Origin of the sequence: Nonomuraea marmarensis, assembly GCF_043197025.1 — a bacterium.
In the GTDB taxonomy this organism is placed as follows: Bacteria; Actinomycetota; Actinomycetes; order Streptosporangiales; family Streptosporangiaceae; genus Nonomuraea; species Nonomuraea marmarensis.
Window position 1 is genome coordinate 169,657 of record NZ_JBICRM010000005.1, and the last position, 113,566, is coordinate 283,222.

General features: G+C 69.6%; 100 protein-coding genes, 1 other RNA gene and 1 pseudogene (2 of these 102 running past the window's edge). 64 read left to right on the top strand and 38 right to left on the bottom strand.

Going from position 1 to position 113,566, the window contains the following annotated elements; genetic code table 11:
* Positions 1-802, top strand: partial view of a substrate-binding and VWA domain-containing protein gene (locus ACFLIM_RS10105; RefSeq protein ID WP_393164197.1) — the final stretch only. The gene continues 947 nt to the left of window position 1, outside the view; the window shows 802 of its 1,749 coding nt (coding positions 948-1,749); the start codon falls outside the window, past its left edge; it ends in the stop codon at positions 800-802.
* Between the two features lie 29 nt (positions 803-831).
* Here ACFLIM_RS10105 and ACFLIM_RS10110 read toward each other — a convergent pair whose 3' ends face one another.
* From ACFLIM_RS10110 to cofD, 3 genes are all read right to left on the bottom strand, one after another.
* Positions 832-1,572: a lytic polysaccharide monooxygenase gene (locus ACFLIM_RS10110; protein WP_393164198.1), complete on the bottom strand. Its 741-nt coding sequence runs from the start codon at positions 1,570-1,572 to the stop codon at positions 832-834.
* Positions 1,573-1,655: 83 nt separating this feature from the next.
* Positions 1,656-2,924, bottom strand: coding sequence for a coenzyme F420-0:L-glutamate ligase (locus ACFLIM_RS10115; RefSeq protein WP_393164199.1), 1,269 nt, complete (start codon positions 2,922-2,924; stop codon positions 1,656-1,658).
* A complete protein-coding gene (gene cofD / locus ACFLIM_RS10120) occupies positions 2,921-3,859 on the bottom strand; it encodes a 2-phospho-L-lactate transferase (protein ID WP_393164200.1) in 939 nt (312 codons plus the stop codon). Before cofD ends, ACFLIM_RS10115 begins: the two co-directional genes overlap by 4 nt.
* Before the next feature lie 181 nt (positions 3,860-4,040).
* Between cofD and ACFLIM_RS10125 the strand changes: the two genes are divergently transcribed.
* The 4 genes from ACFLIM_RS10125 (at position 4,041) to ACFLIM_RS10140 (ending at position 10,684) form a co-directional block, all read left to right on the top strand.
* Positions 4,041-5,906: a hypothetical protein gene (locus ACFLIM_RS10125; RefSeq protein WP_393164201.1), complete on the top strand. Its 1,866-nt coding sequence runs from the start codon at positions 4,041-4,043 to the stop codon at positions 5,904-5,906.
* A 317-nt stretch (positions 5,907-6,223) separates the two neighbouring features.
* Positions 6,224-6,484: a WhiB family transcriptional regulator gene (locus tag ACFLIM_RS10130; protein WP_020546325.1), complete on the top strand. Its 261-nt coding sequence runs from the start codon at positions 6,224-6,226 to the stop codon at positions 6,482-6,484.
* 103 nt (positions 6,485-6,587) lie between these two features.
* Positions 6,588-9,395, top strand: coding sequence for a glycosyltransferase (locus ACFLIM_RS10135; protein WP_393164202.1), 2,808 nt, complete (start codon positions 6,588-6,590; stop codon positions 9,393-9,395).
* Positions 9,395-10,684, top strand: coding sequence for a DUF5719 family protein (locus tag ACFLIM_RS10140; protein ID WP_393164203.1), 1,290 nt, complete (start codon positions 9,395-9,397; stop codon positions 10,682-10,684). The genes ACFLIM_RS10135 and ACFLIM_RS10140 overlap by 1 nt, the downstream gene beginning before the upstream one ends.
* 128 nt (positions 10,685-10,812) lie before the next feature.
* Here the strand turns inward: ACFLIM_RS10140 and ACFLIM_RS10145 are convergent, their stop codons facing one another.
* The 3 genes from ACFLIM_RS10145 to ACFLIM_RS10155 form a co-directional block, all read right to left on the bottom strand.
* Positions 10,813-11,601, bottom strand: a complete 789-nt coding sequence (locus ACFLIM_RS10145) for an aminoglycoside phosphotransferase family protein (protein ID WP_393164205.1) — start codon at positions 11,599-11,601, stop codon at positions 10,813-10,815.
* On the bottom strand, positions 11,601-12,332 hold the full coding sequence (locus ACFLIM_RS10150) for a class I SAM-dependent DNA methyltransferase (RefSeq protein ID WP_393164206.1): 732 nt from the start codon (positions 12,330-12,332) through the stop codon (positions 11,601-11,603). The genes ACFLIM_RS10145 and ACFLIM_RS10150 overlap by 1 nt, the downstream gene beginning before the upstream one ends.
* Positions 12,333-12,546: 214 nt before the next feature.
* Positions 12,547-12,987 carry a metallopeptidase family protein gene (locus ACFLIM_RS10155; protein WP_393164207.1) on the bottom strand — a complete coding sequence of 147 codons (441 nt, stop codon included), beginning with the start codon at positions 12,985-12,987 and terminating at the stop codon, positions 12,547-12,549.
* A 326-nt stretch (positions 12,988-13,313) separates the two neighbouring features.
* Between ACFLIM_RS10155 and ACFLIM_RS10160 the strand changes: the two genes are divergently transcribed.
* Genes ACFLIM_RS10160 through ACFLIM_RS10180 form a run of 5 tightly spaced genes read left to right on the top strand, consistent with a single transcriptional unit; the run spans position 13,314 to position 17,322 of the window.
* Complete coding sequence (locus ACFLIM_RS10160; protein ID WP_113700081.1) at positions 13,314-13,682, top strand: DUF3499 domain-containing protein; 369 nt, start codon at positions 13,314-13,316, stop codon at positions 13,680-13,682.
* Between the two features lie 44 nt (positions 13,683-13,726).
* On the top strand, positions 13,727-15,076 hold the full coding sequence (locus ACFLIM_RS10165) for a phosphomannomutase/phosphoglucomutase (RefSeq protein WP_393164209.1): 1,350 nt from the start codon (positions 13,727-13,729) through the stop codon (positions 15,074-15,076).
* Complete coding sequence (locus ACFLIM_RS10170; protein ID WP_082535407.1) at positions 15,073-15,240, top strand: Trm112 family protein; 168 nt, start codon at positions 15,073-15,075, stop codon at positions 15,238-15,240. The genes ACFLIM_RS10165 and ACFLIM_RS10170 overlap by 4 nt, the downstream gene beginning before the upstream one ends.
* The gene (locus tag ACFLIM_RS10175) at positions 15,237-16,343 is read left to right on the top strand and encodes an SIS domain-containing protein (RefSeq protein ID WP_393164211.1); all 1,107 of its coding nucleotides are present in this window, start codon (positions 15,237-15,239) and stop codon (positions 16,341-16,343) included. Before ACFLIM_RS10170 ends, ACFLIM_RS10175 begins: the two co-directional genes overlap by 4 nt.
* Positions 16,344-16,392: 49 nt before the next feature.
* Positions 16,393-17,322: a cation diffusion facilitator family transporter gene (locus ACFLIM_RS10180; RefSeq protein WP_393164212.1), complete on the top strand. Its 930-nt coding sequence runs from the start codon at positions 16,393-16,395 to the stop codon at positions 17,320-17,322.
* Position 17,323: 1 nt separating this feature from the next.
* On the opposite strand, the gene ACFLIM_RS10185 is transcribed toward ACFLIM_RS10180, so the two are convergent.
* Entirely contained in the window at positions 17,324-17,662 is a 339-nt protein-coding gene (locus ACFLIM_RS10185; protein WP_393164213.1) for a MerR family transcriptional regulator, read from the bottom strand.
* Between the two features lie 102 nt (positions 17,663-17,764).
* Between ACFLIM_RS10185 and ahcY the strand changes: the two genes are divergently transcribed.
* Both ahcY and ACFLIM_RS10195 read left to right on the top strand, forming a co-directional pair.
* Positions 17,765-19,192, top strand: coding sequence for an adenosylhomocysteinase (gene ahcY / locus ACFLIM_RS10190; RefSeq protein WP_393164214.1), 1,428 nt, complete (start codon positions 17,765-17,767; stop codon positions 19,190-19,192).
* A 246-nt stretch (positions 19,193-19,438) separates the two neighbouring features.
* Entirely contained in the window at positions 19,439-20,674 is a 1,236-nt protein-coding gene (locus ACFLIM_RS10195; protein ID WP_393164215.1) for an adenosylhomocysteinase, read from the top strand.
* Between the two features lie 58 nt (positions 20,675-20,732).
* On the opposite strand, the gene ACFLIM_RS10200 is transcribed toward ACFLIM_RS10195, so the two are convergent.
* The gene (locus tag ACFLIM_RS10200) at positions 20,733-21,368 is read right to left on the bottom strand and encodes a DUF305 domain-containing protein (protein ID WP_393164216.1); all 636 of its coding nucleotides are present in this window, start codon (positions 21,366-21,368) and stop codon (positions 20,733-20,735) included.
* A 166-nt stretch (positions 21,369-21,534) separates the two neighbouring features.
* On the opposite strand from ACFLIM_RS10200, the gene ACFLIM_RS10205 reads away from it, so the two are divergent.
* A complete protein-coding gene (locus tag ACFLIM_RS10205; RefSeq protein ID WP_393164217.1) occupies positions 21,535-22,935 on the top strand; it encodes an LVIVD repeat-containing protein in 1,401 nt (466 codons plus the stop codon).
* A 250-nt stretch (positions 22,936-23,185) separates the two neighbouring features.
* Positions 23,186-24,538, top strand: coding sequence for an LVIVD repeat-containing protein (locus ACFLIM_RS10210; RefSeq protein ID WP_393164427.1), 1,353 nt, complete (start codon positions 23,186-23,188; stop codon positions 24,536-24,538).
* A 16-nt stretch (positions 24,539-24,554) separates the two neighbouring features.
* Here ACFLIM_RS10210 and ACFLIM_RS10215 read toward each other — a convergent pair whose 3' ends face one another.
* Entirely contained in the window at positions 24,555-25,484 is a 930-nt protein-coding gene (locus ACFLIM_RS10215) for an RDD family protein (RefSeq protein ID WP_393164218.1), read from the bottom strand.
* Between the two features lie 51 nt (positions 25,485-25,535).
* Between ACFLIM_RS10215 and ACFLIM_RS10220 the strand changes: the two genes are divergently transcribed.
* Positions 25,536-26,528, top strand: coding sequence for a stage II sporulation protein M (locus ACFLIM_RS10220; RefSeq protein ID WP_393164219.1), 993 nt, complete (start codon positions 25,536-25,538; stop codon positions 26,526-26,528).
* 16 nt (positions 26,529-26,544) lie between these two features.
* Here ACFLIM_RS10220 and ACFLIM_RS10225 read toward each other — a convergent pair whose 3' ends face one another.
* Genes ACFLIM_RS10225 through ACFLIM_RS10245 form a run of 5 tightly spaced genes read right to left on the bottom strand, consistent with a single transcriptional unit; the run spans position 26,545 to position 32,007 of the window.
* Complete coding sequence (locus ACFLIM_RS10225; protein WP_393164220.1) at positions 26,545-27,918, bottom strand: DUF58 domain-containing protein; 1,374 nt, start codon at positions 27,916-27,918, stop codon at positions 26,545-26,547.
* A 31-nt stretch (positions 27,919-27,949) separates the two neighbouring features.
* Complete coding sequence (locus ACFLIM_RS10230) at positions 27,950-28,930, bottom strand: AAA family ATPase (RefSeq protein ID WP_393164221.1); 981 nt, start codon at positions 28,928-28,930, stop codon at positions 27,950-27,952.
* Positions 28,920-30,101 (bottom strand): DUF4350 domain-containing protein, encoded by a 1,182-nt coding sequence (locus ACFLIM_RS10235; protein ID WP_393164222.1) that lies wholly within the window; start codon positions 30,099-30,101, stop codon positions 28,920-28,922. Before ACFLIM_RS10235 ends, ACFLIM_RS10230 begins: the two co-directional genes overlap by 11 nt.
* Positions 30,098-30,736, bottom strand: coding sequence for a DUF4129 domain-containing protein (locus tag ACFLIM_RS10240; RefSeq protein ID WP_393164223.1), 639 nt, complete (start codon positions 30,734-30,736; stop codon positions 30,098-30,100). The genes ACFLIM_RS10235 and ACFLIM_RS10240 overlap by 4 nt, the downstream gene beginning before the upstream one ends.
* Positions 30,733-32,007 (bottom strand): glycerophosphoryl diester phosphodiesterase membrane domain-containing protein, encoded by a 1,275-nt coding sequence (locus ACFLIM_RS10245; protein WP_393164224.1) that lies wholly within the window; start codon positions 32,005-32,007, stop codon positions 30,733-30,735. The genes ACFLIM_RS10240 and ACFLIM_RS10245 overlap by 4 nt, the downstream gene beginning before the upstream one ends.
* A gap of 271 nt (positions 32,008-32,278) precedes the next feature.
* On the opposite strand from ACFLIM_RS10245, the gene mtrA reads away from it, so the two are divergent.
* The 6 genes from mtrA to ACFLIM_RS10275 all read left to right on the top strand — a co-directional run bounded on the left by mtrA (position 32,279) and on the right by ACFLIM_RS10275 (position 39,366).
* Complete coding sequence (mtrA, locus tag ACFLIM_RS10250; protein WP_379531478.1) at positions 32,279-32,956, top strand: MtrAB system response regulator MtrA; 678 nt, start codon at positions 32,279-32,281, stop codon at positions 32,954-32,956.
* An 18-nt stretch (positions 32,957-32,974) separates the two neighbouring features.
* Positions 32,975-34,720, top strand: coding sequence for an MtrAB system histidine kinase MtrB (gene mtrB / locus ACFLIM_RS10255; protein WP_393164225.1), 1,746 nt, complete (start codon positions 32,975-32,977; stop codon positions 34,718-34,720).
* Positions 34,707-36,431: an LpqB family beta-propeller domain-containing protein gene (locus ACFLIM_RS10260; protein ID WP_393164226.1), complete on the top strand. Its 1,725-nt coding sequence runs from the start codon at positions 34,707-34,709 to the stop codon at positions 36,429-36,431. Before mtrB ends, ACFLIM_RS10260 begins: the two co-directional genes overlap by 14 nt.
* A 90-nt stretch (positions 36,432-36,521) precedes the next feature.
* On the top strand, positions 36,522-37,202 hold the full coding sequence (locus tag ACFLIM_RS10265) for a ComF family protein (protein WP_393164227.1): 681 nt from the start codon (positions 36,522-36,524) through the stop codon (positions 37,200-37,202).
* A gap of 627 nt (positions 37,203-37,829) precedes the next feature.
* Positions 37,830-38,495, top strand: a complete 666-nt coding sequence (gene hpf, locus ACFLIM_RS10270) for a ribosome hibernation-promoting factor, HPF/YfiA family (protein ID WP_393164228.1) — start codon at positions 37,830-37,832, stop codon at positions 38,493-38,495.
* 190 nt (positions 38,496-38,685) lie between these two features.
* Entirely contained in the window at positions 38,686-39,366 is a 681-nt protein-coding gene (locus ACFLIM_RS10275; protein WP_393164428.1) for a response regulator, read from the top strand.
* 34 nt (positions 39,367-39,400) lie between these two features.
* Here the strand turns inward: ACFLIM_RS10275 and ACFLIM_RS10280 are convergent, their stop codons facing one another.
* Together ACFLIM_RS10280 and ACFLIM_RS10285 are read right to left on the bottom strand one after the other, a co-directional pair.
* The gene (locus ACFLIM_RS10280) at positions 39,401-40,588 is read right to left on the bottom strand and encodes a winged helix-turn-helix domain-containing protein (RefSeq protein ID WP_393164229.1); all 1,188 of its coding nucleotides are present in this window, start codon (positions 40,586-40,588) and stop codon (positions 39,401-39,403) included.
* Between the two features lie 200 nt (positions 40,589-40,788).
* Positions 40,789-41,049, bottom strand: a complete 261-nt coding sequence (locus ACFLIM_RS10285; protein ID WP_393164230.1) for an HGxxPAAW family protein — start codon at positions 41,047-41,049, stop codon at positions 40,789-40,791.
* A 223-nt stretch (positions 41,050-41,272) separates the two neighbouring features.
* Between ACFLIM_RS10285 and secA the strand changes: the two genes are divergently transcribed.
* On the top strand, positions 41,273-44,062 hold the full coding sequence (gene secA / locus ACFLIM_RS10290; protein WP_393164232.1) for a preprotein translocase subunit SecA: 2,790 nt from the start codon (positions 41,273-41,275) through the stop codon (positions 44,060-44,062).
* Positions 44,063-44,125: 63 nt separating this feature from the next.
* Here secA and ACFLIM_RS10295 read toward each other — a convergent pair whose 3' ends face one another.
* From ACFLIM_RS10295 to ACFLIM_RS10310, 4 genes are all read right to left on the bottom strand, one after another.
* Positions 44,126-44,572, bottom strand: a complete 447-nt coding sequence (locus tag ACFLIM_RS10295; protein ID WP_393164233.1) for an Rv3235 family protein — start codon at positions 44,570-44,572, stop codon at positions 44,126-44,128.
* A 192-nt stretch (positions 44,573-44,764) separates the two neighbouring features.
* Positions 44,765-46,132: a PTS transporter subunit EIIC gene (locus ACFLIM_RS10300; RefSeq protein WP_393164429.1), complete on the bottom strand. Its 1,368-nt coding sequence runs from the start codon at positions 46,130-46,132 to the stop codon at positions 44,765-44,767.
* A gap of 79 nt (positions 46,133-46,211) precedes the next feature.
* Positions 46,212-47,525, bottom strand: a complete 1,314-nt coding sequence (locus tag ACFLIM_RS10305; RefSeq protein WP_393164234.1) for a PTS transporter subunit EIIC — start codon at positions 47,523-47,525, stop codon at positions 46,212-46,214.
* A 50-nt stretch (positions 47,526-47,575) separates the two neighbouring features.
* The gene (locus tag ACFLIM_RS10310) at positions 47,576-48,316 is read right to left on the bottom strand and encodes a GntR family transcriptional regulator (protein ID WP_393164235.1); all 741 of its coding nucleotides are present in this window, start codon (positions 48,314-48,316) and stop codon (positions 47,576-47,578) included.
* 124 nt (positions 48,317-48,440) lie between these two features.
* On the opposite strand from ACFLIM_RS10310, the gene ACFLIM_RS10315 reads away from it, so the two are divergent.
* The 6 genes and pseudogenes from ACFLIM_RS10315 (at position 48,441) to nagZ (ending at position 53,618) form a co-directional block, all read left to right on the top strand.
* Positions 48,441-49,475 (top strand): SIS domain-containing protein, encoded by a 1,035-nt coding sequence (locus ACFLIM_RS10315; protein ID WP_393164236.1) that lies wholly within the window; start codon positions 48,441-48,443, stop codon positions 49,473-49,475.
* 26 nt (positions 49,476-49,501) lie between these two features.
* Positions 49,502-49,744, top strand: a pseudogene (locus ACFLIM_RS10320) (glucose PTS transporter subunit EIIB); the annotation flags it as partial.
* A gap of 10 nt (positions 49,745-49,754) precedes the next feature.
* Positions 49,755-50,195 (top strand): PTS sugar transporter subunit IIA, encoded by a 441-nt coding sequence (locus ACFLIM_RS10325; protein ID WP_393164237.1) that lies wholly within the window; start codon positions 49,755-49,757, stop codon positions 50,193-50,195.
* A 158-nt stretch (positions 50,196-50,353) separates the two neighbouring features.
* The gene (locus ACFLIM_RS10330) at positions 50,354-50,614 is read left to right on the top strand and encodes an HPr family phosphocarrier protein (RefSeq protein ID WP_393164238.1); all 261 of its coding nucleotides are present in this window, start codon (positions 50,354-50,356) and stop codon (positions 50,612-50,614) included.
* Positions 50,611-52,278 carry a phosphoenolpyruvate--protein phosphotransferase gene (ptsP, locus tag ACFLIM_RS10335; protein WP_393164239.1) on the top strand — a complete coding sequence of 556 codons (1,668 nt, stop codon included), beginning with the start codon at positions 50,611-50,613 and terminating at the stop codon, positions 52,276-52,278. Before ACFLIM_RS10330 ends, ptsP begins: the two co-directional genes overlap by 4 nt.
* Positions 52,279-52,352: 74 nt before the next feature.
* Positions 52,353-53,618 (top strand): beta-N-acetylhexosaminidase, encoded by a 1,266-nt coding sequence (gene nagZ / locus ACFLIM_RS10340; protein WP_393164240.1) that lies wholly within the window; start codon positions 52,353-52,355, stop codon positions 53,616-53,618.
* Here the strand turns inward: nagZ and atpB are convergent.
* Positions 53,615-54,409 carry a F0F1 ATP synthase subunit A gene (gene atpB, locus ACFLIM_RS10345; protein WP_393164241.1) on the bottom strand — a complete coding sequence of 265 codons (795 nt, stop codon included), beginning with the start codon at positions 54,407-54,409 and terminating at the stop codon, positions 53,615-53,617. The two genes, nagZ and atpB, sit on opposite strands and share 4 nt — an antisense overlap.
* 140 nt (positions 54,410-54,549) lie before the next feature.
* Between atpB and ACFLIM_RS10350 the strand changes: the two genes are divergently transcribed.
* The 5 genes from ACFLIM_RS10350 (at position 54,550) to ACFLIM_RS10370 (ending at position 57,852) form a co-directional block, all read left to right on the top strand.
* Positions 54,550-55,197: an HAD family hydrolase gene (locus ACFLIM_RS10350; RefSeq protein ID WP_393164242.1), complete on the top strand. Its 648-nt coding sequence runs from the start codon at positions 54,550-54,552 to the stop codon at positions 55,195-55,197.
* Positions 55,198-55,295: 98 nt separating this feature from the next.
* Positions 55,296-55,805: a DUF6912 family protein gene (locus ACFLIM_RS10355; protein WP_393164243.1), complete on the top strand. Its 510-nt coding sequence runs from the start codon at positions 55,296-55,298 to the stop codon at positions 55,803-55,805.
* Between the two features lie 99 nt (positions 55,806-55,904).
* Positions 55,905-56,351: a DUF2690 domain-containing protein gene (locus tag ACFLIM_RS10360; protein WP_393164244.1), complete on the top strand. Its 447-nt coding sequence runs from the start codon at positions 55,905-55,907 to the stop codon at positions 56,349-56,351.
* An 84-nt stretch (positions 56,352-56,435) separates the two neighbouring features.
* The gene (locus tag ACFLIM_RS10365; RefSeq protein WP_393164245.1) at positions 56,436-57,062 is read left to right on the top strand and encodes an HAD family hydrolase; all 627 of its coding nucleotides are present in this window, start codon (positions 56,436-56,438) and stop codon (positions 57,060-57,062) included.
* Between the two features lie 46 nt (positions 57,063-57,108).
* On the top strand, positions 57,109-57,852 hold the full coding sequence (locus tag ACFLIM_RS10370; RefSeq protein ID WP_393164246.1) for an HAD family hydrolase: 744 nt from the start codon (positions 57,109-57,111) through the stop codon (positions 57,850-57,852).
* On the opposite strand, the gene ACFLIM_RS10375 is transcribed toward ACFLIM_RS10370, so the two are convergent.
* Positions 57,849-59,444 (bottom strand): penicillin-binding transpeptidase domain-containing protein, encoded by a 1,596-nt coding sequence (locus ACFLIM_RS10375; RefSeq protein WP_393164247.1) that lies wholly within the window; start codon positions 59,442-59,444, stop codon positions 57,849-57,851. The two genes, ACFLIM_RS10370 and ACFLIM_RS10375, sit on opposite strands and share 4 nt — an antisense overlap.
* A 108-nt stretch (positions 59,445-59,552) precedes the next feature.
* Here ACFLIM_RS10375 and ACFLIM_RS10380 point away from each other — a divergent pair, with 108 nt between their 5' ends.
* From ACFLIM_RS10380 to ACFLIM_RS10390, 3 genes are read left to right on the top strand one after another with little or no spacing between them, the layout of a single operon-like run.
* The gene (locus tag ACFLIM_RS10380) at positions 59,553-60,470 is read left to right on the top strand and encodes a LysR family transcriptional regulator (protein ID WP_393164248.1); all 918 of its coding nucleotides are present in this window, start codon (positions 59,553-59,555) and stop codon (positions 60,468-60,470) included.
* The gene (locus tag ACFLIM_RS10385; RefSeq protein WP_393164249.1) at positions 60,467-61,324 is read left to right on the top strand and encodes a serine hydrolase; all 858 of its coding nucleotides are present in this window, start codon (positions 60,467-60,469) and stop codon (positions 61,322-61,324) included. The genes ACFLIM_RS10380 and ACFLIM_RS10385 overlap by 4 nt, the downstream gene beginning before the upstream one ends.
* Before the next feature lie 58 nt (positions 61,325-61,382).
* Positions 61,383-63,341 (top strand): acetoacetate--CoA ligase, encoded by a 1,959-nt coding sequence (locus ACFLIM_RS10390; RefSeq protein ID WP_393164250.1) that lies wholly within the window; start codon positions 61,383-61,385, stop codon positions 63,339-63,341.
* Here ACFLIM_RS10390 and ACFLIM_RS10395 read toward each other — a convergent pair.
* The gene (locus tag ACFLIM_RS10395) at positions 63,331-64,995 is read right to left on the bottom strand and encodes an alcohol dehydrogenase catalytic domain-containing protein (protein ID WP_393164251.1); all 1,665 of its coding nucleotides are present in this window, start codon (positions 64,993-64,995) and stop codon (positions 63,331-63,333) included. The two genes, ACFLIM_RS10390 and ACFLIM_RS10395, sit on opposite strands and share 11 nt — an antisense overlap.
* A gap of 118 nt (positions 64,996-65,113) precedes the next feature.
* Here ACFLIM_RS10395 and ACFLIM_RS10400 point away from each other — a divergent pair, with 118 nt between their 5' ends.
* From ACFLIM_RS10400 to rhaS, 5 genes are all read left to right on the top strand, one after another.
* Positions 65,114-66,067 carry an AraC family transcriptional regulator gene (locus ACFLIM_RS10400; RefSeq protein WP_393164252.1) on the top strand — a complete coding sequence of 318 codons (954 nt, stop codon included), beginning with the start codon at positions 65,114-65,116 and terminating at the stop codon, positions 66,065-66,067.
* Positions 66,068-66,196: 129 nt separating this feature from the next.
* Positions 66,197-67,693, top strand: a complete 1,497-nt coding sequence (locus ACFLIM_RS10405; RefSeq protein ID WP_393164253.1) for a sugar ABC transporter ATP-binding protein — start codon at positions 66,197-66,199, stop codon at positions 67,691-67,693.
* Positions 67,690-68,820 carry an ABC transporter permease gene (locus ACFLIM_RS10410; protein WP_393164254.1) on the top strand — a complete coding sequence of 377 codons (1,131 nt, stop codon included), beginning with the start codon at positions 67,690-67,692 and terminating at the stop codon, positions 68,818-68,820. The genes ACFLIM_RS10405 and ACFLIM_RS10410 overlap by 4 nt, the downstream gene beginning before the upstream one ends.
* 14 nt (positions 68,821-68,834) lie before the next feature.
* A complete protein-coding gene (locus ACFLIM_RS10415; RefSeq protein WP_393164255.1) occupies positions 68,835-69,809 on the top strand; it encodes an ABC transporter permease in 975 nt (324 codons plus the stop codon).
* Positions 69,806-70,879, top strand: a complete 1,074-nt coding sequence (rhaS, locus tag ACFLIM_RS10420; RefSeq protein ID WP_393164256.1) for a rhamnose ABC transporter substrate-binding protein — start codon at positions 69,806-69,808, stop codon at positions 70,877-70,879. The genes ACFLIM_RS10415 and rhaS overlap by 4 nt, the downstream gene beginning before the upstream one ends.
* Positions 70,880-70,963: 84 nt before the next feature.
* On the opposite strand, the gene ACFLIM_RS10425 is transcribed toward rhaS, so the two are convergent.
* Positions 70,964-71,599 carry a GNAT family N-acetyltransferase gene (locus ACFLIM_RS10425; protein ID WP_393164257.1) on the bottom strand — a complete coding sequence of 212 codons (636 nt, stop codon included), beginning with the start codon at positions 71,597-71,599 and terminating at the stop codon, positions 70,964-70,966.
* Between the two features lie 169 nt (positions 71,600-71,768).
* On the opposite strand from ACFLIM_RS10425, the gene ACFLIM_RS10430 reads away from it, so the two are divergent.
* Entirely contained in the window at positions 71,769-72,563 is a 795-nt protein-coding gene (locus ACFLIM_RS10430) for a L,D-transpeptidase family protein (RefSeq protein ID WP_393164258.1), read from the top strand.
* Here ACFLIM_RS10430 and ACFLIM_RS10435 read toward each other — a convergent pair.
* From ACFLIM_RS10435 to ACFLIM_RS10455, 5 genes are all read right to left on the bottom strand, one after another.
* The gene (locus ACFLIM_RS10435) at positions 72,538-73,932 is read right to left on the bottom strand and encodes an FAD-binding oxidoreductase (RefSeq protein ID WP_393164259.1); all 1,395 of its coding nucleotides are present in this window, start codon (positions 73,930-73,932) and stop codon (positions 72,538-72,540) included. The genes ACFLIM_RS10430 and ACFLIM_RS10435 overlap by 26 nt on opposite strands.
* A gap of 89 nt (positions 73,933-74,021) precedes the next feature.
* On the bottom strand, positions 74,022-75,629 hold the full coding sequence (locus ACFLIM_RS10440; RefSeq protein ID WP_393164260.1) for an NADH-ubiquinone oxidoreductase-F iron-sulfur binding region domain-containing protein: 1,608 nt from the start codon (positions 75,627-75,629) through the stop codon (positions 74,022-74,024).
* 34 nt (positions 75,630-75,663) lie between these two features.
* Complete coding sequence (locus ACFLIM_RS10445; RefSeq protein WP_393164261.1) at positions 75,664-76,491, bottom strand: ferric reductase-like transmembrane domain-containing protein; 828 nt, start codon at positions 76,489-76,491, stop codon at positions 75,664-75,666.
* 66 nt (positions 76,492-76,557) lie between these two features.
* The gene (locus tag ACFLIM_RS10450; protein WP_393164262.1) at positions 76,558-77,964 is read right to left on the bottom strand and encodes a DUF1996 domain-containing protein; all 1,407 of its coding nucleotides are present in this window, start codon (positions 77,962-77,964) and stop codon (positions 76,558-76,560) included.
* On the bottom strand, positions 77,961-78,605 hold the full coding sequence (locus tag ACFLIM_RS10455) for a DUF4142 domain-containing protein (RefSeq protein ID WP_393164263.1): 645 nt from the start codon (positions 78,603-78,605) through the stop codon (positions 77,961-77,963). The genes ACFLIM_RS10450 and ACFLIM_RS10455 overlap by 4 nt, the downstream gene beginning before the upstream one ends.
* A 108-nt stretch (positions 78,606-78,713) precedes the next feature.
* Here ACFLIM_RS10455 and ACFLIM_RS10460 point away from each other — a divergent pair, with 108 nt between their 5' ends.
* From ACFLIM_RS10460 to ACFLIM_RS10475, 4 genes are all read left to right on the top strand, one after another.
* Positions 78,714-79,268, top strand: a complete 555-nt coding sequence (locus ACFLIM_RS10460; RefSeq protein WP_393164264.1) for a sigma-70 family RNA polymerase sigma factor — start codon at positions 78,714-78,716, stop codon at positions 79,266-79,268.
* Positions 79,268-79,468 carry an anti-sigma factor family protein gene (locus tag ACFLIM_RS10465; RefSeq protein WP_393164265.1) on the top strand — a complete coding sequence of 67 codons (201 nt, stop codon included), beginning with the start codon at positions 79,268-79,270 and terminating at the stop codon, positions 79,466-79,468. Before ACFLIM_RS10460 ends, ACFLIM_RS10465 begins: the two co-directional genes overlap by 1 nt.
* Positions 79,469-79,552: 84 nt before the next feature.
* Positions 79,553-80,356 carry a tryptophan 2,3-dioxygenase gene (locus ACFLIM_RS10470; protein ID WP_393164266.1) on the top strand — a complete coding sequence of 268 codons (804 nt, stop codon included), beginning with the start codon at positions 79,553-79,555 and terminating at the stop codon, positions 80,354-80,356.
* A 41-nt stretch (positions 80,357-80,397) separates the two neighbouring features.
* Positions 80,398-85,272 carry an NAD-glutamate dehydrogenase gene (locus ACFLIM_RS10475; RefSeq protein ID WP_393164267.1) on the top strand — a complete coding sequence of 1,625 codons (4,875 nt, stop codon included), beginning with the start codon at positions 80,398-80,400 and terminating at the stop codon, positions 85,270-85,272.
* 73 nt (positions 85,273-85,345) lie between these two features.
* Here ACFLIM_RS10475 and ACFLIM_RS10480 read toward each other — a convergent pair whose 3' ends face one another.
* From ACFLIM_RS10480 to ACFLIM_RS10500, 5 genes are all read right to left on the bottom strand, one after another.
* Positions 85,346-86,182: an ABC transporter permease gene (locus ACFLIM_RS10480; protein WP_393164268.1), complete on the bottom strand. Its 837-nt coding sequence runs from the start codon at positions 86,180-86,182 to the stop codon at positions 85,346-85,348.
* The gene (locus tag ACFLIM_RS10485; protein WP_393164269.1) at positions 86,179-87,054 is read right to left on the bottom strand and encodes an ABC transporter ATP-binding protein; all 876 of its coding nucleotides are present in this window, start codon (positions 87,052-87,054) and stop codon (positions 86,179-86,181) included. Before ACFLIM_RS10485 ends, ACFLIM_RS10480 begins: the two co-directional genes overlap by 4 nt.
* An 81-nt stretch (positions 87,055-87,135) precedes the next feature.
* Complete coding sequence (locus ACFLIM_RS10490) at positions 87,136-87,609, bottom strand: Clp protease N-terminal domain-containing protein (protein ID WP_393164270.1); 474 nt, start codon at positions 87,607-87,609, stop codon at positions 87,136-87,138.
* Positions 87,606-87,839, bottom strand: a complete 234-nt coding sequence (locus tag ACFLIM_RS10495; protein WP_393164271.1) for a hypothetical protein — start codon at positions 87,837-87,839, stop codon at positions 87,606-87,608. Before ACFLIM_RS10495 ends, ACFLIM_RS10490 begins: the two co-directional genes overlap by 4 nt.
* A 55-nt stretch (positions 87,840-87,894) precedes the next feature.
* Positions 87,895-88,911, bottom strand: coding sequence for a hypothetical protein (locus ACFLIM_RS10500; RefSeq protein ID WP_393164272.1), 1,017 nt, complete (start codon positions 88,909-88,911; stop codon positions 87,895-87,897).
* Between the two features lie 315 nt (positions 88,912-89,226).
* Here ACFLIM_RS10500 and prfB point away from each other — a divergent pair, with 315 nt between their 5' ends.
* Positions 89,227-90,333, top strand: a complete 1,107-nt coding sequence (gene prfB / locus ACFLIM_RS10505; protein WP_393164273.1) for a peptide chain release factor 2 — start codon at positions 89,227-89,229, stop codon at positions 90,331-90,333.
* Here the strand turns inward: prfB and ACFLIM_RS10510 are convergent.
* Positions 90,328-90,519, bottom strand: coding sequence for a hypothetical protein (locus tag ACFLIM_RS10510; protein WP_393164274.1), 192 nt, complete (start codon positions 90,517-90,519; stop codon positions 90,328-90,330). The two genes, prfB and ACFLIM_RS10510, sit on opposite strands and share 6 nt — an antisense overlap.
* Positions 90,520-90,721: 202 nt before the next feature.
* On the opposite strand from ACFLIM_RS10510, the gene ftsE reads away from it, so the two are divergent.
* The 5 genes from ftsE (at position 90,722) to ssrA (ending at position 95,388) form a co-directional block, all read left to right on the top strand.
* Positions 90,722-91,411, top strand: a complete 690-nt coding sequence (gene ftsE / locus ACFLIM_RS10515; RefSeq protein WP_393164275.1) for a cell division ATP-binding protein FtsE — start codon at positions 90,722-90,724, stop codon at positions 91,409-91,411.
* Between the two features lie 20 nt (positions 91,412-91,431).
* Positions 91,432-92,340 (top strand): permease-like cell division protein FtsX, encoded by a 909-nt coding sequence (gene ftsX / locus ACFLIM_RS10520; RefSeq protein WP_393164276.1) that lies wholly within the window; start codon positions 91,432-91,434, stop codon positions 92,338-92,340.
* Between the two features lie 28 nt (positions 92,341-92,368).
* A complete protein-coding gene (gene smpB / locus ACFLIM_RS10525; protein ID WP_393164277.1) occupies positions 92,369-92,836 on the top strand; it encodes an SsrA-binding protein SmpB in 468 nt (155 codons plus the stop codon).
* A gap of 20 nt (positions 92,837-92,856) precedes the next feature.
* Positions 92,857-94,713, top strand: a complete 1,857-nt coding sequence (locus tag ACFLIM_RS10530; RefSeq protein WP_393164278.1) for a penicillin-binding transpeptidase domain-containing protein — start codon at positions 92,857-92,859, stop codon at positions 94,711-94,713.
* 291 nt (positions 94,714-95,004) lie between these two features.
* Positions 95,005-95,388, top strand: a transfer-messenger RNA (tmRNA) gene (ssrA, locus tag ACFLIM_RS10535).
* 64 nt (positions 95,389-95,452) lie between these two features.
* On the opposite strand, the gene ACFLIM_RS10540 is transcribed toward ssrA, so the two are convergent.
* Together ACFLIM_RS10540 and ACFLIM_RS10545 are read right to left on the bottom strand one after the other, a co-directional pair.
* Positions 95,453-96,061 carry a DUF6069 family protein gene (locus ACFLIM_RS10540; protein WP_393164279.1) on the bottom strand — a complete coding sequence of 203 codons (609 nt, stop codon included), beginning with the start codon at positions 96,059-96,061 and terminating at the stop codon, positions 95,453-95,455.
* 216 nt (positions 96,062-96,277) lie between these two features.
* On the bottom strand, positions 96,278-99,712 hold the full coding sequence (locus ACFLIM_RS10545) for a BTAD domain-containing putative transcriptional regulator (RefSeq protein ID WP_393164280.1): 3,435 nt from the start codon (positions 99,710-99,712) through the stop codon (positions 96,278-96,280).
* 94 nt (positions 99,713-99,806) lie between these two features.
* Here ACFLIM_RS10545 and ACFLIM_RS10550 point away from each other — a divergent pair, with 94 nt between their 5' ends.
* From ACFLIM_RS10550 to ACFLIM_RS10580, 7 genes are all read left to right on the top strand, one after another.
* Positions 99,807-100,526, top strand: coding sequence for a hemerythrin domain-containing protein (locus ACFLIM_RS10550; RefSeq protein WP_393164282.1), 720 nt, complete (start codon positions 99,807-99,809; stop codon positions 100,524-100,526).
* A gap of 29 nt (positions 100,527-100,555) precedes the next feature.
* The gene (locus tag ACFLIM_RS10555) at positions 100,556-100,993 is read left to right on the top strand and encodes a nuclear transport factor 2 family protein (RefSeq protein ID WP_393164283.1); all 438 of its coding nucleotides are present in this window, start codon (positions 100,556-100,558) and stop codon (positions 100,991-100,993) included.
* A 160-nt stretch (positions 100,994-101,153) separates the two neighbouring features.
* Positions 101,154-102,854, top strand: a complete 1,701-nt coding sequence (locus tag ACFLIM_RS10560) for an FG-GAP repeat domain-containing protein (RefSeq protein ID WP_393164284.1) — start codon at positions 101,154-101,156, stop codon at positions 102,852-102,854.
* Positions 102,855-102,862: 8 nt separating this feature from the next.
* Positions 102,863-103,321, top strand: coding sequence for a hypothetical protein (locus ACFLIM_RS10565; RefSeq protein ID WP_393164285.1), 459 nt, complete (start codon positions 102,863-102,865; stop codon positions 103,319-103,321).
* A gap of 81 nt (positions 103,322-103,402) precedes the next feature.
* Complete coding sequence (locus ACFLIM_RS10570; protein ID WP_393164286.1) at positions 103,403-104,227, top strand: phosphatidylinositol-specific phospholipase C/glycerophosphodiester phosphodiesterase family protein; 825 nt, start codon at positions 103,403-103,405, stop codon at positions 104,225-104,227.
* Positions 104,228-104,376: 149 nt separating this feature from the next.
* Positions 104,377-105,756 carry a hypothetical protein gene (locus ACFLIM_RS10575; RefSeq protein ID WP_393164287.1) on the top strand — a complete coding sequence of 460 codons (1,380 nt, stop codon included), beginning with the start codon at positions 104,377-104,379 and terminating at the stop codon, positions 105,754-105,756.
* A complete protein-coding gene (locus tag ACFLIM_RS10580) occupies positions 105,753-106,916 on the top strand; it encodes an ARPP-2 domain-containing protein (protein WP_393164288.1) in 1,164 nt (387 codons plus the stop codon). The genes ACFLIM_RS10575 and ACFLIM_RS10580 overlap by 4 nt, the downstream gene beginning before the upstream one ends.
* Here ACFLIM_RS10580 and ACFLIM_RS10585 read toward each other — a convergent pair.
* Positions 106,861-107,268 carry a hypothetical protein gene (locus ACFLIM_RS10585; protein WP_393164289.1) on the bottom strand — a complete coding sequence of 136 codons (408 nt, stop codon included), beginning with the start codon at positions 107,266-107,268 and terminating at the stop codon, positions 106,861-106,863. The two genes, ACFLIM_RS10580 and ACFLIM_RS10585, sit on opposite strands and share 56 nt — an antisense overlap.
* 99 nt (positions 107,269-107,367) lie before the next feature.
* Here ACFLIM_RS10585 and ACFLIM_RS10590 point away from each other — a divergent pair, with 99 nt between their 5' ends.
* The 5 genes from ACFLIM_RS10590 to ACFLIM_RS10610 all read left to right on the top strand — a co-directional run.
* The gene (locus ACFLIM_RS10590) at positions 107,368-108,336 is read left to right on the top strand and encodes a GlxA family transcriptional regulator (RefSeq protein WP_393164290.1); all 969 of its coding nucleotides are present in this window, start codon (positions 107,368-107,370) and stop codon (positions 108,334-108,336) included.
* The gene (locus tag ACFLIM_RS10595; protein ID WP_393164291.1) at positions 108,333-108,488 is read left to right on the top strand and encodes a hypothetical protein; all 156 of its coding nucleotides are present in this window, start codon (positions 108,333-108,335) and stop codon (positions 108,486-108,488) included. The genes ACFLIM_RS10590 and ACFLIM_RS10595 overlap by 4 nt, the downstream gene beginning before the upstream one ends.
* 10 nt (positions 108,489-108,498) lie before the next feature.
* Complete coding sequence (locus tag ACFLIM_RS10600) at positions 108,499-110,121, top strand: serine/threonine-protein kinase (RefSeq protein WP_393164292.1); 1,623 nt, start codon at positions 108,499-108,501, stop codon at positions 110,119-110,121.
* Positions 110,118-113,003, top strand: coding sequence for an AfsR/SARP family transcriptional regulator (locus ACFLIM_RS10605; protein WP_393164293.1), 2,886 nt, complete (start codon positions 110,118-110,120; stop codon positions 113,001-113,003). Before ACFLIM_RS10600 ends, ACFLIM_RS10605 begins: the two co-directional genes overlap by 4 nt.
* Before the next feature lie 72 nt (positions 113,004-113,075).
* Positions 113,076-113,566, top strand: partial view of a hypothetical protein gene (locus ACFLIM_RS10610; RefSeq protein ID WP_393164294.1) — the 5' portion only. Its footprint extends 91 nt past the window's final position; the window shows 491 of its 582 coding nt (coding positions 1-491); it begins with the start codon at positions 113,076-113,078; its stop codon lies beyond the right edge, outside the window.

Below are 113,566 nucleotides of genomic sequence, written 5' to 3' on the forward strand. Positions count from 1 at the left end.
GCAGGCCCAGGAACTGGTGCGGCGGGCGGGGTTCAGGTCGGGCGACGGCACCCAGGCCCCGATCTCTCCGGGCCCGCAGATCCCCTCCGAGGCCCCGAAGACCCGGCCGTCGGTGTCGCCGCAGGACATCGACGAGGCGTTGCGCGCCTGGAGCAGGCTGGCCCCGCCGACGAACATCCTCGTACTGGCCGACACGTCCAGGCACATGGCCGAGAAGCTGGACGGCAGCACCAGGGTCAGGGTGGCGCTGGACGCGGCCAAGATCGGGCTGCAGTTGTTCCCCGACTCCACGCACATGGGCCTGTGGGAGTTCGCCGACACGCTGGGCCGCATCAAGGGCTACCAGGTGCTCGTCGGGCTCGGGCCGATCAACGAGCCGGAGACCGGGCAGGTGCTCCGCCGCAGCCGTCTCAACGAGCTGACCAGCACGATCGCGCCCCATCCCAACCTGGACAGCTCGCTCTACGACTCGATACTCAGCGGCTTCCGCTCGGTCACCGGCCAGTACGACGAGAAGATGAACAACACGCTGCTGGTGATCACGGCGGGCCGGGACGACGGCAAGGGGACGACGCTGCCGCAACTCCTCGACAAGCTGCGGCGCGAGTGGAACCCGGACAAGCCCGTACAGATCATCATCATCGCCTTCGGCAAGGGCGTGGACCGGGGGAGCCTGTCGCAGATCACCACCGCCACGAACGGCTCCCTGCACGTGGCCCAGGAACCGGGCGAGATCATCGACGTCTTCCTGGCGGCCCTGGCCCGCAGGCTCTGCCACCCCACCTGCAAGCCGACCACGTGAAAGGGGGCGCACAGGCGCCCCCTTTCCGCTTAGAGCCGCTGCCAGAGTGCCGGGACGTTGGGCGGTTCCCAGCCGGCGAGGGCGGTGTGTGCCTGGATGCACCGGTACGAGGCGCCGTTGTAGGTCACCGTGTTGCCGACCGCGTACGCGGTGCCGGCCCGCCACGTGCCTGAAGGCGTCGTGGGGGTCACTGTCGGGGTCGGGGTGGGCGTCGGGGTGACGGTCGGGGTGGGAGTGGGGGTCGGGTTACCGCCGCCACCGCCACCGATCTGGAGGTCGATGCAGGAGTAGAAGGCGTTGACGGTGTCGGAGATGTTCCAGATCGCCAGGACCTTCTGCCGGCCCGAGTAGCCGGACAGGTTGACGGTGTGCGAGACCGTCGCCGGTGGCTGCTGGTTGTTGCCGCTGAACACGGCCACCCGCGTGTTGCCGATGTAGTACTCGTAGCTGGACGTGGCGTGCCTGGCGGTGAACGTCCAGGTGAAGGTCACCGAGCTGCCCACCGACGCGACGGGCCACGGCTTGCTCTCGTCGCTGAGCTGGGCGAACTGCGACAGGTTGGCATGGCAGTTACGCAGGCCCTTCGGCCCCTCCACGCTCTGCGGCTCGTAGATGATGTTGCCGCAGTTGGGCACCCTGCCCTGGGCGCAGTTGGCCTGCCGGCTCGGGGGCGAGTTCACGTAGCCGTGCGCGAACGCCGGCGCCGTGTTGAACACCGTGGTGGCGACGGCGATCACCACCACGGCGACCAACGTGAGAGTCCTTCTCATGAAGCGGCTCCTTTACATGGGGGGATGGTCCAAATGTAAAGGAAACTTTCCTAACGGTAAACGGTCGGCTGACCGGTAGTTAGTCAGCGGGTGACGATGAAGTCCGCCGGGTCGCGGGGCGCGCGGTCACGCGGCGGAGCGGCTGCGTGCCCGATGGCCACGCAGCCCATCGGATCCCACGAACCGGGCAGATCCAGCACCTCGCGCACGACCGGGCGGCAGAACATCGTGGACGACACCCACGCCGAGCCGAGCCCTTCGACGGCGAGCTGGATGAGGAAGTTCTCCACCCCGGCGCCCGTCGCCACCACGAACATCTCCCGCTCCGACGCGTTGCGCCGATCGTCCCGGTACGTGTGCGACCCCTCCATCACCAGACACGGGACGACCAGGTAGGGCGCGTCGCGCAGCACGTCGCCGCGCCTGATCCGCTTGGCGATCGACTGTTCGGTGAACCCGTCGCCCCGCAGGTCCTCGATCCACGCCTCGCGCATGGCGTCGAGGAGCTTGGTCCTCGTCTCGGGCGACTCGACCAGCACGAACCGCCACGGGGTCGTGTGGTGCGGCGCGGGCGCGGCGATGCCCGCCGCCACCGCCCTGCGTACCTTCTCCGGGTCGACGGGCCGGTCAGAGAACTCCCTGATCGTACGGCGGGCGAACACCACATCCCGCGACCCGTAACGGAACAGGTCGTCGTCGGCGGGGCGGACGAGCGGCCTGACTCCTGGCCCGTCGTCCTCGGTGACCAGGTGGGACAGCCCGCGTACGATCGCCACGGGAACCCCGGCGAGCTTGCCCTTGACCAGCTCGGCCGCGCCCGCGATCTCGTCGGCCAGCGCCGTGACGGTGGCGCTGAGCGCGTTGCCGTAACCGTCCGACGTGCCGCGGAAGTCGTCGAGCGGCCGCACGCCCGCCACCCCGATGGCCACGTCGGTGAGGCCGTTGCGCCACGGCCGCCCGAACGTGTCGGAGACGATCACTCCTACCCTCGCCTGCAGCCCCTTCCTGATGCGCCGGGCCGAGGCGTCGGGGTCCTCGGGGAGCAGCAGCACGGTGCCCGGCTCGGTGTTGGAGGCGTCGACGCCGGCGGCGGCCATGACGAAGCCGTGGCGGGTCTGGGAGATCACGGTGTCGCCGCGCCTGGCGACCACGCGCTCGGTCTCGTCCTCGATCGCCTGGGTACGGTCCGGCGCCTGTCTGACGCGGCCCTCGGCCTTGCTCACGATCTTGGACGTAACGACGAGGATGTCACCGTCGCGCACGTCGGCATCCCTGAGCAGGGCCGCGACGTCGTCCCCCGGCCGCACCTCGCCGATGCCTTCGACGGCGACCACTTCCACGCGTCGGCTCATCGGGCCAGCTCCTGGGCGAGGTCGAGGGCGGTGCGGGCGATGTCGGCCGCGGCGCCGGTGTCGTGCATGAGGATCGGCCGGGCGACCACCTGGACGCCGCCGAGAGCGACCCCTTCGTCCTCCTCCGCCACCAGCCAGCCGTCGATCAGGTCGGAGCCGTACAGCTCCAGGACGGCCTGAGCCGTCGTCTCCACCCCGATGGCGGTCAGGCAGGCGTCGGCCATACCCCTGACGGGCGCGCCGCCGATGATCGGCGAGACCCCGACCACGGTTTTGGGCAACAGGGCGTCGCGGATGCCGGGGATCTGCAGGATCGTGCCGATGCTCACGACCGGGTTGGACGGTGGCAGGATGACGACGTCGGCCTGCTCGATGGCCTCCAGAACGCCCGGCGCGGGCTTGGCCGTGTCGACCCCCACCAGCGCGAACGACTGGGCGGGGACCGAGGCGCGCAGGCGTACCCACCATTCCTGGAAGTGGACGGCGCGCCTGCCGTGCTCGTCCTCGATCACGACGTGGGTCTCGCAGCGGTCGTCGCTCATCGGCAGCAGCCGCACGCCCGGCTGCCAGCGTGCGCACAGCGCCTGCGTGATCTGCGAGAGCGGGTAGCCGGCCTCCAGCATCTGCGAGCGCACGATGTGGGTGGCGAAGTCGCGGTCGCCGAGCCCGAACCACTGCGGCTCGACGCCATAGGCGGCCAGCTCCTCCTTGACCACGTGGGACTCCTTGGCGCGCCCCCAGCCCTGCTCCTCGTCGATGCCGTTGCCCAGGGTGTACATCACGGTGTCGAGGTCGGGGCAGACCCGTAGGCCGAACAGGGTGATGTCGTCGCCAGTGTTGCCGATGACGGTGATCAGGGCGTCCGGCTCGGTCGCGCGCAGGCCGCGCAGGAAACGGGCGCCGCCGATGCCGCCGGCGAGTGACACGATGTGCATGCGGCCCAGTCTTTCACCGGGCTCTGACAGCCCCGTCTCGGGAGTGGTTTTCTCCCTCTTGATAGAGGCGAACTGCCAGGTGTTGGGGGCTTTGTTAGGAAAGAGGTTCTTGGGACCCCCGCGGGGCGAGTCGGTGATGTGGCAAACTCCCTTCGGGCTAAAGGGTCCGATGGGGGTACTTGTGAGCAAATTTGACGTCGCCCGGCTGAGGGAGCCGGGCGCCTGGATCATGCTCGTCAGCGCACTGGTGGGCGTGCTGGTGGAGATCGGCCAGATCCTGGTCGGATCGACCGGCTCGTCCTTCATGGAACGCGCGGCGTCGAACCTCCCGGACCTGACGAGTCCGGTCGTGACGGCATTGTTCCTGGGTGCCGTGGTGCTCGTCACCAAGGTCGGCACGCCTTCGCCCAAGGCGAAGCCGATCGCGTACGGTGCGGCCTTCGGGCTCCTCCTGGCCGCGGTGTTCGGCATGCTGGCGCTCGTGCTCGGCCTGTTCGCGGGTAATGGGGCCCGTGCGACGGTGGAGTTCGCGCTCCGGGGCGTGCCCGCGCTCGCGTTGACCGCCATCGCGCTGGTCTACGTGCTCCCGCAGATCCTGCCGGAGCGTTCCGCCGCGCAGGTCTACCACCAGCCCCAGTTCGGCCAGCAGCCCCCGTATTTCGGTCAGCCGCAGCAGCAGTTCGGCCAGCCCGAGCAGCCCCAGCAGGGTCCCGGGTACGGCCAGCCCCCGGCCGCCGCCTATGGCCAGCAACCGCCCTCGGGACAGCAGCCGGGGTACGGCCAGGAGCAGTCCGGCGCCTACGGCCAGCAAGAGCCGCCTGCCGCCTACGGTCACCAAGACCCAGCTGCCGCCGCCTACGGCCAGCAACCGCCGTCCGGCCAGCAGCCCGCCCCCGCACAGCAGCCCGCCCAGCCCGCTTATGGGCAGCCGTCCGCCTATGGCCAGCAGGAGCAGCCCCCCGGCGGCTACGGCCAGCAGCCTCCCTCGGGCCAGCAACCCCAGCCCGGCCCGCCCGCTTACGGGCAGCAACCCCCGTCGGGTCAGCAGCATGGTTACGGGGAGCAGCCCCAGCACGGTTACGGGGAGCAGCCTCCGTCCGGTCAGCAGCCCGGCTACGGACAGCAGCCGCCGAGCTTCGGCGGCCATCCCGAGCAGCCGCCGAGCTTCGGCGGCCAGCCTGAGCAGCCCCCGTACGCGCCCCCCGCCGACCACCAGCAGTTCGGCCAGCCCGAGTCCCAGCCGGCCTACCCCGAGCCGTACCAGCCGATCAGGGCCGCCCTGCCCGCCGCCCCCTCGGCGCCGGCCCAGGACTACGCCACCCCGCCGGCCCAGGACTACACCACCCCGCCGGCGGAGTACCAGCCCGCCCCGTACGTCCCCGCGGACAGCCAGCCGAACGTCTACGGCCAGCCGAGCCCGAACCCCTACGCGCCCCCCGCGAACGACCAGCCCAACCCCTTCGCCCCGCCCGCGGACCAGCAGAGCCTGTTCGCGCCGCCGGACACCGCGCCCAACGCCTTCGCCGCCCCCGCGGACCAGTCGTTTCCGGCGGGCGACACCACCCCGAACGTGCCGTACCCCCAGGCCGACCAGGCGCCGTACTTCGGCCAGAGCGCCTTCGACCAGCAGGGCGGCCAGGCGGGGGGCCAGCCGTTCACGGGGTATTCGGGCCACGAGTACGCCACGCCGAACGCGTACCAGGAGCCTGACCTGCCTGTGGACCCGCGCTCGCAGCAGCTCATGGACGCCTACCAGCAGGCGGAGACGTACCAGCAGGCCGGCACCCAGTCCGAGCTCCGGGTGCCCGACTACTCCAGCCAGGCCGGCAGGTCGCACGACGACCCGTTCGGTCACCCGCAGCAACAACAGCAGGGGGGCTACGAGCCCCAGCAGGGCCAGTACAAGCCCACCCATCAGGCGCCAAACTGGAACGAACAGGGCGAATCGACGATGCGGCTCGACCCCTTCGGCGGCGACCAGCGCCGTCCGGGAGACGACCCGATCGACCCGACCGCCATATACACCCCCAATGAGCCACGCAGGTAACGGACCGGCAATGAACGGCTAGAGAGAAGGTGGGCCCGGGGCGGGCGTCTATACCGCCCTGGTACGGTTCCGACCGCTGACAGCGTTGAACGACCCCTGCCGACGCCATGCTCAAGGGTGTCGGCCGGGTGCGAACATCACATGCCGAGCACACCGGGGCGAGATCTGGTCTTTCCCCGGATACCGGCATGCCGCTTGACGTCAACCACGGCACGCGCGTGTAATTACAACCATGTTGTTACGCCTTCCAGTGGGTGGGTAGTAAGGAAGGCGTCCATGGGGGGCTCCATTGCGGGCGGGCGGCAGGGAGGTGTGCAGTGACCGATCCGGTCATCGCACAGGATCAGCTTGACGCTGAAGAACTCGGCTGGCAGGAGCGCGCGTTGTGCGCGCAGACGGATCCGGAGGCGTTCTTCCCGGAGAAGGGCGGCTCCACCCGAGAGGCCAAGAAGGTCTGCCGATCGTGTGAGGTCCGTGCCGAGTGCCTTGAATACGCACTCGAGCACGATGAGCGGTTCGGCATCTGGGGTGGGCTGTCCGAGCGGGAGCGCAGACGGATCAAGCGCCAGGCCGTTTAGGTATATGGGCGAAGGGGTCACGCGGGCCGCCGTGTGACCCTTTTTCGCATGCGTACCTGTATGGTTGGGCGCGCCTGATCAACCCCCCAGGAGCCGTCCATCCATGACCCGTCCCTACGTCACCGCGATCGTCGTCGCCCATGACGGCGCGCGCTGGCTCGGGGAGACGATGCGCGCGCTGGTCAGCCAGAGCCGCAGGCCCGATCGCGTGGCGGGCGTCGACAACGGCAGCAGGGACGGCTCGGCCGGCCTGCTCGCCCAGACGCTCGGCAGCGGCAACCTGATCTCCCTGCCCCGATCCACCGGCTTCGGCGAAGCCGTCGCCGAGGCGCTCGCGAAGCTGCCGCCCCGCGGCGGTGATGAGTGGATCTGGCTGCTGCACGACGACTGCGCCCCCGACAGGCGCGCGCTCGAATGGCTGCTCACCGCCGCGGAACGGGATCCGAAGGCCGCCGTGCTCGGCCCGAAGTTACGCGACTGGCTCGACCGCAGGCGGCTGCTCGAGGTGGGCGTGACCGTGGGGCGTACCGGGCGCAGGGACACGGGGCTGGAGCCGCGCGAGTTCGACCAGGGGCAGCACGACGGGACGCGGGAGGTGTTGTCGGTGTCCACGGCCGGCATGCTGATCCGCCGGGACGTGTGGGAGGGGGTCGGCGGGCTCGATCCGTTCTTCCCGTTGTTCCGCGACGACCTGGATCTGTGCTGGCGGGTGCGCAACGCCGGGCACAAGGTACTGAACGTGACCTCCGCCGTGGCCTGGCACGCCGAGGCGGCGGCCCGCAGGCGGCGGCCCATCGCGGTCAGCGGCGATCATCCGCGCAGGCTGGACCGGCGCAACGCGATCTTCGTGGTCATGGCGAACCTGCCGTTCTGGGCGATGTGGTGGGCGCTGCTCCGGAACGTGCTGGGCTCGGCCGTCCGCACGCTGCTGTTCATCGTGAGCAAGCAGCCGGCGAACGCGCTGGACGAGATGGTGGCCATGGGCTCGATCCTGGCGCACCCGTTCCGGCTGCTGAGAGCGCGGCGTGCCCGCCGCCCCGTCGGAAACAAGCAGGACCGCAAAAGGGGATATATCCGCATAAAGCGGTTGATGACCCCGCGGGGTGCGGCCTACCGGCGGCTCATCGACATGGTGCAGAGCTTCCTGGCCGGCGAGGCGCCCGTCGACTCGACCGGCCGCCACCATCACGCGTCGCCCGAGGAGGAGTACGAGGTCGTGCCGGCGGACACCGGCGCGGTCAAACGCTTCATCGGCCGCCCGGGTGTCATCCTCATGTTCGCGCTGACCATCGTCGCCCTGGTCGCCGAGCGGTCCTTGCTGGGCGGCGAACGGCTCGGCGGCGGCGCACTCGTCCCCGTCACGGGCGGCGCGAGCGACCTCTGGGCCTTCTACACCGAGGGCTTCCACGACATCGGGCTCGGCTCGACCGCCTGGGCGCCGCCGTACGTCGCCGTGCTCGCCGCCCTGTCCACGCTGGCGTTCGGCAAGACGTGGCTGGCGGTCTCGGTGCTGCTGCTCGGCTCGGTGCCGATGGCGGGCGCGACGGCGTACCTGGCCACCAGGCACCTCATCCCGGCGGTGCCGGCGCGGGCGTGGGCGGCGGGGACGTACGCGCTGCTGCCCGTCGCGACCGGGGCGATCGCGGCGGGGCGGCTGGGCACGGCGGTGGTGTTCGTGCTGTTGCCCCTCTACGCCTCCCTCGTCACCACTCTGCTGTCCGCGGAACGCCGCCGCGCCCGGCGCGCGGGCTGGAGCCTGGGGTTGCTGCTCGCGGTGGGGACGGCGTTCGTGCCGCTGGTGTATCCGCTCTTCGCCGTGCTGGGGGTGCTCGCGGCGGTCGCGTTCGGCGGTGTACGGCGGGGCGCGGTGACGTCCATGGCGATCGCGCTGGTGGTGCCGGTGGCGCTGCTGTTCCCCTGGCTGGCGGGGCTGGCCGCGGACCCGGGCAAGATCCTGCTCGAAGCGGGCCTGCACGATCCGGCCCTGGTCGATGCCGGTCTGGCCCCCGAGTCGCTGCTGGCGCTCAGTCCCGGAGGTCCCGGGCTGCTGCCGTTCTGGGTGACCGCGGGCCTGGTGACGGCGGCGCTGGCCGCGCTCCTCATGCGCCGCCAGCGGATGATCGTCGCCATCGGCTGGGGCATCGCCCTGTACGGGGTGCTGGCGGCGATCCTGGTCAGCCGCATCACCGTCGAGGGGGCGCGGGCCTGGCCGGGGGTGCCGCTGGCGTTCGCGGGCACCGGGCTCCTGGTGCTGGTGGGCCTGACCGCGCACCGGCTCGCCGAGCTGCGCGCCGGGGGCGGGCTGCTGCGGGTGGGGGCCACGGTGGTGGTGGCGGTGGCGTTCAGCACGCCGCTGCTGGCCGCGGGCTACTGGATGGTCAACGGGGTGCGCGGTCCGCTCGTGGGCGACGCACCCGAGGTACTCACCGTGCTCGCCGCGTTGCGTTCCACGCATGGTGAACGCACGCTGGTGGTCAAGGGGTCGTCCTTCACCGTGCTGCACGGCCGTACCCCGCTGCTGGGGGAGTCGGAGCTGCCCGTCGCGTCCGAGGCCCGCGCCCGGGTCGGGACGGCGGCGCAGGGGCTCATCGGCGGGCGCGGCGGCGACGCGGCCACGCTGGCACAGAACGGGATCGCGATGGTGGCCGTGGCGCCGCCCGTCCCCGCCGAACTGGCCAAGACGCTCGACTCCCAGCCGTCGTTGCAGCGGCTGAGCCTGTCGGAGGCGGGCGGGCTGTGGGGCCTGGCCGAGCCGGTCACGCGCGTCCCCGCCCAGCCGGTCAGCATCCTGCACACGCCGTGGCTCTGGGCACAGGGGGTGCTGGTGCTGGTGGCGGCCCTGCTGGCCGCGCCGGGCCGACGCTCGCCGGAGGCTCTTGAGACGCCGGCCGTGGCGCTGGCGGGTGCGTGATGAAGGCGTTCGTGGAGAACAGGTTCGGCCTGCTCGTGCTGGTCATCGTCGCTCTGACGGCCATGTACGGCGTCGCGTACGTCACCAGACCGGCCCCCTCGCCTCGCCCTTCGGTGGGACCCAGGAAGGTGGCCGTCGAGTCGGTCACCGCGGTCTGCCCCGGTACGAAGGGGGAGAAGGTGGGCGTCTACTTGCCCGGCACGCTGACCCACGAGGCGATGGACGCCAAGCCGTACCTGACGAACGGCCCCGGCGGCCTGGAGGCCGGCTACCTCACCCGGGTCACGCAGGGCGGCGGGCGCGGCCTGGCCGGAGTCCGCTGCACCGAGCCCGCCCCCGAGACCTGGCTGGTGGGCCCAGGACCGGCGAACGCCGACGTGCGCCTGCACCTCACGAACGCGGACAAGGCCCCGGCTCAGGCCGACGTGGTCGTCTTCGCGGCGGAAGGCGCGGTCTCGGGCGACAAGGGGATCGGGCTGGAGATCGCGCCCGGCGAGCACAGGGAGATCGATCTCAAGACCCTCGCGCCCTCCGCCGACGTGATGGCCTTGAGCGTCACCACCGTCTTCGGCCGCGTCGCCGTCGCCGCCAGGACCACGCTGGACGGCGGGGGCGTCGACTGGCTCCCCGCCGCCGCCCCGCCCGCGACCCGCGTCGTCGTACCCGGGATCCCCGGGGGCGGTGGCGGCCGCGAACTGCTGGTCGCCGCGCCCGGCGAGACCGATGCCGTGGTGCAGGTCAAGGCGGTGAGCGAGGACGCGGAGTACGCGATGAAGGGCCGCGAGTCGTTGGACGTGCCGGCGGGCAGCGTGGTCTCGCTGGACGTCACCACGGGCGTGGGCGCCTCCTCCGCCGCCCTGGTGCTCACATCCTCGGTCCCTGTCGTGGCCGGGGTCGTCATCACGGGCACGGGACAGAGGGCGGACGTGGCGTTCACGGCGGGGACTTCGTCGCTGGCCTTGGGCAGCGCGGTGGCCCGCAACGGCACGGGCTCACGGTTGGTGCTCACGGCGCTCGGGGGGCCGGGGAAGGTGCGGGTCCAGGTGGTGCCCGGGGAGCGGCCGTTTGAGGTCGAGGTGCCCGCGGGCCGTACCAGGAACGTGAAGCTCAAGGCGAAGGGCGATTTCGCGGTGGTGGTCACGCCTGTCTCGGGCGAGGTTTATGGGGGCCGGGTGGTGGAGGAACGCCTGAAGACGGGTCTCCTGATCACGGCCCAGCCGTTGGCCCCGGCCAGGATGTGGACGATGCTCCCGGCCCTGAACGACTCTCAACGCGTGGTATTGCCCTAAGGGGACTTGGGGAGGGTTCCAGGATGCACCGGAGGATCCGGGTGCGCAGGGCCCATGGATGACGCCCCATGTGTGATGCGGCGATCATTACATTAAGGTGGCCGAAGTATGACGTGGGACGCTGGATGTCAACGGGGTCTGAGGGTGTGGGCTATGTCGAGCCAGACGGTGACGTCCGAAGCGGTGAAGTGACGGATGGCCCAGTCCACCATGCGCAGGCTCATGTGCGCCCAGGAGACCAGGGCCACTGTGCCGGGGACGTCCACGTGCAGTTCAGGGGCGCGGTGGGCCAGGTCGAAGCGGAGGGTGAACAGGTCGAAGTCGGCGTTTCCGCGGGTGGCGCCGTCCCAGTCGATCACGCCGGTGACCGTTCCAGTCGCGTCCACCAGCACGTTCTCCGGGTGGAAGTCGGTGTGGACCAGATCGTCGCCCTCAAGGGTGTCCGGGAATGCCTGGCCGATTTCCTCCACCTGATCGAGCAGGTAGCGGGTCCGGCTGTCGTATTCGCGGAGCGATCCGTGCAGGCAGAAGCCCGGTCCGTCCGCACGCAGGTAGAGCCGAAGCGCCGGGAGGTCGGGACGCCCTGCGAGCAGGCCGCGGCATCGCTGGTTGATCTCGATCATGCGCTGTACGGTCGTCGCCGTGGGGATGCGTGGGGTGGTGCCAGGAAGCAGTTCCTGGACGATCACGCGGGACTGAACCAGCTCGTACTTCGGCGCTGGGATGCCCGCTGCCCGCGCCACCGACAGCAGGTGACTCACATCGGGGCCGCTGGTCAGGACCGATCGGTGGCCGTCGGGCCAGCGTACGTACGCGGCACCGACCTGACCACCAGGGCAAGGCCCCTCGTAAACGAGAGGTACGGGCAGCTCACGCAGGCACTGGTGGACGTCGAGCTTGGGTACGGGAGGGAGCATCAGGTCTTCTGCCAGACCGAGACGTGGCTCCTGCTGTCGCTGGTGAAAGGCTCACGGTTCCAGTCGGCCCAGCGTTCGCGCAAGGTCATGTCGGCGAGTCGCGCCATCAGGTCCAGCTCGGACGGCCATACGTAGCGGTGTGGCGACGAGCGGGTCTCAAGTTGCCCGTCCACTACCCAGTAGTGATGGGAGAACGCGATCTGCGACGCGAGGTCGTCGTACTCCTCGAAACCGAGATGCGCCGGAGTCACCGTGAACGGGTGGATGGTCTGGCCGGGCGGGAGGCGCCGCAGCTCCGGGACGTACACCTCGATCACGAAGTAGCCACCTGGTTCGAGCTGCGCCGCCACGTTGCGGAAGCACTCAACCTGTTCATCCTGCGTCGTCAGGTTGGTGATCGTGTTTCGTACCAGGTAGGCGAGTTTGAAGGGGCCGCCTACCCTGGTGATCGCGAAGTCGCCGATGGTCACGCCGATGTGCTCCGCGCCCGGCTTGGCCTGCAGTTGCCTCACCATGGCCGGCGACAGTTCGATTCCGTGCACGTGAACGCCCCGCCGGCTGAGCGGCAAGGCGATGCGGCCGGTACCGATGCCGAGTTCGAGAGCGTCGCCTGAGCCTGCCAGGTCGGCGAGGAAGCGCACCGCCGGGTCGACGACCGCGGGATCGAACAGTTCCGGCCATTTGGCCTCATACGTCTCTGCTGTTCGTTCATCGAAGTTGTTCTCTGGCACAGACCCACTGTGCCCAGAAGCGCTTGGCAGCCACCACCGATTAACTCCGAGCCATCACGGGGATGGCGTTGATGTCCAGCGCGCTCATGTACGACACCGAGAGCTGCGGTTCGCCGGGAATCGGCTCCGGCGTTCGGGAAATAGCGAGTCTCCGGCGGCGGCGGAAGCGGGTGATTTCCTGAACACCGCCACCCCCGCCGGCTGGAGCCCTCCTTTATCCGCGGTCTTCGTAGCCTGGGTCGACGGTTTCCGGGGAGAGGCCCAGGAGGGTTGCCACCTGTTCCACCACCGTGTCGTGGACCATGGCGCCCAGCGTGTCCCGGTCCCTTGCTCTGGCTTCCAGTGGGCGTCTGTAGACGACTACCGAGGCGGGGGTCTGGCTGGTGGCGGCGTCCGCGCGGCCGAAGGGGATCGGGTCCGAGCTCAGGCTCGGCCCGTCGCCCAGCTCGCTCAGCGGTGGTACCTCCTCCACCGCGAACTCCACCGCCGACAGCTGCTGCTCCCACCGTGGCCGGAGTCGGTCGACCGCGTCCAGTACGAGGTCGTCGAAGCGCTCGCTGCGGGACTTGGCCATGGGGACGTGGGAGGGGGCGAGTGGGCCGCGGAGGCCGCGACCGTGGCGATCGCGCCGTCTGGGACCGCGCTTCGGAGTCACGACAGCAAGTGTAAGGGGCGGGGGCATCGGTTCTGAGGAGCGGCGGCATGGGTTTCAAGGGGTGGCGCGAGCGGTGAAGGCCATGGGTTTCAGGGGGCGGTGCGAGTGGTAGAGGTCGTGGGTTTGAAGGGGTGGTGTGAGCGGTAAAGGCAGGGGTGCCCGGGCGTTCGGCGAGGTCCGCAGCCCGGGCGGGTGGCGGGCTGGAGGGTGGTGGCATCGGGGCATGTTGGTGGAAAGGCTGCGACAGGTGTCCGAATTGTGGCGACACGCTCGTTAAGAGCGCTCAGGTAGTGGCGCCTGGCAGACTTACCAGATACGGTCCCTCCGTGAGCCCCGTCCGCCGCTGTTCCCGCACCGCCTGCAGCCAGCCTGCCGTCTTCACGCTCACGTACGTATACGCCGACTCGACCGCTGTCCTCGGCCCCCTGGCGACGTACGCGGAGCCACATTGCTATGACCTGTGCGCCGAACACGCCGAGCGGTTGACCGCTCCCCGCGGCTGGGAGGTGGTTCGGCTGCCGACGGACGGTGGCTCGCCCAGTTCCGACGATCTCGAGGCGCTGGCCAACGCGGTCAGGGAGGCCGCGCGGCCCACTCCGTCCGGTGGTGGCGAGCCGGTCGGTCAAGGGGTCGAGGTCGGGCGCCGTGGGCACCTGCGCGTTCTGAGGTCGGCTCAGCAGCATCGCGACCGGTAGGCTCGTTTTACACGGAGGAAACGACCTAAGGGCGGAGCTGGAGAGTGGGCGACCTCGCCAAGATCTTCAAAGCGTACGACGTTCGCGGGGTGGTGCCCGACGAGTTCGACGAGCCGACCGCCGAGGCCGTGGGGGCGGCCTTCGTGGAAGTGACCGGGGCCGAGTCGCTCGTGGTCGCGCACGACATGCGCGAGTCGTCCGTGCCGCTGGCCGAGGCCTTCATCAGAGGTGCCCGTTCGCGCCGCGCCGACGTCGTACACGCTGGGCTTGGCTCCACCGACCTGCTCTACTACGCGAGCGGGAGCCTTGGGTTGCCCGGCGTGATGTTCACCGCCAGCCACAACCCCGCCCGCTACAACGGGATGAAGATGTGCCGCTCCGGCGCGGTGCCGATCGGTGGTGACACGGGGCTGACGGAGATCCGTGACAGGGCCGCCGAGCTGGTCGGGATCACCGCCACGCCCACCGGTTCCATGATCGAGAAGGATCTGCTGTCGGGGTACGCCCACTACCTGCGCACGCTCGTCGATCTCCAGGGCATCAGGCCGCTCAAGGTCGTCGTGGACGCGGGCAACGGCATGGGCGGGCACACCGTTCCCGCCGTGTTCGAGGGGTTGCCGATCGAGTTGACGCCGCTCTACTTCGAGCTGGACGGCGACTTCCCCAACCACGAGGCCAATCCGCTGGAGCCGGGGAATCTCGTCGATCTGCAGCGGGCCGTGGTCGAGAGCCGCGCCGACATCGGGCTGGCGTTCGACGGTGACGCCGATCGGTGCTGGGTGATCGACGAGCGCGGGCAGTCCGTCTCGCCGTCGGCCATCACGGCGCTGGTCGCGGCGCGCGAGCTGGCCAAATATCCGGGCGCGACGATCATTCACAATCTGATCACGTCCCTCGGCGTGCCCGAGATCGTCCGCGAGCACGGCGGCGTTCCGGTGCGCACCCGCGTCGGGCATTCGTTCATCAAGGCCGAGATGGCCCGCACGGGCGCGGTCTTCGGTGGCGAGCACTCGGCTCACTACTACTTCCGCGACTTCTGGTTCGCGGACTCCGGGATGCTGGCCGCCATGCATGTGCTGGCCGCGCTGGGGGAGCAGCAGCGGCCGTTGTCCGAGGTGGTCGGGGTCTACTCGCGTTACCACGCCTCGGGTGAGGTCAACAGCGCCGTCGCCGACCAGGGCGAGGCGTTGCGGCGGGTGCGAGAGGCGTTCGCCGGTCGCGGTGACTTCGACGAGCTCGACGGGCTGACCGTGACCGGGTCCGACTGGTGGTTCAACCTGCGGGCCTCCAACACCGAGCCGCTGCTCAGGCTCAACGCCGAGGCGGCCGACGACGGCAAGATGACGGCGATCAAGGACGAGGTCCTCGCCATTGTGGGAAAGGTGGCAGAGTGAAGATCGACGACTGGCTGCTGGAGATCCTGGCCTGCCCGGCGTGCAAGGCGCCCCTGCGCGCGGAGACCGAGGCCGAGGAGCTGGTCTGCACGGGTTGTGGCCTGATCTACCCGGTCCGGGATGACATCCCCGTCCTGCTCGTCGACGAGGCCAGGAAGCCGTGACCTGGGAGCCGGGGCGGCTCGACGATCAGCGGTACCTCACCGAGGGTGATCCGAGCGGCATGCTGCTCGCGGTCGCGGCCTCCGCCGCTCACGTACGCACCGGCTACCGCACCGCCGTCGAGGCCCATGTCGACCGCCTGGCGAGCCAGGGGCGCCCGCGCGCCATCGTGGTCGCGGGCATGGGCGGCTCGGGCATCGCGGGCGACATCCTCACGGCGGTCGTCGGCAACGGCGCGCCGCTGCCGATCGTGCCCCTGCGCTCCTACCAGCTCCCCGGCTGGATAGGCGCCACCGACCTGGTCATCGCCGTCTCCGGCTCCGGCGAAACCGAGGAGACGGTGTCCGTCGCCACGCAGGCCGTGCGGCGCGGCTGCACGCTGCTCGGCGTGGGCGCCCCGGGCTCCCAGCTGGAGGCCATCGCCACCCAGGCGTCGGCGATCTACGTGCCGGTGCCCGTCAGCGGCCAGTCCAGGGCCAACATCTGGCTGCTGACGATCCCCCTGATCGTGGCCGGCGCCGCGTTGCGGCTCCTGCCGGCGGACGCGGACCTGTTCGAGCGGGTGGCCAAGTCGCTGGAGGACATGGCGCACCGGTGCCGGCCGGCCAGCGAGTCGTTCATCAACCCCGGCAAGTCGCTGGCCATGGACCTGGCCGAGAGCGTGCCGATGATCTGGGGCTCGTCTCCGGTGGCGGCCGTCGCGGCGTACCGGCTGGCCTGCCAGCTCAACACCAACGCGAAATATCCGGCTATCTACGGCGAGCTGCCCGAGGCCGACCACAACCAGGTGGCCACCTTCGAGGGGCCGCTGGCCGAGCGGGACATCTTCGCCGACTCGGCGGGCCCGGCGATCAGGCTGGTCGTGCTGCGCGACGTGGAAGAACATCCCCAGGTGACGCGGCGGCGCGAGGCGTCACTGCGGCTGGCGCGCGAGCGCGACGTGGCGGTGACCGAGCTCACGGCCGAAGGCGTGCACCCGCTGGAGCGGATGGCCACGCTGATCGGGCTGGGCGACTACGCGAGCACGTACCTGGCGCTTGGATACGCCATCGACCCGACGCCTGTGTCCGCGATCACTGAGCTGAAGGCCAGGATTACGCAATAGGATCCCTTTTCAGGCCCTATGTAGGTGATCTTATGAGTGGAGTAAACCGGTGAGCGCGAGTGGCGGTACGAAAGCAATCATTGCGGCGTTGACCGCGAACCTGGCGATCGCCGTCGCCAAGTTCGTGGCCGCGACCTTCACCGGGTCCTCGTCGATGCTCGCGGAGGGCATCCACTCGGTCGCCGACTCGGGCAACCAGGTGCTGCTGCTGGTCGGTGGCAAGCGGGCGGCGCGGGCCAGCACCAAGGAACATCCCTTCGGCTACGGCCGCGAACGTTACTTCTACGCCTTCGTGGTGGCCGTGGTGCTGTTCACGATCGGCGCGGCGTTCTCGATCTACGAGGGTGTGCACAAGCTCTCCGACCCGCACCCGGTGGAGTCGCCCATCTGGGCCTTCGCGGTGCTGATCTTCGCGATCATCGCCGAGGGGTTCTCGTTCCGTACGGCGATCAGGGAGTCGAACGCCGTACGCGGCAACCAGTCGTGGGTCTCCTTCATCCGCCGGTCCAAGTCGCCCGAGTTGCCGGTCATCCTGCTGGAGGACCTGGGCGCGCTATTCGGCCTGATCTTCGCGTTGTTCGGCGTGACGATGGCGGTCATCACCGGCGACGGCGTCTGGGACGGCATCGGCACCCTGATGATCGGCGTGCTGCTGGCCGTGATCGCGATCGTGCTGGCCATGGAGACCAAGTCGCTGCTGGTCGGTGAGGGCGCCACGTCCGAGATGGAGGAGCGGATCCGGGTCGCGCTGGAGAGCGCGCCCGAGGTGGCCAGGATCATCCACATGCGCACGCTGCACCTCGGGCCGGAGGAGCTGCTGGTGGGGGCCAAGATCGCGGTCTCGCACGACGACTCGGCCGGCGAAGTGGCCCGGGGCATCGACGAGGCCGAGCGGCGCATCCGCGAGGCCGTGCCGATCGCCCGGGTCATCTACCTGGAGCCGGACCTCGACAGGTCCCGCAGCACCACAGCCGGATAGCTCACCTGCCGGACGGGCGTAGCAGCCGCAGGGCCTTCTCCTTCTCGAAGTCCAGGGCCCTGCGCGGCACCTGGATGCGCCCGATCCGCACCCCGAGATCGCGTACGGCCGCCGCCACCCCGGGCTCGCTCAGCACCCGCAACGCGAACGCCAGCTCGGCCGGCGACACGTCGAACCGCTTCTCCAGCTCCACCCCCTGCGCCACGGCGGCCAGCTCGTCGGGCCCGAACCGCCGGTGCGCTCCCTGCTCCCGTACCGGCGGCAGCAGGCCGAGTGCCTCCCGGTATCGGAGCATTCGAGGGGACATGCCGAGCCGCTTGGCTGCTTCCGTGATGCGCATTCTTACATTCTTACGTCAGTTTCAACGTTGTCGTGGTGCGCCCCCGCCCGAGAGCCACCTACACTCGTTCGCGACGACATCCGTGACGCGAGGGGAAAACCGATGGACTTCAAGGTCGCAGACCTTTCACTTGCCGACTTCGGCCGCAAGGAGATCCGGCTCGCCGAGCACGAGATGCCCGGCCTCATGGCGGTCCGCCGCGAATACTCGGATACGCGACCTTTGTCCGGCGCGAAGATCATGGGCTCCCTGCACATGACGATCCAGACCGCCGTCCTCATCGAGACGCTCGTGGCGCTCGGCGCCGAGGTCCGCTGGGTCAGCTGCAACATCTTCTCCACGCAGGACCACGCCGCCGCCGCGGTGGTCGTCGGCCCCAACGGCACCGTCGACGACCCGCAGGGCGTGCCGGTGTTCGCCTGGAAGGGCGAGACGCTGGAGGAGTACTGGTGGTGCACCGAGCAGGCCCTCACCTGGCCGAACGGCGACGCGCCCAACATGATCCTGGACGACGGCGGCGACGCCACGCTCCTCGTGCACAAGGGCGCCGAATATGAGAAGGCCGGCGCGGTGCCCGCCGCCACCGCCGACGACCCGGAGGAGTGGCACGTCATCATCGACCTGCTCACTCGCACGGTCGGCGACGACAAGCGCTGGACCACGATCGCCGAGAGTATCAAGGGCGTCACCGAGGAGACGACCACCGGCGTGCACCGCCTCTACGAGATGCACAAGGACGGCCAGCTCCTCTTCCCGGCCATCAACGTCAACGACTCGGTCACCAAGTCCAAGTTCGACAACAAGTACGGCTGCCGCCACTCCGTCATCGACGGCCTCAACCGCGCCACCGACGTGCTGATCGGCGGCAAGGTGGCCGTGGTCTGCGGTTACGGAGACGTCGGCAAGGGCTGCGCCGACGCGCTGCGCGGCCAGGGCGCCCGCGTCATCGTGACCGAGATCGACCCGATCTGCGCGCTCCAGGCGGCCATGGACGGCTTCCAGGTGACCACGCTGGACGAGATCGTCGGCATCGCGGACATCTTCGTCTCCGCCACCGGCAACTTCAACATCATCACCGCCGCGCACATGGCGAAGATGAAGCACCAGGCGATCGTCTCGAACATCGGCCACTTCGACAACGAGATCGACATGGCGGGCCTGGCCAAGCTGCCCGGCATCGTCAAGAACAACATCAAGCCGCAGGTCGACGAGTGGGTCTTCGAGGACGGGCACTCGATCATCGTGCTGGCCGAGGGCCGGCTGATGAACCTCGGCTGCGCGACCGGCCACCCGAGCTTCGTCATGTCCAACTCGTTCACCAACCAGGTGATCGCGCAGATCGAGCTGTTCGCGAAGACGTCGGAATACCCGATCGGCGTCTACACCCTGCCCAAGCACCTGGACGAGAAGGTCGCCCGCCTGCACCTGGACGCCCTGGGCGTCAAGCTCACCGAGCTCAGCAAGGAACAGGCCGCCTACATCGGCGTCCACGTCGAAGGCCCCTACAAGTCCGACCACTACCGGTACTAGATGTGATCGTTGCTGCTCCGGGAGGGGGGTTCTCGCCTCCCGGAGCCGTATCGTTCTCGCCGACGTAAGCTTTCCGTCACAGGCGCGCTCTTTCAGAGCGCTCAACACACCCACCTTGTACGCAGGCCAAGTTGCCCGCACGCGCCGACGCCGGTTTCCGTCTGTCATGGCCGGTCGTGAAGGCTCACGGGCTGAGCGCCGTGACGAAGCGCCTGCTTGGCCGCGTTCTTCGCTCGAAGGCTGGCCATGGATCTCAGTGATAGCGGTGAGCGGCAGATCTCCTGGGCCGCTCGTTCGATGCCGGTGTTGACGGCGATCGGGGAGCGGTTCGGCCTCGAACGGCCGCTCGACGGGGTGAAGATCGCCGCCTGCCTGCACGTCACCGCTGAGACCGCCGTGCTGATGGGTGCTTTGAAGGCGGGCGGCGCCGAGATCGCCCTGGCCGCCTCCAATCCCTTGTCCACCCAGGACGACGTCGCCGAGTCCCTGCGGGCTTACGGGATGGCCGTGCACGCGCGGGCCGGGGTGGATCGTGCCACCTATTACCGGCACATCCATCGGGCGCTCGATCTCGAGCCGGATCTCGTGCTCGACGACGGGTGCGATCTCGTCAACATCCTCCACACCGAGCGTACTGACCTGCTCGAACGTGTCACCGGCGGGTGTGAGGAGACCACCACCGGGATCATCAGGCTGCGGCAGATGGCCGCCGAGGGCGCGCTGCGGTTTCCGGTCGTGGCGGTGAACGACACGCGGACCAAGCGCATGTTCGACAACCGGTACGGCACCGGGCAGTCCACGCTCGACGGGATCATGCGGGCCACCAACACCATGCTGGCGGGCCGTACCCTGGTTGTGGCCGGGTTCGGGTTCTGCGGGCGGGGGGTGGCCGAGCGGGCCAAGGGGTTCGGGGCGCGGGTGATCGTGACCGAGATCGACGCCGTGAAGGCGCTCGACGCGACCCTGCAGGGCTACGAGGTGCGGCCGATGGCCCAGGCGGCGCTGCTCGGCGACCTGTTCGTCACCGTGACCGGCAACCGCGACGTGATCAGGGCCGAGCACCTGTCGGTGATGCGGGACGGCGCGATCCTGGCCAACGCCGGGCACTTCGACGTGGAGATCGACGTGCGGGCGCTGGACGAGCTGGCCCACGAGGTGCACCGGGGCGTACGGCCCAACACCGACGAGTACGTCATGCCCGACGGTCGCAGGCTGCTGTTGCTCGCCGAGGGGCGGCTGGTCAACCTCACCGCCGCCGAAGGGCATCCGGCGGCCGTCATGGACATGTCGTTCTCCGCGCAGGCCCTCGCCGTGGCGTGGCTGGTCGGCGAGCGGGCGAACCTGGAGCCCGGCGTCTACGATGTGCCGTCGGAGATCGACCACGAGGTGGCCAGACTCAAGCTGGCCGCCACCGGCATCGGCATCGACACGCTCACCGACGAGCAGGAGGACTACCTGCACTCCTGGCGAGTGGGCTCCTGAACCGGCCTGGGCTTCTTGAGCCGGCCCGTCGGAGGGCCTGAGCGGCTTCCAGCAGCGGCTACTGGGCCGCCTGCATCTCCTGCATGCGGCGGATCTCCGCCGTCTGCTCCACGCTGACCTCGTTGGCCAGCTCCTCGATCTTGATGTGGGACCCGCTCGTCAGTACCTGCTCCGACATCTTGATCGCGCCCAGATGGTGGTTGATCATGAGCTGCAGGAACATCCGGTCGAAGTCCTTGCCCGTGGCCGCCTTCAGCGCCTCCACCTGCTCGGGCGTGGCCATCCCCGGCATCCCGTCGTGCGCCGCGTGGTGGTCGGGCACCTTCTGCTCCTGCTCCCGTAGCCAGGTGGTCATGTACTGGATCTCCGGGCCCTGGGCGGCCTTGATCCGGTCGGCCAGGCCCTTGAGCTTGGCCGAGTCGGCCCTGGTCGGCACCAGGAGCGCCATGTCCAGGGCCTGCTGATGATGGACGATCATGTCCTGGACGTACGTGACGTCGGCGGCGTTCGCGGTCGGCGCGGGCACGGCGGTGGCGGCCTCGGCGGGCGACAGCGTCTTGGCCTGCTCGCCGGGGCGCCCGGGAGCGATCACGGGCGCGGTCGAGTCGGCCCGCGGCGCCTGCGGGGTGGTGCTGGAGCTACAGCCGGCAAGGGCAACGACCGTGCCCACGATGACGATGAGCGCGCCGCGCACCCAGCCTCCCTGACTGACTCGGTTGAGAAAAGGCACTCTAGGACATAAGGATACCGATTGAAAGGGGGCGAACCGGAACAAAAATTGACAGTTTGGACGCTGGCCTTCGGAGCCCGGGGACGCGAAGATTACGTAGATTTATGCCCCCTTTATCGGAGGTTCCCGAGTGTTCACCCCCCGCAGAGCGGTCATCCTTATCGCGGCTTTCGTCGCGATGGCCGGCACTACCGTGTCGGCTCAGGCTGCGGACATCCCGGCTCCCGGCGCGATCGTCATGAGCCCCAACATCCAGCACGTCACCAACGTGCCCAAGCCCGAAGCCCTGACCGACATCAACACGGACATGGCCTTCCAGGACGACTACGCGTACGTCGGCAACTACTCCGGCTTCTCGATCTACAACATCAAGAACCCGAAGAAGACGTCGGTCGTCAGCTCCGTGGTCTGCCCCGGCGGACAGATGGACATGTCCGTCTACGGCAACCTGCTGTTCGGCTCCGTCGACTCCTCCCGTAACAACGACTCTTGCAGCAGCACCACGCAGCCCGCCTCGGTCAAGGAGTCGTGGGAGGGCATCCGCATCTTCGACGTCTCCGACAAGGCCAACCCGACGTACATCAAGTCGGTCGAGACGAACTGCGGCTCCCACACGCACACCCTGGTGCCGGACAGGTGGGGCAAGAACGTCTACATCTACATCTCCTCCTACGGCCCGAACGACTCGTTCCCGGACTGCAAGACGCCGCACGACCTGATCTCGATCGTCAAGGTTCCGCTGAAGAACCCGACGGCCGCCTCGGTCATCGCGACGCCGGTCCTGTTCCCCGAGGGCGGCTTCCCCGGCGTGCCGGGGTCCTACCCCAACGGCAAGTCCGCCACCACGGGTTGCCACGACATCACGGCCTACCCGGAGAAGGGCATCGCGGCGGGCGCGTGCATGGGTGAGGGCATCCTGCTCGACATCCGCAACCCCGAGCAGCCCAAGGTCACCGCCACCGTCCGCGACGAGGTGAACTTCGCCTTCTGGCACTCGGCCACCTTCAACAACGACGGCACGAAGGTCATCTTCACCGACGAGCTCGGCGGCGGCACCAGGGCCACCTGCAACGAGGCCATCGGCCCGAACAAGGGTGCCAACGCGTACTACGACATCGTGAACGGACAGCTCCAGTTCAAGAGCTACTTCAAGATCGGGCGCTACCAGGCCGACACCGAGAACTGCGTGGCGCACAACGGCTCGCTGATCCCGGTCAAGGGCCGCGACATCATGGTGCAGGCGTGGTACCAGGGCGGCATCTCGGTGGTCGACTTCACCGACTCGGCGCACCCGCAGGAGATCGCCTTCTTCGAGCGGGGCCCGGACAACACCGCTCCGGCACTCAGCGGCGGCTTCTGGTCGGCGTACTACTACAACGGCTACATCTACGGCTCCGACTTCAACCTGGGCCTCGATGTGCTGAAGATCAACGACTGGCGTACGAACAAGGCGAACGGCGTCAAGCAGAACCTGCTGAACGTCCAGACCCAGCCGTCGTACTCCGAGCGCGGCCACGGCCACGATCACTGATCCACCCGCGGCACTGATCCACCCGAAGGCGGCGAGGACCCCGGGTCCTCGCCGCCTTCGGCTGTCAAAAGCCAAATACCGTACGTCGGCGGCAAACAGCTTGCAAGCCATCAAGTCATGAAATTTTTTGACAACGTGACATCTGGTGAGGAAGGAAGTTGAGGTTCAGGATTTGGGGCACTTGTGTCGTTATTCGGACACACGTGATCAAGGAGGCTCCCGAGTGTTCAATCCGCGCCGTGCCCTCGTCATGGCCGGGGCGGCCGTCGCGTTAGCGCTGACGGCGACGCCCGCGCTGGCCAACGACATCCCGCCGCCCGACACCGTCGTGACCAGCCAGAACGTATCCCACGTCCTGAATATCCCGAAGCCCGCCCCGATCGCCGCCACGATCAACACCGACATCGCCTTCCAGGGCGACTACGCCTACGTCGGCAACTACGGCGGCTTCTCGATCTACGACATCAGGAACCCCAAGAAGGCCAAGGTCGTCAGCTCCGTCGTCTGCCCAGGCTCGCAGATGGACGTGACCGTGTACGGCAACCTGCTGTTCACCGCCGTCGACTCCTCACGCAACAACGACTCGTGCGCCAGCACCGCCCAGCCCGCCTCGGTCAAGGAGTCCTGGGAGGGCGTACGCATCTTCGACGTCTCCGACAAGGCGAATCCGAAGTACATCAAGTCCGTCGAGACCAACTGCGGCTCCCACACCCTGACCCTGGTGCCGGGCAAGGGCCGTGACCTGACCAAGAACGTCTACATCTACGTCTCGTCCTACTCGCCGGCGGCCAACTTCCCGGACTGCCTGCCGCCGCACGACAAGATCTCGATCATCAAGGTGCCGCTCAGGAACCCGACCGCCGCGGCCGTCGCGGCCACCCCGGTCGTCTTCCCCGACGGCGGCAACGAGACCCAGCCGGGCCTGCTCATCCCGACCAGCGGCTGCCACGACATCACCGCCTACGCCGAGAAGGACATCGCGGCGGGCGCGTGCATGGGTGACGGCGTGTTGTTCGACATCTCCGACCGGCTGAACCCCAAGGTCACCGCCCGGACCACGGATCAGAACTTCGCGTTCTGGCACTCGGCCACGTTCACCAACGACGCCAGGAAGGTCGTCTTCACCGACGAGCTCGGCGGTGGCGGCGCGGCAACCTGCAACGAGGCCACCGGGCCCAACCGCGGCGCGGACGCGATCTACGACGTCTCGAACGGGCAGTTCACGTTCAAGAGCTACTTCAAGATCCCGCGCTTCCAGGCCGACAGCGAGAACTGCGTGGCGCACAACGGCTCGCTGATCCCGGTCAAGGGCCGCGACATCATGGTCCAGGCCTGGTACATGGGCGGGTTGTCGATCTGGGACTTCACCGACGCCGCCCACCCGAGGGAGATCGGCTACTTCGAACGCGGTCCCCGCGCGGCCGGCGGTGGCGGCGGCATCTGGTCCGCCTACTACTACAACGGCTACATCTACGGGGCCGACTTCAACGAAGGCCTCGACATCATCAAGATCAACGATCCGCTGACGAACAGCGCCAAGGACGTTCGTACCGACCGGTTGAACGTGCAGACGCAGGAGTCCTACCGGAGCTGGGGGCACTGACCCGCTCTGACCCCGCTCACTGAGGCGGCGCGAACCCGCCCGGAGTCGCCCTCGGCGGCTCCGGCGCGGGCGCGCTCGGTGGCTGGTAAGGCGCGCCGACCTGGGGATAGGGCTGCGGCTGAGGGTAAGGACCCGCCTGCGGGTATGGGCCCGGGTACGGCCCTTGCGGCGGCCCGTAGTGCGGCTGGCCGTTGGTGCCGGCGCGTTGCGCGAAACGTGCCTGCTCCCGCCTGCGGCGCTCGGCCAGGACGGCGCTCAGGAACGCGTGCGGCGGCACCCCCGCCGGCGCGGCGGGCGAGACGAATGCCGCCGTCTGGGTTGCGATGCGCACCCCCATCTCGTGCTGGACCTGCGGCGTCAGGTCGTGCCAGCGCAACAGGTATTGTCTGGCGGCCTGCGCCACCTCGTCGGGGAGCTGGGAGAGCTCCAGCGTGGCCGCCCAGCTCGCCAGCGGCGGCGGCATCACGATGACCTGCCCCGTGTCGCGCGGTGCCCGGTCGGAGATCACGATGGTGCCCGCGAAGACGTCGCCGAGCCGCTTGCCGCGCTGCGAGACCAGCGAGGCGATCAGCGCGGGCGCCCCGGAGAGCAGCCAGAACTCCAGCACCCCGGCCAGCCCCCTGAACAGCGCCTGCCTGAAGCGCTCGGGGCTGCCGTCGTCGCTGACCACGCGCAGGCCCAGCGCCAGCTTGCCGAGGCTGCGCCCCCTGCTGATGGACTCGAAGAGCACGGGGTAGCCGACCATCACCAGCACCAGCAGCACGATCATGACGGCCGCGAACATGGCCGGGTCCGTGACGACCGCGAACGCGCCTAAGATCGCGTAGGCGCCGATCAGCACGGTGAGCTGCACGGCCATGTCAATGATGATCGCCAGCGCGCGGGAGGGCATCTGGGCCACCCGCACTTCGACGACGACGGCGTCACCGGTCACAACCTCCGACATATGTGGAGCCTAACGGCTATGTGCCACTGATCGAGCGGCCACAATGTTCAGGTGGACATCGATGCGTTCGTCACAGCACACCGCCCCGTATGGGACAGGCTCGACCACCTCGTCAAGAACCGCTCGTCGCTGACCGGCGCCGAGGTGGACGAGCTGGTGGACCTCTACCAGCGGGTGTCGACGCATCTGTCCATCGTCCGTTCTTCCTCCAGGGACCCGATGCTGACCGGGCGGCTGTCCGCGCTGGTGGCCAGGGGCAGGTCGGCGGTGACCGGCGCGCACGCGCCGGCCTGGCGGGAGCTGGTGAGGTTCTTCACGGTGTCGTTCCCCGTGGTGGCCTACCGGGCGCGGTGGTGGTGGCTGGCGAGTGCGGCGGCGTTCATGGTGGTCGCTTGGGTGATGGGCGCGTGGGTGGCGGGCAATCCCGAGGTCCAGGCGTCGATCGCCTCTCCTGACGAGATCAGCCGGCTCGTCAACGAGGACTTCGCCAACTACTACTCCGAGAACCCGGCCGCCTCCTTCGCGAGCAGCGTATGGGTGAACAACGCGTGGGTCTCCGCACTGATGATCGTCTACTCGGTCCTCTTGGGCATCCCGATCCCCTATGCGCTCTACGCGAATGCCGAGAACGTGGCCGTCTCCGGCGGTCTGATGGCCTCCAGGGACAAACTGGACATCTTCTTCGGCCTGATCCTGCCGCACGGGCTGCTCGAACTGACTGGAGTGTTCCTGGCGGCGGCCGTGGGCATGCGCTTGGGCTGGACGGTCATCGACCCCGGGCCGCGCAGGCGGGTCGAGGCGCTGGCCGAGCAGGGCAGGGCAGTGATGAGCGTGGCGCTGGGGCTGGTCGTGGTGCTGTTCGTGTCGGGGCTGATCGAGGCGTTCGTGACCCCGTCGGGGCTGCCCACGTGGGCACGCGTGGGCATCGGCGTGCTCGCCGAGGTGACCTTCCTGGCGTATGTGATCGTCTTCGGCCGCCGTGCCCTCAGCCGGCACGAGACCGGCGACCTCGAACGCGCCCCAGACGTCGCCCCCACGGTCTGAACCGCAGCCGGCTCGCTCAGAGCCGTCCCGCGGCCTTCAGCGCCAGGTACGCGTCCGCCAGCGCGGGCGCGATGTCCTCCGGGGGCGCGTCCACGACCTCCACCCCGTGCCGCCGCAGCCTGGCGGTGATGAGCCTGCGCCCGAGCTGGGCGTGCTCGGCCGCCGCCGCGTCATAGACCTCCTCCGCCGACCCTCGCCGTCCGGCCATGGCCGCCACCCGCGGATCGGACACCCCTGCCACCAGCACCAGGTGGCGCGCGGAGAGCTGGGGCAGCACCGGCATGAGCCCTTCGTCCAGCGCCGCCGAGTTCAGGTCGGTGAGCAGCACGACCAGGCAGCGCCGCTTGGCCCGCGACAGGATGGCCGCCACCATGCCCTGCGAGTCGGCCTCGATCAGCTCGGCCTCGATCGGCGCCATCACGTTGACCAGCGACGACAACAACTCGGTCCGGGACGCCCCGCCCACCCAGGCGCGTACGGCCCGGTCGTAGGCCAGGAAGTCCACCTGGTCACCGGCCCTGGCGGCGAGCGCGGCCAGCAGCAGCGCCGCGTCCATCGACCAGTCCAGCCGCGGCCAGCCGGGCGCGGGCCGCGGATCCGGTCTGACGAGGAGCCCTCCGCCACCAGGCACCGCCCCGGCCATGGGGATCGGCGCGTCGCCCACCCGTCCCGCCGAGGTGCGGCCGGTGTCGAGCACGATCAGCACGCGGCGGTCGCGTTCCGGCCGCCAGGTGCGTACGACCACGTCGTGCCGGCGCGCGGTGGCCCGCCAGTCGATGGACCGCACGTCGTCGCCCACCACGTATTCCCGCAGCGAGTCGAACTCGGTGCCCTGCCCGCGCACCAGCGCCGGATGTTGCCCGTCGAGCTCGCGCAGCCTGGCCAGCCTGGACGGCAGGTGCTTGCGTGACAGGAACGGCGGCAACACGCGTACCGACCAGGGCGCCCGGTGGTTGCCCTGGCGCGCGGCCAGGCCGAGCGGGCCGACCGAGCGGACCGTGACCGCCGCGGACGACCGATCGCCGCGCCTGGTCGGGTCGAGCGTGATGATGATCCTGCGGCGCTCGCCCCTGGGCACGTCCAGGCCGGCGATGCGCGGGGTGGCTCCGGCGGAGGGTTGCCAGACGTCCCTGAGGCTGCCGCGTACGCGCCTGCCGCCCGGGTTCTCGACGATCAGCTCGACGGTGGCGCGCTGGCCCAGGCGGATCAGCGTGTCGCCGGAGCGGTGGAACCTGAGCGGGCGCACGGCTCCCGCGAACACCAGATCCACGATGATCGCGGCGGCCAGCAGCAGGCAGACCCCGGCCAGCGCGGCCCCGGGCTGCGGCGCGAACAGCACCACCACGACCCCGATCGCCGCGACCAGCCCGGCGCGTCCGGTGAGAGCCATCAGCGCACCACCACGAGTCCGGTGAGAGCCATCAGCGCGGGACCGGGACCGAGGCCAGGATGCCGTCGAGCAGGCCGTCGGCGGTCGCCCCCTCCAGCTCGGCCTCGGGCCTGAGCTGGATCCGATGCCGCATCGCGGGCCTGGCCAGCGCCTTCACGTCGTCCGGCGTGACGTAGTGCCGCCCGGACAACCACGCCCACGCCCGCGCGGCCGCCAGCAACGCCGTCGCCCCACGGGGTGACACGCCGAGCTGCAACGATGGCGAGTTCCTGGTGGCGCGGGCCACGTCCACGATGTAGCCGAGCACCTCTGGCGCCACGTGCACCTGCGCCACCGCCTCGCGGCCGGCCGCCAGGTCGTCCGCCGAGGCGACGGCCTTGATCTCCGACAGGTCGCGCGGGTCGAAGCCCCGGGCGTGCCGGTCGAGCACCGAGATCTCCTGCTCGCGCGGCGGCAGCGGCACGGTCAGCTTGACCAGGAACCGGTCGAGTTGCGCCTCGGGAAGCTGGTACGTGCCCTCGTACTCGACGGGGTTCTGGGTCGCGCACACCACGAACGGGTCCGGCAGCGGCCGGGCCGAGCCCTCCACGCTGACCTGCCGCTCCTCCATCGCCTCCAGCAGCGCCGCCTGCGTCTTCGGCGGCGTGCGGTTGATCTCGTCGGCGAGCAGCAGGTTCGTGAAGACCGGCCCTTCGCGGAATTCGAACTCCGCGGTCTTCGCGTCATAGATCAACGACCCGGTCACGTCACCCGGCATCAGGTCCGGCGTGAACTGCACCCGCTTGAAGTCCATGGACAGGGCCGCCGCCAGCGTGCGCACCATCAACGTCTTGGCCACGCCCGGCACGCCTTCGAGCAGCACGTGCCCCCTGCACAGCAGCGCGATGACCAGCCCCGTCACCACCGCGTCCTGGCCGACCACGGCCTTGGACACCTCGGCGCGCAGCGCGCTCAGCGCGTCTCTGGCCGAGTCGGCCGAGCCCGTCACGCGGTACGTCTCCTCAGAGTTCACTGACCTGCCTTTCGATGAAGTCCAAGTATCCGGCCAACCCGACGAGCCCGGCGTCGTCCGCCGGCGGCGGCCCGTACAGTGCCGCGCCGACCTGGTGCGGGTCCTGCCCCGTACGGGCGGCGAGCGCCGCGACGACCTCCTGCGCCCCCGCGCCGGAGCCGAGGCCCAGCCTGGGCGTGAGCCGGTCGATCGTGCCCGCGCGCAGCGAGTCGGCGGCCCGCTGCCTGGCGCGCCTGGCGCGGTAGAGCCGGCCGCGCCCCTCGACCGTCTCGGCCGCCCGCACGATGACGGGCAGCTTCTCCGTCACCACAGGACCCAGCCGCCTGCCCCGCCAGTACGCGGTGAGGGCCAGAGCGATGATCGACATGTAGACGGCCCAGCGGATGCCCTCGGGCATCAGGTCGTACATCGACAGGCCGCGCTCGCCCGCCAGGTCGCCGGCGGGCGGGGTCTCGGGGCGCACCAGCCAGGTCACGGGCCTGCCGGTGCCGATCAGGTTGAGCGCCAGCGCCGCGTTGCCGTCCTCGGCCAGGCGCTGGTTGGTCAGGAAGCCCCCGTCGCCGACGACTGTGGTGATGCCACCCCAGTTGGGGAAGCTGACCAGCGCGTGCCCGCCGCCAGCCGGGTAGCAGCCGGTGGTGCCCCGCGGGCCGCGGAAGGCGGCACCGCCCATGTACGCGCTGCCAGCGGCCGTGGCGGCGGGCAGCGCGCACTCGGGCTCACGCGAGCGGGTGCGCGGCGCCGCGCCGGGAACCAGGCGCACGCCGGGGGCCAGCAGTTCCAAGCCGTACACGTCGCCGATGATCAGTCGGTCGCCGGGGATCATGGACAGGCGGGACTCGTCGAAGTACGTCGTGTCCGTGATCAGCAGTAACCGGTTGCCGGTCGCGGCCTTGTCGGCGGCGGCCTGGACGGAGTCGACCCGGTCCACCGTGACGCCGCGGGCGCGCAGCAGCTCGGCCAGCGCCTTGGAGCCCGCCAGGGAGGAGTCCTGGGGGTCGAGCGGGCGTGACGGGCCTCGTTGCGGGCCGATCAGCACCCCGATGATCGCGGCGAGCACGATGACCAGGCCGAGCAGCACGATCATCCGCCCGGACCGCCAGGTGGAGCGCGCGGTGGGGGACGTCGAGGAGGATCCGGCCACCTCGGCGGGCGGCGCGACCACGCTCATGACACCCCACCGCCCGGCGCGACCCCGGCGCCCACAGGGATCGGTCTGGCCTGGCGGAGTCGCTCGTCGAGGCGGCTCATCGTCTCGTAGGCGTCCCGGGTGCCGGGCACACCGCCGTACGTCACGTCGTCGAACGAGCGGGCGGCGGCGGCCAGCTCCGCGGCGAAGCCGGGCAGCGCCACAGCGGCCTCCGCGGCCAGCTCGTCGGCCGTGCGACCGGGCATGCCGTCGACCAGCGCGCGTTCCTCCAGGTCGCGGGCGATGGCCCGGAGGCGTTCCTGGATGGCCTCCGTCCAGTGGCCCTCGGCGGCCAGCCGTTCGGCGACCTGGCGGTGCTCGGCCGCGCTCATCGCCCGCTCCCCGAACAGCCCGCCCACCACGAGCCTCCTCCTGCGGACGGTCCTGCGCAGCTGCCACGAGATCAGCATGATCACCCCGAGCAGGATCAGTACGATCACCACCGACGCGATCATCCCGCCGGCCGTGCCCCCACCCGTGGCCGCGTCCACCAGGTCACCCATGAACTGCGTGACCCGCCGGTAGAGCTCGTCGAACAGCGATTCCTTCTCGTAGCCAGGCTTGAGGAGCTCCTGCACCGCCCGGCGCGCGGCCTCCTCCCTGTCTATCGGGCTCACGACCTGGCCGAGTTGGACGGGTGCCAGAGCTCGTCGGCCGAGGCGTGCACCCAGCCCTGTCGCTGCTGCTCGATGGCCGCCGTCTGCAGCACGAGGTCGAACGCCTCGCTGCGCATCCGCCGGTCGGCGTAGAGCAGGCCGGCGACCCCGGCTTCGAACGGATAGGTGAACATCGCGCCGAGCGTGCCGCCGACCGCGATCAGCACGGCCGACACGACGGTCGTGACCGTCGAGCCCGCCCCGAACATGCCGAACATCGTGCCTGCCAGCGTGAACGGCACCGACAGGATCGACGCCACGAGCCCGACGAGAATCGACGTCAGAAGCATGATGCCGAACACCCGCCAGAAGTCGCCGCTCACCAGGTGCCACGAGCGCCGCATGGCGTCGATCGGCCCCCTGCCCTCCAGCACCACGGCCGGGGACGCGAACGCGAAGCGGGTCCTGAAGAACAGGTAGTAGGCCACGTACACGATGACGAACAGGATCGTCAGCGCGGCCATCCAGCCGAAGCTGTCGGCGGAGGCGTTCATGGCGAGCGCCACCATGAGCAACACGAAGACGATCACGGGCACCAGCATGATGACCGCCATCAGCCCCACCACCCCGAACAACGCGGGGACCCTGCCCTTGACGAGCTGCCAGGCCTCGCCGGCGGTGATGTTGCCGCCGAAGACGGCCCGGCCGAGTATGCGGGTCAGCACCCCGGTCAGCAGGGTGACCACGACGAACTGCACCGCGTACGACACCAGGGTGCCGCCGTATTGGGCGACGAAGCCGTACAGGGTGGTGAAGTCGTCGGCGGCGGTCGCGCTCGTGGGGTCGGTGAGCACGCCGCCCACGGAGCTGAGCAGGAACGCCTGGCCGACGGCCAGGGGCACGGCGGCGAGCAGGGCGGCGACGGCCGACAGCCCGAGCACCGCCTTCGGGTTGGACCGGATCAGCTTGATCGTGCCGTCGAGTATGTCGCCTAGCCCCAGCGGGCGCAGCGGGATGATGCCCGGCCGCAACGCGGGCGGCGGGGGCGGCATGTAGCCGTAACCGGGCTGGGGTTGCGGATAGGGCGGATGCGAATAGGGCGGATAGGGTGTTTGCGGCCCGGGCGCATACGACTGTTGTTGCGGGGGTTGCTGAGGCGCCTGCCCGTAGGGGGCCTGTTGCGGCGAGCCTGGCGCGGTCCACGGCGAGGCCTGCGGGGCGCTGTAGGGCGGGGGCTGTTCGGCCGACCAGCCGGATGGCGTCTCGGGCGGGGGACCGTGACCGTCTGACATATCCCCAATCCTGGCACGCGGGGCGGGGCATTGGTGTCACGGGGAGGATTCGCCACCTCATCTTGCCCGCATTCCCGGGCGAATCCGGGCAAGGTTGGCGCTCGGGGATGGCCGAAAGTCGCTCTGTTACCGCAGACTGAGATTGCGGTCGCGGGGGGCGGACCTAAAATTCGCCTTTTGTTGGGCTCATGTCACGTTCATGGGCCGACCAAGGGTAACCTTCAGCGATCGTGCGGGTATGTCCCACAATGCGTAGAACGAATGAGGGGCCATGAAAGGTCGCGTGCTGGTCGTCGACGACGACGCCGCTCTCGCCGAGATGCTGGGGATCGTGCTGCGGGGAGAAGGCTTCGAGCCGTCATTTGTCTCAGACGGCGACAAGGCCCTCGACGCGTTCCGGGATACACGCCCGGACCTGGTGCTGCTCGACCTGATGCTGCCGGGAGCCGACGGCATCGACGTCGCGCGCAGGATCAGGGCTGAGTCGGGCGTGCCCATCGTCATGCTCACGGCCAAGAGCGACACGATCGACATCGTCCTCGGGCTGGAGTCCGGCGCCGACGACTACATCGTCAAGCCGTTCAAGCCGAAGGAGCTGGTGGCCAGGGTGCGGGCGCGGCTGCGCCGCACCGACGAGCCGACCCCCGAGATCCTCCAGATCGGCGACATCACCATCGACGTGGCCGGCCACTCGGTCAAGCGGAGCGAGGAGACCATCAACCTCACGCCCCTCGAGTTCGACCTGCTCGTCGCGCTGGCCCGCAAGCCGCGCCAGGTGTTCACCCGCGAAGTCCTGCTCGAGCAGGTGTGGGGCTACCGGCACGCGGCCGACACGCGGCTGGTCAACGTACACGTCCAGCGGCTCAGAGCCAAGATCGAGAAGGACCCCGAGCACCCCGAGATTGTGGTGACGGTCCGCGGGGTGGGTTACAAAGCCGGCCCCGCCTAGCCGTCCCCCCGCCCTGCCATGCCCCCGACCAAGAAGAGATCCCGCCGACGGACACTCCGCCAGATTCTCGGCGGCGTTCGCCGGCGGGTGCGTCGTGCGGCGGGCCGGGCGCGCAGGGTGTGGCGGCGCTCACTCCAGCTCCAGGTGGTCACCAGCACGCTGGTGATCTCCGTGACCGTGGTGGTCGTGCTCGGCGCGTTCCTGTCCGACCAGATCAACAGGTCGGTCGTGGTGAGCAGCCAGCAGTCCTCCGTCAGCGAGGCGTTCGCCGACCGCCTGCAGATCGCCGACGCCCTGTCCCCCGAGACCGAAGACCAGACCAAGCCGGCCGACAACGGCAAGAAGGGCTCCCCCAACCCGCTCGACGACGTCATGGACACCGTCACGGGGACGGGCGAGGACGGCTCCAAAAAGGGCTACGACGTCCTGATCCTCAACCAGACGACCCCCGGCCAGTCGCGGGCGTCCGGCAGCGTCGTGCCCGCCGATGTGCCGATGGGCCTGCGGCTGAGCGTGCAGCGCAACATCCTGCGGTTCGAGTACGAGAAGACCGTCGGGCTCATCGAGGAGATCAAGTTCGCCGGCCAGAGCCAGCCCAGGCTCACGTACATCGTCGGCAGCGTCGTCCACGTGCCCGCCACCGGCCAGAACTACGAGATCTACCACTTCTTCCCGTTCGACGAGGAAGAGGGGCTGCTGTCCAAGGTCCGGCTCGCCATCGTCGTGGTGGGCTTCGGGCTCGTGTTGCTGCTCGCCGCCATCGCGTACCTGGTCACGCGCCAGGTCGTCTCTCCCGTACGGCTGGCGCGCCAGGCCGCCGAGCGGCTGGCCTCCGGGAAGCTGGACGAACGCCTCAAGGTACGCGGCGAGGACGACCTGGCCCGGCTGGCGAACTCGTTCAACGAGATGGCCGCGAATCTGGCGCTGAAGATCCACCAGCTCGAGGAGTTGTCGCAGGTCCAGCGGCAGTTCGTCTCGGACGTCTCGCACGAGCTGCGCACCCCGCTGACGACCGTGCGGATGGCCGCCGACCTGCTCTACGACGCCCGCGAGGACTTCGACCCGATGGCCGCCCGCTCGGCCGAGCTCATGCAGGCCCAGCTGGAGCGGTTCGAGTCGATGCTGGCCGACCTGCTGGAGATCAGCCGCTACGACGCCGGCGCCGCCACGCTCGACCTCGACTCCGTGGACGTGCGCGACGTGGTGCTGCGGGCGATCGCGGACTCCGAGGCGCTGGCCGAGCGGCACACGACCCGCTTCGAGCTCAGGCTCCCCAACGAGCCCTGCATGGCCGAGATCGACAACCGCAGGGTCGAGCGGATCCTGCGCAACCTGCTGTTCAACGCCATCGAGCACGGCGAGGGCAGGGACATCGTGGTCACCGTGGGGGGCGACAGGGACGCCGTGGCCGTCGCCGTACGCGACCATGGGATCGGGCTGAAGGGCGGAGAGGACACGATGGTGTTCGACCGGTTCTGGCGGGCCGACCCGTCGCGGGCGAGGACCATCGGCGGCACCGGGCTCGGGCTGGCGATCTCGCGCGAGGACGCCACGCTGCACGGCGGCTGGCTGCAGGCGTGGGGGCAGGCGGGCGAGGGCTCGCAGTTCAGGCTGACGCTGCCCAGGCTGGCGGGGGCCGACCTGAAGGGCTCGCCGCTGTCGCTGGTGCCGCCCGAGATCGAGATGCGCCGCACGTGGCGCGGGGCCATGACGCCGGTGCTGCTGCCCGCGACCGGGGACGGGGCCGGCCATGACGAGGATTAGCCGGCTCGGCGCCGTGGTCGCGATCGCGGCGGCCGTGGCCTGCGCCGGCTGCTCGGTGATCCCCGTGAGCGGCCCGCACGCGGTCAACGAGGCCGGCGGCGGCGACCCGCTGAGCAAGCCGTTCCAGCGCATGATCGCCATCGCGCCCCAGAAGAACTGGGGTCCCGAGCAGATCATCAGGGGCCTGCAGGCCGCCATGGCCGCCTACCCCGACGACCCGGCGATCCTGCCCACCTACCTGACCCCCGAGGCGCTGGCCAAGTGGAGCGCCTCGGGTCCCGTCACGGTGATCGAGGACGGGTTCGAGGTGGTGCCGCCGAGCCCGCGCGACGGCACGGAGGCGGTGCAGAAGGTCACGCTCAAGGCCCGGTGGGTGGCCAGCATCAAGGAGGACGACTCCTACGTGCCCACGGCCGGCGGCTGGTCGAGGTCCTTCGAGCTGGTGAAGGACAAGCAGGGCGGCTACCGCGTCAGCGACCTGCCCAGCGGGCTGCTGCTCACGAACTCCGACGTGGCGCGCGCGTACCGGGCCACGAACCTCTACTACCTGAACGGCAACACGCAGGACCGGCTCGTCGTGGACCGCGTACGCCTGCGGCTGAAGCCGACGGAGACCTTCGCCCAGACCATCCTCAAACGCCTCCTCGAACCGCCCACGTCTGCTCTGGCGGGCGGCGCGGTGACCACGAGCTTCCCGCCCGGCACCAAGATCGAGTCCATCACGTACGGCGACGAACGCGTGTTGATCAACCTCTCCGGCCCGCTCGACCCCCTGGACCTGACCGGCGAGAACTCCCTCATGGCCCAGATCAGGTACAGCCTCAACAAGAACGAGGTCGCCAAGGGCCGCAGCATCGAGGTGCTGGTGGACGGGGAGGCGTACTCCATCGACCGGCCCAACTCCGACGAGCGCTGGCTGGACGACAGCGGCGACACGGCCTACTACGTCAGCAAGGGCGCGGTGCACCTCATGGGCAAGGACGGCCCGGCCGGCGCCGTGCCAGGACCGGCCGGAGAGCAGCGCGAGGGCTACTCCGACTTCGCCCTGTCCAAGGAGAGCAACGCCCTGATCGCCGCCAGGACCTCGACCGGCATCTCCGTGGCGGGTCTCACGCGGGAGGGGCAGTGGCAGGAGGTCATCCAGGGCACTGACCTGACGGCGCCGACGTGGCATCGGGACGGATCCCTATGGACGTACGACCGGAAGAACGGTTTCTTGTTGCGGTACGACCCCGCGGGCGGGCGGGGGCCTGAGCGGGTCGCACCGCCCAAGGAGTTGAAGGGGCTGGATGTCACCCGGCTGCGGATCGCCAGGGACGGGGTGCGGGTGGCCGTGACGACCGGGAAGAACACCGTCCAGATCTGCGCGCTGACCACTGCCGCGGGCGGTCTCATGCTGGGGAACCTCCAGCTCCTGACCACCACTGAGGAGGGGGACGAGATCCGCGACGTGGCCTGGGGGGATGACGAGCATCTGCTGGTGCTCGTCGACAGCAAGGCCGGGCAGATCCTCAACCAGATCAACGTGGGGGATGGGGAGAGTGTCGGGGTGCCGTTGAAGGATCGGCTCAAGTCGGTGGCGGCGCTGGGGGATCGCGTGCTGGCGGCGTCGGACGACGGCTCCAAGGTCATCGAGCTGAACCAGGACCGGCAGACGTGGAACGTGAAGATCGAGCCCGACGCCGAGGCCCCGCTCTTCCCTCTGGGCTGACGGCCCCGCATTCCGTCCCGTTCACGGGCACCCGCCTCCAGGCCCGTCCATCGGGCGGAATTGTCGGTGGTGGCGGGCATCCTGGGTCGCGTGCTGAGCTCCGTACTGGATCTGGTCCTTCCCCCGGCCTGCGCGGGTTGCGGTGTCAAGGGGGCGCGGTATTGCGGCGGTTGCCTGGCCGAGCTGACCGCCGCCCCCGCCAGACGGCTGCCTGAGCCGTTGCCTCCAGGCCTGCCCGACTGCTGGTCGGCGGCCACGTACGACGGGGTCGTGCGGAGGGCGGTCGTGGCGTACAAGGAGCGTGGCGCGGTGGCGCTGGCCGGGATGCTGGCAGAGGCCCTGGCCTTCACCGCCGTGACGGCGATCAGCGCGGGGGCCTTCCAAGCGGACGGGCCGTTCGCCGTCGTGCCGGTGCCCAGTGCGCGGCGGAGTCTGCGGGCCAGGGGGCACGATCCGGTGGGGCGGCTGGCGGTGCTGGTCGCGCGCATCCTGCGGGCGTTCGGGATGCGGGCCGAGGTGTGGACGGCGCTGGAGCAGGCGCGGCGGGTCGTGGACCAGGCGGGCCTGAGCTCCGCGGAGAGAAGCGCCAACCTCGCCGGGTCCCTCCAGGTGGCCGGCGCCGCGAAGAGCCCTCCAGCGGCCTGTGCGCTGCTCCTGGACGACATCGTCACGACCGGCGCCACCCTGGTGGAAGCCGCCCGGGCACTGAGCTCGGCGGGGGTGAGAGCACCGCTGGCCGTGACCGTCGCCGCGACACGCCGAAGATCTTGAAAGACATTACGGTGACGGTGCGTAAAGAAAGATCCAAATCGCGATCCTCACCCGGAGGTCACATGTCACTTCCCCCGGGAATGCGGTGGAGCAGCTCAGCGGACGGGAGTGGCGTACTCATAAGGGTTGCCGATCGGTTAAACAGGGCATCTAACCACCCTTAGGGATCGTTCGAAAATCACGGAAAGTGATCCTTTGGCCAATCCTCCGGCTGACATTCGCCCTGGATACGGATAGCGTTCTGACATGGCACCCGTTCGGGTCCGTGGTTGCGCAGAGTCGGTGTTCCCGACTCTGCTAGCCGATGCCAGCCGCAGGCAAAACGGTCCACGTAAGGCGACTCTTTGTCGACCGATCACGGTGCGGCTTAGGGATAAGTCCTGCCTTCCCGAGGGGTCAGATGCCCCTCGCCAGAAGAGAAGGGCAGTAGTGGCAACAGAGCTGCGAGACCCTCAGCAGGCGGATGTGGGGTCGAAGACCAGGTCGGCCGGGCGGGTGCCACCCGAGTTCCCGGTGACGCCGAGTCGGAAGAGGGGAACGGTGACTGAAAGGCAGACAGAAGACCCCGTCCGGCATACAGGTGGTCGGGCGCTCTTGCTCAGTCGTTAGACGAAGGGGGGCTGTTGCATGGACATCATCGTCAAGGGCCGGCACACAGGAGTGAGTGATCGGTTCCGCGACCACGTGACGACCAAGCTGGCCAGGATCGAACGTCTGGACAACAAACTCATCCGAGTCGATGTGGAGGTGTCGAAAGAACGCAATCCGCGCCTCGCCGGTCAGCGGGAGCGCGTCGAGCTCACCATTCACTCTCGAGGACCGGCGATTCGCGCCGAGGCCTCGGCCGACGACCGATTCGTAGCCCTCGACATGGCCCTCGACAAGCTGGAAGGCCGCCTCAGGCGAGTGGCCGACCGGCGCAAGGTTCATCACGGCAACCACTGCCCGCCCTCGGTGGCGGAGATCACGGCGACGCTCCCTGACGCCGCCGACCTGGCGCCCCAGACGGAGCAGACCGCTCCCAAGCAGGCCGAGCCCGACGAGGACGAGATGCAGCGGAGCGACCAGCGCTACGACGACATCGTCCCGATAGAGATGGACGGCGAAGGGCCGCTCATCGTACGGGAGAAGTTCCACAGAGCGGAACCCATGACCATCGACCAGGCCCTCCTCGAGATGGAGCTGGTCGGACACGATTTCTACCTGTTCCGTGACAAGGAGAGCGGCCAGCCGTGTGTCGTTTACAACAGACGCGGCTACAACTACGGCGTGTTGCGGCTCATAGAGCCCTGATCGCGCGCTAAAAGATCTTCTCGACCACCCGAGAACCGCGGCACCCATGCCATCATTGCGGTTCAACGGCTCTGGCCCCCCGACGAGGAGGAGACGTGAGCGAGCTCAGTCAGGTTCAGATGAGCGAGCGAAGCGAGCGAAAGACAGTCGCGAGGCGGATCAAGGAGGCCTCGTGACCGAGTCTGGCGAGATGCGCACGTCAGAGCGCGAGCCGATCCGCGTGCTGATCGTTGACGATCACGAGCTGATCAGGCGGAGCCTGGCGCTGGCGCTGGCTGCGGAGCCCGACATCGAGGTGGTCGGTGAGGCGAGCGACGGGCAGGAGGCGGTCGAACTGGCCGATCGCCTCATGCCTGACGTCGCGCTCATGGACGTGCGCATGCCCCGGCAGGACGGGATCGAGGCGACGAAGGGCATCAAGGCCTCCGTGCCGAGCACCCGCATCATCATGCTGACGGTGAGCGACGAGGAAGAAGACCTCTTCGAGGCCATCAAGGCGGGAGCCACCGGCTACCTGCTCAAGGACGTCCAGATCAACGACGTCCCGGCCGCGGTGCGCGGCGTGCACGAGGGCCAGTCGTTAATCAACCCGGCGATGGCGGCCAAACTCATCAACGAGTTCCAGACCATGAGCCGCAAGGAGTCCGAACGCCCGCCCCAGCTCCCCGTGCCCCGGCTGACCGAACGCGAGATGGAGGTCCTGCGCCTGGTGGCCAAGGGGATGAACAACCGCGAGATCGCCAAACAGTTGTTCATCTCGGAGAACACGGTGAAGAACCACGTGCGCAACATCCTCGACAAGCTGCAACTGCATTCGCGGATGGAGGCGGTGGTCTACGCGGTGCGGGAGCGCATGCTGGAGATCACGTAGCGGGGTTACCGGCGAGGCCGTACCCAGGCCGAGCTCAAGGTGCGCTCAGCATCGGGAGGAGCTCCGGTGGGTCGGCGCGTTCGACGCGTACGGTGTCGCAGCCCACCCACTCGGCCGCCGACCACAGGGCTTCGTGTAAGGCGTCGGCCCACTTGGCGGTCGAGAGGCCGGGCTCCAGGCTGAGTTGCCTGGCCACCAGCGTGCTGCCGTCGCGGGCCGGGTCGACGCGGCCGATCAGGCGGCCGCCGGCCAGCACCGGCATCGTGAAGTAGCCGTGGACGCGCTTGTGCCTGGGCACGTAGAGCTCGAGCTGGTATTTGAAGCCGAACACCCGCTCCGTGCGGCCCCGGTGCCAGATGAGGGAGTCGAACGGGGACAGCAGCGTCGTGCGGTGGCGGCCGCGCGGCTCGGACTCCAGGGCCGCCGGGTCCGCCCAGGCGTTGGCCTGGCCCTTCTTGCCCGGCCAGCCCGAGACCGTCACGGGCACCAGGCCCGCCGCGCCGCTGAGCAGGAGCTCGTCGAGGATCTCCGCGTAGCGGCCCTTGAGGCGCAGGAAGTCGATCAGGTCGGTCCTGTTGGCCACGCCCAGTGAACGTCCCGCTATGCGCGCCAGCCGTACGATGCACTCCTCGTCGGAGAGGTCGTCGGCCAGGACGTCGGCGGGGACCACGCGCTCGGCCAGATCGTAGACGCGGCGCCAGCCGACGCGGCGGCTGCAGACCAGCTCGCCGATGTCGAGCAGCCACTCCAGGCCGATCTTGGAGTCGGACCAGTCCCACCACGGGCCGCCGTTCTTGGCGCCGCCCACGTCGGACGTCCTCAGCGGGCCCGACTCGCGGACCTGGTCGAGGAGCTTGTCCACACTGTCGGGGACCTCGTGCCAGCGGTAACGCCGGTTGCGGTAGGCCCGGCGCCTGAAGGAATAGAGCGGCCAGTGCTCGATGGGCAGGATGCAGGCGGCGTGGCACCAGTATTCGAAGCTCTGGGCGGGGTTGTGCCAGTAGGCGCGCTCGACCTTGGGCCTGCCGACCGCGCCCAGGCGGGCATATGCGACCAGCTCGTGGGAGCGGGCGAGGACCGAGATCGTGTCGAGTTGCACGGCGCCCAGCCTGCGCAGCATGGCGTGCACGCCGCCCTTGCGCGCGTCGGCGCCGATCAGGCCCTGTGAGCGCAGGATGACCCGGCGCGCCTCGTCGGCGGTCAGATCGGTGAGATTTGTCATGGCTGCGGGTCCGTACGGCGATGCATGCGAGCAATCTAGCGGCGGCCACCGACAAAAAAGCGACCGACGTTTCGGCCTCGCGCTGCGTGCTGCGTTGGGTTCGACCTCGCGCCGGTGGCGTCCTCGGGCGTGCCGACGAGCCCGGCTCATGGAAACGGCGGGTCACCCGTGGGGTCGGGTGCCCGCCGGTGAAGCCTGTGTCAGCGGTGATCTTCGGCGTGCATGCCCACCCGGGGGGCGTCGATCACGACGTCGGTGACGATGTCGAAGACCAGGGCGAGGACGGCGCCCACGACGAACACGCCGGCACCGATCCAGACGAGGGTCCAGCTGGCGGCCGTCAGCCCGAAGCCGGCCACGATGGTGCCCACCACCATCACCGTCACCGCGAGCCACGAAGAGGCACGCCCGCCGTGGCTGCCCAGATTCGCCGCATGCTCCGACTTCTTCCCCTCAACCATGAGAAATCCTTCCTTTGCCGGATATCGCGCTTATTGGTGCGAGCCGGCGCTCAACCGGCATACCCTCTGCCTTGTCCCATTCTCCCAGACGCGACCGGCGCCCTCGTCGCCACGGTGGGTGTGTCTGGTTGCGGAACCGCCTACGATGGCAACGGGGAAGTTTGTCTCGGCCTCTCCTCCTGGCGGCGGCGCCGGGGTAGACCTGCGAGGAGCTTTACATAAAGTGGCAGCCATTCTCGACAAGATCCTACGTGCCGGCGAAGGCAAGATCCTGCGCAAGCTCAAGCGGATCGCCGATCAGGTCAACTCCATCGAGGACGACTTCACGAGCCTGTCCGACGCGGAGTTGCGCACGCTGACGGATGAATTCAAACAACGCTACACGGACGGCGAAACGCTCGACGATCTGCTTCCCGAAGCGTTCGCGACCGTGCGCGAGGCGGCCCGCCGCGTGCTCGGCCAGCGGCCCTTCGACGTGCAGATCATGGGTGGCGCGAACCTCCACATGGGCAACATCTCAGAGATGAAGACCGGTGAGGGCAAGACCCTGACCTGTACGCTGCCCGCCTACCTCAACGCGCTGGCGGGCAACGGCGTACACGTCATCACCGTCAACGACTACCTGGTCAAGGTCGGCGCCGAGAACATGGGCCGCATCTACCGGTTCCTCGGCCTCGAAGTCGGCATGATCCTTTCAGGTCAGCAGCCCGACGAGCGCCGCAAGCAGTACCAGGCGGACATCACGTACGGCACCAACAACGAGTTCGGCTTCGACTACCTGCGCGACAACATGGCGTGGTCGCTCGAGGAGTGCGTGCAGCGCGGCCACCACTTCGCGATCGTGGACGAGGTCGACTCCATCCTGATCGACGAGGCCCGTACGCCGCTGATCATCTCCGGGCCCGGTGAGCAGTCGGGCAAGTGGTACACCGAGTTCGCCAAGATCGTGCCCCGGCTGCGCAGGGGCGTGGAGGCGAAGAACCCGGGCGAGGAGAGCACCGGCGACTACATCGTCGACGAGAAGAAGCGCACGGTCGGCATCCTGGAGTCCGGCGTCGAGAAGGTCGAGGACTGGCTCGGCATCGACAACCTCTACAAGCCCGAGCACACCCACCTCGTCGGCTTCCTGAACAACGCGCTCAAGGCCAAGGAGCTGTTCAAGAAGGACAAGGACTACATCGTCTCCGACGGCGAGGTCCTGATCGTCGATGAGTTCACCGGCCGCATCCTGCACGGCCGCCGCTACAACGAGGGCATGCATCAGGCCATCGAGGCCAAAGAGAGCGTGAAGATCAAGGACGAGAACCAGACTCTCGCCACGGTCACCCTGCAAAACTACTTCCGCCTCTACGAGAAGCTGTCCGGTATGACCGGCACCGCCGTCACCGAGGCGAACGAGTTCCACCAGACGTACAAACTGGGTGTCGTCCCGATCCCCACCAACATGCCGATGATCCGCAAGGACCAGGCGGACATGGTCTACAAGACCGAGGACGCCAAGTTCAACGCGGTGGTCGAGGACATCAAGGAGCGCCACGAGGCCGGGCAGCCGGTGCTCGTCGGCACGACCTCGGTGGAGAAGTCGGAGCGGCTGTCCAAGGCGCTCAAGCGGCGCGGGGTGCCGCACGAGGTGCTCAACGCGAAGAACCACGCGCGTGAGGCCGCGATCATCGCCGAGGCGGGCCGCAAGGGCGCCGTCACCGTCGCCACCAACATGGCCGGTCGCGGCACCGACATCATGCTCGGCGGCAACTCCGAGTTCCGCGCCGACATCGAGCTGCGCCAGCGCGGGCTCGACCCGATCGAGACGCCGGAAGAATACGACAAGGCCTACCCCGAGGCGCTGGAGAAGGCCAGGGCGGCGGTCAAGGCCGAGCACGACGAGGTCACCTCGCTCGGTGGCCTCTACGTCCTCGGCACCGAGCGCCACGAGTCGCGCCGCATCGACAACCAGCTCCGCGGCCGCTCCGGCCGTCAGGGCGACCCCGGCGAGTCGCGGTTCTACCTGTCGCTCGGCGACGACCTCATGCGCCTGTTCAACTCGGCCAGGGTCGAGATGATCATGACCAGGCTGCAGATCCCCGACGATCAGCCGATCGAGTCGGGCATCGTCTCCAAGGCCATCGCCTCCGCCCAGCACCAGGTCGAGCAGCAGAACTTCGAGATCCGCAAGGACGTTCTGAAGTACGACGAGGTGATGAACCGCCAGCGCAAGGTCATCTACGCCGAGCGCCTCCGCGTGCTGGAGGGCGCCGACCTGCACGAGCAGGTGCAGGGCTTCACCGGCGACGTGATCGAGGGCTACATCCAGGGCGCCACGTCCGAGGGCTTCGCCGAGGAATGGGACCTCGACAAGCTGTGGAAGGCGTTCGGGGAGCTCTACCCGATCTCGGTTCGCATCGACGACCTCGTCGAGGAGGCCGGCGGGCGTGAGGAGCTGTCCGCCGAGCTCATCAGCGAGAAGATCAAGGCGGACGCGCTGGAGGCGTACGCTCGGCGCGAGGCGGAGTTCGGCCCCGAGACCACGCGTGACCTGGAGCGCCGGGTGATCCTCTCGGTCCTCGACCGGAAGTGGCGCGAGCACCTCTACGAGATGGACTACCTGCGCGAGGGCATCGGCATGCGGGCCTACGCGCAGAAGGACCCGCAGATCGAATACCAGCGTGAGGGTTTCGAGATGTTCGCCGCGATGCTAGAGGGCATCAAGGAGGACTCCGTCGGGTTCCTGTTCAACCTCGAGGTGGAGGTGCAGGAAAACCCGATCGTCGAGGAAGAGGACGCGGTGCTGGCGGAGACCCGCTCGATCATCGCGCGCGGGCTGCGAGGGCCTGAGCGGCCTGCCGAGCTCGAATACACGGCGCCTGGCGAGCAGGGTGAGGTCGAGCACACGAAGGTCCGGACCACTCAGGCTCAGCGCGCGGCCTACGGCAATGTGGAGCGTAACGCGCCTTGCCCGTGTGGGTCGGGCAAGAAGTACAAGCGCTGCCACGGGGATCCCAAGCACGCGGCCTGATCCCTTTTGAGACCCCCACTTCCCTTTATCGGGGAGGTGGGGGTCTTTCTGCGTTATCGGTTTCTATGCTGTTTCGAAATCGGTGCACAACCACTGGACGCCGCGTCGTTCCAGGCGGGCGGCGAGGACGTGGTTGCGGTCGCCGCAGTATACGAGGACGCACATTTCCACGGCGCCGTCCCGGGGTTCCTTCACGTGCAGGCTTTTCGCGAACGGGGGGCGGTTGGCGTGTATCATCCGCCCCGCTCGGACCAGCTCCCGGTACGCCCGGCCGGTGAGCTTGTCGGCAATGGTCTCCGGTGGGCGGCGGCCAGAGAGCACTTCGGCCAGGGCTTGTCCGAGATGGCGTAGCTTCCGCTCGTCCGGGATGGCTCCTGGCGGGCCCCATACCAGCGCGTCCAGTGCCAGGGCGCCGTCGACTTGCGGGGTCGGCCTTTCCGCCGGGGACTTCTCGTCGTCGTAGGGCGGCTCGGGGGCGGGGGTTACGCCGATGTGCGGTATCGCTGACACGCATCCTCCAAATTCCTGGGTGGAGAAAGAATCGGTATAAGGAGTTTTCGGCCCGGCCGGTATATACATTGGCCGCCAACTTTCGCGATTGCCGCCCGATTTTGTCCGTTTAGGGGAAGAAAGTTATTGGGAGCTGGATCCCCGCTTCTGCGGGTGTCGGCTTGTTTCGGGCGCGATTGGGCGGCTTGGCGGTTATCCCAAACCTTTTTGGTCCGGCGAGTCGGGGTTCTTGTGTGCGCCCCTTTCCTGGGATTGGTGGGGTTCGCGGCCGGGGGTGGGCAGGTTGAGGTGGCGGATCATTACCGTGAAGATGGCGTAATAGATCAGTAGGTAGGCCAGGCCGAAGAGGATGATCAAGCCCAGGCCGTGGGTGTTCGACTTGCTGGCGTTCAGGAGCAGGTCTATGGCGCCGCCGGAGAAGGTGAAGCCCAGGCGGGCGCCGAGTTCGGCCATCAGGGCCATTGAGAGGCCCGTGAGGGCGGCGTGGACGGCGAAGAGGGCCGGAGCCACGAAGATGAAGGCGAACTCCAGGGGCTCCGTTATGCCGGTTATGAAGGACGTCAGGCCGGATGAGAGCAGGATGCCTCCCACTGCTGGGCGGCGGTCGGGCGGGGCGGCGCGCCACATGGCTATGGCCGCGCCCAGGAGGCCGAACATCATGACGGGGAAGAAGCCGGTCATGAAGAGGCCGGCGCCCTGTTCGCCGGCGAAATAGCAGTTCAGGTCGCCTGCGGCGTCTCTTGTCGCGCCGTTCACGCCTTTGTGGCACTCCGGGAGGGTGAACCAGACGATCGTGTTCAGGAAGTGGTGGAGGCCTACGGGGATGAGCAGGCGGTTGGCCACGCCGTAGATGCCGGTGCCCGTCGTGCCGTGGGCTGAGAGCCAGTCGCCTGCCGTGGCCAGCCAGTCGCCTATCGGGCGCCAGAGCAGGCCGAAGAGCACGCCCAGGACCAGGGCGGCTATGGCGGTGATGATGGGGACCGAGCGGCGGCCGCCGAAGAACGCCAGCCACGGTGGTGGTTTCAGGCGGTAGAAGCGTTGCCAGAGCAGGGCCGCCGTGATGCCGATGAGAATGCCGCCCAGGACGCCCGTTGGGTTCTGGGCGCCCAGGTTGAGGGCGGGGGTGCCGTTTTGCAGGGTGATGAGGACCTTGTTGTAGACGGCTCCGTGTCCCGCTTCGAAGAAGAGGGTCTTGGTCACTCGGTCGAAGACCAGATAGCCCACCAGGGCGGCGAGTGCGGTGCTGCCGTCGGCCTTGCGGGCGAAGCCGATGGCCACGCCGATGGCGAACAGCACGGGGAGGTTCTCGAAGAGGGCGCCGCCCGCCGCGGCCATCACCCTGGCCACGGGGAGGAGCCAGGGCAGGGTGTCGCCCAGGCCGTCCTTGCCGAGGAGGTCGTCCTGGCCGAAGCGGAAGAGGAGGCCGGCGGCGGGGAGCACCGCGATGGGCATCATGAGCGAGCGGCCGATGCGTTGTAGCACCCCGAAGGCTGACGACCAGGGAGATGGGTGCAGCGGTGGCCGGCCTGGCGACTCATCCGGTGGGCCGGCTGAGGTCATGATCGGGTTCACCCCCCGCATGGTGGTCGTGCGGGGGAATGGTGGGTTTCTACCACGACCGTCTCAGGGGAAACCGGCGCTAGGTCTCGCCCGAGTCCACGTCCGGCTCGGGTTCCCGGCCGGGGGTCATGATGTTGAGTTTGCGGATCAGGAACGTGAAGACGGCGTAATACACCACGCCGTAGATCACGCCCAAGATCAGGATCCCGGGTAAGTTCTCGGTGTTCGACTTGCTGGCGTTCAGGAGCAGGTCCAGGAGGCCCGCGGAGAAGCCGAAGCCCAGCTGGCCGCCGATCAACGTGGTCAGAGCCATCGCCAGGCCGGTCAGCAGAGCGTGCACCACCAGCAGCAACGGCGCGACGAAGATGAACGCGAACTCGATCGGCTCCGTGATCCCCGTGACGAAGGACGCCAGGCCCGCCGACAACATGATGCCGCCGACCGCGGCCCGCCGGTGTACGGGGGCCGCGCGCCACATGGCCAGGGCGGCCGCAGGCAGGGCGAACATCATGATCGGGAAGAAGCCGGCCATGAACTGGCCCGAATGCGGGGCGCCGCCGAAGTAGCAGTTCCAGTCGCCGCCCAGCACCCGGCCGCCCACGTCGCACTGCGGCACCACGTACCAGACGACCGAGTTGACGAAGTGGTGCAGGCCGAGGGGGATGAGCAGGCGGTTGATCAGGCCGTAGATGCCGGTGCCCAGGGGGCCGATCGCGGCGAGGGCCTCGCCGGCGTGGCGGATCCACTCGCCGATCACCGGCCAGAGCCAGCCGAAGACCACGCCGATGAGCAGGGCCGCGATCGAGGTGATGATGGGGACGAATCTGCGGCCGCCGAAGAACGCCAGCCACGAGGGGAGCTTGATGCGGTAAAAGCGTTGCCAGAGGAGGGCGGTGATCAGGCCCATCACGATGCCGCCGAGCACCTTGGTGGGGTTCTGCATGCCGTAGTTGATGATCTCCTTGATGCCCTGGGCCTGGACCTCCTTGATGAGCACGGTGTCCCGGATGTCCGAGCCGAAGAACATCACCTTCGTCACCCGGTCGAAGACCAGGTAGCCGACCACGGCGGCCAGAGCCGTAGAACCATCTGCTTTGCGGGCGAAGCCGATCGCCACGCCCACGGCGAACAACAGCGGCAGGTTCTCGAACAGCGCCGCGCCGGCCGCGGCCAGCACCTCGGCGACCTGGCTCATCCAGGCGAACCCCGCCACGTCCGCCAGCCCGCCGGGCTCCCCGCCGTTGGAGCCGAGCATGTCGGGCTGGCCGAAGCGCAGCAGCAGGGCGGCCGCGGGCAGGGCGGCGATGGGCAGCATCAAGGAGCGGCCCAGCCGCTGGAGCACGGACATCACGCGAGCGAACGGCGAAGGCCGGGCGGCGGTGGTCTCGTTCACCGGGCGTTCCTCCGAGGCGTGTGGGAGCCGGGCCCCGGCCGGGTGAGGCCTCAGCCCCGTCTGACGGGCATTTCCAGAATGGTGCGCAGTTGGTAGCGGTCGGCGCGGTAGGTGGACACGCCGAGCTCCGCGCAGCTGCCGCCCGCGAAGGACCTGCGCTGCAGCAACAGTACGGCGCCGCCGCGCGGCAGCTTCAGCAGGTCGGCGTCGCTCGGGTCGGCGATGCCGCCGTCGATGGTGAGCTCGCCGGCGTCCATGACCAGGCCGTAGCGGCTCTCCAGCAGCTGATATAGCGATTTATCCGACAAATCCTGAGAAGCCAGGTCGGGGGCGAGCTTGACCGGGATGTGGGCCCGTTCGATGGACAGCGGCTCCCCGTCGGCGGTACGCAGGCGCTCGATGAAGTGCACTTCCTCACCCGGCTGGATCCCCAGCTCCTTGGCCAGGTGAGCGCTCGCCCGGACGATACGACGATCGAGGTCGCGCGAGCCCGGGATCATGCCGCGGGCCCTCATGTCGTCGCTGAACGAGGTCAGCTGCAGCGCCAGCTCGATCTTGGGCCGGGCGACGAACGTCCCCTTGCCGGGAACGCGGTGCAGGCGGCCCTCGGACACGAGATGGTCGACGGCCTGCCGTACGGTCATCCTGGACAGGCCGAAGCGCTGGCAGAGCTCGCGCTCGGACGGGATCGCCGCGCCGATGCTGAGCTCGTCGCTGTCGATGAGGTCCAGCAGGATCTCGCGAAGCTGGAAATACTTGGGCACCGGGCTGTCCGGATCGATGTGCGCCACGGATCCTCCCCTCGATCTGACCTGGGCAATGGGCTATGGTTCGTACTGGTCTAGTCCGGACTAGACCACATGTCGCGAAAGACGGTCAAGTCCGCACGGTAATGAGTTGAGGGATGAGCCCAAGATGACCACGAAGATGCGCAGCGAGATCGCCGAGCAGCCGGCCGCGCTACGGGCCACGCTGGACTCCCTGCTTCCCAAGGTCAACGAGATCAAGGCCATCGGCGAGCAGGCTCGCCAGCTGCTGTTCATCGCGCGCGGTACCTCCGACAACGCAGCAGTGTACGGCCGATACCTGGTCGAATCGCACGCGGGCCGCCTGGGTGCGCTGGCCGCGCCGTCGATCGCGACGACGTACAAGCGCCGGTTGGATCTGGACGGGGTGCTGGCCGTCGCGATCTCGCAGTCGGGGCGGACCGAGGAGATCGTCGAGACGTTGACCTGGGCCAAGGACTGCGGGGCCAGGACTGTCGGGATCACCAACGGGGGTGCGGACAGCCCGCTCGCGCAGGCCGCCGACGTCGCGCTGTGCACGGTGGCGGGCGAGGAGAAGGCCGTTCCGGCGACGAAGACGTACACGACGCAGCTCGCGGCGCTGGCGGTGCTCGCGCTGGGGCTGGGGGCGGATGTCGACGTGCACGAGTTGCGGCGGGTGCCCGAGGCGGTGGAGAAGCTGATCGCCGAGCCGGGGGATGTGGAGGCCGTGGTCGAGGGGCTGCTCGACAAGCCCGGTGTCGTCGTGTCCGGGCGCGGGCTGGCGTTCTCGACCGCTCTGGAGACGGCGCTCAAGCTCAAGGAGGCGTGCTATCTGCACGCCATGGGGTTGTCCTACGCCGACCTGCTGCACGGCCCCATCGCCGTGGTCGACGCCGACACCCCGGCGCTGCTGGTCGCCTCCGAGAACAGCCCGACCCTGGCCGGGACCGTCGCGCTGGCCGAGCGGGTGGTGGCGGCCGGGGCGGCGGCGTACACGATCGGGGGTGGCAGTGCGCTCGCCCAGGCGGGTACGGCCGCGCTCAACGGCCCCGACCTGCCCGAGTGGGTCGCCCCCATGGGCTTGATCATCCCGGGCCAGCTCCTCACCGAGGCGCTGGCCCGCAGGCTCGGCATCGATCCCGACGCGCCGCGCGGACTGAACAAGGTCACGCAGACGGACTGAATTAGCCTGGTCGAAACAGCGAGGGAGGCCGGATGGCGGCGGATGCGAGCGCGATCATCGCCGGGCTCGGCGGTGCCGACAACATCATCGACATCGAGCCCTGCATCACCCGGTTGCGTACGGAGGTGCACGACGCGTCCAAGGTCGACCAGGCCGCGCTCAGGGCGGCGGGCGCGCATGGCGTGATGGCCGCGGGGAACGTGGTCCAGGTCGTCGTCGGGCCGGAGGCGGACACGATCGCCAGCGACATCGAGGACATCATCGGCTAAGGGCGAGACCATGACGACTGTTCTCGCCCCGGTTGAGGGGGCAGCTGTGGGGTTGGCCGCCGTGCCCGATCCGGTGTTCTCCGCGGGCCTGGTCGGGCCGGGAACGGCGATCGATCCGCTGAGAGGGCCGTTGAAGGCCGTAGCCCCCATAGCGGGAAAAATCATGAAACTGCATCCGCATGCGTACGTGATCGTCGGCGACGACGGCAAGGGCGTGCTGGTGCACCTGGGCATCGACACGGTCCAGCTCAAAGGCAAGGGATTCCAGCTGCTGGCGGCCGAGGGCGACAGGGTGTGCGCCGGGCAGCCGGTCGTGGCGTGGGACCCGGCGGCGATCGAGGCGGGCGGCCGGTCGCCGGTGTGTCCGGTCGTAGCCCTCGACGCCGAGTCCGTGACCGGGGTCGTGGAGGGGGCCGTGCACGCGGGGGACGAGCTCTTCAGATGGGAATAGGCGCGCCCGTGATCGGCTTGGACGGGGCGCTGGTCGCCGCGAATTGTATCGGCGGGACACGTCACAATAGGCAGGCCGCCGATCTGACCGGGATTCGGCCGGCTGCTGCGTACGGAGGTCCGGCTGGTCTGGACCGGCACACGAGGAGGAAGAGCAAGATGGGTGAGCGGAAGGTCACCGTGGCGGCGGAGGTGGGGCTGCATGCCCGGCCCGCGGCGACGTTCGTGCAGCGGGCGAAGCTGGCCCCGATGGACATCACGGTGGCGAAGTCCCATGGCGGGGGCACGGTCAACGGCAAGAGCATTCTCGCGATCATGGGGCTGGACGTCCGGCAGGGCGAGACGGTCGTGATCTGCGCGGAGGGCGAGGGCTCCGAGAGCGTACTCGACGAGCTGGCCGAGATCGCCGGGGCGCCATGAATCTGCGGGGGGTGGGGGTCAGCCCGGGTATCGGGCACGGGCCCTCGTTCGTTATGACCGTTTCCGTGCCCGAACCCCCCGAGGGCGCCACCTTCACCGGTGAGACGGATCAGGAGAAGGAGCGCGCGATGGTCGCGCTCACGCAGATCGCGGGCGAGCTGGAGGCCCGCGGCCACCAGGCGGGCGGCGAGGCCGAGGACATTCTCAAGGCCCAGGCGCTGATGGTCGAGGACCCCGGTCTGATCGTGAAGGTGAGATCACTCATCGATCGCGGTCTGGCCGCCCCCAGGGCGGTCTTCGAGGCCTTCGGGAAATATCGGGAGGTGCTGGCCGGGGCCGGCGGCTACCTGGGTGAGCGGGCGGCCGACCTGGACGACATCAGGGACCGCGTGATCGCGCTGCTCTACGGGCAGTTCCTGCCGGGGTTGCCGACCGCTCCCGAGGAGCCGTACGTGCTGGTCGCGAGGGACCTAGCCCCCGCGGACACGGCGCTGCTGACCAGGGAGCAGGTGGCCGCGTTCGTCACCGAGGAGGGCGGGCCCACCAGCCACACCGCGATCATCGCCAGGGCGATGGGCGTGCCCGCCGTCGTCGCGTGCCCCGGCGCGACCGGCATCCCGCAGGGTGTCCGGGTGATGGTCGACGGCACCTCGGGCGGCGTACGCGTGGAGCCGGCCGAGTCCGAGGTGGCCGACGCGGTCGGCGCGCACACGGCGAGGCAGGCCGCGCTCGCCTCGTCGGAGGGCCCGGGCCGGACCGCCGACGGCCACCTGGTTCCGCTGCTCGCGAACATCGGCAGTCCGGCCGAGCTCGGCGACGCCGTCAACGCCCGGGCCGAGGGCATCGGCCTCTACCGGACCGAGTTCCTCTTCCTCGGCAGGACCGAGGCCCCTTCCGCCGAGGAGCAGCGGCGAGCCTACCGGGGGGCGCTGGACGCGTTCCCCGGCGGCAAGGTGGTCGTGCGCACGCTGGACGTCGGCGCGGACAAGCCGCTGGCGTTCCTGCCCGGGCCCGCCGAGCCGAACCCGGCGCTGGGGGAGCGGGGCCTGCGCAGGACCAGGAGGTTCCCGGCCGTGATGGACGCCCAGCTCGGCGCGCTGGCGGCCGTGATGGCCGAGGGGCTCCAGGTGATGGCGCCGATGGTGGCCACGGCCGAAGAGGCCGGGTGGTTCGCCGAGGAATGCCGGTCCAGGGGCCTGCGGGACGTGGGCGTGATGATCGAGATCCCGTCGGCCGCGCTGCGGGCCGGGCAAGTGCTCGCGCAGGTGGACTTCGTCTCGATCGGGACCAACGACCTCGCCCAGTACGCCTTCGCCGCCGACCGCCAGGTCGCCGCCGTGAGAGAGCTGCACGATCCGTGGCATCCGGCGCTGCTCGACCTGGTCGCCATGGTGGCGTCCGCCGCTTCCGAGGCGGGCAAGCCGTGCGGGATCTGCGGCGAATCGGCCGCCGACCCGGCGTTGGCCTGCGTGCTCGTCGGTCTCGGGGCCACCACGTTGTCGATGGGGGCCGCCGCGCTGCCCTTCGTACGCGCTGCTCTGGCCGCGCATCCGCTGGAGCAGTGCGGGCGGGCGGCAGCAGCCGCGCGGGCACAGGCGACGGCGGGGGAGGCGCGGGCGGCGGCTCGTGCGCACCTGCCTGGGCTCGGCAGGCTGGGGTTGTAGTTCGGGCGGTTTTTGGCAATCGTGCGGCTCGGCCGCGTCGTCGCATCGATACCTTTGAGGGCATGCTTGGACGGATGGGTACGGCTGGCCTCCTCGTGATCGCGCTGACGGCCTGCGGCGGTGGCGGCGGTGCGGCCCCGACCGGAGGCAAGGCGGCGCCGCCCGCGCAGACCACGCCGGCGCAGAGTCCGTCGCAGGATCCCGTGGAGCGCGCGTTGTCGAAGCTGAGGGTCGAGGAGAAGGTCGGGCAGCTCTTCATGCCCGTCCTGTACGGCACCGCCGCCGACACGGTCTCGGGCGAGAACCAGGCGAGATACGGCGCCCAGACCCCCGCCAAGGTGATCGCCAAATACCACCTGGGCGGCGTGATCCTCTTCCCGCACAACGTCAAGGGCGTCGACCAGGTCGTCGGCCTAACCAATGGACTGCAGCGGGCGTCCAAGGAGGTCCCGCTGCTGGTCGGCACCGACCAGGAGAACGGCCTGGTGTCCAGGATGTCCGCGCTCATGACCGACTTCCCCGGCGCCTCCCAGATCGGCGCGACCAAGGATCCCGACCTGTCGCGGGCCGTCGCGAAGGCCACCGGCGCGGAGCTGCGCGCGCTCGGCGTGAACCTCGACTTCGCCCCGGTCGCCGACGTGAACGTCAACCCGAGCAACCCCGTCATCGGCCCGCGGGCGTTCGGCGATGACCCCGGGCGGGTGGCCACGATGGTCGCGGCGGCGGTCAAGGGGTTCGGCGACGCGAAGGTGGCCGCCACGGCCAAGCACTTCCCCGGGCACGGGGACACCGACGTCGACAGCCACACCGGGCTGCCCGTGATCAAGCACACGAAAGCCGAATGGGAGAAGATCGACGCGCCGCCGTTCAAGGCCGCGATCGAGGCCGGGGTGGACGCCGTGATGAGCGCCCACATCGTCTTCCCCAAGCTCGACCCGTCCGGCGACCCGGCGACGTTGTCCAAGCCCATCCTGACCGGCCTGCTCAGGCAGAAACTCGGCTTCACCGGCGTGATCTCCACCGACGCGCTCAACATGGCGGGCGTGCGCAAGAAGTACGACGACGGCGAGATCGCGGTCCGCGCGGTGCTGGCCGGGGCCGACCTGCTGCTCATGCCCAACGACCTGCCCAAGGCTTATCAGGCGGTGCTGGCGGCGGTGAAGTCGGGCCGGATCTCCCAGCAGCGGCTCAACGAGTCGGTCACCAGGCTGCTCACGCTCAAGCAGGCCAACGGGCTGCTGACGAAGGCCCCGGCCGCCTCGGCGGAGGAGGCGGCCGGCGTGCTGCGCTCTGCCGAGCACCGCAAGCTGGCCGCCCAGGTCAACCGCGCGGCGCACTAGTGCGAGCCGTGCAGCCCGCTGGCGATGAACATCGAGGCGAGCATGGCGAACAGGAACGCCTGCAGGAACTGGATGAACATCTCGAACGCGGTCATCACGATCGTCATCACCACGCCGAGGACGCCGACGCCCGCTCCTAGCGGGGTGAGCCGCTCGAAGACGAACCAGAAGCCCACCGAGCTGAAGAAGGCCAGCAGGATGTGGCCGGCGAACATGTTCGCGAACAGCCGTACGAAGTGGGTGAACAGCGAGGTAAGGAACACCTCGGCGAGGATCATCGGGGCGTAGAGCCCGTACGCCCAGCCGGGCAGGCCAGGCAGGTGCACGATGCCCTTCAGGTAGCCGCGCACGCCGTGGTGCCGGACGCCGAGGTAGAGCTTGGCGCCGTACACGCTGAGCGCCAGCACCAGGGGGAAGGCGATGTGGGCGGCGACGGGGAACTGGATGAGCGGGATGACGCCCATCAGGTTCCAGACGAGGACGGTCAGGAAGATCGTGAGGAGCAGGCCCATCCACCGGTCGGCGTCCTTGCCGAGGTTGGGCCTGGCGATCTGCTCGCGTACGAACACGTAGCAGTACTCGCCGATGCTCTGCCAGCCGCGTGGCACGATCTTGGGCTTGGCGAACGCGGCCCAGCAGACGGCCATCACGATGACCGAGCTGAGCAGGGCGATCAGCACCGGCTTGGTGAGCCATTCCGGCCCGCCGGGGAAGATCGGTGCGAATTGGAAGAGTTCGAGTCCCGGGGCCTGCCACTCTTCGGGGGAGGTGATCAGGATCGTCGTCCGCACGGCGGTCCCTTCTGGGTAGCGATCTAACGCTGGAAGATCACCCTAACCGGATATATCGGACAGCCCTTTTTCGGGTTCTGTGTCCCAATTAACGCCATGTCGGGGTAAAAGGCATATCCGGGACGCTCTACCCTAGAACGATGGTTACGGGTGTGCTCATCGACTGGGGCGGGGTGCTGACGACCGGCCTCTCCGACTCCATCGCGAAGTGGATCGCGGCCGACAGGATCGACGGCGACCACTATCGCGAGGTGATGCGCGAGATGATCGAGCACGCCTACCGGGACGGTGACGGCGACGGCGCCGTCCACGCGCTCGAACGCGGCGAGATCGACGGGCCCTCCTTCGAGCGGGATCTCGCCGCCAGGCTGCGCACCGTCGACGGGGTGCCGCCGGTGGCCGAAGGGCTGCTGGAGCGGATGTTCGCGGGGTTCGAGCGGGTCGACGCCATGTACGACATGCTCCGCGACGTACGGACACATGGCGTGAAGACGTGTCTGCTCTCCAACTCCTGGTCCAACCGCTACCCCCGCGACGGCTGGGACGAGATCTTCGACGCGGTCGTGATCTCCGGCGAGGTCGGCATGCGCAAACCCGAGCCGCGCATCTTCCACCACGCGCTCGGCCGGATCGGGCTCAGCGGCGAGGAGTGCGTGTTCATCGACGACATCGAGGCCAACATCCTGGCGGCCCGCGCGCTCGGCATCGCCGGGATCCACCACAGGGACGCGGACACGACCATCGCGAAACTCGAGTCTCTCCTCCGTCTCCCGTTGCGGCGGGCATGATAGAGCCCTTGAAAGCTGAGACGGGTTCGCGGCGAAGCGAGGACATCCGTCTCGGCACGCCGAGCTGAGCTCGGCCAGAAAAGCACGAAAGGTTCGTCATGCGCGTCTATCTGCCGTGCACTCTCCCTGCCCTGGCCGCGGCGGTCGAGGCGGGAGAGCTGGGCCCGGCGCCCCTGACCGGCTACGCGGTGACCCCCGCGCTGACCGAGTGGTACGCCTCGGGTGACACCGAGGAGCTCGAATACGTCGCACTCACCGAGGCGGCCCGCGCCTCGCTGCGGATGCTGGCCGCCGACCGCGCCGACGGCGTCGAGGCCGCGCCCCGGCGCGTGGTGGTCGCGGCCGAGGTGCCGGAGCGGGCGGCCGCCGCGGGCGTCGATCTCGAGGAACGCGCGAGGGTACGCCTCGCGCAGCCGATCCCCATGGCCAAGGTGGCCGCGGTGCACATCGACGACCTCTACGCCGTCCCCGACATCGAGGCCGCCGTCGCCGCGCTGCCGGCCGCGGACGAGGGGGACGACGACGCCAGGTTCACGGTGGACGGGGCGGAGGCCCACGAGCTCATGTGGTACGCGACCCAGGAGATTCCCGACCTGTTGCGCTCATAACGGTGAGGTCACATCGATCACGGTTGCTTGAGCACGCGGAGCCGAGCCTCGCTAAGGTCCCGACGCAGCACTGTTCTTTGACGCAAGGAGTCGGTTCCAGTGAAGCTTCGAGTTGTGGCGACCGTGATCGGGGCGGCGGCGGTGGCCCTCGTGGCAGGCTCTCCCGCGCAGGCCGCGGCCAAGCCGTACGACCACAAGGACCCGTACAAGACGGGCTGCGGGAACTCGGCCCGCGTGGTGAAGACCGCCAAGGTCAACAGCCGGGTCGACGGGGAGCTCGGAACGATCAAGCTCATGTGGTCCGGCAGGTGCAAGACCAACTGGGTCGAGGTCAAGGTCGGCTCCACCATGCGCGGCACCATCAGCGTGTACGCGGCCGACGGCCGTTACGACCAGTTCCGCTTCAAGGCCGGCAACGGCGGCCGGCACTGGGGCGACATGGTCTGGGCCAACAACATGTGCGCCTGGGGCGGCGTCTCCGTGCAGTGGGGCAGTGGCGCCGGCGGCCAGAACGGCGCCGGCACCACCCGCAAGGCCTGCAGGTAGTCTCCACGGGGCCGTGACCTGGTGGTCGCGGCCCCGTTTCATGTTCATCGGAATGTCACACCTTCCGTTTAAGCTAGACGTGACATGACGAAGCACATCATCTGGGATTGGAACGGCACGCTCTTCCACGACGTCGACGCCGTGGTCGGAGCCACCAACGAGGTCTTCAAGCCGTACGCATTGCCCGAGCTGACCGCCGACGGTTTCCGCGCCGTCTACACCCGCCCCATCTGGGTCGCCTACGAGCGCCTGCTCGGCCGTCCGCTGGCCGAGGGCGAGTGGGAGCTGCTGGACGACGGGTTCCACGAGCACTACTTCCGGTTGAGCGGCTCCTGCGGGCTGGCCACCGACGCCGAGCTCGTCCTCGCCAACTGGACCGGCACCCAGTCGCTCTGCTCGATGGCGCCGCACGCCCACCTGGTGCCCATGGTCGACTCGTTCGGCATCACGTCGCACTTCACCAGGGTCGACGGGCTGCGCGGCACCACCGGGGGCGAGAAGGCCGTCCACATGACCGCGCACATCCAGGCCATCGGCGTCGATCCCGGCGAGATCCTGGTGATCGGCGACAGCGTGGACGACGGGCTCGCCGCCAAGCATGTGGGAGCCAGGGCGGTGCTCTACACCGGTGGGATGACCACGAGGGCCGAGCTGGAGGGCACCGGGCTGCCGGTGGTCGACACCCTCGCCAACGCCCTCGACCATGCTTAATTCGCGCACGCGTGAGCCCTGAGGCGGGTGCGGGCCGTACCCTTGCATGGACCCCCCTCAGGAGGCTGCCATCAACCGCCTTGTGCTCTGGAACGTTGATCTCACGCTGGTCGACGTCGCCATCGTGGCCAGGGACGCCTACGCCGAGGCGTTCCGCGCCGTGACCGGGCGCCCGCTGGTCAAGCTCGTGCCTCCGCTGGGCCGCCCGGACTCCGAGATCGTCTTCGAGACGCTCGCCGTCAACGGGATCCCGGCCGAGGACGATCACCTGCCCAGATTCCTGTCGGCGCTGGCCATGGCCTTCGCCGACCGGCGCGGGCGGCTGGCCAAGGAGGGGCGGATGATGCCAGGGGCCAAGGACGCGCTGAAGTCGGTGTCCAGGCTCGACGGCGTGGTCCAGACGGTGCTGACCGGCACGATCAAGAGCAACGCCGTGCACAAGCTCAAGGCGTTCGGGCTGGACCGGCACATCGACTTCGAGCTCGGCGGCTACGGCGAGGAGGTCTATCCCAAGGCGACGCTGTTGCAGGTCGCCCAGGGGCGGGCCAAGCAGCGCCTCGGCACGCCGTTCACCGCGGCCAACACCGTGATGATCGGAGACTCCACGCGGGACGTGCAGGCCGCCAAGATCGGCGGGGCCGCGATGATCGGGGTCGCCTCCGGGCGGTCGATGGCGGCCGAGCTGCGCGAGGCGGGGGCCGATCTGGTGCTGCCCGACCTGTCCAACGCGTCCGAGGTGGTGGCCGCGGTCGCGGGGCTGACCTCGCCGGTGGATCGCAAAGCCGGTTAGCCTGCCACCTTTTGCAGGAATCGGGCGGCGATCGGGGCCGCCACCGCTGAGCCCGCGCCGCCGCCCTCGACGATCACCGCGAACGCCAGGTCATCCTGGTAGCCGATGAACCACGAGTGCGCGGGTGGCTCCTTGCCGGAGCCGTACTCGGCCGTGCCGGTCTTGCCCGCTGTGCCGGGTGGGAAGCGTACGGCGTGGGCGGTGCCGTCCGTGACGACGGCGGGCATGAGTTTGCGCAGCGCGGCCACCACGCCGGGCTCCAGCGGATGCGGGTTGTCCCGTTGCGCGTCCGGGATCGACTCCTCCGTGACGAGCCGGGGCGCGATCCAGGCGCCGGAGGCGATGGCCGCGGCGACCGAGGCCATGTTCAGCGGGCTCGCCAGCACCCTGCCCTGCCCGATCGAGGCCGAGGCCAGGTCCGTGTCGTCCTTGGGGTCGGGGAACTCGGCGCGTACGGCGGGCACGCCCGGCGTGATCGCGGTGCCGAAGCCGAAGCTCCTGGCCACCTCGGCCAGCCTGCCGCCGCCCAGCGAGGCCACGCTCATCTCCCCGAACGTGGTGTTGCACGAATGCGCGAACGCGTCCTGGAACGTCAGCGTGCCGAAGTCCTCGAAGCCCGCGTTGTGGAACGGGAAGCCGCCGATGTTCTGCTCGGCCGGGCACGTGACCTGCCTGTCCGGCTCGACCCCGCCCGCGACCAGCGCGGAGGCCGTCACGACCTTGAACGTCGAGCCCGGCGGATACTTGCCGAGCAGCGCCCTGTTGAACCCGCCCGGCTTGTTGACCACCGCCAGGATCTCCCCGGTGGAGGCCCGCAACGCCACCAGCGAGGCCGGTTTCGTCACTCCGTCGAGCGCGTCCGCCCCCGCTCGGTGCACCTTGAGGTCGATCGTGGTCTTGAGCGGCCTGTTCCCGCCCGGCTGCACGACGGTCCTGACGACCTCGGCTCCCTGGTAGAGGTCGATCCTGGAGCGGTTCGGGGCCTCGAAGCGGTCGGGAAAGGTCTGCCTGATCCCCTCGACGAGCTGCTGCACCGAGCCGGGCGCGTCCGGGGTGTTGACCGGGGTGCCGTCGGCGGCCAGGACCTGCAGCAGGTCGCCCTTCTCGGTGACCACCCGCAGCGAGCGACCCTCCTTGAGCAGGGGATGCATGGCGGCAGGCGTCCAGGCGACCTTCCACGTGCCGTCCCGCTCGACCAGCTTGAGCTGCCCGCCGTAGTCCCAGTCGCGCCGCCCGGCCAGCTTCGCCTGAAAGCCGACGACGCCGCCGTTGTCCGCGGCCGAGGCGGGGAAGATGCCCGTGGGTTTCGGGCGGTAGAAGGTGGCCTCGGTGACTTTGAGATCGGTGAGGAAGCGCTTGTGCCGGCTCTCGAAGTCGGCGGGCGGGTCGGCGACGAGCGCGCGCATCCCCGCATAGTTCCGGTCGGACCAGGCCGAGAGGTATTTGTCGGCCGTCTCCTCCGGTGAGCCCTCCGTGCGCAATGCCCAGACGACGCCTCCCGCCGCGACGACCGGGACCAGGATCCCGGCCACGATCCACGGCCACCTGCGCCGCCGCCGTGGCGGCGTCTCCGGCTGAAGGTACGCGTGCATTGTCCCCCTTTGTGGTGCCATGGGGCAGAGGACACCAGAGGGATAGCGGGGGTGTCCAATACTGATATAGCTGCTTTAAAGATATAAATGTGAATATAGTTGCTGGTCATGGACCTTGTCCGGCACCTCCGCTACTTCACCGTGGTGGCGGAGGAACTCCACTTCGGCAACGCGGCCATCCGGCTCGGCATGGCGCAGCCGCCGCTCAGCCAGCGCATCAAGCGCCTGGAGGAGGAGCTCGGCGTACGGCTCTTCGACCGCTCGGCCCGCCAGGTACGGCTCACCGAGGCGGGCCGGCTGCTCCTGGGCGAGGCCAGGGAGATCGTGGCCAGGGTGGACCGGCTGCACGAGCTGGCCAGGCACGGTGAGGGCGCGGTGCTCAAGGTCGGCGTCCCGCCCGACCTGGCCGCCGCGGTGATCGCCGCCCTGGTCGCGGGCTTCCGCGAGACCAACCCGGAGGTACGCCTCGCGCCCGCCGAGATCTGGACCGCCGACCAGGTGACGGCGCTGGCCGAAGGCGTGATCGACGTCGGCCTGGTACGCCATCCGGTCACCGCGCCCGGGTTGCGCTTCGGCCAGGTCCTCGTGCAGGCGCAGGGCGTGCTGCTGGCCGCGGAGGACCCGCTCGCGGGCGTCGGCGAGGTGCACCTGGCCGACCTGGCGGGGCGCGAGTTGCTGATGCCGCCCAAGGAGGGCGAGCCGGGGCTGCACGCGGAGATGTTGTCGGAGTGCCGCCGCCACGGCTACGTTCCCGCACAGGTGCACCAGGGCGCCGGGCTCGGGCTGGTGCTGGCGGGGGCGGCGGTGGCGTTCGGGCCGAAGGTGGAGCAGCCGGGGCTGGCCTGGCGGCCGCTGCTAGGCTCGCCGATCGCGTGCCGGGTCTCCACGGCCTGGCGCGTGGCCACGGACGAGATCGCCGACTTCTCGGCTGTGGCCGTACGGACGTTGAAGGAGAGCGCCGGGATGACGGACGAGAGCGCCGTGCCCGCGCGGCGGATCAGCCGCAGGCCGGGGATGCTGGCATGAGCGCGCCCGACTTCGACGCGCTGTTCCGCACCGCGGGCGTGACCGGCTGGCTGTATGCCGCGGACATCGACACCGGCAGGGAGATCGGGCACGGGGCGGACGAGTCGCTGCCCACGGCGTCGATGTTCAAGGTGCCGCTGCTGGTGGAGTTCTGCCGGCAGGCCGACGCCGGGTTGCTCGATCCCGCGAGCCGGGTGACCGTGACGGCCGCCGACCGGGTGCCGGGGCCGACGGGGGTCTCCGCGATGCTCGACGACGTGACGATCTCGCTGCGGGACCTGGCGTACCTGATGATCGCGGTGAGCGACAACAGCTCGGCCGACCTGCTGCTGGGCCGGGTCGGGCTCGACGCGGTCAACGCCATGCTGGACGGGTTCGGGCTGAAGGGCAGCCGGGTCACGCAGAGTTGCCGGGCGTCCTACGACAGCATGCGAACGGACACCGGGCACGGGTGGCCGTACGTGGATCCCGACGACATAGCGCGGCTGAGCGTGCTCGACCCCGCGCGTACGAACCGGAGCACCCCCCGCGAGATGGCCAGGTTGTTCGGGCTGATCTGGCGGGACGAGGCGGCCTCGGCCCCGATGTGCGCCTGGATGCGCACGGTGCTCAACATGCAGGTGTGGCCGCACCGGCTGGCCTCCGGCTTCCCGTACGACGACGTGGCCGTCAGCGGCAAGACCGGTACGTTCCCGACGTTGCGCTGCGAGTCGGGCGTCGTCGAATACCCCGACGGCAGGCGCTACGCGGTGGCCGTCTTCACCCGTTCCTTCAGCACCGCGCTCAACCAGCCGCGGGCCGACGCGGCAATCGGCACGGCCGCGCGTATGGCGGTGGACCACCTACGGAGATAGCAAGTTATGTGGGGGGTCAGGTATGACTTTCCGTTGATCGGGCGACAGGATGGGACACATGGTTGCTGAGGGCGCGCTTCTCTGGGAGCCGAGCGAAGAGGTCGTCGCGTCGGCCAGGCTGACTCGCTACCTGGAGTGGCTGGGGCGGTCCGGAGCCTATGAGGACGTCTGGGAGTGGTCCGTCGATCATCCGTCGGAGTTCTGGACGTCGATCTGGGACTACTTCGGCGTGCTCGGGGAGCGCGGTGACGGGCCCGTCATGTCGGGGACGATGCCCGGCGTCCGGTGGTTCGAGGGCAGCTCGATCAACTACGCGGAGAACGCGTTGCGCCGCGCCGAGGGCACGGCCGTGGTGTTCGTCTCCGAGGACGGCGCCCGCCAGGAGCTGAGCCGCGCCGAGCTGCGCGACGAGGTCGCCCGGGTCCGGGCCGGTCTGGTGCGCCTCGGCGTCCAGCGCGGGGACCGGGTGGCCGGCTACCTGCCGAACATCCCGCAGGCCCTGATCGCCTTCCTCGCCACCGCCTCGCTTGGCGCGATTTGGTCGGCCGGCTCGCCCGACTTCGGGGTGCCGAGCATCGTCGACAGGTTCAAGCAGATCGAGCCCAAGGTGCTCATCGCGGTCGACGGCTACCACTACAACGGCAAGACCTACGACCGCTCGGCCGCCGTCAACGAGATCGCCGCCGAGCTGCCCACGCTGCGTGCGACCGTGTGGATCCCCTACCTGGCCGCGGTCGCGGAGGGGTACGCGCCGCAGGAGGCCGGGCCCACGGGTGCGAACGCCCGGGAGACGCCGCATGGCGAGGTGATCGGCTGGGAGGGGCTGCGGGCCGAGGAGGGGCCGCTCGAGTTCGAGCGGGTGCCGTTCGACCATCCGCTGTGGATCCTCTACTCCAGCGGCACGACCGGGCTGCCCAAGCCGATCGTGCACGGGCACGGCGGCGTGGTGCTGGAGCAGCTCAAGTCGCTCACCTTCCACCAGGATCTGGGCGAGGGCGATGTGTTCTTCTGGTACACCACCACGGGCTGGATGATGTGGAACTACCTCATCGGCGCCCTGCTGGTGGGGGCCACGCCGGTGCTGTATGACGGCTCGGCCACCCATCCTTCGCCGGCCGCGTTGTGGCGGATCGCCGACTCGGAGGACGTCACCTACTTCGGGGTCGGGGCGCCGTACATCATGGCCTCGTTGAAGGCCGGGATCCGGCTCGACGGGCCGGGGCGGCTGCGCGGCGTCGGCTCGACCGGGTCGCCGCTGCCGCCTGAGGGGTTCGCCTGGGTGGCGGCCGAGCTGCCGGGGATCCCGATCGGGTCGTTCTCCGGCGGCACCGACGTGTGCACGGGGTTCGTCGGGGCCACCATGCTCCATCCGATCAGGGCGGGGATCATCCCGTGCCGGTCGCTGGGGGCGAAGGTGGAGTCGTTCGACACGATGGGCAAGCCGGTCATCGGGGAGGTCGGCGAGCTGGTGCTGACGCAGCCGATGCCGTCGATGCCGGTGATGTTCTGGAACGACCCGGCCGGCGAGCGCTACTTCGAGAGCTACTTCGACGTCTACCCGGGCGTGTGGCGGCACGGCGACTGGATCAAGATCAACGAGGACGGGAGCTGCGTGATCTACGGGCGGTCCGACTCGACCCTGAACCGGGGTGGCGTCCGGATGGGCACCAGCGAGTTCTACCGGGTCGTGGAGCGGTTCGAGGAGATCGCCGACAGCCTGGTGATCGACACGGGGCAGCTCGGACAGGATGGGCGGCTCCTCCTGTACGTGACGCTCGCCGACGGCGTCACGCTCACCGAGCCGCTCGAACGTGCCCTCTGCGACGCGTTGCGCAAGGAGCTGTCGCCCCGGCACGTGCCCAACGAGATCCGCGCCGTCCCCGGCATTCCCCGGACGCTGTCCGGGAAGAAGCTCGAGGTGCCCGTACGCAAGATCCTGCTCGGCACGCCCGTCGAGCAGGCGGCCAATCCGGACGCCATGGCCAACCCCGAGGTGCTACGGCATTTCAGGCCGTGAGCAGGATGATCTTGCCGCGCAGGTGACCTGACTCGGCTCCGCGGTGGACCTCCTGGAGCTCGGACAGCGGGCGATACTCGGCGATCTCGACCGTCACGTCGCCCTTGTCGATCAGGGCGGCGATCGTGGCCAGCTGGTCCGGGTCGTTGCGGGTGATGAAGTGGGTGCCGCCCTCGATCGGGGTGGCGACGGTGACCACGGTGCGGCCGAGTCCCGCCAGCGCGGTCGCGGCCTCGTCGGGGATCGCGGCCAGGTTCAGGACCACGTCCATGCCGCCGGGGAACGGTCTGGTCGTGTAGTCGATCACCTCGTCGGCGCCGTACCGCTGGGCGGCCGCCGCGCTGCGCGGGCTCGCCGTGGCCGTCACGGTCGCGCCTGCGAGCTTGGCGAGCTGGACGGCGAACATGCCGATGGCGCCGCCCGCGCCGTTGATCAGCACGCGTTGTTCCCGGGTGACTCGGGCGTGCTCGTGGATCGCCTGCCAGGCGGTGAGCCCCGCCACCGGGATGGCGGCCGCGTCGGCGAGCGGGATGCTCTCCGGCGCCCTGACCAGGAGACTCGCGGGTGCGATCGCGTACTCGGCCGCGGCGCCGGTCACCTGGCCGAACACGCGGTCACCCGGGGCCGGGCCCGTGACGCCCGCGCCCGTCTCGACGACCGTGCCCGAGAGGTCCCAGCCGAGCGTGTGCGGCAGGTCCACCTGGAGCACCTCGCGCAGCAGGCCCGCGCGCAGGCCGACCTCCGACGGGTTGAAGGACGTGGCGGCCACCTCGATCAGCACCTCTCCCGGGCCTGGACGCGGGGTGGGGACCTGGTCGTGGCGGATCACCGACGCGTCGCCGTACTCGTGGACGCGGGCGGCCCGCATGGTTTCTGCGGGAGCGGGGAGGGCGCGGAAGCCGGCGGCGTGCTCGGCGACCCATTCCCTGAACGTGCGGGGGGCGGTCCCCGTGACCTCCTCGATCGCCCGCGTGACGGGGGCCGGGTGGGTCACCAGGTCTTTCTGGGCCCGGAGGACGCCGTCCACGGCCTCGGGAGGCCAGCCCCTGGCCAGCAGCTCGGCGCGGGCGTGGTCGGGTGGGGCCTCCTGCCAGCGCGCCGGAAATTTCGTGATTTCGGAGATGATGCGAACCTGGTCGGCCTGGGTGATCGACTCCGGTCCCGTCAGTTCGTAGACGGCGCCGTGGTGCCCGTCGTCCAGCAGCGCCCGTACGGCCACCGCCGCGATGTCCCGCTCGTGCACCAGGGGCAGGGCGGCCAGTCCGTACGGGCCGCGTACCACTCCCGCCCGAACCTGCCGGGCCCACCGCAGCGTGTTGGCCGCGAACGCGTGCGGTCGCAGGAACGTCCACTCCAGCCCGGACTCCTCGATCAGCCGCTCGACCTCGCGTTCGTGGTCGCGTACCGCGGCTGAGGAGAGGTAGACCACGCGGCGCGCCCGGCGGGCGATCGCGTCGATCACCACCCGCGCCCCTTCCGCCGTGGCGAACGGCCACACCAGGAACACCGACTCCACCCCGTCGAGAGGCAGCGACGCCGGATCCCTGAGGTCACCCGCCGGACCCCTGGCCCAGGCCGTGACCGCGCCCCCGGCCTGCGCCACTACCTGACTGCCGACCGTGCCGGTCGCTCCCGTCACCAAAACCGTGCTCACAAAGCACTCCTTCCATCAGGAAACAACCGTAGGAGCATCCGGCGAGACAACCAATGCGTCGCTGTCTCGGTTTTCATACGCCATCGTCTCGTGCGGGATCCCTGTTTAGACTTCCGCTATGGACGTGCTCAGCGACGTGATCGCCATCATGCGCAGCGGACAACCACGCTCGGCCCGGGTCGAATGGCGGGCGCCCTGGGGCCAGCGGTTCCCCTCCGCCCCCGGCTCGGCCGGGTTCCAGGTCGTTCTGCAGGGGTCGAGCTGGTTGTTCCCGCCGGACGGCGAGCCGATCGCGTTGTCGACGGGCGACGTGGTCTTCTTCCCCCACGGTCACGGCTACGCCATGGCCGACACGCCGTCCACGCCTGTGGCCGAGCCCGCCTGCGATCCGCTGGACGAGGGGCCGGGCCTGTTCGCGTCCGCCTCGATCGACGGCCCCGTGACCACGGTGTTGTTGTGCGGCGGCTACCGGCTCGACCCGAGCCGGGCCCACCCGATCCTGCGCGACCTGCCCGACATGATCCACCTGCCGGCCCGGCTCGGCCTGCGCACCGAGCTGCGCGCCGCCGTGGAGTTCCTGGGCGCGGAGATCCGCAGTCCGCGGCTGGGCGCGGACACGGTGGTGTCGTCCCTCCTGGACATGCTCCTGCTCTACATCCTGCGCGCCTGGTTCGACGCGGAGCCCGACCACTGCCAGGTCGGCGGGTGGGCCCAGGCGCTGACGGACCCGGTCGTCAGCGCCGCGCTGGACGCCGTGCACCGGGATCCCGCCCATCCGTGGACGGTCCAGGAGCTGGGCGCGCGGGCGGGGTTGTCGAGGGCGGCGTTCTCCCGGCGGTTCAGCACGCTGGTCGGGCAGCCGCCGCTGGCGTACGTCACCTGGTGGCGCCTGGCCACGGCCGCCCGCCTGCTGCGGCAGTCGGACGCGGCGCTGGGCGAGATCGCCGCCCGCGTGGGCTACACCTCGGAGTTCGCCTTCGCCAACGCCTTCAAGCGGGAACACGGCCTGGCCCCCGGCAAATATCGCCGCGAAGCCTGCTCCTTTCCTGTGCGGGAAGTTGTTAAAACGTAACAATTCACGCATGGGGGTGGGCGGCTCGCGACACTACGGAAATCTCGCCTTAACCAACCATTGACGCCCGGCCGCTCGCTGATCTACCGTCCTCCCACCGATTAAAACGATTTTTCCGGGAGTGCGGCAATGGATGAGGCTCCCGTTCTGTCCCTCTCACAGGTCAGCAAGGCGTTCGGCGCGGTGCGCGCCGTACGCGAGGTCTCTCTGGAACTGTTCCCCGGCGAGGCGCACGCACTCGCCGGGGAGAACGGCGCGGGCAAGTCGACGCTCGTGAAGATCCTCTCAGGCGTGCACCGGCCCGACTCGGGGCGGATCCTGCTGGACGGCGAGCCGGTGGAGTTCGGCGGGCCCGCCGACGCCCAGCGGGCCGGGGTCGAGGTGATCTACCAGGAGCCCACGCTGTTCCCCGATCTGTCGGTCACGGAGAACATCTTCATGGGCCGCCAGCCCCGCGCCCGCTTCGGCATCGACCGGCGGGCCATGCGCGCGACCGCCGCCGAGCTGTTCACCCGGCTCGGCGTGCGGCTCGACCCCGACCAGCCGGCCCGCGGCCTGTCGATCGCCGACCAGCAGCTCGTGGAGATCGCCAAGGCGCTGTCGCGGCAGGCGCGGGTGCTCATCATGGACGAGCCCACCGCCGCCCTGTCGGGCAAGGAGGTCGCGCGGTTGTTCGGCGTCGCGAAGGCGCTGCGCGAGCAGGGGTGCGCGCTGCTGTTCGTCTCGCACCGGCTGGAGGAGATGTTCGAGTTGTGCCAGAAGGTGACGACCCTGCGCGACGGCGCCTTCGTCGCGAGCGAACTGATCGCCGACATCACCCCAGACGATCTGGTACGCCGCATGGTCGGCAGGGAGCTGGAGGCCCTGTTCCCCAAGCAGGAGACGGACCCGGGCGAGGTGGCATTGAAAGTGCGCAGGCTCACCCGCGAAGGCGTGTTCACCGACGTGTCCTTCGAGGTGCGGCGGGGCGAGATCGTCGCGCTGGCCGGGCTGGTCGGGGCCGGGCGCAGCGAGGTGGCCAGGGCCGTGTTCGGCATCGACCGGTGGGACGCGGGCAGCGTGGAGGTGGCCGGGAAGCGGCTGCGGCCCGCGAGCCCCACGGCGGCGATGGCGGCGGGGCTGGCGCTGGTCCCCGAGGACCGGCGGCAGCAGGGGCTGGTCATGGACCTGTCCATCGAGCGCAACATCGGCCTCGCCGGGCTGGCCGCCGTCCGCAAGGGGCCGCTGATCTCGCGGCCGGCCGAGCGGGAGCGGGCTCGGGACTGGGCGGTGCGGCTGCGGCTGAAGTTCGTCCGGCTGACCGATGCCGTGAACGTCCTGTCCGGCGGCAACCAGCAGAAGGTCGTGCTGGCCAAGTGGCTGGCGCGCAAGCCGTCGGTGCTCATCGTGGACGAGCCCACCCGGGGGATCGACGTGGCCACCAAGGCCGAGGTGCACCGGCTGCTGTCGGAACTGGCGGGGAGCGGGGTGGCGGTGCTGATGATCTCGTCCGAACTGCCCGAGGTGCTGGGCATGGCGGATCGGGTGCTGGTCATGCACGAAGGGCGGCTGGTCGCGGAGATCGCCCGTACGGACGCGACGGAGGAGAGCGTGATGGCGGCCGCCACCGGAAGGAGCGTCGCGTGACTGTCACCGCCACCAGGCCGGAGACCGTGCGGCGGAACAGTGGGAGGCGGCTGGTCGACCGGGTCGCGCGCGTGCGCGAGCTGGGCATCGTGGTCGCGCTCGGCGCCCTGTTCGGCGTCACGGGCGCGGTCAATCCCGGCTTCCTGACCTACGCCAGCCTGCGCGACATCCTGCTGAACTCCGCCATCGTGGCCCTGCTCGCCGTCGGCCAGACGCTGGTGGTCATCACCCGGAACGTGGACCTGTCGGTCAGCTCCGTGGTCGGGCTGTCGGCGTTCGGCGGCGCGCTGATCCTGGCCGACCACCCAGGCGTGCCGGTCCCGATCGTGATCGCCGGGTGCGTGCTGCTCGGCGCGGCCTGCGGGGCGGTCAACGGCCTACTGGTCGGGGCGGCGAAGGTGCCCGCGCTGGTGGCCACCCTAGGCACCCTGTACGCCTTCCGCGGCATCGACTACGCCTGGGCCGGCGGACGCCAGGTGAACGCGGCCGACATGCCCGAAGGCTTCCTGTCCCTGGGCACCCGCTCGGTGCTCGGGATCCCGCTGCCCGCGCTGGTCGCCCTGGCCGTGCTGCTGGTCGTCGGCTGGATGTTGCGCAACCTCCGAGCCGGCCGCGAGTTGTACGCCATCGGCTCCAACCCCGAGGCCGCCGTGCTGGCCGGGATCAGGGTACGCCGCAGGATCGTCGCGGCGTTCGTCGCCAACGGGGCGCTGGCCGGGCTGGCCGGGGTCATGTGGGCGGCCAGGTTCGGCACCGTGGACGCCACCGTGGCCACGGGCAAGGAGCTGGACGTGATCGCCGCCGTGGTGGTGGGCGGGGTAGCCATCTTCGGCGGCAGCGGCACGGTGTACGGGGCGGCGCTCGGGGCGCTGCTGCTGGCGAGCATCACCAGCGCGCTGGCCGTGTTGCGGGTGGACGCGCTCGCGCAGACGGCCATCAACGGCGCGCTGCTGATCGCCGCCATCGTCCTCGACCGGGTACTCGCGCTCCGGGTCGCTGCCGCACTCCGCCGCAGGGCGAGGGAGCTGCCGTCGCCTGGAGGAGCGGCGGGAGCGCAGCGACCAGAGCGGGGGAAGGCGGCGGCAGCAAAGGCGACCGAGCCGGCCTCACGGAGTGAGGCCAAATGAACAGAGGTTCCACGATGCGCACTGACCTGGTACGTCGGTGGGAGGGGTTGATCCTGGTTCTGCTCGTCGGCGTCGTCCTGTGGGCCTCGCTCGGCGTGGACGGGTTCGCCAACGGCTCCAACGTCTCCTTCCTGCTCCTGGACACCACCGAGATCGCCCTGATGGCGCTGACCATGACGCTGGTCATCGTGGCGGCCGAGATCGACCTGTCCGTGGCCTCCACGCTGGGCCTGTCGTGCGCGGTGCTCGGCTGGTTGTGGAACGCGGGACTCCCGATCGAGGCGATCATGCCGATCTGCCTGCTGGTCGGCGCGGTGTGCGGCGCGTTCAACGGCCTGCTCGTGACCCGGCTCGGCCTGCCCTCGCTGGCGGTGACGATCGGGACGTTCGCGTTGTTCCGCGGCCTGGCGTACGTGATGCTCGGCGACCAGGCGGTGGCCGACCTGCCGCCCGGCTACACCAGCGTGGCGACCGCCTCCCTCGGCCCGATCCCGCTGGCGTCCGTGCTGGTCGCGGTGCTGGCGGCGGTCGCGGCCGTGGTGCTGCACGCGACCGGACTCGGCCGCTCGATCTTCGCGCTCGGCTCGAACGTGGAGGCCGCCTACTTCGCCGGCGTCCGGGTCAAGCGGATCAAGTTCTGGCTGTTCGTGGCATCCGGGGTGATGGCGTCGCTGGCGTCCCTGGTCTACACGTTCCGGTACGCCAGCGCGCGGGCGGACAACGGCGTCGGGCTGGAGCTGGCCGTGGTGGCCGCCGTACTGCTCGGAGGGGTGTCGATCTTCGGCGGGCGGGGCACGCTGCCCGGCGTGCTGATGGCGGTTCTGCTGCTCGGCGTGGTGCGCAACGCGCTGATCCTGGCCGACGTGGCCAACGAGGTGCTCAACTTCGTGACGGGCCTGCTGCTCGTCGCGTCCGTGCTGGCGCCGAACTTGGGGGCGGTCTGGCGGCGGCGTACATCCCCACAAATGGAAGGGAAGTCCCCATCATGACAACGCGTCATACAGCGCTCATAGCCGGACTCGTTCTGCTGACGGCCGCGTGCGGCGGCACGACCAGGAGCGACGTGCAGCAGCAGCAGTCCTCCGCCCCGGCCGCCACTGCCGCGTCGTCGGCCGCGGCCAATCCGAACGCCCCCATCAAGCAGGGACTGAAGATCGCGTTCCTGCCGAAACAGGTCAACAACCCGTACTTCACGATCGCGAACGGCGGCGGCATCACGGCCGCCAAGGAGTTCGGCGGCGAGGGTAAGGAGGTCGGCCCCTCCGACGCCAGCGCGTCCTCGCAGGTGTCCTACATCAACACGCTGATGCAGCAGAAGCAGGACGCCATCGTCATCTCCGCCAACGACCCGAACGCCGTGGTGCCCGCGCTCAAGCAGGCCATGGCCGCCGGGATCAAGGTCGTCAGCTACGACTCCGACACCGCCGCCGACGGCCGCGACATATTCGTCAATCAGGCCGGCGCCGAGGACCTCGGCCGTACGGAGGTGCAGCTCCTGGCCGAGCAACTCGGCAACAAGGGCAAGATCGCCGTGCTCTCCGCCACCCCGAACGCGACCAACCAGAACACCTGGATCGAGTTCATGAAGGACGAGCTGAAGAAGCCCGAGTACAAGGACATGGAGCTGGTCAAGGTCGCCTACGGCAACGACGACGACCAGAAGTCGTTCACCGAGACCCAGGGGTTGCTGCGGTCATACCCGGATCTGGCGGGCATCATCTCGCCCACGACCGTGGGGATCGCCGCCGCGGCCCGCTACCTGTCGGACTCGCCGTACAAGGGGAAGGTCAAGCTGACCGGGCTGGGCACGCCCAACCAGCTCAGGAAGTTCGTCAAGGACGGGACCATCGAGGCGTTCGAGTTGTGGAGCCCCGGCGATCTGGGTTATCTGGCCTCGTACGCGGCCGCCGCGCTGGCCTCCGGGCAGATCACCGGGGCCGAGGGGGAGAAGTTCAAGGCCGGGAAGCTCGGGGAGTACACGGTCGGGGCCAAGGGCGAGGTGCTGCTCGGCAAGCCGACCGTGTTCAACAAGGACAACATTGACGATTTCGACTTCTGACGCACGGCCGCGCGACACGACCAGGCCCGTCCCGTATGCGGTGGCGGGCTGGGGTCGTGTCGCGCGCCGCACGGGACTCGGGGGTCAGGTTTCGAGGCCGAAGAGGGGCAGGCACTTGGGGAGGTTGTGGATCTCGAAGCCGGGCGACTCCGTCCAGTCCTGCCTGGGCAGGCGGAAGCGGTGCGTGGTGACGGGCTTGCCCTGGCGGTCGTGGACCGTGATGCCGTCCTCCTGGTACCCGAGCTTCCGCGTCACCCCCAGCGACGCGTGATTGTCCTCGAACGCCTCCGTAACAGCATGACGCGCCCCCAGTCCCGCGAACGCGAGGTGCAGCACCGCCCTGCGCATTTCCGTGCCGATGCCCTGGCCGTGGAAGCGTTGCCCGAGCCAGGAGCCGGTCCTGGCCTCGCGGATGACGGGGAAGTCCTTGGCCATGATGCCCTGGGTGCCGACGATCTGACCCTCGTACACGACCGCGAACTCCACCTGCCAGCTCGCCGCGGTGAACTCGCCCCACGAGCGGAACTGGTACTGCACCGTGTTCCTGGCCCGCTGGACCGGTTCGACGTCCGACCACGGGAACAGGAACGGCATGTAGCCCGCCTCGTGAACGCCCTCCGCCGCCCGGTCTCCCAGCTCGTCGAGGTCGTCGAGTGAGGGGAGACGCAGCTCCAGGCGCGGTGTCGTGATGGATAGCTCGAAGAGCGGCCAGTTGCGCATGGCAACCCATGCTCCCAGCCGTACCGGCCGGTCCGCGACCCGTTTTCCACCGCAGGTGACTATAAATGCGAAATGCCGGTATTAGTGGGACTCGCTGATTCTCCCGGACTTTGCTGGAAAGAACCTCTGTAGGGGATGAATTTACGACTATCAGGGTAGGCGTCGATTTATGAGGATAAAGCTTCGCGAAATTGTCGTTCTTGCCGCCGGATGCGGCCTGCCATTGCTGCTGCGGGTGCCCGCCGTGGCGGAGGAGGTGCCCCCCGTCGGGGACGACGCTCCCGCTGTCAGAGAGGACGATCCCCCTGTGAAGGAGGAGGCTCCCGCGGACGCGGAGTCGGTCGTGCTCAAGCCGGGCGACCGCGGCGAGACCGTCAGGCTGCTGCAATTGCGCATGCGTGACGGCGGCTACTACTTCGGCAAGGCCAGCGGTGTGTACGACGAGCAGACGAGGTTCGGGGTGTGGGCCGTCCAGAAGATCCATCGGCTGATGCCGAAGGGGGAGGTCGGGCGCGAGGTGTGGCGGGCGTTGGACCGGAAGGCGCGCGTCCGCCCGCTGGTCCCCAACGGCGGCGCCGACCGGGTCGAGGTCAACCTGAGCCGCCAGTTGCTCACCGTCTATCGCCACAGCCGCCCGGTGCTGTTCTCGCACATCTCCTCCGGCGCCGAGGTGCCCTTTTGCTATCAGGGCCACTGCGGCAGCGCGGTCACGCCGGTGGGGGACTTCCGCGTGACCAGGCGGGCGCCGGGCTGGACGACGGGCATGCTGGGCTCGATGTTCAACTCGCTGTACTTCGTCGGCGGCATCGCCGTGCACGGCGCCACGAGGGTCCCGCTGCACCCCGCCTCGCACGGCTGCGTCCGCCTCCCGGTGGAGACGTCCAAGCGCGTGTGGGAGCTAGTGGACGTCGGAGACCCGGTGTACGTGCGCGGAAAGGTCACACCACCCCGTGGGGCATTTTGAACAGCCGGCCGGGGTCGTAGGTCGCCTTCACCTCGGCCAGCCGCGTCGCGTTCGGCCCGTAGTACGCACTCCGCCAATTTCCCAATTCGGGGTCAATGTAATTCACGTAGGCGTGATCCCCGAAATATCGGGACATGTCACCATGTAGCCCGCGCACCCAACCCCGATCCGTCCCCTCCGCGTAATACTGCACGCTGTAAATGGCCGCCCGATGCGGGAAAGCCGTAGCCGCGGGACCGACCCGCCCGATCGCCCCGCCCATCGCGTCCAGCAACACGGCATGCCGCCCGCCGCGCGCCACCCCGTTCACCAGAGCCCGCACCCCGTCGGAGGGCAGCTTCCGGTAGGCCATGTGCGACTTGGCGGAGAAGGTCTCCCGCGGCATCCGCCGGCACTCGGCGACCGACATCGACGAGCAGCCCGCCATGATCCGCATGGCGTCCAGGTAGGGGACCGTCCGCACGGAGCGGGACGACGGCCGCCCGACCTTGGCGACGAGCGGGGCCAGCAGCCGGTCCAGCGCGGACCTGGGACCGGCGTACGTACCGACGATCTGCACATCCAGCCCGCCCGCGGACCGCGCCAGATGCAGCGACGACCACAACGCGTCCGGCGCCGACGGCCCCCACGACTGCCACGCACTGAGTACGGCCTGAGCCTTGGACCACGGCCAGTGCAGGAAGAACACGGTGAGGTCGCGCGCCTCGTGGGTCCTGAACGTGAAGGACACCGCCACGCCGAAGTTGCCCCCGCCGCCGCCCCTGCAGGCCCAGTAGAGCCCGGCATGGTGCCTGGCGTCGCAGGTCAGCAGCCGGCCGTCGGCCGTGACGACGCGTACGGACTCCAGGGTGTCGCACGTGAGCCCGTACTTCCTGGACACCACCCCGATGCCTCCGCCCAGCGTGAGGCCGCCGATCCCGACCGTGGGGCAGGAACCGGCGGGGATGCTCACGCCGTGGCGGGACAGTCGGTCGTACACGTCGATCAGCTTGGCGCCCGACCCGATGGTGGCCCGGCCGCCCGCATAGGCGACCGAGCTCATCCTGGACACGTCGATCACCAGCCCGGTGCCGGTCGACCAGCCCGCGTAGGAGTGGCCGCCCGAGCGGGTGGTGACCGCCACGCCGCTTGCCCGCGCGAACGCCAGGCACGCCGACACGTCGGCCGCGTTCGCGCAGTAGGCGACCCCGCCCGGCCTGATCCGGTCGTAGGCGGGGTTGTACAGGCGGCGCGCACTGTCGTATCCGGCGTCGCCCGGCAACACGAGTGTGCCCGCCAGCCGTCCCCGCAGCCTGGCCCAGTCGGGCGGCGGCGCGGAGAGTGCCAGCGGGGCGAGCGCGGCGGCGTGTAAGAAATCCCGGCGGTCCATGAACGCCTCCCCGAGCTGATCGTGACGAACCGATCGGTGAGACGCCTGGATGACCCGCCAGGTTCGTCACATATCCATCACTTCGGGGCTCACCCGGCAGTCCCTCCGACTTCTGAAACGCCCACCCGGGTCAGCCGGGGCGCGCTCGATTCGGACTTCTTGAGCACTCCGTCCTTGACCAGCCGCAGCGGCGACCCGGCCGGCTTGGGACCGTCCCCGGTGGTCTGCGCGAGCCGCAGGGCCAGCGCCGGGCACATCTCGACCGCCCGCCGCGCCTCCTTGGCCATCCAGCCGGGGACGTTCCTGAACGACGGGAACCCGTAGTCGTCCAGGTCCACGAACTCCGGCAGCAGGTGCGCGCACAGCCCGTGCCCCTGGCAGCGGGACCAGTCCACCTCCAGCCGGTATTCGACGTCGGCCTCGCGCTCGGGCATGGGGAGCACGCCGCGTACCGGGCGCCCGCACGAGCCGTGCTCCAGGTGGAGCGCGATCTCGCTCTCGAACGCGTCCAGCGCCGACAACACGAACTTGGCCGTGCCGTCCGGATGGAAGCACGCCCCGCGCCGCTCGACCACGCGTACGCAGCGGCGGACCGCGTCCACCGAGCCCGTGCCCTCGACCAGTGCGTACATGGCCCTGGCGATGTCCGGCAGGCCGAGGCGGCACGGGCCACACTGACCCGCGGACTCGGCCGCCAGGAAAGCGGCGACCCTGGCGGCCTCGCCGAGCGAACAGGTCGTCTCGCCGAGCGGGACGATGATCCCGGCCCCCAGGGTGGCCCCGGCCAGCTTCATGCCCTCGCGCGAGATCACGGCCGACTCGGCGACCTCCGCCGACAACCACGCGCCGTGGTAGCCGCCGATGAGCACGCCGTCGCCGACCTCCGCCTCGGTCAGTGCGAGCACGTCGGCCAGGTAGGTTCCCGTCGGCGCCTCGATGACCGCGCCGTTGGCCGCGCCGCCGCTGACGGTGAGCAGGATGGTGCCTGGTTCCTTGCTCGTGCCGATCTCGGCGTACTTCTCCGGGCCGAGCTCGGCCAGCAGCGCGAACTGGGCGAAGGTCTCCGTGTTGGACAGCAGGGTCGGCAGCCCGTCCACGCCGCTCGTCGCGGCCCGTCGCTTCCTGCCCGGCGGGATGGCCTCCTCGCCGTTCACGCCGCGGACGAGCGCGCCGCCCTCCCCGGAGATGAACCTCTCCTTGATCCCGACCACTCGGATCGGCACCCGGCTCTCGGAGCCGCCCGATATGTTCGCGGCTCTGCGCTCGGCCACGGCGGCGGCGACGGAGGCCTCGGCCACCTCGCCGCCGGCCGTGGCGACGACCACCTCGCGGGCGCCCAGCGCCTCGGCCGCCAGCACCGCGCCGTCCAGCACCAGATGGGGGTTGCGGGTGAGCAGCATGGCGTCCTTGGAGCTGGCGGGCTCGCCTTCGGCGCCGTTGACCAGCACGACGCTCTCGCCCGAGCCGGCCGAGTCGGCGACGGCCCGCAGCTTGCGCGCGAACGGGAACGCCGCGCCGCCCCGCCCGCGCATGTCCACCTCGTTGATGTGCGAGATGAGCTCGTCGAGCTCGCGCGGCTCGGGAGCGCCGTGGAGCGTGCGGTGGGCGGGCAGGTCGAGCCGCCGGCAGTGGTCGAGCCCGGCGGTCAGCCGGGCCGGTCCCATCCGTAACACCCGTGGCACTCGAGCCGGAATCACGGTCTCTCCTGGGGGATCGAGGTGGTGGCCGGACTCATCCGGCCTCCCTGAACCGGCGCCGAGCCTCTGCGAGGCTCACTGGTGCGTTGGCCTGAGCGGCGGCTGCCGGAGCCGCCGCAGCGGCCTTCCGCGGCCGTTCCACGGGTACGCCCGCCGCGACGGGTGAGGTGACCACGGGCGCCTGGACCTGCTCGGGAAGCATCGGCGGCCGGCGCAGCGTGGCCAGCACACGCACGATCAGCGCGGAGCCGACCGCCGCCAGGCAGACCACATAGGACCAGGCCACCCACCCGGCGGGCGGGCGGCCTGCGGTCAGCCCGTGCGTGATCGCGACCGGCCAGGCCACGTACGCGGCGGAGTGCAATATCCGCCACATCCACGGCCTGCTCCGTACCGCGAAGTGCCCCCTCAACATTCCCGTGGCCACGGCCACGACCATCAGGTCGAAAGCCAGCGCGCCGAGTCCCACGTAGAGTCCGGCCACGGGCACGACCGCCGCCCCCAGCGGCACGTGCCCGAGGCTGATCATGAGTGTGATGTGCGTGACCAGGTAGGCCAGCCCGATGAGGGCGGTGGCCTTGTGCGCGAGCTGTGCCCTGACCCGGTTGGCCGGTGACAGGAAGACACGTTCGGTGGTGAGCAGGCCGAGCGCGACGGTCGCGGTCAGCAGCACCAGGGCGAACACGCCCGCGTAGAACTCGAGGAAGCTGACCCCTCGGCCGAGCAGCGCGATCCCGCGTTCCGTCCTGGTCAGCGCGAACGCTGACAACACGATGGCCGCGATCGAGGTGCAAGCCCCCAGCCGGACGTTCCTGGTGTCCAGCTTGGTGGGGGAGTGCCGGGGGTGTCGTCTGTGGAGCATGTGTTTCCCTCCAAGGTCGGGTGAGGGTGCGACTCGGAAGGCGAGTGCCCGCGAGGGCGTTTCAGATCAGCAACGGCGGCCCCGGTTGATGCAATCGACGACGGTCCGCATCAGCCGATCGGGCATCACGTTGGCGAAGTCAGCGTGGTCGGTGACCGGGTTGTGCTTCTGTTCGGGAAAGGCGTCCACTGCGAACGACGCACCCTGCGGCACGGTGTACGCGAGTGTCATGCGAAGTGCTGGAATCGCCTTGGTGCCCTGCGGGCAAGCACCGTTCTGGCCGGGGAAGACCACGTGCGTGCGGTGGTTGGCGCTGTCGGTGTTCTGGCCGTCCCAGCAGCTAGGGAAGTCCAGAATACGGAGAAGCTGGCTGCCGCGCGGGCAAAGCGTGTATTTGTCGGGACTTATGCGATTTTGGAATCCCGTGCAGCTCCAGCCGGCTCTGGCGTTGGCGCCGCCGTTCGTGGCCGCCTTGGCGTCACCGGTGATGATCCTGATGAACCTCGGCATCGCGACGACCCTGGAGGCGGCGTTGCCGCGGAACTGGAGCGTCGCGGAGCGGGCGCGCAGCACCTGGCCGACGTTGCCGTCCGGGTCGTTGTTGTTCGCGTCCACCTTGCGGTCTCTGATCACCGGCCAGAAGTACGTGGACTTGTCGCCCTGCCGGCACGTGGTATCCGCGGCGGCCAGGCTCTCGTCGGTGGAGAACGCGTCCGTCGACACGTTGCCCACGTAGTCGTGCAGGTGGTGCGCCCCGTTGCTGACGCCGGGGGCGACGATGAAGTTGTCGGGGTTGTTGTGGCCGTTGCGGTTCGTCCCGCACTGGGAGACGAAGGTGCCGCGGGAGCCGTTTCTGCCTGCCCGGGCGTCGAGCTGGCGCGGCGCCACCTGGCGGATGTCCACGAAGTCCTCGGGGAACGGACCGAGGTCGGCGCACTCTTCCTCTTCCCCGCCGGTCGCCGTGGCCGAGGGCGAGGCCGAGGCCGATCCCGTCGGGGACGCGCTCTGCGACGGCTCCGCGGTGGGGTCCTCATCCGGTGCCTGGGTCTGGCTCTGGGACGGGCTGGGAGAGTTCGACGGACGCGGGCGGCTGCGGCGCGACTGCGTGGTGGCGCTCTCCTCCGGCTCAGGGGACTGGGCCGGGTCCAGGATCGCGGCGCCGCCGCCCTGGGGCGCCTCCTCCTGCTGCTCGGGGGCCTGCTGATCGGCGTCCTGCTGCTGGTCGGGGGCCTGCTGCTGCTGGTCCTGTGGCTGGTCCGTCTGCTGGTTCTGATCAGCGTCCTGTTGGTCGTTCTGCTGCTGGTCGTTCTGGCGCTGGTTCTGCTGCGTCGCCGACGGCGACGCGGTGGCCTCGGCCGGGTCGCAGTGGTCGGCCCGTGCGGGGCCGACTCCGATGACGGCCGCGGACACCAGCCCGCCAGCCGCGATGGCCAAAGCGGACATGGCCGCGGCCATGCGTCTGGATCTCCTCATGTATGTCTCCTCTTTTCGACCGCCAGTGCGACGGGTGGAGCGGGTGAGGGCGACGGGGGTTCGGGCAACTCGTTGTGATCGACCAGGCCGGTGGACTCCAGGAGGGCCATGTGCCTCATGACGTAGTTGACGCCCTCCTGGGCGAACTTCCTGATCTCCGCGTTACGCGTACCGGCCCGTACGCCCGCCACGACGGTGAAGACCTTGCCGTGCGCGGCACGCAACAGGTTCGCGAAGTCCTTGTCGAAGGCTGGGCCACTCTCCGACGCCAGCTGGGCCATCCAGCGTTGCTGGTCGGGGTTGGGCTCGTCCGGCAGGTCCACGCCAAGCTTCTTGGCGACCTGGCGGGTCAGCAGGTCCAGCTTCATGTGATCTTCCATGATCAGCCTGCCGACTTCCTTGACACGTTGGGACTCGGCGCGGGTTCTGGCGTACTCGCCGACGGGCATCTCCCAGAGACCCGCCTGCCGGACCTTGACCAGCAGGTCACGGTCGGCGGCTGAGAGAGGGCCAGAAGACGTCTGCGTCCACTGCGCCTCGGCCGGGTCGATCGCCGGTGGCATCACCAGCAGAATCGTCACTGCGGCCGCCACGACGAAGCCGCCGAGCATCAGCACCTCGCCACGCAAAAGCCTGTGCATGGTCGGAGGTACGCGGGCATCCCAAGCCTGGTTCACCTATGGCCGGAGATAGTTAGAAATGACTGGAGTTATCGGAGTGGCTACCGCTGAGATAACGAAGGTGTAAAGATGTGCCCCGTGCTAGGTCACCTCGACGGCAGGTTCGAGAGTGCGGATGCCGAGGCGGAGCATCGCATTGCGGTGCTTTACCAGGAGTTCGGCGGCCCTCTGTTGCGCCACGTACGCAAATCGACAGGTAACGACCTTCAATGGGCCGAAGACGTGGTGCAGGAGACGCTCGTCAGAGCCTGGCGTAACTCGGCAAGACTGCAATGGGAACCAAGCCTCATATGGGCGTGGCTACTCACGGTAGCCCGCCGCATCGTGATCGACGGACGTCGACGCAAGAGCGCCCGGCCTCAGGAGGTCGAGCCGCCGGAAGTCGACATGATGGCCGTGCCCGATGGCTCGGAGCGGGCTCTCTCGGCGATGGTCGTCGCCGACGCGCTCCGCAGCCTGTCCGAAGAACACCGCGAAGTCATAGAGCAGACGTACCTCAGAGACCGTACGATAAGTGAAGCGGCGGAGATTCTGGGGATCCCGCCGGGCACGGTGAAGTCCCGGCTCTACTACGGGATCCGGGCTCTCCGCGAACTGCTGCGGGACAAGGGGGTAGCCGGCTGATGCATGACGGGGTGGCCGCCTATGTCCTCGGCGTCCTCGATGAGGAGGAGCACGAGGCGTTCGAACGCCACCTCGACACATGTGAGCAATGCCAGGCGGAGCTGATCGAGCTTGCCGAGTTGCCCGAGCAGCTCGACGAGCTCAAGAACGCCCCCTCCTCTGCCTCGGGCGAAGACCCCCCGATGTCGATGTCACGTTGACGTCCATGCCCTTTTCGGGTGGTATCGGTACTGCGAGGCATGCGCCCGGCGAATCAGGCCGGGCGATTTTGGGGGAGGTGTTCGGTGGGCATCGACGGTGATGCGCCCGTTCCCCCGGATCGGCGGTTCGGCGAGGAAGGCGGCCGGCTGTCGTACGGTGGCTATCTCTGTCTGCCGGCGCTCCTCTCGCAGCAGCAGCCGCAGTCGGAGTCGCCTGACGAGCTGCTCTTCATCACCATCCACCAGGTCTACGAGCTGTGGTTCAAGCTGCTGCTCCACGAGCTGGAGAACGCCCGCGAGGCGATGTTCGCGGACGAGCTCTGGCGGGCCAGGCACCTGTTCCAGCGGGTGCATGCGGTCGAGAGGGTGCTGATCGAGCAGGTCGAGGTTCTGGAGACGATGACGCCCCAGGACTTCCTCGAGTTCCGCTCGAAGCTGGCGCCCGCCAGCGGGTTCCAGTCGGTTCAGTTCAGAGAGCTGGAGTTCCTGTCGGGGCTGAAGGACGAGCGCTATCTCGGCAGCTTCCGGCACGCCGGCGACACCGAACTGGCCAGGCTGCGCCGCAGGCTGGACGAGCCCACGCTGTGGGATGCCTACCTCGCCGCCCTCTCCCGGCGTGACCTGCCGGTCTCCGACGACGAGATCATGGGCACGCTGCTGGCCGTGGCGAGAGACCGCGGGTCCCACGACGACCTGTGGCAACTGGCCGAAGACCTGCTGACGCACGACGAGACCGCCGCTCAGTGGCGGATGCGTCATGTCCAGATGGTCGAACGCCAGATCGGCACCAAGTCGGGCACAGGCGGCTCGACGGGTGCCCCGTACCTGCGCGGTAGGACGCGCCTGCACTACTTCCCGCTGCTGTGGGAACTAAGGGCCTGGCTATGAACAACAGCTATGGCAAACCCTCACAAAGGAGTGAGAGCGAAATGCCGCTCGACGAGGCCAAGGATGAGCTGCTCCAGCGAGCCGCCGAGAGTTGCGCGGTGAGCAGCGAACATGTGAGCACCGAGGAGGCCCTGGGCTTCCTGCGGTTCTACTATCGGCATGTCGCGCCGGAGGACCTGCTCGACCGCAACCCCGTTGACGTGTACGGCCCCGCGATGTCCCAGCGCAAGCTGGCCGAGGTCCGCCCCCAGGGCCGGGCGGTCGTCCGGGCGTACACACCCACCCTGGACGAGAACGGCTGGGATCCCGGGCATTCCGTCGTCGAGGTGGTCACCGACGACATGCCGTTCCTGGTCGACTCGGTGACGATGGAGCTCGATCGGCACGATCTGGGGACCTATCTGGTGGTCCATCCGCAGATGCGGGTGCGCCGCGACATGACGGGCCGGATGCTGGGCCGCGGCCAGGAGGACGTCACCGGCCAGATGCTGGTCGAGTCGTGGATGCACATCGAGATCGACCGGCAGTCCGACCCCGCGGTGCTCAAGCAGCTCGAGGCCGACCTGCAGCGGGTGCTCATGGACGTCCGGTACGCGGTCGAGGACTTCAGGAAGATGCGGGCGCTGGCCGTACAGACCGCGGAAGACCTGAGCATGAACCCGCCGCCGCTGGAGCCCGCGGAGGTCGAGGACAGCCTCGACCTGCTGCGCTGGCTCGCCGACGGGCACTTCACCTTCCTCGGCTACCGCGAATACCGGCTGGAGGACACCGACGAGGGCGAGACGCTGCGCGCCCTGCCGGGGGCGGCGCTGGGCATCCTGCGCGACGACAAGGTCGGCTCGGAGAGCTTCGCCGCGCTGCCCGCCGAGGTGCGCGCCAAGGCGCGCGAGAAGCAGCTCCTGATCACCACCAAGGCCAACTCCAGGGCCACCGTGCACCGGGCGACCTACCTCGACTACATCGGGGTGAAGTTGTTCTCGCCCGAGGGCGAGGTGGTCGGGGAGCGGCGCTTCCTGGGCCTGTTCACGCACGTGGCCTACAACGAGTCGATCTCCAGGATTCCCGTGCTCAGGCGGAAGCTGGCCGCCGTGCTGGACAAGGCCGGGCTGCCGCCCGACAGCCACGACGGCAAGGACCTGATCGAGATCCTGGAGACGTTCCCGCGCGACGAGCTGTTCCAGACCTCGGTCGACCAGCTCCTGCCGATCGCGCTGGGCGTGTTGCGGCTGCGCGAGCGCAAGCAGGTCAAGTTGTTCCTGCGGCGCGACGACTACGGCCGCTACATCTCCTGCCTGATCTACCTGCCGCGCGACCGCTACACCACCAAGGTGCGGCTGAAGATGCAGGAGGTGCTGCTCAAGGCCCTCGGCGGCAGGTCGCTGGACTACAGCGCGATGATCGGCGAGTCGGTGCTGGCCCGGCTGCACGTGGTCGTGCGGGGCGAGCGGGGCAAGCAGCTGCCGCCGCCGAGCGGGGACGTGGAGGAGCTGGAGGCGCGGCTGGCCGCCGTCACCCGCTCCTGGGAGGACGACCTGGCCACCGCGCTGTCCGAGATGACCTCGGAGGAGGAGGCGCCCGGGCTCATCAGGCGGTACGCCTCGGCGTTCCCCGAAGGGTACAAAGCGGACTTCCCGCCCAAGGTGGCCGTCGTCGATCTGCGGCGGCTGGAGGAACTCGTCAGCGCGGGTGACGGCGAGGAGGTGGCGATCAACCTCTACGAGCCGTACGACGCGGTCGAGGGGGAGCGGCGGCTCAAGCTCTACAAGGTCGGCTCGCCGATCTCGTTGTCCCACGCGCTGCCGCTGATCCAGCGGCTCGGGGTCGAGGTCGTGGACGAGCGGCCGTACGAGATCGACCGGGACAACGACCCCGCCACCAAGAACGCCTGGATCTACGACTTCGGGTTGCGGTACACGCCGTCCGCGGAGGTGGACAGGGAGGACTTCAAGCGGCTGTTCCAGGACGGGCTCACCGCGTTGTGGACGGGGCGGGTGCAGGCCGACAACTTCAACTCGCTCATCCTGCGGGCCGGGCTGACCTGGGAGCAGGTCGAGATCCTGCGGGTCTACGCCAAGTACCTGCGGCAGGCCGGGAGCACGTTCTCGCAGCTCTACATGGAGCGGGTGCTGGCCGGCAACGTGCTGCTGGCGCGGCTGCTCGTATGGCTGTTCGAGGCCAAGCTCGATCCGCGGCGGCCCGACGACGTGCGGGTCGATCTCGTGGAGGCGCTCACGGAGGAGATCCTGGGGGCGCTGGACGCGGTGGCCTCGCTGGACGAGGACCGGATCCTGCGGGCTTACCTGGAGATGATCCAGGCGACATTGCGGACAAATTACTTCCAAATGGTTGATGGGAAGCGCAAACAGTACATATCCCTCAAATTCGACCCCGAGGCAATCAGCGTTCTGCCGCTTCCGCGGCCGAAGTTCGAGATTTTCGTGTATTCGCCGCGGGTCGAAGGGGTGCACCTGCGATTCGGGAAGGTCGCGCGGGGCGGTTTGCGGTGGTCTGACCGGATGGAGGATTTCCGGACGGAGATTCTGGGACTGGTCAAGGCGCAGATGGTGAAAAATACCGTTATTGTGCCTACCGGGTCTAAAGGCGGATTTGTCGTGAAACGTCCGCCGAAGTCCGGGACGCGGGAGGACCTGCTCGCCGAGGGCGTGGCCTGCTACCGGATGTTCATCTCCGGGCTGCTCGACATCACCGACAACCTCGTGGACGGCAAGGTCATGCCGCCGCCCGACGTGGTCAGGCACGACGGCGACGACACCTACCTCGTGGTCGCCGCCGACAAGGGCACCGCGACCTTCTCCGACATCGCCAACAACGTGGCCAAGGAGTACGGCTTCTGGCTGGGCGACGCCTTCGCCTCCGGCGGCTCGATCGGCTACGACCACAAGGCCATGGGGATCACCGCCCGCGGGGCCTGGGAGTCGGTCAAATACCACTTCCGCACCATGGGCGTGAACGTGCAGAGCACCGACTTCACCGTGGCCGGGGTCGGCGACATGTCGGGTGACGTGTTCGGCAACGGCATGTTGTTGTCGCGGCACATCCGGCTGGTGGCCGCGTTCGACCACCGGCACATCTTCGTGGACCCCTCGCCGGACGCCGCCCGCTCGTTCGGCGAGCGGCAGCGCCTGTTCGAGCTGCCGCGCAGCTCCTGGGAGGACTACGACGCCAAGCTGATCTCGCAGGGAGGCGGCGTCTTCTCCCGTACGGCCAAGTCCATCCACATCACGCCCCAGATGCGCGAGGCGCTCGGCATCCCGGCCCGTGTCACGTCGCTGGCGCCGAACGACCTGATCAGCGCCATCCTGCGGGCCCCGGTCGACCTGCTGTGGAACGGCGGCATCGGCACGTACGTCAAGGCCTCCTCCGAGTCCCACATCGACGTGGGCGACAAGGCCAACGACGGGCTGCGGGTCAACGCCGGCCAGCTGCGCTGCAAGGTCATCGGCGAGGGCGGCAACCTGGGGTTCACCCAGCTCGCCCGGATCGAGTTCGCGCTGAACGGCGGGCTGGTCAACACCGACTTCATCGACAACTCGGCCGGGGTGGACACCTCCGACCACGAGGTGAACATCAAGATCCTGCTTGACCAGGCCGTACGCGACGGCGAGCTGACCGACAAGCAGCGCAACCAGGTCTTCACCTCGATGACCGACGAGGTCGCGAACCTGGTGCTGCGCGACAACTACGCGCAGAACGTGGTCCTCGCCGCCGCCCGCGTCCAGTCCGTCGAGATGCTGCACATCCACTCCCGCTACCTGCGGCGGCTGGAACGGGACGGGCTGGTCAACCGGGAGCTGGAGTTCCTGCCGTCGGACAAGACGCTGGCCGAACGCCGCCAGGCCAGGCTCGGGCTGACCGCTCCCGAGTTCTCCGTCCTGCTGGCCTACACCAAGCTGGTGGCCGACGCCGAGCTGCTCGGGTCCGATCTGCCGGACGAGTCCTATCTGGCGTCGTGGCTGGTGTCGTACTTCCCCTCGGCCCTGCGGGAGCGCTTCAGGTCGTACATGGACGCGCATCCGCTGCGGCGCGAGATCATCACCACCCGGGTGGTGAACGAGCTGGTCAACTCGGCGGGCACCACGTTCCTGCACCGCTTCGGCGAGGAGACGGGGGCGTCGACGCCCGACATCGTCCGGGCGTACCTGGTGGCGCGCGAGGTCTTCGACCTGGCGAGCTTCCACCGGGCCGTCGAGGCCCTGGACAACAAGGTGGACACGGCCACCCAGATCGCGATGTTGCTGGAGGGCCGCAAGCTCGCCGAACGCGGCACCCGCTGGCTCCTGCTCAACCGCCGCCCGCCGCTGGACCTGGCCGGTTCCGTCAGCTTCTTCGTGAAGGGCGTCAACGGCCTCAGCGCCCACATCCCGAAGCTGCTCACGGGGCCTGACCTGGCCGCGTACGAGGAGCGCCGCGATTCGTACGTGGCCAGGGGCGTGCCGCTGGAGCTGGCCGAGCGGGTGGCGGGGATGGTGCCCGCGTACTCGACGCTGGACCTGGTGGAGGTCTCGTCCCTGACGGACCGCCCGGTCAACGAGGTGGCGGAGGTCTACTTCGACCTCGCGGACCGCCTCCAGCTCGCCCGCCTCCGGGAGCGGGTCATCGCGCTGCCCAGGGACAACCGCTGGAACTCGATGGCCCGCTCGGCCCTCCGCGACGACCTCTACGCGGCGCACGCGTCCCTGACCCGCGACGTGCTGGCCCACAGCAAGCCTGGTCTGCCGCCGGAGGAGCGGCTGGCCCGGTGGTCGGAGGCCAACTCGGCGGCGGTCTCGCGGGCTCGGCAGACGTTGTCGGAGATCTGGGAGAGTGACCACTTCGACCTGGCCACCCTCTCGGTCGCCCTCCGCTCCATCCGTACCCTGGTCGCCGCCAGCAACCTCCCCCACACGGAGGCGTAACCGCCCGCAGTACGTCCGGGCGGGCCGGTAAAGAGCGCCCGCCCGGTGCGGTACGCCACGCGCCGGGGTGGCGTTACCCGATCCGTTGGAGGGCCTTGTCGCGGCGTTCCGCGACCGTCGAGCCCGACTCCCCGCGTGCCATCCGTCTCAGCACCACCGGTGCCACCAGGAGCCCCAAGACCGCCCACGCCCCCAGCACGCCCACCGTCTCTAGATGCCGCCAGGACTCGCCGATCTCCACACCCACGGCGGCGTCCGGGAGCAGGGCCGAGCGCATCCCCAGCCCCAGCCAGTAAATCGGAAAGACCTGGGCGATCCACTGCAACCACTCCGGCAGCGCGGTGATCGGGTAGAAGATGCCGGAGATCGCGATCACACCGAGGACCGGCAGTTGGAGCACCCCCTGCGAACGGGCGCTGGTGAAGGCCGAGCCCAGGATCGCGCCGATCGGCAGGGTCGCCACCATGCCCAGCGCCAGCACCCAGGCCAGCGAGAGCCACGAGCCGGCGCCGATGTCCAGGCCGCCGACGAGGAGCAGGCCGGGGATCAGGAAGATGGCCAGGTCGGCGAGCAGGCCGCCGGAGACGGAGACGACCTTGCCGATCAGGTAGCCGGGCATCCCGTGCGGCGTGGCCTTGGCGCGCAGCAGGGTGCCGTCCTCGCGGTCGGCGGTGAGCAACTGGCTCATGCTGACCAGGCCGAGGGCCGCGTTCATGCCCAGGATGCTGGGCAGCAGCAGCGTCCCGAGCAGCAGCCCGCTGGAGCCGAACTCGGTGTTGCGCAGGAAGAACATGGCGGCCAGCGTCAGCCCGGGCCAGAGGAAGTGCGAGACCAGCTCTCCGCCGTTGGTGAACGACTGCCGCAGCTCGATCAGCCCGCGGGCCCAGCCCGCGCGCAGGGCCGTGTTCATCGGATCGCCTCCGCCTGGTGTACGAGTGTCAGGTACGTCTGCTCCAGCGACGCCCGGTGGACTTCGAGCTCGCGGACCGTGTCGCCGTACCGGTCGAACAGGTCGCGCGCGAACCCCGTCGAGTCAGGGGTCTTGTGCGTGCACCGCTGCCCGTCGCGGACCCAGCGCACCTCGTCCTCGCCCGCGATCCGCCGCGCCAGCTCCCCTGCCGAGCCGTCCGCGATGACGCGGCCGCCGTTCAGGATGACGATGCGGTCGGCGAGCTTCTCGGCCTCGTCCAGGTCGTGCGTGGTGAGCAGGACCGTGGTCTCCTGCCGGGCGACGAGGCCGCGTACCAGGTCGTGGAACTCGTGCCGCGCCTGCGGGTCGAACGCGGCGGTCGGCTCGTCCAGGAACAGCAGCTCCGGACGGCCCACGATGCCGATCGCCACGTCCAGTCTGCGCCGCTGCCCACCGGACAACGTCCTGAGCTTCTTGTCCGCGTGTTCGGTCAGGCCGACCGCCCGGATGAGCTCGTCGGCGTCCCATGGCGTCGCGTACGTGGCGTAGTAGGTGCCGAGGTGGGCGAGCAGCTCGCGTACGCGCCATTTCCCGTGGTCGCGCCAGGACTGCAGGACCACCCCCAGCCTGGCCCGCCACCGCTCGTCCCCGTGGGAGGGATCGGTGCCGAGCACCGAGACGCGACCCGCCGAGCGCATGCGGAAGCCCTCCATGATCTCGATCGTGGTGGTCTTGCCCGCCCCGTTGGGCCCCAGCAGGGCCAGCACCTCCCCGTGGCGGGCCTGGAACGTGACATCGTGCAGGACGTCGGTCGCGCCGTACCGCATGCGCAGCCCGTCGACGTCGAGCACGACCTCCTTTCGTGTCGCCATGAACACACCTCTCATCGAGTCGAGGCAGCCCGGATTCGGGCATGCCGAATAGGCCGCAAGAGCGGCAGAAAGGGAAAAGCGTTACCAGCTCGTGGTGGTACGCAGCCGCTCGGCCAGCGCGGCCCGGTCGACGCCCGCCAGGGCGAGCGCGCGCGGCACGGTGCCCACCTGGGCCTCCAGGATGCCGATCAGCAGGTGCGCCGGCCGCAGATCCTTCTTGCGCGTGGCGCAGGCGATACCCCGTTCGAACGCCAGCCTGGCCGAGGCCCCGATGTTCTTGGCCGACTTGGGGTCGCCGCTCGGCCTCGGGAGGTCGAAGGCGGCCAGGGACACCCCCGCCGCGCTCAGGCTGTGCTCGAACTCCCGGTCCAGCGCGTCGCGGATCGCCTGGCGGCCGAGCCCGGCCGAGATCAGCACCTCGTGGGGGGCGGTGCCCTCATAAGCAGCGATGGCCAGCAGGAGATGGTGCGCCTCGACCACCGCGGATCCGTCCTGCCGGGCTTCGACTATGCCCTGTTCGATGATCGCGTTGATGTAGTGGTCGATCGCGCTCACTGTCGCCTCCTCAGCGTGACGCCCGCGGCGATGAGCCGTTTGGCGTGCTTCTTGTGGACCGCTTGGCGGGTGACCCCGAGCGCCTCGGCGACCTGGGGCCAGCTCCAGCCGGCCCGCATCGCCTGCTCGACGGCGGCGTCCTCCAGCTGATCGGCCAGGCGCCGAAACGCCACCACGGCCGCCAGCGTGTCAGCGGGCTCCTGCGGAACGGGAATGTCATCAGCCGGCATGCAAGCAACCGTAGTTGACTAATCCAGCATTAGTCAACCCGAGTTGCTAAGCGGTCTAATCGCCTGAGGCTCGGGTGAGGGCGCCGTCGTGGGCGATCACGGCGGCGGCCGCGGGCGCGGTCAGGGGCGGGACGGCGGTGGCGTACTGGTGGACTTCCGTGAGCTTGAGGCTGAGGCGCACCGTGGAATCGGTCATCGCCCAGCCGGCCTCCTCGGGCACGGGGATGATGTACGACTTGTCCGTCATGTTCTTCGTGGAGGTGTTCCGCGAGAGCGAGTACTGGATCAGCGCCCCGCCGTTCTCGGTGCGCAGCGCGTAGACGGGCCAGTTGTCGGCGCTGAAGATCGAGTCGTAGCCCAACCCGCCGTCCTTGGCCGTCCCCCGATCGGTGGCGATCTGCTCGGCCACCTCCGTCGTGTAGGGCCCTCCCGCGATGAGCCCCGCCGTGACCCCGGCGGACCCCGTCTCGGCCACGCTGGCGTGCACGGGCCCCATGAACTGCGGGCTGATCGTGACGGTCTTGTCATCGGGCGCCACCGCGGCCGCGTAGCCGTCGGCGTCCAGCTTGATCTTCGGTAGCTCCTGCCCGGGCAGGAGCTGGGCCGCGGAGCTGAGCCGCCAGCGGTCGGACTTGGCGAACGTCAGCAACGTCGGCCGCCCGTTGCGCGTCGCCAGCGCGCTGAACCAGGGCGCCCGCTCCGCCTGCCCGAACCTGGGCACGAACAACGTCGGCGCCCCCCACCTGTAGCGGGGCGGCGCGCCGCCGGTGGACAGGTAGGCGGCCACGGTGAGCGGCGTCTGGCCGCCGGTCGTGAGGTCGAGCGCCAGCGCCAGGCGGCCCTGGAGGTCGCTCTTCACTCTCAGCGTGTCGTCGGTGACGGTGATCTCGTCGAACACCTCGGCCGCCTCGGCTCGCGTGACGGCCGGTGGGGGCAGAGTGGGCGAAGGAGACGCGGAGGCCGCCACGGCCGACCTCGTGGGCGCCGGTTGGCCATTGCCGGTGCAGGCGGTCACCGCGGCCAGTACGCCGGCGGCGAGCGCCAGCACCTTCCGCCGACCGTATGCACGCACCACGCCATGTTATTAGGCAACGAGGAGGCGCAGCCCTCCGAGGAAGCTAGACCGCGAAGCGGTCGTCGGTTTTTATGGGGGGCACTTGGGGGGCAAAGCCCCCCGAGCGCGATGGACCGCGAAGCGGTCGGTGTTTTTGGGGGGGCACTTGGGGGGCGAAGCCCCCCGAGGGTGATGGACCGCGAAGCGGTCGGTGTTTTATGGGGGGCACTTGGGGGGCGGAGCCCCCCGAGTCCGATGGGACCGCGAAGCGGTCGGGCTGTTCGGGGGGAGCTTGGGGGGCGGAGCCCCCCGAGGGGCGTAGGCTTGGGAAACGTGGCAGGCATCGATCCGGCAGAAGAGATCAACGAGCTCGCGGGCACGCTCCGCAGCATCCAGGACGTGCTCGACCTCGACGCGATGCGCAAGCGGATCGAGGAGCTGGAGCAGCAGGTTGCCGCCCCCGACCTGTGGGACGACCCGGACCAGGCCCAGAAGGTCACCAGCAAGCTGTCCCACCTGCAGGGCGAGCTCAACCGGGTCGAAGGCGTCGCGCGCCGGCTCGACGACCTGACGGTCCTCTACGAGCTCGCGGCCGAGGAAGACGACGACGACACGCGCGCCGAGGCCGACAAGGAGCTGTCGGCGCTCAAGTCCGACATCGGCGCCTTGGAAGTACGCACCCTGCTCGCGGGCGAATACGACGCCCGCGAGGCGCTGATCACGATCAACTCCCAGGCGGGCGGGGTCGACGCCGCCGACTGGGCCGAGATGCTGCTGCGGATGTATCTGCGGTGGGCCGAGCGCAAGGGATACTCCACCGAGGTCTACGACACCTCCTACGCCGAGGAGGCCGGCATCAAGTCGGCCACGTTCACGATCAAGGCCGCCTACGCCTACGGCACGCTCAGAGGCGAGCACGGCACCCACCGGCTGGTGCGCATCAGCCCGTTCGACAACCAGGGCCGCCGCCAGACCTCGTTCGCCGGGGTGGACATCGTGCCGGTCGTCGAGCAGACCGACCACATCGACATCAACGAGGACGACCTGCGCGTAGACGTCTACCGCTCGTCGGGCCCCGGCGGCCAGGGCGTCAACACCACCGACTCGGCGGTGCGCATCACGCACCTGCCGACCGGCATCGTGGTCTCCTGCCAGAACGAGCGTTCCCAGCTGCAGAACCGGGCCTCGGCGATGAACGTCCTGCAGGCCAAGCTGCTGGAGCGCAAGCGGCAGGAGGAGGCGGAGAAGATGTCGGAGCTACGCGGTGCCACCACCACGTCGTGGGGCACGCAGATCCGCAACTACGTGCTGCACCCGTACCAGATCGTGAAGGATCTGCGTACGGGCACGGAGGCCGGCAACCCGACAGCGGTGCTCGACGGCGACCTCGACGGGTTCATCGAGTCGGAGATCCGCTGGATGCGCCGGCAGGAGTCATAGGCCGCTCAGGTGCTTGACCGCCAGGGTCAGGAAGAGCAGGGCCACCAGGAGCAGGAGGATGAGAGCGGGTGACAGCCCGGCGAAGCCGTGGTTGTGCATCCGCTCGCGATTGGCGCGGCACAGGGGGCAGCGGCCCTCGATCACGGGGTGGGCGCACTGCGCGCATACGAGGTGTTCGCAACTCATGTCAGCCTCAAGTCTAGCCGCACAATCGTTTTGTTTCCGTTATGGACGTTCCATGCCAGTCTTCCCCCTAGACTGTCGTCTGGCCAATCGGAACGTCGATCATTGGTAAAGATCACGCCCCCGATCGGCCGGTGGCGGGAAGTGGGCATGTGCCACCCTCGCTTCCGTCCTGACCCCTAGACTGGCATGCCGTGATGCTCTCGTGATTCATTTGGATAATGTCACCAAGGTCTACACGAACCAGAACCGGCCCGCCCTCGACCACGTATCAGTAGACGTGGACAAGGGTGAGTTCGTGTTCCTCGTCGGTCCCTCGGGATCAGGCAAGTCCACGTTCCTGCGCCTGATCCTCAAGGAGGAGCGGCCCAACTCCGGCGCGATCCACGTCGCCGGGAAAGACCTGGCCCGCCTCTCCAACTTCAAGGTGCCGCACCTGCGCCGCCGCATCGGCTGCGTGTTCCAGGACTTCAGGCTGCTCCCGAACAAGAACGTCTACGAGAACGTGGCGTTCGCCCTCGAGGTCATCGGCAAGCCCCGGCGGTTCATCCGCAAGGTGGTGCCCGAGGTCATCGAGCTGGTCGGCCTGGAAGGCAAGGCCCACCGCATGCCCGACGAGCTGTCAGGCGGCGAGCAGCAGCGCGTCGCCATGGCCCGCGCGTTCGTCAACCGGCCGATGATCCTGCTGGCCGACGAGCCCACGGGCAACATCGACCCCGCGACGAGCATCGGCATCATGAAGGTGCTCGACCGCATCAACAGGACTGGCACCACGGTCGTCATGGCCACGCACGACGCGGCCATCGTCGACTCCATGCGCAAGCGTGTCGTGGAGCTGGAGGACGGCAAGATCGTCCGTGACCAGTCGCGTGGCGTGTACGGCCAGGCGTACTGACAGGGAGCTGCAGACACACCATGCGGGCGAATTTCATCTTTTCCGAGGTCTGGATCGGCCTCCGTCGCAACCTGACCATGACGATCGCGGTGGTCATCACCGTGGCTGTCGGCATGGCGATGCTGGGCGTCGGCTTGATGATCAACGCCCAGGTCGGCATGATGAAGGGCTACTGGGATGACAAGGTCGAGCTCTCGGTCTTCGTCTGCAACAAGGGCACGGCCATGCCGGCGTGTAACGGCAAGGCGATCACGCCGGCGCAGCTCAAGTCCCTCGACTCCCACATCAAGGGCACCCAGGGCGTCAAGGAGGTGTTCTTCGAGAACCAGACGACCGCGTACGAGAACTTCCAGAAGTCGTACGCGGCCAACAAGGCTCTCGTGGACGCCACCAAGGTCGAGGACATGCCGCAGTCGTTCCGGATCAAGCTCGTCGATCCGAACAACTACAAGTCCGTGCTCCAGGCCGTCCAGGGTCAGCCCGGCGTCGCGCAGGTGATCGACCACCAGCAGCTGATCGGCCCGTTCTTCGCCATGCTCGACAAGCTCGCCTTCTACGCCCTCGCGGTGGCGATCATCCTGGTGCTGGCGGCGGCCCTGCTGATCGGTAACACGGTGCGATTGTCGGCGTTCAACCGGCGCCGGGAAACGGGCATCATGCGGCTGGTCGGCGCGTCCAACCTCTACATCCAGCTCCCGTTCGTCATGGAGGGCGTCATCGCCGGCCTGATCGGCGGCGTGTTCGCGGCGGTCATCCTGATCGTCACGAAGGTCTTCCTGTTCGACGAGCTGACCGGCTACTTCACCGACGTCACGGCGCAGCTCGGCTGGGACGCGGTGGCCCAGACCATCACGATCACCATGGGCATCGGCGTCGTGATCTGTGTGCTGGCCTCGTTCGTGACGCTCCGCCGTTACCTCAGGGTGTAGTGGATCGGATCGCCGGTAAAGTCGAAGCATGCCACGTGAGACCGGGCGGAAGGTCATCGCCCAGAACAAACGTGCTCGGCACGACTACCACGTCGAGGACACCTTCGAGGCGGGTCTCGTGCTGCAGGGCACCGAGGTGAAGTCGCTACGCGAGGGCCGCGCCTCGCTCGTCGACGGCTACGCCAGCATCGACGGCGGCGAAGCGTGGCTGCTCAACGTCCACATCCCCGAATACACCCAGGGGACGTGGACCAACCACGCGGCCCGCCGCAAGCGCAAGCTGCTGCTGCACCGCAAGGAGATCGAAAAGCTCGCCGCCAAGACCAAGGAGGGTGGGCTCACGATCGTGCCGCTCGCGCTCTACTTCAAGGACGGCAGGGCCAAGGTGGAGATCGGCCTCGCACGCGGTAAGAAAGACTGGGACAAGCGACAGTCGCTGGCGGAGCAGCAGGCCAAACGGGAGATGGCCCGGGCCCTGCGGCACCGCAACCGATGAGAGCGGCGGCACCGCACCCTATGAGACGCGCCCGCCGCATCCTCGCCGCGACCGTCACCCTGGCGGTCGCGGGCACGACGCTGACCGGCTGCTTCGAGGAGCCGTCGCCGCACGACGCGGTGCGCGACTTCCTCGTCGGCTGGCAGTCGGAGGACTACGACCTGGCCGCGGGCCGCACCGACGGCGACGTGGCCACCGTGCGCACGGCACTGTCCGACGCCAAGCTGGAGCTGGACGCGGCCTCGTTCCGCTTCAAGATCAAGAGTGTCACCGTGAACGGCGATGAGTCCAAGGCGGACTTCCACGCCGAGGTGGACCTGGGCGAGAACAACCCGCTCTGGGAGTACGACGGGATGCTCCCGCTGCACCTGGTCGATGGCACGTGGAAGGTGCGCTGGTCGCCTTCCGTGCTGCATCCCCAGCTCAAGGAGGGGCAGCGGTTCGCGGTCGACACCGAGACGAAGTCGCGCCAGCCGGTGGTCGACAGGGCGGGCGACCCGTTGCAGAGCGACACCACCCTCTATGTCGTCGGCGTCTACCCGTCCAAGCTGGCTGACCAGGCGGAGGACGTCGTCGCGCGGCTGTCGGAGATCACCGGATATGCCCAGGACCGGCTGCTGAGCCGGATCCGGTCGTCGCCGCCCGACAAGTTCGTGCAGCTGGTGACGTTCGGGCGGAAGCTCTACCTGTCGAAGAAGTCGAAGCTCGAGGCCATCCCCGGCATCGAGACGCAGCCGCAACCGCAGCCCGTCGATCCCGACGCGCCCAAACAGATCGTCGGCAGTGTCAGCGCGCTCACCCCGGAGACCGAGCAGAAGCTCGGCGGCCCGCAGCGGGCGGGCGACTCGGTCGGCAGGAGCGGCCTGCAGGCGGCCTACCAGGACTATCTGACCGGCTCCACGCAGACCAAGGTGATCACTCTCGATCTGAAGACCGGCAAGGAGGTCGCTCAGTTGAAGGAGTGGCCGGGCCGGCAGAACGTCTCGGTCAAGACCACGATCGACCGGGCGATCCAGGCGTCGGCCGAGCAGGCGGTGGCCGACACGGAGACGAGCGCGCTGGTGGCGGTGCAGCGCGACACCGGTGAGATCCGCGCGGTCGCCACCAAGGGCCTGAGCCAGGAGAAGGACGCGCTGGCCGGCAAGTTCGCGGCGGGGACGGCGTTCTCGATCGTGGCCGCGGACGCGTTGATCAAGGGCGGCGTCAGCCCCAAGCAGCGGCTGGCCTGCCCCCAGGAGCGTACGGTCGGGGGCGCCAGGTTCGTGCACGCCGGGCAGTTCACCGGGGTGACGCCGTCGGCCACGTTCCAGGAAAACTTCGCCAAAGGCTGCGTTACCGCGCTGGCCTCGCTCGCCCGCCGCGTCACCGCCGCCGATCTGGCCAAGAGCGCCCAGGCGTTCGGCGTGGGCCAGCCGTGGCGGTTGCCGCTCAAGTCGTTCAGCGGCTCGCTGTCCGCGCTGACCAGCGACGCCGACAAGGCCAGGGCCATCGCCGGCCAGAACGTCGAGGTGAGCCCGCTCAGCATGGCGCTGGTGGCCGCGGCGGTGTCCTCGGGCACCTGGCGGCCGCCCGTGCTGGTGACCGACCCCAAGTCGCCCGACCCGGCGGCCGAGGTCGAGCCGGCCGCCCAGCCGGCCCCGGTGCCCATCGATCCCAAGGTCCGTACGGCGCTGACGGCGATGATGCGGGCCGGCGCGATCGGCACGCCCGCCCAGGCGGGCCGGAGCAAGGTCTACGGCGTGACGGCGACGGCAGGCAGCCAGCAGACGTGGTTCGTGGGCTGGCAGGGGGACGTGGCCATCGCGGTGCTGGCGAAGAACTACAACGCCGGGGCCGTCGCGGGCAGCTTCTTCGCGGGCCTGCAGAACTCGTCGTGAAATTGTCGCCACGCTGAGCAACCATTGCGGTGCCCGGTTGCGTCTTACTGAGTGACTGGGCCCGCTCGGGGGGTTGCGGACCCAGTCGCCGTGATGAGATCAGGACTTCATCTCGGGGGAAGTCCTGCCGTCCGGACCGGCTCGACCCTGCCGGTCGGCCCCCGGGAGCGCGAGCTGTTGTGCCACGCTCCCGGGGGTTTCGCCATGAGGAATTAAGTTGGCGTTGAGGGCGTTGTCCCGTGTAGGTTCTTGTTACTCATCCCTTCGCGGGGGTGTGTTGACAATTGCACAGGGGGTGACTGGCTTCGACTTCGATCTTGCAAGCCAGGTGAAGCGGGCCGAGGACTGCGGACATAACCTCGTTAATCCTGTGACCGCAAACAACAAGTGCCAATTCCAAGAGCACTGTGGCGGCCAGGGACTCCCTGGCCCTCGCTGCCTAAGCAGCGAAACCACTGTCAGCCCGGGAGTGCCTTCGGCCCGGGGTCTGGCATCGCTAGAAGGCTCAACCGTTCGACCCGGCCACGGGGAAGATCGGGAAACTAAACAGTGGCTGAGCCCGTCGGCGACTCGCCTGCGTGACCGCCGGGGCTGAGAAAAACACAGCAGGCTGCGCCCGGAGAAGCCCTGACTTGGGGTTGAAGGACGCGGGTTCGATTCCCGCCACCTCCACAAGATCAAAAGGCCCGATTCCCATCGTGGAATCGGGCCTTTTGGCTGTTCAGGAAGTGGGTCCCGCTCAGTCGTACGGGTCGTGGTCTCGACGCTCTTGTCCGCGCTGCTCGTACTCACGGGGGCGCTCGTACCTACGCTGCTCGTGTCCCCGGGGCTCGTATCCTCGTGGCTCATACCCGACGGGCTGCTCGTACGGGTACGGTTCCGGGACCTCCTCAATGGCCGTGCGCCCGACCGTCGCCAGGAGTGAGACGATGGCGATGCCGATGATGAGGTTGATGGCGGCTGTGGCGATCTGCCTGATGAGGTCGGCGGAGTGCATGAACGGCAGGATTGTGATGATGACGGTGAAGAGCCCGGCGATCCAGCCGAAGAACTTGGCCGGCTCCGGCGTCGACAGCATGAGGACGTAGAGCAGCAGTGTGGCGACAAGCGCGGCAGCCGCGGCCGAGATCGCATATCCCGTGGTCGCCGCGCTGCCATAAGCGGTGGCCCCGTCGGGAGTGAGTACGCGGATGCCCAGGAGCCGATTGCTGATCATGACTCCGACCACCACGATCAGTGCAGCCACTATGGCGGCGGCCACGCCACCTCCCCAGACTCGCGCCGGGTTGACCCTCGGCCGGGCCGATCCCAGGTGACGATCATGGCGATTATGGGGGGGATATGACATGTGAATCACCTTTGTCGCGAATGCTGATCAAGCACTGACAGAACCCTACACGCGCCGTCAAGAGCAGAAGAGACGCCCTGTGTGTCGTACTGCCCGTGAGACTGCGCTCTCGCCGAAGACCGTCAGTGCCCAGGGCTGGTGGGTGGGCTGACGCTTGACGTAGCCCCTGGTATCTGCGAGGCCGAGGTCACAGTGGCCCGGCCTCGGGCCGTACGGTCAACCCGGAGCGGGCCCGGCCAGAGTGGTCGCGTGGGCGGTGAGCGTGGCCGCCTTTTCGTGGTCGCCGGGCCGGTCGCGTTGCAGGAGGGTGGTGGCCAGCTCGCGTGCGCTCGCCGCGGCGAAGGGTCGGAGACCGGCCTCCTCGTTGCGCAGCAACGCCGCCTTGAGGTGGTCCGCGGCGCCGTTCAGGTCGCCACCGGCCCTGGCCAGCAGGCCGACATGATGTCCGGCGAAGCCGGCGAACGTGATCCCCGTGCCGCCGATCACGATCCGGTCCGCGTAGGGCGCCAGGCGCGTGAACAGTTCGCGCGCGGCGTCAGGCGGCGCGAGCGTGGACCACAGCTCCGCCCGGACCGCCAGGTGGGTCAGCCACATGTAGTCGGCCGGCACTTCCGGCTGCTGCCGCCACGGACCGAGCGCGGACCGGGCCTGCTCGGTTCGGCCCGAACGCAGCAAGGCGAGTGCGTGCAACTCGCGCAGCAGGGTGAGACCGGTGACGGCGGCGGCCTCGGCCAGCAGTGGCTCGATCGCCGGCAGCGTGCCCCGTGCCAGGTTCAGCGTCGCCACCACTACGAGCGGGACCTCGGCGGCGCCGGCAACGGTCGTGCCCGAGTGAAACTCGCCTGCCTCGGCGATCGCCTGCTCCGCATCGGTGAACCGGCCGCGGGCGATGGCGACGATCGCGTCGGCCCAGTTGAGCGCGACCAGCGCCGGGGCGAGCGCGTGTGTCTTCGCCAGCTCTCGCGCGTGCCGGTAGTCCCGCAGTCCCGCGCCGACGTCGCCCTGCTCGATCTGGTCCCGTCCGCGGAACACCAGTGCGCGGGCGACGGCAGCCGGCTCGTCTGCGGACCTGGCCAGATCGACCAGTTCGCGCGCCGCGGACAGTCGCTCGGTCAACAGTTGCGGTCGCTCATAGGCGACATGCCGGAGTTCGAGCACGTGGGCCAGGTCTGCCCGGCTGCCATGGGTCCGAGCGAGAGCCTCGGCCTCGGTCGAGAACGCCACGGCCCGGTCGGCGGTGTCCGTGCCGTAGTAGATCTCCGCCGCGAGAGCGGCGAGTAACCGCGCCCGGATCGTTTCGTGTCCTGGGGGAAGTTCCCGAACCAATCGCTCGAACAGTGCGACGCCGGCGACGTCCACGACCTGGTACTCGCGCCAGCTCCAGATCGCATCCGCGGTGGTAGCGACCGCCGCCCGCGCCGCCGCGACGACGTCTCCACTCGCGAGGGCGACCTCGGCCGCCTCGCGAGTGGCCTCCCACGCCTGCCGTTCGTAGCCCGCCCGTCTACGGGCGAGCGCTAGACCGATGAGCACGTCGTAGCGGTCAGAGGTGGTGGCGGTGCGGTCGCGTGACAGCGCCGACAACGCGGCCTCCTGCAGGCGGGCGGCCTCAGTGGGAGCGGGCTGCCGCGCCGCGAGCGCGGACGCCCGCAAGGCGTGGGTCCAGGCGGCGCGGGCATGGGTGGATCCGGCCCTGCCGTAGTGGTGGGCGAGTTCGGCGGAGCGCGTCTCGCCCACTCCGCCGGACCGCTCCTCGATCGCTTCGGCGATCGCCGCGTGCAGTTGACGGCGCCGGCTCGGCGGCAGCCGGACGTAGACCGCCTCCTGGACCAGGGCATGGGTGAATCGGTGACCCACGCCCTCCTCCACGATCAGTCCTGCCAGCAGGGCGGCCTCGGTGGCGCTCATCGCGGCGTCCGCGGTCAGTCCCGAGGCCGTCTCGACGAGATCGACATCGAACGTGGGTCCGAACGCCGCGGCCGTCGACAGCAGCGTTTCGACGTCGCCGGGCAACTGGGAGATACGCCGGCGTACGACGTCTCGGACCCCGTCCGGGACCCGCAGCGCGGCCACGGTGCCAGGCTCGGTGAGACGGCGTTCGTCCGCCAGCAGCCGGACCACCTCCCCGACGAAGAACGGGTTGCCGTTCGTACGTTCCCGCAACGCCGCCGCGACCTCGTCGGGAATCTCCACGCCGTAGCTGAGCCGTACATAGGCCCGCACGCCCGCCTGGTCCAGCCCGCGAAGACCGACCCGGACGAGATCGGCACGGGCGAGGTCGGCCAGTGTGTCGGCCAGCTCCGGGGTGCGATCGGCCTGGGCGTCGCGGCTGGTCAGGAGCAGCACAACCGGCAGGCCGGCCAGCATCGTGCCGAGCCGGCGAACCAGGCGCAGCGTGTCGCCGTCCGCCCAGTGCAGGTCGTCGAGCACGAGCAGGGTGGGGCCCGCAGCACGCAGCAGGGCTGCAGTGGCCTCGGCCAGCTTGAAGGCCGCCGTGTCGACATCCGCGGCGGCAGTGCCGTCCAGGTCGGGCAGCAGGGCCGCCAGGGCCGGTAGCCGAGTGGCCGCGCCGGCGGCGTTCACCAGCGGCCCCAACGCCTGCGACCACGGCCACAGGGCTGGCGCACCGACGGCTTCCTCGCACCGTCCCCATCCGGTGCGGACGCCCATCGCGGCGGCGGTCGCGGTCAGGGCGCGAGCCAGACCGGTCTTGCCGATGCCGGGTTCGCCCGTTACCAGCACCACGCTGCCGCGACCGGCGGTCGCATCGACGAGATACCCGGTCAGCCGGGCCAGCCACTCGTCTCGTCCGACCAGCCCGGCCGCGGCGACGCGTGGCCCGGCAGCCACCGAGGCGGCGTACGCCGGCGGCTTGCCGGGAGCGGGCCTGGCGTCCAGCGACGGCTCGTGGTGCAGCACCGCCGACTCCAGCCGCGTCAGCTCCGGACCGGGATCGACACCGAGCTCGTCGGCGAGGAGCCGCCTGGCACGCCGCAGCGCGTCGAGTGCCTCGCCCTGGCGCTGGGACCGGTACAGGGCCACCGCCAGCAATCCCCAGGCCGCTTCACGCAGGGGGTGCGCGGCCACCAGCTGCTCGAGTTCCCCCACGAGCCGGGCATGTACGCCGAGGGCGAGCTCGGCGCGGAAACGGTCCTCCGTCGCCAGCAACCTGAGCTCGCCGAGCCTGGCCGCCTCGGCGGCCAACCCGGGAGCCGCTACGGCGACGTCCGCGTACGGCTCGCCGCGCCAGAGCCCGGCGGCGGTCCGCAGGAGTTCCCGGGCGTGTGCGGCATCGGTCGCAAGGGATTCGTGTGCCGCGCTCGCCAGCCTCTCGAACTCGGTGTAGTCGACCGAGTCGGCGGCGAGAGCGTAGCCGGGAGGACGCGTGATCAGGATCCGGGCGGGCCCTCGTGCCGGGCGGTCCGGTTCGAGTGCCCGCCTGAGGTTCGCGACGTAGGACTGCACCGAGGTCAGCACCTTCGGCGGCGGGTCGTCACCCCACAGTTCGTCGACGAGGTGGGCGACTGAAATCACTTTTCCGCGAGCTGCCAGCAGCAGGCCGAGCAGCGCGCGCTGCTTCTGGCCGCCGAGTTGGACCGGGCCGCCGCCGACGTCGAGAACCTCGATCGGCCCCAGCACCTGATAGCGCACCCCGGCAACGCTACAGGCACGCGTCCAAGCCGGAACGGGGTGTCTTCCAAGTACGTGGCCGCAGGCTTTGTTCGTCAGCGAGAAAGGAGAAACCATGACGAACCAGACCACAGACGGGCAGCGATTGCACGGGCCTGGACTCATCGACGTGCGGATGATGCGGGTCGCACACAGCAGTTTCCGCCGCGAGCTGGGCCTGTCCCCTGCGGCGGTACGCGCGGTCGCCGCGGGAGACCGCCGCCGGACGTCGATCGTCGCAGACCACGCGGCCCTATTCCTGTCGCTGCTGCATCACCACCACAGCATCGAAGACGACCTGCTGTGGGCGGCGCTGCTCGAACGGGTTCCCGGTGAGCTCGCTCCGCTGGTGCACGTGATGCAGAGCCAGCACGAGCACGTGGCGGCGCTACTGGACCAGGCGCACGGGGCACTCGAAACCTGGCGCCGTACCGCGGCCACTCCGGACGGTGAGGCGCTGGCCGAGATCCTGTCCAGCCTGTGCACGGCGCTGTTCGAGCACTTGCATGCCGAGGAGACCCACCTTCTGCCCATCATGGCGCGGCACATCACGGCCGAGGAGTGGGAGGAGTTCACCGCTCAGGGGATGTCTTCGATTCCCAAGCGGCTGATGTTCCTGGGCTTCGGGATGATGCTCTACGAGGGTGACCCCGAGGTGATCGGGATCGAGATGCGGAAGCTCCCCGCGCCGCTGCGCCGCCTGCTGCCGCCGCTGGGACGCCGCGCGTTCCGGCGCTACGCCCGCCGGATTCACGGCACCCCCACACCTCCGCGCGGCATCGGAGCCGTCGCCTAGTTCGTCCCCATTCGCACAAGGAGTTCATCATGATGTCGAACACCATCGCCGCCGCCCGAGCCCGGAACGAGGACGTGTGGAACCGTTCCAGCAAGCTGCTGTACGCCGGCGAGATCGACGAGTTCATCAGCCACTGGTGCGACGACGCCAGCTACGAGGCCGCCCTGCCGGTCCCGGGCCTGCCCGCCGTCATCACTGGACGTGAGGCGCTGCACGCGGCGTTCAGCGGCCTGGTCGCCGGCGCGCGGAGCATCGCCGTGCACGACGTCCGGTTCCACCAGACGGACGACCCCGAGGTCGCGATCGTTGAGGAGCGAATGGTCGCTGAGCTCGCCGACGGCGGCAGCTACGAAAATCGCCTCGTCATCAGGGTGACCTTCCGGGACGGCCGGATCGCCGGCATGCTCGAGTACTACGGGCAGTTCGCACACCAGGACCTGCTGCGCAAGCTCGGGTTCACGTCCTGATCTCAGGCCTGTGACCGCCTCGTGCCCGTGGAGATTCCGCGGGTAGGGGGCGGTTTCGCGTTCGTACGCCCACTAGGGAACCTCCTAGGTGCCTCCCTGAGGCGATCGCCCCGCTCGGCTGCTTATGGTCGAGCCACGAGCGAGCCGACAGGGGAGTTCAATGTCTTTACGCAACAGTGACTTCGACGGCAACGGCCGGGCGGAGATCCCGGTGACCAGCCCGTGGGGGCTCGGTGTTCTCGATCTCGCCGGGAACACCCTCGCCGCGCCGGTGATGGCCGCCAACGGCACCAGGTTCGACGGGTGGCTGCTCAATACCGCCGACAACCGCTTCGATCTGCTGGCCGACCTGGACGGGGACGGCAAGGCCGAGATCCTGGTCACCAGTCCGTGGGGCGTGGGTGTGCTGAAACGGGAGGGCAACACGTTCAGGGCGCTGGCGATGGCGCCCAATGGCACGCGGTTCGGCGGGTGGTTGCTCAACACGGCCGACAACCGGTTCGGGCCCGCCGCCGACTACGACGGCGACGGCAAGGAGGAGATCCTGGTCACGAGCCCCTGGGGGATCGGGATACTCAAGCTGAGCGGCACCACGTTCAGCGTGCTGATGATGGCGCCGAACGGGACGCCGTTCGGCGGGTGGCTGCTGAACACCGCCGACAACCGGTTCGGGCCGGTCGGCGATCTGGACGGCGACGGCCGGGCCGAGATCCTCGTCACCAGCCCCTGGGGGATCGGCGTCCTCGAGCTCTCGGGGAGCACGCTGGCCGTGCAGATGATGGTGCCCAACGGGACGCGCTTCGGCGGCTGGCTGCTCAACACCGGCGACAACCACTTCGGGAACGTGGCCGACTACGACGGCGACGGGCGCAAGGAGGTGCTGGTCACGAGCCCGTGGGGGCTGGGGATACTCAAGCTGGCCGGCGCCACGTTCAACCCGCTGATGATGGCCGCGAACGGCACCCGGTTCGGCGGCTGGTTGCTCAACACGCTCGACAACCGCTTCGGCCCCGCCGACGACTACGACGGCGACGGGCGGGACGAGCTGCTCGTGTCCAGCCCGTGGGGGATCGGCGTGCTGGAGTTGTCGGGTAACACGCTGGCCGTGCAGATGATGGCGCCCAATGGGACGCGGTTCGGCGGGTGGCTGCTGAACACCGCCGACAACCGCTTCGACGTCGTCGGCGACTTCGACGGCGACAAGCGGGCCGAGATCCTGGTGACCAGCCCGTGGGGGATCGGGCTGCTGAAGCTCTCCGGGGCCACGATGACGGTGCCGATGATGGCGCAGAACGGGACGCGGTTCGGCGGGTGGCTGCTCAACACCGCCGACAACCACTTCGGCATGGAAACTGAGATGGTACGCGTACACGTCAAGATCCTTACCAACCCCACGATCTCGATCGACCAGATGCTCGTGGCCATGCGGCAGGTGTACGAGGCGGTCGGCATCCGGGTGCAGGTCGCGAGCACCGAGACGCTCAACCTGCCCGCGCTGAACGACGTGGACGTCGGCACGTGCTCGCTGGGCGTGGTCACCGCCGAGCAGACCCAGCTCTTCGCCAACCGGAACAACGTGGCCCCCGGCGACATGGTCGTCTACTTCGTCCGCAGCACGGTCCCGCCGTTCAACGGCTGCGCCGCGCATCCGGCGGACCGGCCGGGCGCCGTGGTCGCGCAGGGCGCCACCCAGTGGACGATGGCGCACGAGCTCGGCCACGTGCTGAGCCTGCTGCACGTCAACGACAACGACCGCCTCATGACCGGGAACGGCACGGGCAACATCACCAACCCGCCGCCCGACCTGATCTCGCAGGAGGTCATCGCGATGCGCGCCCAGACCCTGACCCACGCCGAATAGGAGGAGCCATGCCGGTCACCATGGAAGACGTTCGGCGCTTTCTCGACGCCGACGAGGTCGACTACGTGGCCGCGGCCACTGCCTTCGGCAGCGCCGCGCTGCCCCACCTGGAGCGGTTCGCACAGGGGCCGGATGTGATGCTGGCCAGCAAGGCCGTCTATCTCGCCAGCCTCGTGGGCGGGGCGGGCGCGAGCGGCATCCTGGCCACCGCGGCCGACAGCCCGCAACCGCCGGTCCGCGTGGCCGCGGCCTCCGGCCTGCGCAATCTCGCGGAGGCGGCCGCGGGTGAGGTCGGGCCGGTCGCCGACCGGTTGCTCGGCGACGACGACGTCGGCGTCCGCAAGGTGGCGCTGGCCTCGGCGGCCGGGCTGGGCACCGCGGAGATGACCGATCGGGTACGCCAGGTCGCGGAGAACGACCCGGAACCGGTCCTCCGCGACCTGGCCAACCGGCTGGCCCAAGAATAGCCGACAGTTCGGCCGAACTTCACTCCTGTCACATCTGGCGCAAATAGCGTTACACGCATCCCTGACACCTAAGGAGATGCGATGTTGCGTCGAGCCCTGGGCGTGCTGGTCGCCGCCGGAGCCATGCTGCTGCCGGTCGCTCCGGCGACGGCCGCCAGCAACGCCGAGCCCCTTCCCCGCGCGCACGCGCACAATGACTACGAGCACACCCGGCCCCTCCAGGATGCTCTCGACCACGGGTTCACCAGTGTCGAGGCCGACATCTACCTGGTGGAGGGCGAGTTGCGGGTCGGCCACGACCCCGAGGACCTGCAGCCTGGCCGCACCCTCCAGTCGCTCTACCTGGATCCGCTGGCGCAGCGGGTCAAGCAGGGGTACGGTCGCGTCTTCCCGCGCAGCCGGCAGCCGCTCCAGCTCCTGGTGGACATCAAGAACAACGGCGCCGCCACGTACACCGAGCTCGACCGCGTGCTCGGGTCGTACCGAAAGATGCTCACCACCTACGGCAAGGGCAAGGTGAAGGGCGGCGCGGTGACCGTGGTGGTCAGCGGTGATCGGCCGCGCGAGCTCATGGCCGGGCAGGAGCGGCGGTACACCTTCTACGACGGGCGGATGACCGACCTGGGGCAGGGCGGCGCGGCGCTGATCCCGCTGATCAGCGACAACTGGACCAACCACTTCACCTGGAACGGCGAAGGCGAGATGCCGGCCGCCGAGCGGGCCAAGCTGCGGGAGGTCGTGGCGACCGCGCACCGTGACGGGCAGCGGGTGCGGTTCTGGGCCACGCCCGACACGGCCGGGCCGGCTCGGGACGCGATCTGGCGGGAGCTCGTGGCGGCGGACGTGGATCACATCAACACCGACGACCTGGACGGACTTCAGCGGTTCCTGCGGGCCGCGGGGTAAATTCCGTGGCATACGTCCGTAAGGCCGAGTAAGGTCCGGACCGGACTGGCCGCGGGACTTCGGTACGACTTCCGGAACCCGCCTATGAAGCGATGCTTCGCAGCTCGTGCCCCCATTCCCCGGCCAGTCCGCGACCCCGGGGGGAGCCGATGGACACCTACGCCGACCTGATCGAGTGCGAGGACGTGCTGCTCTTCGCGAACGCGGCGATCACCTCGACCGGCCAGCGCGAGTTTCACAGCGCGGCCGGCGAGCAGCGGCTCTCCCTCGACTTCCTGCACCGCTACATCCACGGCAACTACCCCGACCTGTACGCCGCCACCCTGGCCCTCGACATCAACGACCACAACGCCGCCCTGATCATCGGCAACCTGCTCAGGCAGCCTGGCACGGGCGACGGGCGGCTGATCGCGCGGCGGCTGGCCAGGATGAGCCCGCCCAGGGTCTACCGGCTGTTCCACGTGCTGCGTCGCGACGGCGTCAACAACCGGCGCACCAGGGCACTCATCCGCGACTGGCTCGCCGGTCGGCCCGACCTGGCGTTCGACGCCGTGAAGTACCGCTCGGCGGTCAAGTCGGCGGTGCGGCACGCGCATCTGCGGCCGGCGGGCGAGCTGGGCGACTTCCTGTTCGCGCCGTTCAGCCGCACCCGCTACGAGACACCGGTCCTGGAGGCGTGGCGCCGCGCGCACTACGACAAGACCGCCCTGTACGACCTCCCGTACACCGTCGCCGAAGGCTTCGCGGCCCACCACGGGATCAGCAGGACGATCTTCCTCGAAGGCATCGCGCCCCGGCTGACCAGGCTCGAACGGCTCCGGCTGGCGGAGTCGGCAGGCGAGCAGAGGGTGGACACCGAGGCGGACCTGGCCGCGATGCCGCTGGTCAGGCTGGCTTCCTATGTGTTGTCGCTGGCTGGCGGCGTGCGGACGCGGCGGCGTACCGAACTGGTGGGCGCGTTGCGGGCGTCGGCGGCGCGGGCGGCAGGGGCGCGGGCGGGCACGTGGGGGAGCGTGGCGGCGGTGCTGGACGACAGCTTCTCCTCGTTCGGCTCTCCGGTGAAGCGGCGCCGCCCGCTGGCGGTCGCGCTGGCCTGCCACTACCTGCTGGAGGCGCTGGCCGGCGGCTATCGCGGGTTGTGGTTGTCGGGCAGGAGCGACCCGCTCCAGGCGCGGCCGTCCGGGCCCACGCCGCTCGGTCAGCGGATCATCGACGCGCTGGACCCGCGGCCGGACATGCTGGTCATCGTCTCCGACGGCTGGGACAACGCGCCGCCCGGGCTGGCCGGCGAGGTGCTGCGCGTGTGGCGGCGCAAGCTCGATCCCGGAGGTGAGGTCGGCATCGTGCACGTGAACCCGGTTTACGACGCCGACGCATTCGACGTGCGGCGGTTGTCGCCGATGGTGCCGACGGCCGGCATCCGCGACGCCGAGGACCTGCCCGCGCTGGTGGAGCTGGCCAGGTTCGCGGAGGGGCGGACCGGGCTCGGGGAGCTGCGGGCGTACCTGGAAGATCGGGCGGCGCGATGATGGATCTCACCGGGCTCGACACGCGGCCCGCGCAGACCTGGGGAGCGCTGCGGCTGGTGCCGCTCGTGCGCCGCGAGCCCATCGAGGACCTGCGGCTGCACGCCATGGTGTACGGCCTCGAGCCCAGCATGGTGTTCCTGCCGGACAGGACGCTCTACACGGCCTACGTGCCGCACGCGTTCGTCGCCTCCTGGAGCGACGACGGCACCCCGGCGGCGGCGTACGGCACGCAGCTCGGGCAGCCGCTGCGGCACATGTGCGTCAGGACGCGGCGCAGGATGGCCAGGCGGGTGGACAAGAACCGGCTCAGGTTCCTGCCGCTGCACCTGGCCGTGGAGGGGTTCCTGGCGCTGCACTTCGGCGGCCCGGTGATCGCGTGGGAGGAGTGGTCGCGCCAGGCGGTCGCGCACGGCCTGTCCCACCGCGCCGAGGACGCCTACACCGGCGCGGAGGTGCGCGGGCTGGACGACGCGCTGAAGGTGTTCGAGATCTACCCGGGGCAGTGCGGGCTGCTGCTGTACGCCGGTGACACGCTGGCCAGCGCCTTCGTGGTGCCGCACCCGGAGGACTACCGGGCGCTGCACCCCACCCTCATCCTGGACCTGTACGGCGAGCTGATCTACGACTACGCCCTGTTCTACCCGGCCAGGGACTTCCCCGCGGTGATCGACGAGAACACGGTCTCCTCGCTGGCCGACCTGCGGGCCCAGGCCGAGCGCCAGGAGCGGGAGTGGGCCGGTTTCCACGACTCGGTGATGGCCGCCGGGCTCCTCCGCGCCCCCGCGCAGGTGGAGGAGGTCTACCGGATGGGCGGGTTCACGCTGAGCCGGTTCCTGCCCGCGTTCGGGCGGAAGAGTGAGAACCACATCGGCGAGACGATCACCGATGGGGAGGGGCGGCTGGCGTACCTGAAGACGTTCCGGTTGTCGGAGGCGCAGAGCAGGCGCGGCCACCTGCTGAGCAGGCTGGCCGAGCACGGCTGGAGCCTGCCGGACACCGCCGCCGCCCTCGGGACCGACCCGGCCACGCTCGGGTTGCGGCTGCAGCGGGCCGGGTTCGGGCACCTGCTGCGGCAGGACATCCTGGACGGTTACCGCAAGGCGGTCAGTGGGCGCAGCCTGCGTACTCGTCCAGGCGGCGGAACATCGCCGCCAGCATGAGCGGGAACATCGCCACGTGCGCCACCACCATCAGCCCGCCGCCGTCGATGACGCCCAGCCACAGCAAGGGGAAGAGCGGCACGACCGGGACGAACATCGCGGCGCACATCTCCAGGGTCGCGCCCCAGCCGTGCCCGCGGATCCGCATCCAGACGGCCATGCCGACGGACATGTTGAAGGCCATCGACAGATACCAGAGCTCTGGCTGCTGGTCGTAGGAGAGGCCGAGCCCGATGGCGGACTGCAGCAGGCCGAGCGCGAACATCCCGACGAACATCGCGATGATCATCTCGACGTAGTGGAGGGCGAACCTGCCCCAGCGGCGACCGGTGTTCGTGGTTGTCGAAGTCATGCTCCGACTGTGTCCGGCGCCGGTCCCGCCTGCCTAGGAGGGCGGCCGGGGAGGTCCGGAAACTTGGGTTCTTCGTCCTTCGGACCTACAGTCGGGGCCATGGAGAAACGACGGTTCGTTGTCGTGGGCTACGAAGCCGCCGCACTGCTCGACATCGCCTGTGTGGTCTCCACGCTGGAGAGCGCGAACTGGTACGGCGCTCTGCCGTACTACGAGGCGCGCCTGGCCACGCCCGGCGGCCACGCCATCACCACCGGCACCGCATTGAACCTGCAGCCCCAGCTGGCCCTGGAGCGGGTCACCGGGCCGCTCGACACGCTTCTGGTGTCCGGTGGGGTCGGTCACGAGGACGCCGCCGCCAACCCGCTGGTCGTCGGGCACGTGCGCAGGCTGGCCCGCGAGAGCCGCCGGGTCGCCTCCGTGTGCACGGGCGCGTACGTCCTGGCCGCGGCCGGCCTGCTCGACGGCAGGCGCGCGACCACGCACTGGCAGGTGGCGCACACGATGGCGGAGCAGTACCCCGAGGTCCTGGTCGACGCCGACCCGATCTTCATCCGTGACGGGAACGTCGCCACGTCCGCGGGCGTCACCGCCGCCCTCGACCTCACGCTGGCCTTCGTCGAGGAGGACAACGGCACCGACGTGGCCAGGACCGTGGCCAGGGACCTGGTCACCTACCTGCAGCGGCCCGGCAACCAGGCCCAGATGAGCATGTTCGTCAGCGCCCCCGCACCGGCGAACAGCCTGGTCAAACGGACCATCGACTACATCGCCGGCCACCTGCGCGACGACCTGACCACGCCCGTGCTGGCCGTGGAGGCGGGGGTGAGCGAGCGCCATCTGACTCGGCTGTTCCTCAAGCACCTGGGGTTGACGCCCGGACGCTACGTCCGGCAGGCCCGCACCGAGGCCGCCGCGCACCTGCTGGCCTCCACGTCGTTGCCGATGGCCTCGGTGGCGGTGCGGTGCGGGTTCGGGACGGCGGAGACGTTGCGGCAGGCCTTCATCGACCGGTACGGCATCCCGCCCTCGCGCTACCGGCTGACGCAGGCGACGGTGGCCGGGTGACCCGTTGCGATGGCGACGGGCGGGCCGCGGCTGTCGAGGCGCGGGACCGGCTGGGCGAGGAACGTTATGCGCAGGCGTACGCCCGAGGCGGCGCTTTGTCCAAGGACGACCTGATCTCCCTCGCCGGGCGGATGGTCCAATCAGCTGGCTAATGTGTCTGCGATGAACGGTGACCGGGTCATAGGCGGCTACGCGCTGCGGCGCCTGCTCGGCCGGGGCGGCATGGGCGAGGTGCATCTCGCCGCCACGCCCACCGGCGGCCTGGCCGCGGTCAAGGTCATCCATCCTGCGCTGGCGAGAGATCCGGCTTTCCGGCGGCGGTTCGAGCGGGAGGTGGCGGCGGCTCGGCGGGTGGCCAGGTTCTGCACCGCGCCCGTGCTGGACGCCGGGATCGACGGTGACGTCGCCTACCTCGTCACCGAATACGTCAAGGGGCCGGACCTCGCGCAGGCCGTACACGATCAGGGGCCCCTGTCGGGCGGGAACCTGGAGGCGCTGGCGGTGGGCATCGCGACCGCGCTGAGCGCCATCCACGGGGCCGGGGTGATCCACCGCGACCTCAAACCCTCCAACGTGCTGCTCTCGCCGCTCGGGCCTCGGGTGATCGACTTCGGCATCGCGCAGCTCGTGGACAACGACAGCCTGGCCAGCCAGGCGATACTCGGGACGCCCGTGTTCATGGCGCCCGAGCAGGTGCGGGGTGAGGTGCTCACGCCTGCCGCCGATGTGTTCGCGTGGGGCGGGGTCATCGCGTTCGCGGGGACGGGGCGGTTGCCGTTCGGGGGCGGGGCGCCTGGCGAGGTGCTGTACCGGATCACACAGGAGGGGCCGCGGCTGGACGGGCTCGACGAGGGGATCAGGGGGTTGGTGGAGCGGGCCCTCGCCAAGGACGCCCGGTTGCGGCCTACGGCGCAGCAGTTGCTGGCGGACCTGGTCGGCGGAACCCGCCTCGCCACGGCTACCGAAGTGGTCGAACGCACCTGGACCGGCACCGAGGCGGCCGACCTGCGCCCCGACCCACAACCGGGCCGGCCCGACCCGCGCCCCGGTGCCGCACCGGCTGACGTGCGCTCTTCGCAGCAGGGTGCCGCGGGGTCGCCCCACCGCGCGGCTGATCCTGCGCGTGGTCCGGTGGCAGCCGCGCAGGGCGAACACCGGCGGTGGCCGTGGATCGTGGGTGCCATCGTGATCATCCTTGCCGTCGCCGCCGCGGCCGTGCCCGGGCTCTGGCGGGTGAGCTGGCCGTACGAGGCCCGCTTCGGCGATGCCTGGGCGATCGGGTCGTCGGAGGGCGGGAGCGCGCGGCAGGCGGGCTCCGGCTACGAGCTGACCGTCAAGCCCGGCTGGCGGCTGTGGAAGTCGGCCCCCAGACAGGAGCCGGAGGGCGGCGTGATCGTCAGCGCGAAGGCCGCCCTGGAAGAGGGATCCGGCGAGTACGGTGTGTGGTGCCACGGCTCGGCGCTCTCCGGAGACCGCTACGAGTTCGGGGTGAGCGACTCGGGCAACGTCACGATCGTCAAACGCCGCACGGGCACGCGGAGCAAGACCCTGTACGGCCCGGCGAGCACGCACGGCGCGGCCGTCGACCGCATTGTGGCGGAGTGCGGCCAGAGCAGGGGCAAGGTGACGTTACGCATGTGGCTGAACGAACGCCTGGTCACGGAGGTGTCCGACGCCGACGAGCCCTACGGCCCCAGCGAGGCGGGCGTTTACGCAGCCTCCAGCGCCACCGGGTCCATCCGCGTCCGCTTCGACTCGTTCGCCCTCATGCCGGTGGGCGGGTGAACGTGCGGTTCGGCGTGCTCGGGCCGCTGCGGATCGACGGCGGGCAGGCGCCGGGGCCGGCCAAGCACCGGACGTTGCTGGCCGCGCTGCTGCTGTCGGCCCGCGAGCGGGTGCCGGTGGAGCGGCTGATGTCCGTGGTCTGGGACGACCGGCCGCCCGCGTCGGCGGAGTCGGTGCTCAGGGTTTACGTGAGCGCGTTGCGCAAGGTCGTCGACGGCATCCGTACCGTGCCGGGCGGCTATCTGATCGAGGTCGAGCCGGACGACGTCGACTGCCACCGGTTCGAGCGGCTGGTCGCCGGGGCCAGGCGGGTGAGGGCGGCGGGGCAGGTCGCGGAGGCGGCCGACGGGTTCAGGGCCGCGCTGGGGTTGTGGCGGGGGCAGGCGCTGGCCGATGTGGAGTCGTCTATGTTGCGCAGGGCGCACGGCGTGCCGCTGGAGGAGCTGCGGCTGACGGCGCTGGAGGAGCGCGTGCAGCTTGACCTGCGGCTGGGCAGGGGCGCGGAGGTGGTCGGGGAGCTGCGGGCGCTGGTCGGGGCGCATCCGTTGCGCGAACGGGCCTGGGTACGCCTCATCGAGGCACTCCATCAGGCGGGACGCAGGTCGGAGGCGCTGGGTGCGTACCAGGACGCGCGATGGACGCTGGTCGAGGAGCTGGGTCTGGAGCCCGGGGCCGAGCTGACGGAGGCCCACCAGAAGGTGCTGGCCGACGAGGCCCACCGGGGGTACGGCGACGGCTCGGGGACCTTCGGCGGCTACGGGACCGGGCATCAGCCGATAGGGCCGATCGATGAATTGCCGCCGGATATTTCGGACTTTGCCGGGCGGCGGGCGGTGCTCGACTGGATCATCGGGACGGCGAGCGAGCACGCGTCGGCACCCGTACACCTGGTCCTGCACGGCCCGCCGGGGTGCGGCAAGTCGGCCGTGGCCGTGCACGCCGCCTCCGGGCTCCGGCTGCCGGACGGCCGCCTCTACGCCTCGCTCGGCCCCAGGCCGCCAGGCGCCGTGCTCGAAGACCTGCTGCGTTCGCTGGGCTGCCCGGAGGGCGCGGTGCCACCGGGGCTGGACGAGCGCGTGCGGCTCTACCGCAGCCTGACGGCCCGTAGGAGACTGCTCGTCGTACTGGACGACGCCGCCGACGAAGCCCAGGTACGCCCCCTGCTGCCGACAGGGCCGGGCAGCCTCACCCTGGTGACGAGCCGGTCGCCGCTGGCCGGGCTGGAGGCGGCGCGGGCGTACGAGCTGGGGGTCCTCGACCAGGACGAGGCCGTGGCCCTGCTCGGCGGGGTGGCCGGGCACGAGCGGGTACGCGCCGAGCCCGAGGCCGCCGCGCGCATCGTCCACCTCTGCGGCCACCTTCCCCTGGCCCTGCGCATCGCCGGGTCCCGGCTGGCCAGGAAACCGGGCTGGACGCTCGATCACCTGGCGGGCCGCCTCGGGGACGAACGGCGCAGGCTCGACGAGCTCAGCGCGGGCGACCTGGCCGTCCGCGGGAGCCTGGCGCTCGGCTACCGCGGCCTGCCCGACCGGGAACGGCGCCTCCTGCGCGGGCTCGGCGCGCTGTCCGCCCCCGACTTCGCGCCCTGGGTCCTGGGGGCGGACCTGGAACCGCTGGCCGAAGCCGGGCTGCTCCAGTCGCGCGGCTTGGACGAGGCGGGCCAGGAGCGGTATGGCTGGCACGACCTGACCAGGCTCTACGCCGCGGAACGTGTGGCCGAGGAGGACGGCGGCCCCGGCATGGTCCTGGCGGCACGGGCGGGCACGATCCTGGAGCGGACCAGGCAGGCCAGGGCGTCCCTGCTCCCTGCGGAACCCGGCTCGGGCCGTACCGAGGTCCACCCGCCCGACCAGGACGAGCCACATCGCATCGAGGCCGGATGGGGCTCGGGGACCTGGACGCGCGGTCACGGTCTCGAGACCGGCTGGTTGCGCCAGGAGGCGCGGTGGCTGAGCGCCGAGCGCCGGTTCCTGGTGGCGACCGTCGGGGACTTCTACCGTGCGGGTCTGTACGAGGCCGCGTGGCGGCTGGCCTTCTACCTGACGCCGCTGTTCGAGCTGGGCGCGCACCACGACGACTGGCACGCGACGACGGCGGTCGGGCTCGACGCGGCCCGGGCGGCAGGCCACCGTCAGGGCGAGGCGCTCCTGCTCCGCGGCTTGGCCGACCTGCACCGGGCCGAGGGCAGGACCGAGGCGGCGGCCGCGGCACTGAGAGCGGCCCAGCCACTGGTGGAAGGGCTGGAATCGGCCCGGATCACGCTCAGGCTCGGCCTGGTCCAAGCCCGCCGGGATTCATGGGAGGCGGAGCGGGCCTTCGTGCGGGCACTCCAAGTCTTCGAGGAGGCCGGAGACCGGCGCGGGCGGTCAGACGCGTTACGCGCACTCGGCGCGCTGCGCCAGGACGAGGGCTCGCTGCAGGAGAGCCTGGCCGCGTACCAGGACCTGGGTGATCCGCGGGGCGCGGCGGAGGCGCTGCTGGACCTGGCCAGGCTGCATCTGGCCGCCCACCGGCACCCCCAGGCCAGGGACTGCGCGGAACGGCGGCTGCGGATCAACCGCCGTCTCGGTGACCGGCTGCCGGAGGCGGTGGCGTCGCTCGTGCTGGCGGAGATCGCCAGGGCGGAAGGGGTTCCGGAGGCCGCAGCGGGCGCGGCACGGGAGGCGCTGGAGACGTTCACCTCGTACGGCGACCGCAGGAGTGCCGGGCAGGCCCTGCTGGTGATCGCCCAGGCGGCGCTCGACCTCGACGACATCGCCGGGGCTGTTGAGGCTGTTACGCGTGCTATGGGAGAGTTTGACGGCCTCGGTGATGAACAGGGCAAGGCCGAGGCCGAACGGCTCGCGCAGGAGGCCCGCAGGCGGCGTGGTCAGCGGATATAGCGGACTATGCGGATCCTGAAGGTCGCTTCCTTACGGTGGGGCCACATCCCCGACAACGAAGGTGATCCCATAATGCGAAAGACGATCGCGCTGGCAGTTGCGGCCGTCGTACTGACGGGTTGCGGCATGCTCCCCGGCCAGCAGGGCGGCGGCGGCGAGGAGAAGCAGTCGCAGACCGTCGCGGAGCAGCAGAGCACACCGACCCCCGCCGAACAGCGGCAGAGCGCGCCCCCGCAGCAGACCGAGCCGATCGCCACCCGCGAGACCCAGGTCGGCGCGGGCGACATGTACGGCAAGGCCCGCGCGGACATCACCGCGCTCAAGCGCCAGGGCAGAACCGTGAGCCTCAACTGGACGGTCACCGCGACCGACGGCAAGGTCAACCTGCACAACGGCATGGGTACGGCCGCGCTCGACTTCACGGTCTCGGCCGTCTCCCTGATCGACCCGGTGAACGCCAAGCGCTACCGGGTGGCCCGCAACGGCACGGGCGAGGACGCGAAGTGCGTCTGCTCGGGCACCCAGGGCCAGTTCCTGGAGACGGGGGAGGCCTCCACGCTGTA

What these genes read in the sequence shown, in the direction of transcription:
- ACFLIM_RS10300 (WP_393164429.1), bottom strand. Translation starts at nt 46,132, where the DNA reads ATGACCTCAGCCGGCCCACCGGATGAGTCGCCAGGCCGGCCACCGCTG.
- ACFLIM_RS10325 (WP_393164237.1), top strand. Translation starts at nt 49,755, where the DNA reads ATGACGACTGTTCTCGCCCCGGTTGAGGGGGCAGCTGTGGGGTTGGCC.
- ACFLIM_RS10565 (WP_393164285.1), top strand. Translation starts at nt 102,863, where the DNA reads ATGCCGGTCACCATGGAAGACGTTCGGCGCTTTCTCGACGCCGACGAG.
- hpf (WP_393164228.1), top strand. Translation starts at nt 37,830, where the DNA reads ATGGACATCATCGTCAAGGGCCGGCACACAGGAGTGAGTGATCGGTTC.
- ACFLIM_RS10560 (WP_393164284.1), top strand. Translation starts at nt 101,154, where the DNA reads ATGTCTTTACGCAACAGTGACTTCGACGGCAACGGCCGGGCGGAGATC.
- ACFLIM_RS10110 (WP_393164198.1), bottom strand. Translation starts at nt 1,572, where the DNA reads ATGAGAAGGACTCTCACGTTGGTCGCCGTGGTGGTGATCGCCGTCGCC.
- ACFLIM_RS10460 (WP_393164264.1), top strand. Translation starts at nt 78,714, where the DNA reads ATGTGCCCCGTGCTAGGTCACCTCGACGGCAGGTTCGAGAGTGCGGAT.
- mtrA (WP_379531478.1), top strand. Translation starts at nt 32,279, where the DNA reads ATGAAAGGTCGCGTGCTGGTCGTCGACGACGACGCCGCTCTCGCCGAG.
- ACFLIM_RS10210 (WP_393164427.1), top strand. Translation starts at nt 23,186, where the DNA reads ATGGCCGGGGCGGCCGTCGCGTTAGCGCTGACGGCGACGCCCGCGCTG.
- ACFLIM_RS10555 (WP_393164283.1), top strand. Translation starts at nt 100,556, where the DNA reads ATGATGTCGAACACCATCGCCGCCGCCCGAGCCCGGAACGAGGACGTG.
- ACFLIM_RS10455 (WP_393164263.1), bottom strand. Translation starts at nt 78,605, where the DNA reads ATGCACAGGCTTTTGCGTGGCGAGGTGCTGATGCTCGGCGGCTTCGTC.
- ACFLIM_RS10425 (WP_393164257.1), bottom strand. Translation starts at nt 71,599, where the DNA reads ATGCGCAACTGGCCGCTCTTCGAGCTATCCATCACGACACCGCGCCTG.
- ahcY (WP_393164214.1), top strand. Translation starts at nt 17,765, where the DNA reads ATGGACTTCAAGGTCGCAGACCTTTCACTTGCCGACTTCGGCCGCAAG.
- rhaS (WP_393164256.1), top strand. Translation starts at nt 69,806, where the DNA reads ATGACAACGCGTCATACAGCGCTCATAGCCGGACTCGTTCTGCTGACG.
- ACFLIM_RS10285 (WP_393164230.1), bottom strand. Translation starts at nt 41,049, where the DNA reads ATGGTTGAGGGGAAGAAGTCGGAGCATGCGGCGAATCTGGGCAGCCAC.
- ACFLIM_RS10140 (WP_393164203.1), top strand. Translation starts at nt 9,395, where the DNA reads ATGAAGGCGTTCGTGGAGAACAGGTTCGGCCTGCTCGTGCTGGTCATC.
- ACFLIM_RS10380 (WP_393164248.1), top strand. Translation starts at nt 59,553, where the DNA reads ATGGACCTTGTCCGGCACCTCCGCTACTTCACCGTGGTGGCGGAGGAA.
- ACFLIM_RS10225 (WP_393164220.1), bottom strand. Translation starts at nt 27,918, where the DNA reads ATGGCTCTCACCGGACGCGCCGGGCTGGTCGCGGCGATCGGGGTCGTG.
- ACFLIM_RS10510 (WP_393164274.1), bottom strand. Translation starts at nt 90,519, where the DNA reads ATGAGTTGCGAACACCTCGTATGCGCGCAGTGCGCCCACCCCGTGATC.
- ACFLIM_RS10115 (WP_393164199.1), bottom strand. Translation starts at nt 2,924, where the DNA reads ATGAGCCGACGCGTGGAAGTGGTCGCCGTCGAAGGCATCGGCGAGGTG.
- ACFLIM_RS10430 (WP_393164258.1), top strand. Translation starts at nt 71,769, where the DNA reads ATGAGGATAAAGCTTCGCGAAATTGTCGTTCTTGCCGCCGGATGCGGC.
- mtrB (WP_393164225.1), top strand. Translation starts at nt 32,975, where the DNA reads ATGCCCCCGACCAAGAAGAGATCCCGCCGACGGACACTCCGCCAGATT.
- ACFLIM_RS10245 (WP_393164224.1), bottom strand. Translation starts at nt 32,007, where the DNA reads ATGTCAGACGGTCACGGTCCCCCGCCCGAGACGCCATCCGGCTGGTCG.
- ACFLIM_RS10445 (WP_393164261.1), bottom strand. Translation starts at nt 76,491, where the DNA reads ATGCTCCACAGACGACACCCCCGGCACTCCCCCACCAAGCTGGACACC.
- ACFLIM_RS10145 (WP_393164205.1), bottom strand. Translation starts at nt 11,601, where the DNA reads ATGCTCCCTCCCGTACCCAAGCTCGACGTCCACCAGTGCCTGCGTGAG.
- ACFLIM_RS10495 (WP_393164271.1), bottom strand. Translation starts at nt 87,839, where the DNA reads ATGCCGGCTGATGACATTCCCGTTCCGCAGGAGCCCGCTGACACGCTG.
- ptsP (WP_393164239.1), top strand. Translation starts at nt 50,611, where the DNA reads ATGAATCTGCGGGGGGTGGGGGTCAGCCCGGGTATCGGGCACGGGCCC.
- ACFLIM_RS10260 (WP_393164226.1), top strand. Translation starts at nt 34,707, where the DNA reads ATGACGAGGATTAGCCGGCTCGGCGCCGTGGTCGCGATCGCGGCGGCC.
- ACFLIM_RS10580 (WP_393164288.1), top strand. Translation starts at nt 105,753, where the DNA reads ATGATGGATCTCACCGGGCTCGACACGCGGCCCGCGCAGACCTGGGGA.
- ACFLIM_RS10365 (WP_393164245.1), top strand. Translation starts at nt 56,436, where the DNA reads ATGACGAAGCACATCATCTGGGATTGGAACGGCACGCTCTTCCACGAC.
- ACFLIM_RS10315 (WP_393164236.1), top strand. Translation starts at nt 48,441, where the DNA reads ATGACCACGAAGATGCGCAGCGAGATCGCCGAGCAGCCGGCCGCGCTA.
- ACFLIM_RS10570 (WP_393164286.1), top strand. Translation starts at nt 103,403, where the DNA reads ATGTTGCGTCGAGCCCTGGGCGTGCTGGTCGCCGCCGGAGCCATGCTG.
- ACFLIM_RS10450 (WP_393164262.1), bottom strand. Translation starts at nt 77,964, where the DNA reads ATGAGGAGATCCAGACGCATGGCCGCGGCCATGTCCGCTTTGGCCATC.
- ACFLIM_RS10375 (WP_393164247.1), bottom strand. Translation starts at nt 59,444, where the DNA reads ATGCACGCGTACCTTCAGCCGGAGACGCCGCCACGGCGGCGGCGCAGG.
- ACFLIM_RS10370 (WP_393164246.1), top strand. Translation starts at nt 57,109, where the DNA reads ATGGACCCCCCTCAGGAGGCTGCCATCAACCGCCTTGTGCTCTGGAAC.
- ACFLIM_RS10215 (WP_393164218.1), bottom strand. Translation starts at nt 25,484, where the DNA reads ATGTCGGAGGTTGTGACCGGTGACGCCGTCGTCGTCGAAGTGCGGGTG.
- ACFLIM_RS10355 (WP_393164243.1), top strand. Translation starts at nt 55,296, where the DNA reads ATGCGCGTCTATCTGCCGTGCACTCTCCCTGCCCTGGCCGCGGCGGTC.
- ACFLIM_RS10385 (WP_393164249.1), top strand. Translation starts at nt 60,467, where the DNA reads ATGAGCGCGCCCGACTTCGACGCGCTGTTCCGCACCGCGGGCGTGACC.
- ACFLIM_RS10435 (WP_393164259.1), bottom strand. Translation starts at nt 73,932, where the DNA reads ATGGACCGCCGGGATTTCTTACACGCCGCCGCGCTCGCCCCGCTGGCA.
- ACFLIM_RS10475 (WP_393164267.1), top strand. Translation starts at nt 80,398, where the DNA reads ATGCCGCTCGACGAGGCCAAGGATGAGCTGCTCCAGCGAGCCGCCGAG.
- ACFLIM_RS10585 (WP_393164289.1), bottom strand. Translation starts at nt 107,268, where the DNA reads ATGACTTCGACAACCACGAACACCGGTCGCCGCTGGGGCAGGTTCGCC.
- ACFLIM_RS10280 (WP_393164229.1), bottom strand. Translation starts at nt 40,588, where the DNA reads ATGACAAATCTCACCGATCTGACCGCCGACGAGGCGCGCCGGGTCATC.
- ACFLIM_RS10530 (WP_393164278.1), top strand. Translation starts at nt 92,857, where the DNA reads ATGAGACGCGCCCGCCGCATCCTCGCCGCGACCGTCACCCTGGCGGTC.
- ACFLIM_RS10540 (WP_393164279.1), bottom strand. Translation starts at nt 96,061, where the DNA reads ATGTCATATCCCCCCCATAATCGCCATGATCGTCACCTGGGATCGGCC.
- ftsX (WP_393164276.1), top strand. Translation starts at nt 91,432, where the DNA reads ATGCGGGCGAATTTCATCTTTTCCGAGGTCTGGATCGGCCTCCGTCGC.
- cofD (WP_393164200.1), bottom strand. Translation starts at nt 3,859, where the DNA reads ATGCACATCGTGTCACTCGCCGGCGGCATCGGCGGCGCCCGTTTCCTG.
- ACFLIM_RS10405 (WP_393164253.1), top strand. Translation starts at nt 66,197, where the DNA reads ATGGATGAGGCTCCCGTTCTGTCCCTCTCACAGGTCAGCAAGGCGTTC.
- ACFLIM_RS10330 (WP_393164238.1), top strand. Translation starts at nt 50,354, where the DNA reads ATGGGTGAGCGGAAGGTCACCGTGGCGGCGGAGGTGGGGCTGCATGCC.
- ACFLIM_RS10590 (WP_393164290.1), top strand. Translation starts at nt 107,368, where the DNA reads ATGGAGAAACGACGGTTCGTTGTCGTGGGCTACGAAGCCGCCGCACTG.
- smpB (WP_393164277.1), top strand. Translation starts at nt 92,369, where the DNA reads ATGCCACGTGAGACCGGGCGGAAGGTCATCGCCCAGAACAAACGTGCT.
- ACFLIM_RS10550 (WP_393164282.1), top strand. Translation starts at nt 99,807, where the DNA reads ATGACGAACCAGACCACAGACGGGCAGCGATTGCACGGGCCTGGACTC.
- ACFLIM_RS10135 (WP_393164202.1), top strand. Translation starts at nt 6,588, where the DNA reads ATGACCCGTCCCTACGTCACCGCGATCGTCGTCGCCCATGACGGCGCG.
- ACFLIM_RS10195 (WP_393164215.1), top strand. Translation starts at nt 19,439, where the DNA reads ATGGATCTCAGTGATAGCGGTGAGCGGCAGATCTCCTGGGCCGCTCGT.
- ACFLIM_RS10400 (WP_393164252.1), top strand. Translation starts at nt 65,114, where the DNA reads ATGGACGTGCTCAGCGACGTGATCGCCATCATGCGCAGCGGACAACCA.
- ACFLIM_RS10235 (WP_393164222.1), bottom strand. Translation starts at nt 30,101, where the DNA reads ATGAGCGTGGTCGCGCCGCCCGCCGAGGTGGCCGGATCCTCCTCGACG.
- ACFLIM_RS10485 (WP_393164269.1), bottom strand. Translation starts at nt 87,054, where the DNA reads ATGGCGACACGAAAGGAGGTCGTGCTCGACGTCGACGGGCTGCGCATG.
- ACFLIM_RS10390 (WP_393164250.1), top strand. Translation starts at nt 61,383, where the DNA reads ATGGTTGCTGAGGGCGCGCTTCTCTGGGAGCCGAGCGAAGAGGTCGTC.
- ACFLIM_RS10185 (WP_393164213.1), bottom strand. Translation starts at nt 17,662, where the DNA reads ATGCGCATCACGGAAGCAGCCAAGCGGCTCGGCATGTCCCCTCGAATG.
- ACFLIM_RS10575 (WP_393164287.1), top strand. Translation starts at nt 104,377, where the DNA reads ATGGACACCTACGCCGACCTGATCGAGTGCGAGGACGTGCTGCTCTTC.
- ACFLIM_RS10465 (WP_393164265.1), top strand. Translation starts at nt 79,268, where the DNA reads ATGCATGACGGGGTGGCCGCCTATGTCCTCGGCGTCCTCGATGAGGAG.
- ACFLIM_RS10600 (WP_393164292.1), top strand. Translation starts at nt 108,499, where the DNA reads ATGAACGGTGACCGGGTCATAGGCGGCTACGCGCTGCGGCGCCTGCTC.
- ACFLIM_RS10415 (WP_393164255.1), top strand. Translation starts at nt 68,835, where the DNA reads ATGCGCACTGACCTGGTACGTCGGTGGGAGGGGTTGATCCTGGTTCTG.
- ACFLIM_RS10275 (WP_393164428.1), top strand. Translation starts at nt 38,686, where the DNA reads ATGCGCACGTCAGAGCGCGAGCCGATCCGCGTGCTGATCGTTGACGAT.
- ACFLIM_RS10350 (WP_393164242.1), top strand. Translation starts at nt 54,550, where the DNA reads ATGGTTACGGGTGTGCTCATCGACTGGGGCGGGGTGCTGACGACCGGC.
- ACFLIM_RS10480 (WP_393164268.1), bottom strand. Translation starts at nt 86,182, where the DNA reads ATGAACACGGCCCTGCGCGCGGGCTGGGCCCGCGGGCTGATCGAGCTG.
- nagZ (WP_393164240.1), top strand. Translation starts at nt 52,353, where the DNA reads ATGGGTACGGCTGGCCTCCTCGTGATCGCGCTGACGGCCTGCGGCGGT.